This window comes from Pandoraea sp. PE-S2R-1, from assembly GCF_002179865.1.
Classification (GTDB): domain Bacteria; phylum Pseudomonadota; class Gammaproteobacteria; order Burkholderiales; family Burkholderiaceae; genus Pandoraea.
On the sequence record NZ_NGUR01000009.1, the window covers coordinates 57672 to 173014 of the forward strand.

General features: G+C 64.5%; 60 protein-coding genes (1 of these 60 only partly in view). 19 read left to right on the top strand and 41 right to left on the bottom strand.

The genetic code is table 11. The features are described 5' to 3' along the window. The first annotated feature begins 1 nt into the window (after position 1). Positions 2 to 895, top strand: a complete 894-nt coding sequence (locus CDV44_RS07570; protein ID WP_087687481.1) for a LysR family transcriptional regulator — start codon at positions 2 to 4, stop codon at positions 893 to 895. Between the two features lie 107 nt (positions 896 to 1002). Here CDV44_RS07570 and mqo read toward each other — a convergent pair whose 3' ends face one another. Beyond that, on the bottom strand, positions 1003 to 2715 hold the full coding sequence (gene mqo, locus CDV44_RS07575; RefSeq protein ID WP_087687482.1) for a malate dehydrogenase (quinone): 1713 nt from the start codon (positions 2713 to 2715) through the stop codon (positions 1003 to 1005). Positions 2716 to 3064: 349 nt separating this feature from the next. Beyond that, entirely contained in the window at positions 3065 to 3973 is a 909-nt protein-coding gene (locus tag CDV44_RS07580; RefSeq protein WP_087687483.1) for a LysR family transcriptional regulator, read from the bottom strand. A gap of 179 nt (positions 3974 to 4152) precedes the next feature. Between CDV44_RS07580 and CDV44_RS07585 the strand changes: the two genes are divergently transcribed. The 5 genes from CDV44_RS07585 (at position 4153) to CDV44_RS07605 (ending at position 10586) form a co-directional block, all read left to right on the top strand. Next, positions 4153 to 5868: an FAD-dependent monooxygenase gene (locus CDV44_RS07585; RefSeq protein WP_170935893.1), complete on the top strand. Its 1716-nt coding sequence runs from the start codon at positions 4153 to 4155 to the stop codon at positions 5866 to 5868. A gap of 136 nt (positions 5869 to 6004) precedes the next feature. Continuing rightward, a complete protein-coding gene (locus CDV44_RS07590) occupies positions 6005 to 7396 on the top strand; it encodes an aromatic acid/H+ symport family MFS transporter (protein ID WP_087687949.1) in 1392 nt (463 codons plus the stop codon). Positions 7397 to 7447: 51 nt separating this feature from the next. Next, on the top strand, positions 7448 to 8311 hold the full coding sequence (locus tag CDV44_RS07595) for a fumarylacetoacetate hydrolase family protein (protein WP_087687485.1): 864 nt from the start codon (positions 7448 to 7450) through the stop codon (positions 8309 to 8311). A 67-nt stretch (positions 8312 to 8378) separates the two neighbouring features. Beyond that, a complete protein-coding gene (locus tag CDV44_RS07600; protein WP_087687486.1) occupies positions 8379 to 9374 on the top strand; it encodes a VOC family protein in 996 nt (331 codons plus the stop codon). Between the two features lie 75 nt (positions 9375 to 9449). Then, entirely contained in the window at positions 9450 to 10586 is a 1137-nt protein-coding gene (locus CDV44_RS07605; RefSeq protein ID WP_371328746.1) for a porin, read from the top strand. 38 nt (positions 10587 to 10624) lie between these two features. Here the strand turns inward: CDV44_RS07605 and CDV44_RS07610 are convergent, their stop codons facing one another. Next, positions 10625 to 11719: an NmrA family NAD(P)-binding protein gene (locus CDV44_RS07610; RefSeq protein ID WP_087687488.1), complete on the bottom strand. Its 1095-nt coding sequence runs from the start codon at positions 11717 to 11719 to the stop codon at positions 10625 to 10627. 189 nt (positions 11720 to 11908) lie between these two features. Between CDV44_RS07610 and CDV44_RS07615 the strand changes: the two genes are divergently transcribed. After that, the gene (locus CDV44_RS07615) at positions 11909 to 12415 is read left to right on the top strand and encodes a helix-turn-helix domain-containing protein (RefSeq protein WP_087687489.1); all 507 of its coding nucleotides are present in this window, start codon (positions 11909 to 11911) and stop codon (positions 12413 to 12415) included. A gap of 22 nt (positions 12416 to 12437) precedes the next feature. On the opposite strand, the gene CDV44_RS07620 is transcribed toward CDV44_RS07615, so the two are convergent. From CDV44_RS07620 to CDV44_RS07655, 8 genes are all read right to left on the bottom strand, one after another. Continuing rightward, positions 12438 to 13322, bottom strand: coding sequence for an ABC transporter permease subunit (locus CDV44_RS07620; RefSeq protein ID WP_087687490.1), 885 nt, complete (start codon positions 13320 to 13322; stop codon positions 12438 to 12440). 5 nt (positions 13323 to 13327) lie between these two features. Continuing rightward, complete coding sequence (locus CDV44_RS07625; RefSeq protein ID WP_087687491.1) at positions 13328 to 14230, bottom strand: taurine ABC transporter ATP-binding protein; 903 nt, start codon at positions 14228 to 14230, stop codon at positions 13328 to 13330. A gap of 10 nt (positions 14231 to 14240) precedes the next feature. Next, positions 14241 to 15269: a taurine ABC transporter substrate-binding protein gene (tauA, locus tag CDV44_RS07630; RefSeq protein ID WP_087687492.1), complete on the bottom strand. Its 1029-nt coding sequence runs from the start codon at positions 15267 to 15269 to the stop codon at positions 14241 to 14243. Between the two features lie 196 nt (positions 15270 to 15465). Further along, complete coding sequence (locus tag CDV44_RS07635) at positions 15466 to 16209, bottom strand: amino acid ABC transporter ATP-binding protein (RefSeq protein WP_058378732.1); 744 nt, start codon at positions 16207 to 16209, stop codon at positions 15466 to 15468. 13 nt (positions 16210 to 16222) lie between these two features. Beyond that, complete coding sequence (locus CDV44_RS07640) at positions 16223 to 17365, bottom strand: amino acid ABC transporter permease (protein ID WP_212677086.1); 1143 nt, start codon at positions 17363 to 17365, stop codon at positions 16223 to 16225. 13 nt (positions 17366 to 17378) lie between these two features. Continuing rightward, on the bottom strand, positions 17379 to 18263 hold the full coding sequence (locus CDV44_RS07645; protein ID WP_249277441.1) for an ABC transporter substrate-binding protein: 885 nt from the start codon (positions 18261 to 18263) through the stop codon (positions 17379 to 17381). A gap of 38 nt (positions 18264 to 18301) precedes the next feature. Then, the gene (locus tag CDV44_RS07650) at positions 18302 to 19369 is read right to left on the bottom strand and encodes a TauD/TfdA family dioxygenase (protein ID WP_087687493.1); all 1068 of its coding nucleotides are present in this window, start codon (positions 19367 to 19369) and stop codon (positions 18302 to 18304) included. A 403-nt stretch (positions 19370 to 19772) separates the two neighbouring features. Further along, positions 19773 to 20438 carry a GntR family transcriptional regulator gene (locus CDV44_RS07655; protein ID WP_249277442.1) on the bottom strand — a complete coding sequence of 222 codons (666 nt, stop codon included), beginning with the start codon at positions 20436 to 20438 and terminating at the stop codon, positions 19773 to 19775. A gap of 168 nt (positions 20439 to 20606) precedes the next feature. Here CDV44_RS07655 and CDV44_RS07660 point away from each other — a divergent pair, with 168 nt between their 5' ends. Further along, a complete protein-coding gene (locus CDV44_RS07660) occupies positions 20607 to 21338 on the top strand; it encodes a response regulator transcription factor (RefSeq protein WP_087687494.1) in 732 nt (243 codons plus the stop codon). Beyond that, positions 21316 to 22755, top strand: a complete 1440-nt coding sequence (locus CDV44_RS07665) for a HAMP domain-containing sensor histidine kinase (protein WP_087687495.1) — start codon at positions 21316 to 21318, stop codon at positions 22753 to 22755. The genes CDV44_RS07660 and CDV44_RS07665 overlap by 23 nt, the downstream gene beginning before the upstream one ends. Before the next feature lie 8 nt (positions 22756 to 22763). On the opposite strand, the gene CDV44_RS07670 is transcribed toward CDV44_RS07665, so the two are convergent. Then, on the bottom strand, positions 22764 to 23495 hold the full coding sequence (locus CDV44_RS07670) for a phosphatase PAP2 family protein (RefSeq protein ID WP_087687496.1): 732 nt from the start codon (positions 23493 to 23495) through the stop codon (positions 22764 to 22766). 262 nt (positions 23496 to 23757) lie between these two features. Here CDV44_RS07670 and CDV44_RS07675 point away from each other — a divergent pair, with 262 nt between their 5' ends. The 5 genes from CDV44_RS07675 to CDV44_RS07695 all read left to right on the top strand — a co-directional run bounded on the left by CDV44_RS07675 (position 23758) and on the right by CDV44_RS07695 (position 29593). Continuing rightward, the gene (locus tag CDV44_RS07675; RefSeq protein WP_087687497.1) at positions 23758 to 25272 is read left to right on the top strand and encodes an alkaline phosphatase family protein; all 1515 of its coding nucleotides are present in this window, start codon (positions 23758 to 23760) and stop codon (positions 25270 to 25272) included. A 104-nt stretch (positions 25273 to 25376) separates the two neighbouring features. Beyond that, on the top strand, positions 25377 to 27674 hold the full coding sequence (locus CDV44_RS07680) for a TonB-dependent receptor (protein WP_087687498.1): 2298 nt from the start codon (positions 25377 to 25379) through the stop codon (positions 27672 to 27674). A gap of 72 nt (positions 27675 to 27746) precedes the next feature. Further along, a complete protein-coding gene (locus CDV44_RS07685) occupies positions 27747 to 28418 on the top strand; it encodes a MotA/TolQ/ExbB proton channel family protein (protein ID WP_087687499.1) in 672 nt (223 codons plus the stop codon). A gap of 9 nt (positions 28419 to 28427) precedes the next feature. Further along, on the top strand, positions 28428 to 28820 hold the full coding sequence (locus CDV44_RS07690) for a biopolymer transporter ExbD (protein WP_087687500.1): 393 nt from the start codon (positions 28428 to 28430) through the stop codon (positions 28818 to 28820). Continuing rightward, positions 28817 to 29593, top strand: coding sequence for an energy transducer TonB (locus CDV44_RS07695; protein ID WP_087687501.1), 777 nt, complete (start codon positions 28817 to 28819; stop codon positions 29591 to 29593). Before CDV44_RS07690 ends, CDV44_RS07695 begins: the two co-directional genes overlap by 4 nt. A 15-nt stretch (positions 29594 to 29608) precedes the next feature. On the opposite strand, the gene CDV44_RS07700 is transcribed toward CDV44_RS07695, so the two are convergent. The 14 genes from CDV44_RS07700 to CDV44_RS07765 form a co-directional block, all read right to left on the bottom strand. After that, entirely contained in the window at positions 29609 to 30271 is a 663-nt protein-coding gene (locus CDV44_RS07700) for a 4'-phosphopantetheinyl transferase superfamily protein (RefSeq protein WP_170935894.1), read from the bottom strand. Between the two features lie 47 nt (positions 30272 to 30318). Next, complete coding sequence (locus tag CDV44_RS07705) at positions 30319 to 32064, bottom strand: cyclic peptide export ABC transporter (RefSeq protein WP_087687503.1); 1746 nt, start codon at positions 32062 to 32064, stop codon at positions 30319 to 30321. A 23-nt stretch (positions 32065 to 32087) separates the two neighbouring features. Then, positions 32088 to 32855, bottom strand: coding sequence for an ATP-binding cassette domain-containing protein (locus tag CDV44_RS07710; RefSeq protein WP_249277492.1), 768 nt, complete (start codon positions 32853 to 32855; stop codon positions 32088 to 32090). Between the two features lie 128 nt (positions 32856 to 32983). After that, positions 32984 to 34993: a Fe(3+)-hydroxamate ABC transporter permease FhuB gene (fhuB, locus tag CDV44_RS07715; RefSeq protein WP_087687505.1), complete on the bottom strand. Its 2010-nt coding sequence runs from the start codon at positions 34991 to 34993 to the stop codon at positions 32984 to 32986. Continuing rightward, on the bottom strand, positions 34986 to 35921 hold the full coding sequence (locus CDV44_RS07720; RefSeq protein WP_170935895.1) for an ABC transporter substrate-binding protein: 936 nt from the start codon (positions 35919 to 35921) through the stop codon (positions 34986 to 34988). Before CDV44_RS07720 ends, fhuB begins: the two co-directional genes overlap by 8 nt. Before the next feature lie 72 nt (positions 35922 to 35993). Continuing rightward, entirely contained in the window at positions 35994 to 39536 is a 3543-nt protein-coding gene (locus tag CDV44_RS07725; protein WP_087687507.1) for a penicillin acylase family protein, read from the bottom strand. Continuing rightward, a complete protein-coding gene (locus CDV44_RS07730) occupies positions 39533 to 53245 on the bottom strand; it encodes a non-ribosomal peptide synthetase (protein ID WP_087687508.1) in 13713 nt (4570 codons plus the stop codon). The genes CDV44_RS07725 and CDV44_RS07730 overlap by 4 nt, the downstream gene beginning before the upstream one ends. Positions 53246 to 53358: 113 nt before the next feature. Further along, entirely contained in the window at positions 53359 to 55548 is a 2190-nt protein-coding gene (locus tag CDV44_RS07735; RefSeq protein ID WP_170935896.1) for a TonB-dependent siderophore receptor, read from the bottom strand. A 295-nt stretch (positions 55549 to 55843) separates the two neighbouring features. After that, a complete protein-coding gene (locus CDV44_RS07740) occupies positions 55844 to 59101 on the bottom strand; it encodes an amino acid adenylation domain-containing protein (RefSeq protein ID WP_170935897.1) in 3258 nt (1085 codons plus the stop codon). After that, positions 59094 to 87299, bottom strand: a complete 28206-nt coding sequence (locus CDV44_RS07745; protein ID WP_087687511.1) for a non-ribosomal peptide synthetase — start codon at positions 87297 to 87299, stop codon at positions 59094 to 59096. Before CDV44_RS07745 ends, CDV44_RS07740 begins: the two co-directional genes overlap by 8 nt. 92 nt (positions 87300 to 87391) lie before the next feature. Then, complete coding sequence (locus CDV44_RS28715) at positions 87392 to 88495, bottom strand: YqcI/YcgG family protein (RefSeq protein ID WP_087687512.1); 1104 nt, start codon at positions 88493 to 88495, stop codon at positions 87392 to 87394. A gap of 215 nt (positions 88496 to 88710) precedes the next feature. Beyond that, positions 88711 to 90183: a peptide synthetase gene (locus CDV44_RS07755; RefSeq protein WP_087687513.1), complete on the bottom strand. Its 1473-nt coding sequence runs from the start codon at positions 90181 to 90183 to the stop codon at positions 88711 to 88713. 13 nt (positions 90184 to 90196) lie between these two features. Continuing rightward, on the bottom strand, positions 90197 to 90958 hold the full coding sequence (locus tag CDV44_RS07760; RefSeq protein ID WP_087687514.1) for a thioesterase II family protein: 762 nt from the start codon (positions 90956 to 90958) through the stop codon (positions 90197 to 90199). A gap of 39 nt (positions 90959 to 90997) precedes the next feature. Further along, the gene (locus CDV44_RS07765; RefSeq protein WP_087687515.1) at positions 90998 to 91246 is read right to left on the bottom strand and encodes an MbtH family NRPS accessory protein; all 249 of its coding nucleotides are present in this window, start codon (positions 91244 to 91246) and stop codon (positions 90998 to 91000) included. A gap of 377 nt (positions 91247 to 91623) precedes the next feature. On the opposite strand from CDV44_RS07765, the gene CDV44_RS07770 reads away from it, so the two are divergent. From CDV44_RS07770 to CDV44_RS07780, 3 genes are read left to right on the top strand one after another with little or no spacing between them, the layout of a single operon-like run. After that, positions 91624 to 92817, top strand: coding sequence for an efflux RND transporter periplasmic adaptor subunit (locus CDV44_RS07770; RefSeq protein ID WP_087687516.1), 1194 nt, complete (start codon positions 91624 to 91626; stop codon positions 92815 to 92817). Next, a complete protein-coding gene (locus CDV44_RS07775; protein ID WP_305790815.1) occupies positions 92811 to 94880 on the top strand; it encodes a MacB family efflux pump subunit in 2070 nt (689 codons plus the stop codon). Before CDV44_RS07770 ends, CDV44_RS07775 begins: the two co-directional genes overlap by 7 nt. Positions 94881 to 94885: 5 nt before the next feature. Continuing rightward, positions 94886 to 96352 (top strand): efflux transporter outer membrane subunit, encoded by a 1467-nt coding sequence (locus CDV44_RS07780; protein ID WP_249277443.1) that lies wholly within the window; start codon positions 94886 to 94888, stop codon positions 96350 to 96352. On the opposite strand, the gene CDV44_RS07785 is transcribed toward CDV44_RS07780, so the two are convergent. The 7 genes from CDV44_RS07785 to CDV44_RS07815 all read right to left on the bottom strand — a co-directional run bounded on the left by CDV44_RS07785 (position 96318) and on the right by CDV44_RS07815 (position 103359). Further along, a complete protein-coding gene (locus tag CDV44_RS07785; protein ID WP_249277444.1) occupies positions 96318 to 96683 on the bottom strand; it encodes a cupin domain-containing protein in 366 nt (121 codons plus the stop codon). The two genes, CDV44_RS07780 and CDV44_RS07785, sit on opposite strands and share 35 nt — an antisense overlap. A gap of 38 nt (positions 96684 to 96721) precedes the next feature. Continuing rightward, a complete protein-coding gene (locus CDV44_RS07790) occupies positions 96722 to 97993 on the bottom strand; it encodes an FAD-binding oxidoreductase (protein WP_087687517.1) in 1272 nt (423 codons plus the stop codon). A 77-nt stretch (positions 97994 to 98070) separates the two neighbouring features. Continuing rightward, on the bottom strand, positions 98071 to 98766 hold the full coding sequence (locus CDV44_RS07795; RefSeq protein WP_087687518.1) for a helix-turn-helix domain-containing protein: 696 nt from the start codon (positions 98764 to 98766) through the stop codon (positions 98071 to 98073). Positions 98767 to 98970: 204 nt separating this feature from the next. Next, positions 98971 to 99471: a flavin reductase family protein gene (locus tag CDV44_RS07800; protein ID WP_087687519.1), complete on the bottom strand. Its 501-nt coding sequence runs from the start codon at positions 99469 to 99471 to the stop codon at positions 98971 to 98973. Positions 99472 to 99479: 8 nt separating this feature from the next. Then, positions 99480 to 100808: an LLM class flavin-dependent oxidoreductase gene (locus CDV44_RS07805; protein ID WP_087687520.1), complete on the bottom strand. Its 1329-nt coding sequence runs from the start codon at positions 100806 to 100808 to the stop codon at positions 99480 to 99482. A 57-nt stretch (positions 100809 to 100865) separates the two neighbouring features. Continuing rightward, positions 100866 to 101777: a LysR substrate-binding domain-containing protein gene (locus CDV44_RS07810; RefSeq protein ID WP_087687521.1), complete on the bottom strand. Its 912-nt coding sequence runs from the start codon at positions 101775 to 101777 to the stop codon at positions 100866 to 100868. Positions 101778 to 102063: 286 nt separating this feature from the next. Continuing rightward, positions 102064 to 103359 (bottom strand): MFS transporter, encoded by a 1296-nt coding sequence (locus tag CDV44_RS07815; RefSeq protein WP_087687522.1) that lies wholly within the window; start codon positions 103357 to 103359, stop codon positions 102064 to 102066. Between the two features lie 235 nt (positions 103360 to 103594). Between CDV44_RS07815 and CDV44_RS07820 the strand changes: the two genes are divergently transcribed. After that, positions 103595 to 104965 carry an APC family permease gene (locus tag CDV44_RS07820; protein ID WP_087687523.1) on the top strand — a complete coding sequence of 457 codons (1371 nt, stop codon included), beginning with the start codon at positions 103595 to 103597 and terminating at the stop codon, positions 104963 to 104965. 33 nt (positions 104966 to 104998) lie between these two features. On the opposite strand, the gene CDV44_RS07825 is transcribed toward CDV44_RS07820, so the two are convergent. From CDV44_RS07825 to CDV44_RS07845, 5 genes are all read right to left on the bottom strand, one after another. Further along, positions 104999 to 107143 carry a TonB-dependent siderophore receptor gene (locus CDV44_RS07825; RefSeq protein ID WP_249277445.1) on the bottom strand — a complete coding sequence of 715 codons (2145 nt, stop codon included), beginning with the start codon at positions 107141 to 107143 and terminating at the stop codon, positions 104999 to 105001. A gap of 440 nt (positions 107144 to 107583) precedes the next feature. Then, entirely contained in the window at positions 107584 to 108315 is a 732-nt protein-coding gene (locus CDV44_RS07830; protein WP_087687525.1) for an ABC transporter permease, read from the bottom strand. 20 nt (positions 108316 to 108335) lie between these two features. After that, positions 108336 to 109097: an ABC transporter permease gene (locus CDV44_RS07835; protein ID WP_170935898.1), complete on the bottom strand. Its 762-nt coding sequence runs from the start codon at positions 109095 to 109097 to the stop codon at positions 108336 to 108338. A gap of 22 nt (positions 109098 to 109119) precedes the next feature. After that, complete coding sequence (locus CDV44_RS07840; RefSeq protein ID WP_249277446.1) at positions 109120 to 109998, bottom strand: ABC transporter ATP-binding protein; 879 nt, start codon at positions 109996 to 109998, stop codon at positions 109120 to 109122. Further along, positions 109995 to 110981: an ABC transporter substrate-binding protein gene (locus CDV44_RS07845; RefSeq protein ID WP_087687956.1), complete on the bottom strand. Its 987-nt coding sequence runs from the start codon at positions 110979 to 110981 to the stop codon at positions 109995 to 109997. The genes CDV44_RS07840 and CDV44_RS07845 overlap by 4 nt, the downstream gene beginning before the upstream one ends. A 458-nt stretch (positions 110982 to 111439) precedes the next feature. Here CDV44_RS07845 and CDV44_RS07850 point away from each other — a divergent pair, with 458 nt between their 5' ends. Further along, a complete protein-coding gene (locus CDV44_RS07850; protein ID WP_058378695.1) occupies positions 111440 to 111886 on the top strand; it encodes a MarR family winged helix-turn-helix transcriptional regulator in 447 nt (148 codons plus the stop codon). Positions 111887 to 111912: 26 nt separating this feature from the next. On the opposite strand, the gene CDV44_RS07855 is transcribed toward CDV44_RS07850, so the two are convergent. From CDV44_RS07855 to CDV44_RS07865, 3 genes are all read right to left on the bottom strand, one after another. After that, positions 111913 to 114201, bottom strand: coding sequence for a molybdopterin cofactor-binding domain-containing protein (locus tag CDV44_RS07855; protein WP_087687527.1), 2289 nt, complete (start codon positions 114199 to 114201; stop codon positions 111913 to 111915). A gap of 156 nt (positions 114202 to 114357) precedes the next feature. Next, entirely contained in the window at positions 114358 to 115002 is a 645-nt protein-coding gene (locus tag CDV44_RS07860; protein WP_087687528.1) for an isochorismatase family protein, read from the bottom strand. Between the two features lie 73 nt (positions 115003 to 115075). Further along, on the bottom strand, positions 115076 to 115343 hold the final stretch of the coding sequence (locus CDV44_RS07865) for a 2,5-dihydroxypyridine 5,6-dioxygenase (protein ID WP_087687529.1). It continues 767 nt past the right edge of the window; the window shows 268 of its 1035 coding nt (coding positions 768-1035); the start codon falls outside the window, past its right edge; its stop codon occupies positions 115076 to 115078.

The following is a 115343-nucleotide window of genomic DNA, read 5'->3' on the forward strand; positions in this document are numbered from 1 at the left end:
CATGCAAAAGCCTGACTTCAATCTCCTGCATACCCTCGACGTCTTGCTGGCCGAAGGCAACGTGGCGCGTGCCGCACGGCGGTTACAACTCAGTCCGTCCGCGATGAGCCGGGCGCTGGCCCGCCTGCGCGAGACCACTGGCGACCCTTTGCTGGTGCGCGCCGGGCGTGGTCTGGTGCCCACCCCGCGTGCGCTCGCCTTGCGCGATCAGGTCAGCCAGCTCGTTCAGGACGCCACGACGGTGCTGCGACCGGCCCGACAGGTGGACCTGGCAACACTGGAACGCAGTTTCACCCTGCGCTGCAATGAGGGCTTCGTCGAGACCTTCGGGCCGCAATTGATCGCCCGCGCGGCGGAGACGGCACCCGGCGTACGACTGCGCTTCGTGCAAAAGCCCAACAAGCAAAGCAACGCGCTGCGTGACGGCATCGTGGATCTCGAGACGGGCGTGATCGGCAAGGACACAGGGCCGGAAGTGCGCACACAGGCGTTGTTTCGTGACCGCTTCGTTGGTGTGGTGCGCCTCGGCCATCCTCTGACCCGGGGCAAACTCACGCCGGAACGCTACGCCGCCGGTGACCATGTCTTGGTGTCGCGACGCGGGCTCGATCGCGGTCCGGTCGACGACGTACTGGACGCCATGCAACTGCACCGGCGCGTGGCTGCTATCGTTGGTGGCTTTTCTACCGCGCTGGCGATCGCGCGCGCATCCGATCTGATTGCGGGCGTGCCCGAGCGGCACACTCGCAGCCTTCGTGCCGATATGCACACCTTCACATTGCCGGTCGCGACACCGGTGTTGACGGTCTCGATGCTGTGGCACCCACGCATGGACGCAGACCCGGCACACATCTGGCTGCGAGCGCTGGTGCGCGAGGTGTGCGCAACACCGTGATGTCACTCCATAAAAGAAGGACGTAAACGACAAAGGGTTACGAGAAAACTCGTAACCCTTGTTTCAATCACCACTGCTGGCGCCCTGCGCAGGCGCCGCGTCAAAACTTACAGCGCCATATCCGGCACTTTCTTGATCACGCCCGGATTCGCGACCGGCGCAGTGTTCGGGACGAACCCATCCAGACTCGGCGACGCGATGGCGAGTTGCAGCGTTTCGGCCGTGCTTGCCCATTCCTTCGCCAGCAACTCCGGATTTTCGTTGAGCTTCTTGCCGTAGCTCGGCACGATCTCACGAATCTTTTGCTGCCACGCGGGCGTTTTCATCTGCTCGGGGAACACACGTTCCAGCAGCGAGAGCATGATCGCCGGCGAGGTCGAGCCACCCGGCGACGCGCCCAACAGCGCCGATGCCGAGCGATCTCCCGACACCACGACTTCCGTGCCGAGCTTCAGAATGCCGCCCTTCACCGGATCGTTCTTGATGATCTGCACGCGCTGACCGGCTTCCCACAAACGCCAGTCTGCGTCCTTGGCCTCAGGCATGTAGTGACGCAGCGCATCCATCTTTTGCGATTGCGACAACGCCAACTGCTGCGCCAGATACTTCACCAGCGCAAATTCATGGGCGCCGACCTGCAACTGCGGAATCACGTTGGAAGGCGTCGTTGCCTTGGCCAGATCGAAGTACGAGCCGTTCTTGAGGAACTTGCTCGACCACGTCGCAAACGGTCCGAACAGGATGACCTTCTTGCCGTCGAGCACGCGGGTATCCAGATGGGGCACCGACATGGGGGGCGAACCGGTATCCGCGAGACCGTAGACCTTTGCCAGATGGCGCGAGGCAATCTCGGGCTTGTCCGTCACCAGGAACTCGCCACCAACCGGGAAACCGCCGTATTGCTTGCCTTCCGGAATGCCCGACAGTTGCAGCAGCGGCAAAGCAGCGCCGCCCGCACCGATAAACAGATACTTCGCATCGACCGTCTGGATCTTCGAGCTGTCGTTGACGTCGAAGGCGGACACACGCCACGAACCATCTTCGTTACGCGTGATCGAGCGCACTTCATACCCGGTCGTCACCTTGACCGAGTTACCGCTGAGATGCTTGTAGAACTGGCGCGTGATCTCGCCCAGATTCACGTCGGTCCCGAGCGGCGAGCGCGTGGCGGTCACCACTTCGTCCGGCTTGCGGCCTTCCATCATGATCGGAATCCACTCGGCGATCTTCGCCGGGTCGGTCGTCATTTCCATCCCGGCAAACAGCGGCGATGCCTTCAATGCCTCAACGCGCTTGCGGATGAATTCACGATTCTCCTGTCCGAAGACAAGATTCATGTGCGGCGTCGAGTTGATGAACTCACGCGGATTGCCAAGCACGCCCTTGCGCACTTGATGCGACCAGAACTGGCGCGAAATCTGGAAATTCTCGTTGATGCCGATGGCCTGGGTGATATGAACATTGCCCTTGTCGTCCATCGGGGTGTAGTTCAGCTCACACAGCGCCGAGTGACCAGTGCCGGCGTTGTTCCAGCCGTTCGAGCTTTCTTCCGCGACCTTGTCCAGACGTTCGAACACCTCGAAGGTCCAGTTCGGTTCCAATTCGGACAGATAAACACCCAGCGTTGCGCTCATGATGCCGCCGCCGATGAGCAGCACGTCAACCTTGCGATCTGCCTTGGCGGCACGATACTGACTACCAAACAGGTACGAGTACCCACCCCAGACGGCCGCGGCCCCTACGGCGGCGGCAATGAACTTGCGTCGGGAGAATGGCTTGCGGCCGCCACCAGGCGTCGTCTTGTTGTCCGTTTTATCCATGAGAATCAATCACCTTCAAAAAAACCGTGTGGAGTCGCCGGATCAAACAGTCCCGGGGACAAGCGGTCTCCTCTCACATGCGTTCTTCTCTCATGGGCGCCTGCCTATACCACACTGGCAGACGTCTTAGGGTCGGCGGCTCAGATGCGATGCCGGTTGCCGAGTGACGCGAGGCCCGGATTGTAACGCAGTCCCACGGTCGAGCGCTTGGAAGCCGCAGGATGAGAATGGGCATATCGACACGTTTATTGGGAGGTCACAAAGTCAGACTACGCATATCGCGGCGGAATCGAGGCGTATTCGAGGCGGATTCGCAGCGAAATCGTGGTGTATTCGTGCCGTATTGCGATCAGCGCAAGGCATCCGCCACGAGCTTGCGGAACCAGCGGTGCGCCGCGTCGTTGTGAAACCGGGGATGCCAGAACTGCCGCACGGTGAGGTCCGGCAGGGCAATCGGCAATTCGAACGCATCGACGTGGGCCATCTTGCCGAACAGGTCGGCCAGCTCGTTCGGAATTACGGCGATGAAGTCCGAATTCGCGACCAGACTGGGTACCGCCAGCAGGTAAGGCACTTCGACCCCCACGTTCAACCGGGTGCCGCGCTTGTGCAGTTCCTTGGCGAGGAGTTCGTTGGTCATTGCCAGCGTGGCCGCCACCACGTGCCGCGTATTCATGAACGTCTCGGCGTCCATGGCCGCTACCTTCCCCGCTTTGCCCCGCTTGCTTTCTCCGGCGCGACGAATACCCACCAGCGACCGCGTGAACAGGCGTTGTTGATGCAGATGCTCGCCCATCCGGTCGAGATAGCCGATCGCCAGATCCAGTTCGCCGTCCTGCAAGGCCGCACCGAGTTCGGCGGCGGGCACCTGAATCGGGCGCAGCGTCGCCATCGGGGCATGTTCGGCCAGTGCCGCGAGCAGCCTCGGCAGCAGGACAATCATGCCCATGTCGCTCAGACAGACCGAGAACGTGCGGCGCGTGTCCGTCGGCTCGAACGCGCGGGCGCCCAACACGTCCTGCCGGATCAACGCCAATGCGCGGGAGACGCCATCCGCCACGCGCTCGCCGGTCGGCGTCGGTGCCATGACGGCGCCCGCCCGCACGAACAGATCGTCGCCGAATCGCGTGCGCAGCCGTCCTAGCGCGTGGCTCACCGCCGGTTGTGTCAGCCCGAGGCGCTGCGCCGCACGTGACACGCTGCGCTCCGCCATCAACGCCTCGACGACATAGAGAAAGTTCAGATCGGGGTATTCCACTCGTGTCTCCTGATGGCGTCTGCGCGCCGTGATGCCGCCACTATGCCATCACTGCAATATGCATTGAATTCATAATCTCTATGATTTTCATTTTATAGATTTATACATCGTGGCCGCGTACCTTTGCATCAACACGTCGCGACAGACGTGACAAAGATGAGCATCAGGAGACGATGGCGATGGATTGCGATGTATTGATCGTGGGCGCTGGCCCCGTGGGTTTGTTTTTAGCGGCGTCGCTCGGGCAACAAGGCCTGCGAGTCGAAGTCTTCGACACGAAACCCGGTACCAGCCAGCACCCGGCCGCGAATGCCAACAGCGCGCGCACGATGGAGCACTTCCGGCGCATCGGCGTCTCGGCCCATATTCGCCAGTTGGGGCTCCCCCCGGACCAGTCCCCCGACGTGGCTTACTTCACGGCCATTTCCGGACACGAACTGGCACGGCTTTCGCAACCGGCGTCGCGCGATGCCGTGGCCTATGCCAAGGCGCACAGCTTCACGTGGCCCACGCCGGAGCCGCCGCATCGTTGCTCGCAGCTCTATATAGAACCGGTGCTGCTCGACGCTGCCCGTCGCCAATCGACGTGTAACGTCCACTTCGACGCCACAGTCACCGACCTTGCGCAAGATGCCGAGGGCGTAACCGCGGTCGTCACGCTGGCTCACACGGCGGATCGCCCGGCACAGGTGCGTCGCGTACGCGCCCGCTACGTCGTCGGTTGCGACGGCCCGCGCAGTTTCGTGCGGCGCTCGCTGGGGCTTCGCTACGGCGGCGTGGCCAGTGAGAAGCGATCGTTCATGGGCGGTCAGATGGAGGCCGTGTATTTCTACGCGCCAACGCTCGTCGAAGCGAGCGGCAAGGCACCGGCGTGGCAATACTGGACCTTTGGCCCCACGCAGCGTGCCTTGATCGTGGCCGTAGACGGCCGGGGGCACTTCATCATGAACGTGCAACTCCACGACGATGAAACGCCGTCGGTGGATGTCGTGCGCTCACGCATCGCGCAGGCGCTCGGTGCCGATATTGCGTTCGAAGTGAAGAGTTCGTCCGCGTGGACGGCCGGACACGCCCTCGTGGCGGAGCGCCTGGCCGTCGGCCGCGTGTTTCTCTGCGGTGACGCGGCGCACTTGTTCACGCCGACCGGCGGGCTGGGCTACAACACCGGCATCGACGACGCGGCCAATCTGGCGTGGAAGCTCGTCGCACTGGTGCGCGGAAGTGCCGGTGAAGCACTCGCTCAGAGCTACGACGCCGAACGACGCCCGGCCGGCGAGCGCAACACCGCATTCGCACGCAATTTCGCCGACAGCATCGGCTACGTCGCCCTGCCCCGCGAAGCCTACGAACAAGGCCCGGCAGGCGACGCGGCAAGGCGCGCGGTCGGTGAATACCTCGCGTTTCACGCGCGCCACGAGTTTGTGATTCCCGGTGTCCATCTGGGCACACGATACGAAACATCGCCGCTCCTGACGGCAGAACCCGGCAGCCCGCCCGCCGACAACGCCAATCTCTACGTGCCATGCGCGCGCGCCGGGCATCGCGCCCCACACGCGTGGCTCGCCGACGGCAGTTCTCTGTATGACGCGATGGGACAGCAGTTCACGCTGCTTTGCGCGGATGGTCAGACACCGGATGCCAGCGCGGTAGAAGCCGCCCGAGACGTGCTCGGCGAGATTGCCGTTGTCGTACCGACGTCCGCCGACGCCGCGATGCTCAAGCGACTTTACGAACGCAACTACGTGTTGATCCGCCCCGACCTTCATGTCGCGTGGCGCGGCGATGCCCTCGACGACGCCTTCGTGAGCGCGGCTCGCCGCAGTCTGGCACTGGACCCACGCGATGCGGTTGGCGCCACCGCACAAGCCGCCCCGGATTCGATTTTGCAGTCCTGACCGACCAACGATAGGAACCCCGCCTCACTTCCATTAATCGCTTTTCAGTTGCGACATGCCGGCCACGCGCTTGAATAACAGACGCTGGCAGTCGCAGACCGGTGGCGTCATTGCCGGCTACCTTCAGGAGACAACGATGTACGTAGATTCGACGTCGCAAGCGTCCACGCGTGCCGACACGGCGGTGCGCGGCCAGACGCGCGAGCGCATGACGGCACTGCAACGGCTCACACTTTTCCTCTGCTTTCTGATCGTCGCGGCCGATGGTTTCGACGTGGCCAGCGTCGGCTATGTCGCGCCGCTGCTCAAACATCAATGGTCGCTGAGCCCCGCAGAGCTTGGGCCGGTCTTCGGGGCGGGCCTGTTCGGCCTGACCATTGGCAGCTTTCTCTTCGGCCCGCTTGCCGACCGCATCGGCCGCAAGCGCGTCATCCTGATCTCGATGTTTCTGTTCGGTATCGGCAGCCTCGCGTGCGCGTGGTCGCCCTCCGTCGGCTGGCTCGTCTTTCTTCGGTTCCTGACCGGCGCGGGACTGGGCGGCGCCATGCCCAACGCCATCACGCTGTCGTCGGAATACAGCCCGGCGCACAACCGCGCATGGCTCGTCACGCTGATGTTCTGCGGCTTTACGCTCGGACTCGCCTGCGGCGGCTATGTCGCGGCGTGGCTGATTCCGCACTTCGGCTGGCAAGGCGTTTTCATCTTCGGCGGGCTGGCACCGCTCGTTCTGGTGCCGGTCGTCGCGTGGCAATTGCCCGAGTCGCTGCGCTTTATGGCGGGCAAACCGGCTTTCGCAAAGCAGATGCAACGCACGCTCGCCCGTCTGGGTGAACGTGGCGCGGCGTCTTTTGCGGCGGAAGCCATGGCGGAACGCCAGCAGGCCGAAGGGGCGAATGGCGCGCACGGCACGAACGCCGTCGCAGAGCGCCCGGTGGCAACCCTCTTCAATGCCCACTACCGCACCGGCACGCTGCTGCTGTGGCTGGCGTTCTTTTGCACGCTGTGGGTCTACTACCAGATCAGCAGTTGGCTGCCGACGGTACTTACCGAAAGCGGAATCGGCGTGGCACATGCGGCGCAAGTGGGCGCAATGCTGCCGATCGGCGGCACGCTCGGGTCGTTGCTCAATGCGCGTCTGATGGACCGGTTCAATCCGTTTGTCGTGCTCGCGTTCTCTTATGTCGTCGCCGCCGTCTCCATTGCGCTCATCGGCACGTCGCTGCATTCGACGACGCTGGTTTTCGTCACCGTGTTCTTCGCCGGGTTCGGTTTGTCGGGGGCGCAGACCGGCGCCAACGTGCTCGTCGCGGGCTTCTACACCACCGGGGCGCGTGCCACGGGCGTGAGCTGGGCGCTTGGCGTCGGGCGTGTCGGTTCGATCATCGGGTCGATGACCGGTGGTTTGCTGCTCGCCGCCCTGTCGTCCGTGCAGGTGTCGTTCGTCGTGTTCGCGGTGCCGGCCGTGATCGCCGGCATTGCCATGATCGCCAACGGTCTGCGCTACCGCCGTCAGATGGCGTCCGCGTAACGGCGGTCACCGCTGCTCCTCACATTCAATCTTTCTTCCTCTGGAGTCACCATGCGTTTTGTCAGCTTTGAACTCGACGGCAAGTCCTGCCTCGGTGTGCGCGATGCCGAGAGCATCCGCGTGCTCGGCGAATATGCCCTCGAAGACCTGCTTGCCGATGGCGTCGATCTCGTCGCATTTGCCAAGGCCAATCCGTCCTCGCGTCACGTCAGCGCCGACACCGTGCGTTTGCTGGCACCGTTGCGCCGCCCGCCGAAGATCCTTTGCGTCGGCTTGAACTACCGCGACCACTCGGCTGAGAGCCAATACGCCCAGCCGGACTATCCGACGCTCTTTACTCGTGTGAATACGAGCCTCGTCGCGCACGACGCGCCGATCGTCCGGCCGGATGTGCCCGACAGCGAAGGCGTCGACTATGAAGGCGAGTTGGCCGTGGTGATCGGTCGCGGCGGCCGCCATATCCGTCACGAAGACGCGCTGGATCACGTCGCGGGCTACTCGGTGTTCAACGACGGGTCCATTCGCGAATACCAGTTCAAGACGCCCCAATGGACCATGGGCAAGAACTTCGACGCCACCGGCGCGTTCGGCCCCGATCTGGTGACGGCCGACGAATTGCCGGCAGGCGCACGTGGCTTGCTGTTGCAGACGCGTCTGAACGGCGAAGTCGTGCAGTCGGCCAGCACCGACGACATGGTGTTCGACGTTGCCACGTTGATCGAGGTCATCAGTCAGGCCATCACGCTGGAGCCGGGCGACGTGATCGTGGCCGGTACGCCGTCGGGCATTGGCTGGGCACGCACGCCGAAGCTGCTGATGCGCGAAGGCGACGTATGCGAAGTCGAAATCGAGCGCGTGGGCCTGTTGCGCAACGCGATTGCCGACGAAGTGACGCTGCGCAAGTCGCGCGCCTGATGCTTACCTGCTGCCGGCATCGCGCGAACCGCGTGCGATGCCGGCAGGTCTTTGCCCGGAGGACGTCATGACTGCATCGCCATTGCCCGGCGCGCCGTGCGCCGTGCATTCGATCGATCACTTTGCACTCAACGTGCCGTCGCTGGCACAAGCGCAGCATTTCTTCACAGCATTCGGTCTGGAAGTGAGCGAAGCCGCCGCGTCCGGTCAAGCACTCGACCTCCGTGCGGCGGACGGCCATCGCTGGGCGCGCGTGCTGCCGGCGGACGGCAAGTCGCTTGCCTATCTGCAATTCAACTGCTTTGCGCAGGATTTCGACGCGCTGCGTGCACAGGTAGTGCGAGCGGGGGCAACGCCTGCGGACGCACCGGCGTCGCTCAAGAACACCGGCGTCAGTCCGCCCGACGCCGGTTTCTGGTTCCACGACCCCGACGGCAACCTGATCGGCGTGCGCGCCGGCGTGAAGACATCGCCCGACGCGAAACCGTCGTTCACGCTGAATTCCACCGCCAACGGTGCGCGAGGCACGCATTGCCGGCACGACGTGGTGCAGGTACGGCCACGCCGCCTGTCGCATGTGCTGCTCTTTACGCCTGACGTTCTGGGCTCGCTGGCGTTCTACAGCAACGCACTCGGGCTACGGTTGTCGGACCGCTCGCAGGATCTCATCGCCTTCACACATGCGCCGCACGGCTGCGACCACCATCTGGTGGCCTTCGCGAAGAGCCATGCGCGCGGCTGGCACCACTGCTCATGGGACGTTGCGAGCCTGGACGAAGTCGGCAATGGCGCTGCGCAGATGGCGGCGGCGGGCTACCGCCACGGCTGGGGCACAGGACGGCATGTGCTCGGCTCGAACTACTTCCACTACGTGCAGGACCCGTGGGGATCGTTCAGCGAGTACTCGGCCGACATCGACTACGTCGCGAAGGACCAGACATGGCCCGCCGGTGACTTCGACCCCGAAGACTCGCTGTACCTGTGGGGCCCTGAAGTGCCCGCCGATTTCATTCGCAATACGGATACCCCTGCCGACACACCTATAGATATCCCTCGCGCCTGAGCGCGTCGGCACAACAGACCAGACACACTGGCATCGACTGAGGAGACAGCAATGAAAGCAGCAACGGTGCGCCTGATGGGCGTAACGGCGACGGCGCTCGCCTGTTTGAACGCGAGTCCGGCATTCGCACAGAGCAACATCCAGCTATATGGCGTGCTCGACACGGGCATCGAATTCGTCACGCACGCCGGACCGACGGGCGATAGCCTCTGGCGCGTACCCGGCATCACAGGGACGATGCCCTCACGCTGGGGCATTCGCGGTAACGAGGATCTCGGCGGCGGCCTGCATGCATTGTTCACGCTTGAGAACGGGTTCAATGTGCGCGCTGGCGATGTGAATCAGGGCGGACGGCTGTTCGGCCGCCAGTCGTGGGTCGGGTTGCAGAACGACTGGGGAACGCTGAGCTTCGGGCGCCAGTATTCGATGACGTTCTGGGCGCTGTCCGACGCGGATATTCTCGGGCCGGACATCTACGGCGGACTGGGGTCGTTCGACGCGTATATCCCGAATGCCCGCAGCGATAACACCGTTGCCTACAAACAGACGTGGCAGGGCCTGACGTTCGGCGCGACATGGTCGTTCGGGCGCGACAACGGTGGCACGGGCAACTCGCCGGGGCAAGGCACCTGCGCGGGGAACGGCACGGGGGCGAACGGTTCACCGGCTTGCCGCCAATGGTCGGCCATGCTGCGCTACGACACGGCGTCGTTCGGCGTTGCCACTGCCTACGATCAACAGCGCGGCGGCCCGGGCGCAGCGGCAAACTTCTTCGACGGCGTGGCCCCTGTCGCTATCGCAGGCAGTGGCGCGACCGACACGCGCATTCAGGTCAACGGCTATGTCAAAGGCGGCAGCTGGAAAGTCGGCGGCGGGTGGCTCGGGCGGCGCGTGAGTACCGACGCAGCCGGGCTGCCCGGCGTCAACTCGGACATGTTCTATCTGACGGCGTCGTACACATTGGCACCGCAGTATGTGATCGACGGCGGCGTGTATCGCATCGTGAATGCGCAACACGATACCCGCGGGACCATTGCCGCATTGCGTGGCACGTGGCTGCTCTCCCGCCGCTCGGCGGTGTACCTGCAAACCGGCTATCTGTTCAACAGTGCGCGTGCGGCGTACACCCTCAGCCAAGGTGGCGCGGGGGCTTCGCCGAACGCGGGGGTGAACCAGCTAGGGGTGATGGCCGGGGTGCGTCATACGTTCTGACGTCGCTGGTTAAATCGGACGGGCGCGCACTCTGGGTATCACAGCGCGCCCTTTCCGCCGTCTTCGAGCAACTTCAGGAGCGGCGGCGACTTGAACATCGTCTCCGGTTGCACCCGTTCCCAGAGGCTCCCGAGTCCTTGCTGCCGGCCGCGCTCGTCCTCATGCCGCAACCACTGTTCAACCGTGCGGATGCGGTTCGGATGAATGTCGTCGAGCAATGCGTAGTCACGCTGGATGACGTTGTGTTTCCAGACATTCCAGAAGCCAGTGAAGTTGTCCCGGAAGCTCATCGTGCTGTTGTCGTTCGGATCGGCGTTGTAGCCGGCGGGACGGAGTGCGGCGGTCTTGAGCGGGCCGTTCCAGTAGGTGTCCAGATCCGTGTCGATGTAACGCGCCGGATGCCCCGTCACTCGCTCGAACGCCTCGGCGAGTTGGTGGTACCCAACCGGCTCGATCGCGACTTCAAGGTTCATCCCGTTCGCACACTCGGCATTGTCGAACAGCCAACGCGCGTAGTAGCCGCAATCGGCCAAGGCAACGTGCGGCACGGCGCCGTTGCCGAGTGGCACGCGCCACGTCAGCACACCGTCTTCCACGAACGGCATCATCGGCGTCATGGCTGAAATGGCCATCTCCATATACGGCCCGGTCGTGAACACCGCCGCGCCCATACGCTCACGGTTGGTCTGGTTTTGGAACAGGATCCACTCGCCGATACGCCCTTTGCCGTCATAGTGGCCGACGCGGAAGCGCGAGTCGTAGCCCGCCTTCTTCAATGCGTAGTCGAGGTTGCCGTACACGAAGAACCTGACGCCCTCCTCCAGTGCGATTTCGTAGGCCCGGATGGCCCAATACATCTCTGTCTTTTCGCCAGTGTTGAAGCCGTCGAGATTGATGTAGGCCCCATCGCAGCCCCGGAAGCCTTCTCGCAGCACGGCTTCGTCGGCAAACGTGCCTTTCAGGATGGATACGTTGCCGAGCGCGAGCAATGCCTTGGCCCGCCGGGACTCGGGGTCGCGGCTTAGCGCGCGCACGGCGTACTTGCCGTCGGCCACGAGCGCGTTGATGACGGGCAAACCCTGCGCGCCAGTGCCGCCGACGACGAAGATCCGGGAGATGGAATGGGAGGACATGCGTGTTTCCTTACGTAGCTGGACGGGACACCCCCGGACCAAAAGACGCGTCTTCGGGTGAATTTGTTGCTCTTATAATAAGAGTGACTAATTCGCACGGCAAGTACTTTCGATGACGCGAAGCGAACGTGACTCTTATAATGAGACCCGCTGACTGACGACGGTCGGCCTACTCAGGGAAAACTGCGCATGCGCTCAAAAGGTTTCGACGGCATGGTGTGTTCGATCGCTGGTGTCATGGCGGCGCTCGGCGATCGATGGGGCGTGCTGATTCTGCGCGATCTCGTCGTGGGGCTCAGGCGATATGACGAGCTACGCCAGTCGTCCGGCATCACCAATGCGACGCTCAGCGACCGTCTCAAGCATCTGGAGACTAACGGCCTCGTCGAGCGCAGGCGCTATCAGCTGAACCCCGAGCGATTCGAATATCTGCTGACGCCCAGCGGCAAAGCGGTTGCTGCGTTACTGCCGGTGCTCGCTCAGATCGGCGACAAGTTGGAGATGTCTGGTGCCTCGGCCCCGCCGATGACGTTCGTGAACCGAAACACCGGGGCCGAGGTCCGGTGGACGTTTATCGATCAGGCGACGGGCGAGCCGGTGAGCGCCGATGATCTGGCCGTCAAGGAAGGACCGGGCGCGGACGATCTGGTGCGCTGGCGGTTGTCCCAAGGCGAACAACACCGCCATCAAACCTGATCGGCGCGGCGGCCGACGTGAGTCAGCGCGTTCGCCACGGCACGAGACGCCTCTCCAGTGCGCGCATGCCGAGATCGAAGCACCACGCGATGCCGCCGATCAGCACAATCCCCATGACCACGACGTCGGTGCGAAGGAAGCTCGATGCATTGAGCACCATTTGGCCGAGGCCTGCCGTTGCGGCCACCATTTCTGCCGCGACGAGCGTCGTCCAGCCGAAGCCGATCGAAATGCGTAGCCCCGTGAGGATTTCCGGCAATGCCGCCGGCAGAATCACGTGGCGAACCACTTGCGCGAAGCTCCCGCCAAGTGAGTACGCGGCGTGGATCTGCTCGGTCGTGGCACTTCGGGCGCCGGCCCGCGCTGCCATTGCAATTGGCGCAAAGCATGCCAGATAGATGACGACGATCTTGGCGATCTCGTCGATCCCGAACCAGATGACCACGAGTGGCAGGTAGGCCAAGGGCGGCAACGGCCGGTAGAACTCAAGCACCGGGTCGAGCAGGCCACGGGCGACGCGGCTCACCCCCATCAGAATGCCCACGGGGACGGCCGTCACTGTCGCCAGCAAAAATGCCCCGAACACACGCAAGGCACTCCAGGCGAAATGCTCGGATAAGGGCAGTCCGCCTTGAATCCGCCCATGAACGGCGTCGAGGAACGCGCGCCACACCGCTTCGGGCGCCGGCAGGAAAAGCGGGGGAATCCATCGAAAATGCGTCGATAACCACCACAGCGCACCGATCGTCACGATCGCGGCGACGCTCAGACCGGCCGTCGGCCCTTCGCCGGGCATACGCCAGATGCGCGCCCGCTGGGTGTTGGTCTGCGATGCCGGTTGCGCGGGATGCGCCACGTGCGTGTTCGGCACGTTCGCCACGTTTGACACAGTAGTTTCGGATGCCATGGAGATCAGACTGTCGAAGCGGTCGAAACGGTCGAAGCGTCGGGGACCGACTCGCGCAGGCGGTGCACCAGTCGTTCGCGCCACGCAATGAAGTCGGCGGATGACTTGACGGCGCGCGCATCGCGGGACGCCAGATACTGCCGCGAGAACGGCAGGTCGTGACTCTCGGCGATACGCCCCGGGCTGGGTGTCATGACGATGATGCGTGTGGCGAGAAACAGGGCCTCTTCGACGCTGTGCGTGATGAAGAAGATCGTCTTGTGCGTGCGCGCCCAGATGTCGAGCACCAGCTCTTGCATCGTTTCCCGGGTCATGGCGTCCAACGCGCCCATCGGCTCATCCATGAGCAGCACGCGCGGATCGTTGGCCAGTGCGCGCGCGATGCCGACCCGCTGTTGCATGCCGCCGGACAACTCATCCACGCGGGCCTCGGCATGCCGCTCAAGGCCAACCAGCGCCAGCGTGCGGCGTGCCGACGCCCGGCGTTGCGCCTTCGGCACCCCCTGAAAGCGAAGGCCGAGCGCGACGTTATCGACCACGTTCAGCCATGGCAGCAAGGCGTAGCGCTGGAACACCACCCCGCGCTCGGCACCCGGGCCGGAGACCGGTACGCCATCGAGCTGCACCTCGCCCTCGTTGGCCTGCACAAACCCCGCGATGCAGTTGAGCAGCGTGGTCTTGCCACAGCCGGACGCGCCGAGTACGACGACAAAATCGCCCGTATCGATGCGCAGGTTGACGTTGTCGAGGGCGACATGGGTGGCGGCGCTGCCCTGCCCGCCGCCTTTTGCGCCGCCCACACCGCTTACACCGTCATACGCGACGCGAAGCCGCCGGATATCCAGCCCGCCGTTTTTCACGCCCGGCTGTGCCTCCGCAGCGTGAGCGGTGCCAAGTGCAAGGCTCATATCACTCGACTCAACGTGCGGCACGCTGCACGAAGCTGGCATCGACGCCGACGGAGTAGTCCGGCAGTTCCGTCTGAATCGTGCCTTGCGCCTTCAGGAACGCTGCCGTCGCGGCAAGCGATTTGGCGGCCCCGGATTGCGCGCCGCCGCCCAGCCAGACGTTCGAGGCCTGCTGTGCGGGCGTGGGGAACGCATATAACGCGAGGCTTGCCGGAACCTCGTCGGCATTCGCGCCAGACTCCTTGGCAACGGCGGCCACTTGTGCCGACCCCGCCGTCCACGCTGCCTTGTGTTCGCGATAGTTCGCGTCGGTGGCGGCGAGCACCTTGACGAAGCCGTCGACGAAGTCCTTGTTCTCGCGGGCAAATTTCCGGTCGACCACGAAGCCGTCGAACGTGGCCTTGCCGGTCGATTTCGCGATGGCCCCCGACGTTGTCAGCACTTTGCCGTTCTTCTTGACCTTGGCGAGCACCGGGTCCCAGATGTAAGTCGCGTCGATATCACCCCGCTCCCACGCGGCGGCGATTTCGGGCGGACGCAGATTGACGATCTTGACCTTGGCCGGGTCGACGCCTGCCGCCTGAAGGGCCACCAGCGTGTGGAAGTGGGACGTGGAGACGAACGGCACACCAATCTTCTTGCCGTTCAACTGTTTGACCGATGCAACGCCAGAACCGTCACGAGCCACCAGCGCTTCGGCGTCGTTGATGTTGTCGAGAATCCAGAACAGCGACAGATCGACGCCCTGCGACAGACCGGCGGCAATCGGGCTGGAGCCGGCCTCGCCGAGCTGCACCGACCCGGAGGCGAGTGCGCGAATGACATCGGCGCCGCTCCCCAGTTTGCGGTAGGTGACCTTGTAACCGGTGGCGCGCTCGACTTCGCCGGTCGCTTGCGCATAGCGCCACGGAACCACCATGTCCTGATACGCAATCACGACTTCCTTGGACTGCGCGATTGCGGGCGCGGCGTAGGTCGTGGAAAAAGCCAAGGCGCCAAAGGCCGTCAGGATGGCGAGCGGGCGAAGCAGTCGATTCATTGAAATCCCCATTCTTCTAGTTGGAAGAGACGACCCACTATAGACAGGGGGGCGAGGCCGCGTGCCAATCGATTGGCACTTGCTTATACCGTCGCGATGAAAATGCTTTCGCTGAATTTGGCGTAAAACTTGAGCGCAAAAAAAGGGGACCCGAAGGTCCCCCAATATGGGTGAGCCGGTCAATCGAATCTCGTACTCAGAGTCGCTTGGCCTGCCGGATGCTACGTAAAAACGCGCGAGTGCGCTCTTGCTGCGGGTCACCGAAAATCTGCTCGGGCGGCCCTTCCTCACACACCACGCCGTCACACAGGAAACAGACCTTCGACGCCACCTCGCGTGCGAAGCCCATTTCGTGGGTGGCGAGCAGCATGGTCATGCCCTCCTGCGCCAGATCGCGAACAATGTTCAGCACCTCGGACACCAGTTCGGGATCGAGTGCCGACGTGATCTCGTCGAGCAGCAGCACCATCGGGTCCATGGCCAGTGCGCGCACGATCGCCACGCGCTGCTGCTGTCCACCCGACATGCGGTCGGGATACTCCTTCGCCTTGTGTGCCAGGCCAAAGCGTTCGAGCAACGCCATCGCACGCGCCTCGGCGTCGCGCTGGGGCTGTTTCAAGACCCGGATCGGCGCCAGTGTGATGTTCTCGAGCACCGTCATGTGCGGGAACAGGTTATAGCCCTGAAACACGATGCCGATGTCGCGGCGCAGCGAGTTGACATCGACGCCCGGTCCCGTAATGCGGTCGCCGTGCACCAGGATCTCGCCCGACTCGATCGGCTCCAGCCCGTTGATACAGCGCAGCAGTGTCGACTTGCCGGAACCCGACGGGCCGATGAGGCAGACCACCTGATGCTCCTCTACGGTCAGGGTCAGCCCTTTGATGACCGGCACCTCGCCGTAAGACTTGGCGATGTCGCGAATCTCGATGAATGACATGTCGTTCGCTCCTTCAGGCCCCGCCCGCACGCATGCGGGCCCGGTCGCGTTGCGCCATCCGTTCCACGAAACGCACCTGCGGAATCGAGATGATGATGAACAGCACGGCCACGGTCGTGGCGGCCGACAGGTTGTAGTGATTCGACGCGATGATCATCGACTGATTGAAAGCATCGATCACGCCGACCACGTTGACCAGCGCCGTGTCCTTCTGCAAGGCGATGAAGGCGTTGAGCAGCGGCGGAATGATCTGCCGGATGCCCTGCGGCAACACCACGAAACGCAGCGTCTGCGTGTACGACAACCCCAGCGAGCGAGAGGCGGCGACCTGACTCCAGTGCACGCCCTGAATCCCGGCGCGATAGATTTCCGCCACGTAGGCCCCGACCGTCAGAGTCAGCGCAATCACGACATACGTCGTGAGCGACAGATCCTTGAGAATCGGCACGCCCGTGAGCGGCAGGCCGAAACCCACCAGATAGATCACCAGCACCGCCGGCATGGCACGGAAGATGTCGACATAGGCCGTGGCAATGAAGCGCAGCGGCTTGCCTGCCCTGCCCGGCGCAAACATCGCCAGTGCCACGATCAGCCCCCAGATCAGCACGAAGACTTCGGCGATCAGGAAGATCTTCACGTTGACCCAGAACGCGGTGAGCACGAGCGGGAACGTCTCGATGATCAGCGGCAGGAAAATAAAGGTCTTCGCGACGGCCAGATGGTTTGCCAGCACGAACTGCAACGCCAGCACGATGATGAGTTGTGCCAGCGTGTAGCCGAGCGTGATCCAGCTTTGCACGTCCGCCTCGGCGCGAGCCACGCGCGCCGCCGTAATGTCGCGACGGGTTGCGGCATCGCTGAACGCCCGCCAGCGCTGAAAGGCGCGCGCCAGCGGCGCGAGCACGATCAGCGAGGAGAGGCCAAGCAGCACGGCGCCCACGGGCACCCACCAGCCGTCGAGCTGGTTCCCGAGCAGGCCTTCACGCAATGCGGCAATCGTGAAGGCACTGCCCACGATGGCGACGAGCGCACCGACCAATGCGATGAGAAACAGCGTGAACGGTGACGACGGCATGCCGCCGATGTTCAGCCGCCGCTCGCGTCCTATCGCACCAATCAGCGCGCCGGGCGCCTTTTGAGAAGAGGGTTCGCTCATGGACTCGTTGACCTCAGGGCGTCAGTACCGGCACTTTCGTGGGATCGGCACCGAGGCTCGGCACCAGATACTGAGTGGCCAGACGGTCGAACGTGCCGTCCTTCTTCATCTCGGCGATCAGCTTGTTGAATGCGGCGAGATTCGGCGAATCCTTGTTCACGAGACCGCCCCACTGTTCGCTCGTGTCGTAACGGCCCACGACTTCGAAGCGGCCGGCGGACTTCTTCGCGATGGCCAGCACGTTCGGGGTGTCGTACAGCACGGCGTCAACCTGATTGGCGGCGAGTGCGGCGTACATCGCGGCAGCGTCCGGATAGACCTTCGGGTGCTCGGCGACCTTAACCTTGTCGGTCAGATACGGCAGGATCGTGGTGCCCTGCTTCACGCCCAGACGCAGCTTCTTGATGCTGTCCTTGTCGACCTTGGTGCCGGTCTGAACCAGAATGCCCTGATCGGAATTGAAGTACGGATCGGTGAAGTTCACGACCTTCTTGCGATCGTCCGTGGTCGTGATCTCGCTGAGCGCGATGTCGAAGCCTTTGGCCTGACCGCCGATCACCTGCGCGAACGAGCGGTTGACGACGATCACGCGGTCGAGTCCGGCACGGTAGGCCATGTTCGCGGCCATGCAGTATTCGAAGCCGTCTTTGATGGTCTCCGGCGAGTCGCCGTTCCACCAGCCCGGTGCAGGCAGCACGGGGCGTACCGACAGCGCGCCCGGCGTGACCGTCTCTAGTTTCACCGAACCACGCGTGCCAGTGACTTCGCATTTGCCGAAGTCCGGGGCCGCGACGGCCGTCGTGCAGAGGCCGCCGAGCATGAGCGCGGCGAGCAGCATGCGCGCCGGCGCCGTCTTGCGGGTTGCGCGAATCTTGTCTTGCCGTTCGATCAGTTTCATGGGGGTGTCTCCTAGCGTCTTGGGGTTGAGTCGATCGGTCATGCGGGCAGTGCTGCGGCCGGTTGAGCAATACCGCCATGCGGCTTGCCCGAGGCGACATCGCCCCAGAGTACCGCGTGGTCTTCCGGCAGCGCGCGCGAGTTCGGCATGGACAGCCAGAGACGCATCAGCATACGGTCCTGACCGGTTTGCACATCGTCCTTGAAGGCGGTGCGGCCGTGATACACGATGTGATTGTTCAGCAACTGGATGTCGCCCGGCGCAAAGCGCATCTCGAAGCATTGTTCTTCCGCCACGGCCATCAGCATGCGAATGGCTTCGTGTTCGGCTTCGGAGAGCTTACGCACGCCCGGCAGCATCTGGGCGTTCTCGATGTAGGTCAGCGAGAAGTGGCTGGTGAGCTTGCCGTCGCGCACACCGAAGATCGGCAGGTCGTAGGCAACGTGCTCGCCGCCGGCCTCTTCGCCGAAGCGGCTGCGCGGAATCGGCTGGCACAGCAGCGCGTGCAGGTCCGGACGGCGCTTGAGAATTTCGTTGTAGACGGTGGCACTGCTGGCCAGCTTGCTCACACCGCCCTCGGACGCTTGTCGCACGCACAGCAGGCCGACGACGTCGCAACGATCGGTGTGAAAGCGCAACTGTCCCGGCGAGAGCGTGCGAGCCCCCGACGACAGGAATTGCTTGCCCGAGCTGTCGACCGTGGCTCCGTAGAGCTTCGCGCCGACGCCCATGCCTTCGTCCTTGATTTCGCGCATGACTTCGCCGCGGTAGTTCTGGAACATCGGCGTGCCCAGATGCGCACCCAGCGCGTACCACATGCGGCGCAGTTGCTCTGTGCTGTAACGGGTGACGTCGAGGCCGCGAATCTTGACCATGCCGGAACCGTTTTCCAGTTCTTCGCGCACGTCGTCAAAGAACGCCGTGGCGTCAGGCAGCGGGAAGTTGTGACGGTTGATTTCGCGCCAATCGACGTTCTCCGTCGCTTTCAGCGCGGCGTCGATTTGTTCGAGCACGATGGCCGGGAAGGTCTTCACCCAACGATCGTGATTGACCATTTCGGTCCCCTGCCAAACACTGGCGCCTTGCAGACTCTGCGACTCGGCCATGAAATTCTCCTGATAGATACGATGAGTAGTACGCCTTACTTTGTATATACATGTAAGGACATTACACCCATCATTTGAAGTCCGACAATCGGGAGCGACGTCCAATCAGGGAAAGTCCTAGCCTCGTAAAACAACAGGCTCACGAGGCATGTTTGCGCAGTGGCATGGCGACTCGCAACGCCTTGCGCAGTAAGGCAGACGCGGCGAATCGCGGGTCCGAAATCCCTAGCGGGACGACCCGAACTCCCGGGTACGTGGACTCCCGGTCGACTCGACTATACGCGAACAAAATTGCGTCCGTATATCATTTATTAATTTCGTATACGATTTGAATAAATCAATTTCTCACACTGCTGAAAACGGGGGCGGTGTGAAGTGCGGGATACAGGGAAAGCGCAGGGAATCAGGCGGACGTTTTGCCGCTCAGACGGAAATACGCCATCACTTCGCGTTGCGTTTGTTCCAGATGTTTGCGCAGCAGCCGGACGGCGGTTTTCGTATCGCCGGCGGCGCAGGCCTCATGAATCGCGAAGTGCTCGTCGTAGGAGCGTTGATGGTCGTTGACGGCGGAGAGATGTGTTCGCAGAAAACGGCCCATGCGCTCTTGCGCGGCTTGCGCGGTGGCGACCAGCCGGGGGCGATTGGCGGGCGCATACAGGGCTTGGTGAAATGCGAGATTCAAGTCGCTCCACGATTGCGGGGTATCGGCTTTCTCATAGCGCTTGAGCAACTCTTGGGCGAGGGCGAGATCGCTGGGCGCCATGTTGGGCACGGCGATTTCGAGCGCGCGGCATTCCAGCGCGATGCGCAGGTCGAGCATCTCGACGCAGTCGCTCGCGGTGAGCGGCGTCACGAACGCACCCGCATTGCGCTTGAGCGTCACCCAGCCCTCGGATTGCAGACGCATCAGCGCTTCGCGCACCGGGATCTTGCTCACGCCCATTTGCGCGGCAATATCGTCCTGACGAATCGGCGCCCCTTCCTGCAATTCGCCCGACAGGATCTGTTGGCGAATGGCGTCGTAGGCGCGTTCGGCGGTGGAAAGTGAAGCGGTATCGCTGGTGGTCACGGGAGTCCGCGCGGAAGGCCGCGCACCAAGCAGGGGATGAAGGATGCACGGATTATACAATTACTAAAATTCGTATACGTTTCATTGCACAACGTCTAATTTCTTGTCACGAATTTTTCACACAGTTGCCATAGAGTCTCCGGTCACCCTACAGACCTGAGACGATCCATGCGCGCGCCTACCGTTGAGTTCACGCACGCTGGCGGGGCCTGTGCGGCCAATCGTGTTCTGGTGGTGGAGGATGACGCCAAGGTCGCGCACGAGATCGTATCGGCGCTCGGTGAGCATGGCTTCACCGTCGAACTCGCCGGCACGGGGGGCGTGGGTTTGCAGCAAATGCTGCACGGGCAATTCGACTGCGTGGTCCTCGATCGGTTGTTGCCCGAGATCGACGGTATGTCGATCCTCACGACGGCACGCAACGTCGGCATCAAGACGCCTGTATTGATGCTGTCTGCCCTTGGCGCCACGGACGAACGTGTGCGCGGCCTGCGCAACGGTGCGGACGACTACCTCACCAAGCCATTCAGTTTCGACGAGCTGACCGCTCGCATCGACGTGCTGCTGCGCCGGCACAGCGATACGGACGTGAGCGCCACCCTGCGCGTCGGCGATCTCTATCTGGATAGCCACAACGGCACCGTGACGCGTGCGGGCGTGCCGGTCGTGCTCAAACCGCGCGAGATGCGCCTGCTCGAGTATCTGATGCGCAACGCCAATCAAGTGGTCACGCGCGCGCTGTTGTTCGAATCGGTGTGGAAATATCAGCATGACGTACAGACCAACGTCATTGATGTGCACATCGCCCGGCTGCGCAAGAAGATTTCTCTGGACGGCGCCTGCTCGGCGATGATCGACACCGTGCGCGGGACGGGCTATGTTCTCCATGCCAATGACTGAGCGCAGCTTTCTGCGCAGCCTTTGGGGCGCCGGGCCGATCTTCGCGATCTTCATCGTGTCTGTTGTCACCTTGTTCGCCGTTGTCTACTGGCTCACGATGAGCTACCTGACCGATCTGGTCGACGCCCGCCTCCAGCGCGAAAGCACACAGCTCATCCGGCGCACGCCCACCGATGCCCGCACCAACATTACAGAGCGCAGCCGCCGTGAAGCGGCCAACATGCGCCCCTACGGCTTGTTCACCGCGAGCGGGCAACGGCTGGCCGGGAACATCGACGTGATGCCGAAAGGTCAACCCGATTGGCACGCTTACCGCTACGTCCAGTCGGTCGTCGACAAGGAAGGCGACACGTGGGCGCGCCCCTATCGCGCCATGATGGCGACCATGCCCGATGGCAACCGCGTGATCGTCGGGCAGGCCGTCGACGATATCGACCGATTCGATCACATGCTCGTGCGGGTAGCGCTCGGCGGCCTGCTGGCAACGATCTTGCTCGGCGCCTTGTGCGGCTACGCATTGCATCGGGCCGCCAATCAGCGGGTTCGCCAGTTGCGGGAGTCGTGTCAGGACATCATCTCGAGCCATTTCACGCGCCGCCTGCCGACGCGCGGCCGTCGCGATGACATCGATCTGTTGGTGGGCTTCGTCAACACGATGCTCGACGACATTGAACGCCTCGTCTCGGAGCTGCGCGGCGTGTGTGCGTGGATCGCGCACGATCTGCGCACGCCGATGACCAGCTTGCGCGCCGGACTGGAACGTGCCCGCCGCGGTGCGACGTCGGCCAAGGAATACGACATGGCCGTCGAGCGCGCCCTTGAGCAAACCGACCACGTGCTCGGTCGCTTCTCGGCGCTGCTGAGAATCGCCGAGATCGATGCCCACTCGCGTCGCGAGCAGTTCCGTCACGTCGATCTCGCCCGTATTGCCGAAGACGTTGTCGATCTCTACGAACCGCTGGCCGAAGAGCGCACGGTCACGTTGCTGGTTGAGACACAACGTTGCGCGCCGGTGCTGGGTGACAGCGATTTGATCTTTGGTGCCATCCAGAACCTGCTCGACAACGCGTTGAAATTCACGCCAGCGGGTGGCACGGTGCGCTTGCGTGTGATGGCGACGCCGCAGCATGCCGTGGTGGAAGTGTGCGACACCGGACCGGGGATCGCGAGCGTCGAGCGTGATGCGGTGTTGAGACCGTTCTATCGCGGTGCGGGCGTCAGCGGTATGCCGACGCCCGGTCACGGGCTGGGGCTGAGTGTGGTGGCGGCAACCGCCCGTATTCACAACGCCGTGATGCGGATCGACGACGCTGCGCCCGGTTGCCGCGTCGCCTTGCGATTTGCTGCGGCGCCGGTCGCGCCAGAAGTGCCCGAGACGGCGGACGACACTCGGGCCGCCGAAGTCGCGAGCGTCTGATCGACGGATTACCGCAGCGGCGGCAGACTCAGGGCTTGGCGCGTCTCGCGCGTCGCACGCATAAGATCGTCGCGAAACGCCGGGTTGGCCAACATCGCGGCGGCGATCACGGTACCGCTCACCTTCCCCGCCTCGACATCGCTCACGTAATGCACGCCACCCAATGCGCGTCCCTGTGCATAGGCCTGAGCGCGCGCAAAGATCTCTGCTCGCTTTTCCGGCACGATCTCCGCAAGAACTACCGCGCTCAGGTACGCAAACGTGGCGTGCCCGCTCGGATAGCCCGGTGAGGTGCCCTCCGTCACGATGCCCGGGTGCACCTCGGCGCTGACGTTGTACGGACGCGGGCGCTTCCAGTAATCCTTTGCCGCTTTGAGCGGCCCTGCGCCCTCCTTCGCCAGACGCTTGAAGAAGGCTTCGGTGAACGGCAGACGCTCCGCACGGAAGTCCGGGCCGATCACATCCGCAAAGCGGAACACGCTCTTGTGCGTGTCGCCATCGGCCAGCGCCAGTTGCGCGGCCGTGCGCGATTGCTGGAGCGCCAGCACCTGACGCAGATCGTCCGCCGCAGCCGGCGTGCCCGGCGCGGGCGGCGGCGCCACCAGCACGGTCAGGTCGGGAACGGTCCCGCTCAGATAGTCGGCATGGGGCGGTTCAGCCGCTTGCACTGCGTGCAGTGCGCTCAGCAACAGCACGGTTGCTATGAAGGGACGCCCGTAGCGGGTCGAAACAGGAAGCATCGGTCTATTCCTTAATGGATCAGGTTCTCGGGTAAATGCGCGGAAGGAGGCTACGAGACTCCCGTGACCCGCCAATGGCGCCAACCTTTCCGTCCGGACAGGTTGATCGGACGCGCCAGGCGTCACTTGGCAGTCTGTTCATGTTGGCAAGTTTTGCTTCATCTACGCATCACGGGCGGCGCCTAAAGTTCGCCTCGCTGATCACCGGCGAGCAGGCCGGTCCACCCAACCGAGCGCCGTGCGCCGAGGATGCAATACCTCCATGAAGCCCCAGACTTCCAAGACTTTTCGCCTTGCCCCGACTGTTGTTCCGACCTTCGTGCTCGCTTGCGCCACGCTGGCGCCGGGGATGACGCATGCTGACCAACCCACTGCGCTCGCCCCGGCGGCAAACGTTCTGCTGATCAGCATCGACGGCATGCACGAGGAGGATCTCTCCCGCTACGTTGCCGTGCATCCGACCTCTGCCCTTGCCGCGCTTGCGCGTCACGGCGTGATGTATCGCAACGCCCTCACGCCGACGCCCTCGGATTCATTCCCGGGCATGGTCGCGCTGATCAGCGGTGCCAGCCCTGTCAGCTCAGGCGTGTACTACGACGACAGCTTCGACCGGCGACTTGTCCGCGCAGGGGCGAACTGCGGCAACGCGACGGTGCGCGGTGCCGAAGTCGTTTTCGACGATTCCATCGATCTGGATCCGAAGCGCATCGACGGTGGCGGTGCCATCAATGCCGAGCGCCTGCCTCGTGACCCGGCGCGCCACTGCGCCCCGGTCTATCCGCACAACTACATGCGCGTGAACACCGTATTCGAAGTCGTGCGCGCCGCTGGCGGGCGCACCGCTTGGGCCGACAAGCATCTCGCCTATGACTTCGTGCATGGTCCGAGCGGAAAAGGTGTCGACGATCTCTACACCCCGGAAATTGCCGCCGTCGGTGAAAAGCTCGCCGCCTTCCCCGCTTACGACAACCTGAAGGTCGACGCGCTGCTCAAACAGATCGATGGCCGTGACGCCACTGGCAGTGCTACGCCGGGAGTGCCGCGTCTGTTCGGCATGAACTTTCAACAACTGAGCGTGGCGCAAAAGTCTGGTGACGGCTATCGCGATGCCCATGCCACACCCGGCGCCGCCATCGGCGCTGCGCTCGATCAGATCGACGGATCGCTGCAACGCGTGCTAGACGCCCTCGCCGCACGGCATCTGGACACGTCGACGCTCGTCGTCATTGCCGCGAAACACGGTCAATCGCCCATCGCCCCGGGCCAACTGCGCCGCATCGACGGCAAGCGCGTGCTCGATGTCGTCGGACAAAGCGCGCCGGACGCGCTCGCAAAAGCGACGCTCGACGATGTCGGCCTCCTGTGGCTGAAACAGCCGAAATTTACGCAGGCCATCGTCAACGGGCTGCGCGCCAATGCCGAAGCGCTGGGTATCGAACACGTCTACGCGGGTAACGACATGCCGGCGGGCTGGGGCCGCGTCGGCCGCGACAGCCGGGTGCCCGATATCGCCATCGAGACGAAGCACGGTGTGATCTACACACACGGCAGCAAGGTCGCCGAGCACGGTGGCTTTCACGACGACGATCGTCACGTCGCGCTGCTGTTCTCGCGCCCGGATATTCAGGCGAAGGAAATCGATGCGCCGGTCTCGACACGTCAGGTCGCCCCGACGCTGCTGCGGGCACTGGCCCTCAAGCCCACCGCCCTCGACGCCGTTCGCCGCGAAGGCACGACCTCGCTGCCGGGCTTGAACTTTGGCAAAGGGACCGATTGAACCTTCCGTAGCACCTGTCACGACACAGCACCCCGCAGCATCACGAATCAGGGCTGCCGGCCAGCGTTGGCCGGCACAACTTCCAAAGAGAACGAACCCAAGCCATGAAACTGAACACGACGCGCACACCGAGTCTTCATCGCATCAGTACGCCGCATCTGACGCTCACCGCCATTGCGCTTGCCGTGCTGGCCAGCACGGCGCAGGCCCAGACCACCGACATCGGTGACGTATCGGCCTCCGACGTGGGCGCGCCCGTCAACGTCACCGCCGTCAAGTCGCGCAACGCACCGACCGCCGCCGCCGCGAAGGCGCTCACGCAAGCCCCGCTTGAAGCCACGTCTCCCCAGACACAGATCAGCAGCGACTACATCGCCAATCAGATCAATCCACAGGCGGACTACGGCACGATTCTGCGCATTGCGCCGAGCTACAGCAGCTCGTCGCCCAACGGTCTCGGCTTGTCGGAGGCCAAGAACCAGACACTGCGCGGCTTTCCGGACGGTCAGTTCAATGTGACGTACGACGGCATTCCGTTTGGCGACACCAACGACTTCTCGCACCACACCACGTCGTACTTTCCGGCCGCCACCATCGGTAGCGTCACCATCGACCGGAGCCCGGGCAATGCCACCACGCTGGGCTATGCGACCTTCGGCGGCTCGGTGAACCTGTTCTCGCCGACCCTGAGCCCCGTGCGCAAGATCGAGTACTCGCAGACCATCGGCTCGCACGCGACGTGGCAGGAAAACCTCGGCATCACGACCGGCATCATGCCGGGGTTGCTTGACTCGAATGTCTTCCTGAACATTCAGCGTACCGACTCGAACGGCGCATTGAGCAACAGCGGCGTGCGCAACACGAACATCTTCCTCAAGGGCGTGACGCCGATCGGCAGCAACACGCTCGTGACGTGGGTCTACGCATACGACAAGATCCACTTCAACAATCCGGGCGGCGCCACGCTCAATCAGGTGGCGCAGTACGGCTACAACTACGGCCTGAACGCCGATCCGAAGAGCCCGAACTACTACGGCTACAACTATCAGGACAAGAACACCGAATTCGCCTATATCGACGTCAAACACGACTTCGACAACGGCTGGGGCCTGAGCAACAAGCTGTACACGTATTACTACTACAACCTGAGCCATGAACTGAATGGCGACAACACGTCGTCGCCGCTCTCGGCACTCAGCGCGGCCAAGCCCTTCTCTGCCGGTCAGTCGGGCACCGATATTGCGGGCGCACTGAAGCTCAATGAATACCGCACGTATGGCGATACGCTGGCGGCGACGCACACAGACGCCTATGGCACGTTCACCGGCGGCTTCTGGGTCGAACACACGCGAAATCCGCGCAATCGTTTCGCCTACGACGCAACTACCGGTCAGTCGGTCAAACAGAACGCCACTTACGGCAACACCTACTACGACATGGTCGATGAGGTGAATACGGCGCAGGCGTTCTCGCAGTACGCGTGGAAGGCGACGAACGCCCTGACCGTTACGCCGGGCATTCGCTATCAGCACTTCGAGCGCTCGCTGTCGGCCGGCGTGTTGCAGAACAACCTGCCGGGCACCTCCGCCACCAAGTCGTGGGACAGCGTGCTGCCGAGTCTGGACGTCAACTACCGCTTCACGTCGTTGTGGTCAGGCTATGCGCAGGTTTCGCGTGGTGCGCTCGGCCCCAACCTGAACACCCTGTATTCGGCCAATCCGTCGGGCAACAACAACGTGCAGCCGCAAACCTCGATGGCCTACCAGATCGGTACGGTGTTCAAGGCGGATCGATTCACGTTCAACGCCGACGCGTACCTGATCGAGTTCAGCAACTACATCACGAAGAACGGCTCAGGCGCGAATGCCACGTACTTCAACGCCGGCGGCGTGCGTTACACCGGCCTTGAAGCGGAAGGCAACGTGTTGCTCGGCAGCGGCTTCTCGTTCTACGCCAACGGCTCGCTCAACAACGCCACTTACACGCAAGACGGCACGGGCTCGCAGATCTGGAAGTCTGGCCAGCGCATCTCCTTCGTGCCGCAATACACCGCCGCCATTGCCCTCAATTTCGATCAGGGGCCGTGGCACGCGGGCATCAACACCAAGTTCGTCGGCTCGATGTATCAGGGCAGCAACGGTGCGGCGGACGGTTCGATCTACAAGGTCGGCCCTTATAGCGTGACGAGCATGATGGTCGCGCGCGACTTCACCAACCTCAGTTCGGTCCTGAAGAAGGTTCGGGTGTCGTTCGGCGTCGACAACCTGTTCGACACGCACCGTATCACCGACAACCTCGGCCCGGCCGCGACCGATACCAGCAAGGGCACTGACGCGAACCAGTTCCTCTACTACTTCGTGCCGGGCCGCAGCTTCTACGTCAATCTGCGCGCCGAGATCTGATCGGCCGCCGGATTACCGGTCGCCGGCCGCCGGTTGGCGCGGCCGGCGCGAATTTCATTGCAAGGAGATTTCATGGATCTGACTCAAATCAACCAATTAGCCATGTCGTCCGGCGGCACGCTCTATCTGATGGTCCTGCTGGCGTTCGTCGGTATCACCGTGATCGTGGATCGCGGACTTCGTCTGCGTCGTACGTTCCGGGGCGGTGAGCGCATCGTGACGGCGGTCAGCGCGTTACCGATGATCGACGTCCACGACGCCGACGAACTGCGCGCCGCTGCTGCGGGCTTGCCGCACGGCCGCCTGCTCGACGCCTACGCGCACAACCTCAAGCGCGTGCACGGCGGCGACATGGAGGCGGTGATCGACGAAGCGATCTATCTGGAAGTGCCGCGTGTCGATCGCGGCCTGTGGGTGCTCGATACGGTGATCACCGTCGCGCCGCTGCTGGGCCTGTTCGGTACCATCGTCGGCATGTTCCACGCGTTCGACGTGCTGGGCGCTGCGGGGGGCGATCCTACGCAAGTGACTTCGGGCGTGGCCGAAGCGCTGATCGCGACGGCGTGCGGTCTGGCGATTGCCATGAGCCACCTGTGGTTCTTCAATGCGATGCAGGACACCGTGCGTCAGACCGTGCATCAGATGGATACGCTCAAGCGCCTGCTGCTCAACCGTCACAGCGCCTCACAGCAGGCGGTTGAGCCGACCGGTGTGGTGTTGCGCCACGAACGTGCTTCGGCCTGAGAGCCCGCGATGCGATATTTCGAAACGAGAAAGGCACGCATCGAAGTCGTGCCGATGATCGACATCATGTTCTTCCTGCTGGTGTTCTTCATCATGATCACGCTCAAGATGATTCCGTCGATGGGCATGTCGGCCAAGCTGCCGGGAAGCTCGACGGCGCAGGACTTGCCTCACCCCAAGGTGCTTGTCGCCTTGCACGCTGACGGCAGCATTGAAACCGACCAGCATCCGGTCACGCTCGACGCGCTGAGCGCTACGCTGCGTGCGCACGATCCTGCCCACACGGTCGTGACCATCGCGAGCGACAAGGCCGCCAACGTGCAGCAATTGACCCAGTTGATGGACGCGTGCCGTGCGGCGGGTGTCACGCAGATCGGCATCGCTGCGAAAGAGGCGCCATGACCACGATTTTTCAGTCGGAGGTTGTGGGCCATCCGCAGGCGGTCGGCGGCGCACTGCCCATCCCCGGTTCGGCGACGCCTCAGGGACAGGGACGCTGGCCGTGGCGGGCCATGGCAACGGCGCTGGCACTGGAGGCGATCCTGCTGGGCTTGACGACCGGTTGGCTTTCGCGTGGCAGCCCGTCGCCGCCACCCGCTCGGGCAGACGCGCCGGTGATGCTGGCGATGGTTGCGCCGGAGCCGGTCGCGGCACCTGCCGTGAAACCGGTGGAGCCCGTGGTATCCCCGGCCAAGCCGGTCGTACCGGTGACGCACGCAGTGACGCCAAAGCCAGTCGTGTCGCCGGCGAACAAGACTGCCCAGCCCGCCCACGAAACGACGCATGCAGACGCGCCACCGGTCAAGACGGTGGATGGCGCGGATGCTCCGCCTGCGCCTGCTGCTGCCGCAGCGCCAACGCCGGTGGCCTCCCCGTCGAACGTGGCACCGGGGCCGGACGATCGTTTCATCGCGAAACTCCGCGCTGCTGTGCAAGCGGCCGTGGTTTATCCGATGGCGTTACGGGGCATGGGGTTGGCAGCAAATATCGACGTCGAGTTTGCCTATCAGGATGGTGTGGTGTCGAATGTGCATGTCTCCCGGCCCGGGCGCGTTGCGACGCTCGATCAGGCGGCCATCGCCGCCGTGCAGCACGCGGCCATGCCGTCTCCCCCGCCGAATCTGGCGGGTAAGCTGAACACGTTCAAAGTGAGGGTGATTTTTAGCGACGCGTGAGGCCGTGGGGGATTTTCAGGCGTCTTGTCCCCATGCCAGACACGCCTGACAAGCCGGTAGATCGTCAAGCCACCGGAACCTCAGCCGGGCAGCAGCTTCGAAGCGTGGTGCTTCGACGACAACGGGTCGCTGCTCGGCGAAATCATCGATATCGACGCGCAGGCACAGCAAGCCTTCCGTAATGCCCAGTCCGATGGTTTTCAGGATCGCTTCCTTGGCCGTCCAGCAGCGAAGGAATGCGTCGCATTGTGCCGCCGGGGGCAAGCCCTCGATCTGCATACGCTCCGGGGCCGTACACACGAGCGGTGCCAGCTCGCGCCAGTCAAGCGCGCGTTGTTTCACCTCGATATCGACGCCGACACACCGAGTCCGGGAGACGGCGATCAACGCGTCGTTGCCCGTGTGCGAGACGTTGAACGACAACGTCGACAGCTCACCGGGGCGCGTTGCCAGTTCCGGACGGCCATATGGCCCCTGTGCGAAACCCACCGACGCGGGCCTCGCCACGGTGTACTCGCCCAACAGTTCCCTCAGTACCGACCGTGTCATGGCAAAGCGATAACGGTCGACGTCGTAGCGAAACCGCCCTGCCCGCGCCAGTTCGTCCGCGTCGAGATAGCGATATGCATCGGGCTCACGGCTTCCGTCGATCGCCACATGCCAGACGTCGACATCCACCGGCCAGCGCCCATTGCACGGTAGCTGTTCTGCCCGCATCGTCCGGCTCACGCCACCGGCGCATCAACCTGCACATTCACCGGCCCATCGACATGCGTCTCGTAGGCGAACGTGCTGCCGCTGGCTTCTTCGATGATGCGTCCCTGATGCAGGCGCACCACGCGGTCCGCCAAACCGAAATACCGGTCATCGTGCGAAATGACGATCAGCGTTTTGCCCTGACGTTTGAAGTCCGGCAGCATCTCCTGATAGAAGTAGCGGCGGAATGTCGGGTCTTGATCGGCGGCCCATTCATCGAGCACCATCCACGGACGGTTTTCCAGATACGCATGCACCAGCGCCAGACGCTTGCGCTGACCGGCCGACAGGTCGATGGTCGAGAACGCGCCATCGACGATGCTCACCTTGTGCGCCAACCCCAACTGCTCAAGATAGGCCTGCGCGTGCGCCATCGTCTGCGTATCGCTCGCGACGAGATCGTCGAACAGGTGGTAATCCGAGAACACCGTGGAGAACTGCTGACGAAAGCCGTCGAGTTGCTCCGCCGGGACCGTTTTGCCGTCGACCAGCAACTCACCCTGCCCCGGGGTATAGAGCGAGAGCAGCGTCTTGATCAACGTCGTCTTGCCGCAGCCGTTTTCGCCCACGATGAAGAGCGTCTCGCCGCGACGAATTTCGAGATCGATCGGCCCAAGCTGGAACGGCGCGCTGTCGCCCGCCGCCGGGAATGCATGCGTGGCACCGCGCAGGGCCAGCGTCTGCATCGCGGGGAATCCCGCTTCTCCCACCGCCGGACCTTCGAGCAGGCGCGGCTCACGATTCCGGAACTGGCTCGTGAGCTCGGCAATGCGTTGGAACGAGACGCGCGCCTGAATCAACGTCGGCAAGCCGCCCGCAATCATCTCAATGGGGCCGCGAATATACAGCAGCACGATCACAAAACCACTGACTACACGCGAGTCCACGCCAAGCTTCGACTGAAGCAGCAGAATGAGCCCGATCACGACGAAGAACAGCATGCCGCCCATCGCATTGGCCGCGTAGTACAGGCGCATGGCGCGGCTCTTGAGTTCGCCGATCAGATCGGCGGCACCCGACAACTGCTCGCCGTACACGCGCTGACGGCGCGCGCGGTTCAGCCGCAACTCCTTGGCACCTTCGGTAATGGCGCGGTATTGCTTCTGGAGCTCGTCCTGCGCGCCGCGTACGCCACGGTAGTGAAAGTCCCAGCGCAGCGAGGCGTAGTGATTGATGCCCAGACCGATCAGGATCGCCGCCAGTGCAAACAGGAACAGCAACGGCGAGAGCACCAGCATGTAGGCCACGCAACCGAGCGCAATCGCCACGGCCGTCATGAAGCCGGGGAAGTTGAAGGTCACGGCGCTCACCGTATCGACGTCGCTATTGAGCGTCGCGAGCAAGCGGTGAACGCGGTACCGCTCGACTTCGGCGATCGGCGCACAGACGATGCGCGCCGAGAGGTCCTTGCGCAGCGCCGCAATGATCTTCTGACCGATCACGCTGTTGCCCACGCCGGAGATGGCGTTGCCGGAAAGCGTGACCGCGCACAGCACGACGAAGGTCACGATGGTCTTGCCGGTAATGCCGTCGGGCGAGTGAAGGCCGTCGTTGATCGTCGCGAGCAACCATGCCGTGGTGAGACCTGCCACCACGCCCATCACGGTGGAGAACAGGCTCATCGGCAGGAAGGGCCGGAACAGCCGGAACAATTCGTGGCCGATACGCGTCTTGTCAGGCGAGTCCGGCGATTGACCCATGGAACGGTCGGTCATGGCAATTTCCCCAATCGTGAAACTTAACGGACGACGCAAACCGGCTCACCGGTCTGCGGATGCGGCATCACCACCATGGCAATACCGTAGATGTCTTCCAGACGCTCGCTCGTCATGAGCTCGGCCGGCGTGCCCCGGGCGCACAAGCGCCCGCCGCGCAACGCCACGATCTCGTCGCAGAAGCGCGCAGCCATGTTGATGTCGTGCAGCACTACCACCACACCCAGACCGCGAGTGCGCGAGAGCGACTGGACGAGCGACAGCACCTCGACCTGATGCGCGACGTCCAGCGCGGCAATGGGCTCGTCGAGCAAGAGACAGTCGGCGTCTTGCGCGACGAGCATGGCCAGCCAGACGCGCTGGCGCTCGCCGCCCGAGAGCGTATCGACCAGCCGATCGGCAAAGCGCGATACGCCGGTGAGCTCCATGGCTTCGTCGACACGCGCCAGATCCTGTGCGGAGAAGCGCCCCAGCGGCCCATGCCACGGATAGCGTCCAAAGCGCACCAACTCGCGTACGCGCAGTCCCGCTGCGGGTGGCGTGTGCTGGGGCAGATAGGCGATCTTGCGCGCCAGCGCCCTGCCCTGCCAGTCACCCAGCGGCGTGTTCTCGAAGCGAATCTCGCCGCTGGCCGGCGCCTGCTGACGGGCCAGCAGTTTGACCAGCGTCGATTTGCCCGAGCCGTTGTGGCCGATCAATCCGATCACACGGCGCGGTGCCAGCGTGAGCGTGAGGGGGTGCAGCAACGTACGCTCGCCCGCCTTGAACGAGACGTCGCGCAGGTCGAACATTGGCGACGGCACCTCATGGGCATCGTGCTTGGGTTGGGCCACCTGCGATGGTGTGGCGGCGAATTCGGTATCTTCCATCATCGTTTCATCCGGTCTTGCGCAATAGGATGTGATCGTCGGCGGTCGCGTCAGGCGCGGTCCCGCCAGATCAGCATCAGGAAATACGGTCCGCCGACGAACGTGGCCAACAGGCCCGCCGGCATCTGGTCAGGGAACAACGCGTTGCGGCCAATCCAGTCCGCCAGCACGAGCATCGCGCCACCGACGAACGCGCCCCCGAAGATCTGCGACACGGGACGTTGCAGTCCCAGCAATCTGGCGATGTGCGGCCCCATCAGCCCGACAAACGAAATCGGGCCGATGATGAGCGTGGCAGCAGCACTCAACACAGCGGCAGCCGATAACAACGCGAACCGGGAGCGTCCGACATTCACGCCGACCGACCGGGCGACGGCTTCGCCCAGCGGCAGAATGTCGAGCGCGCGTGCGGCAAACAGCACCAGCGGAAGCAGCACGACCGCAATCACCAGCGCCACGGTGGCCTGCGTCGCGCCCACGCCGTAGGTGGAGCCAGCCATCCACGCGAGCATCATCGCCATGCGCGGATCGCCGCTGGCCATCATCAGCGACGCCAGGCCACTGAAGACCGTACTGATGCCGATGCCCGTCAGAATCAGACGCTCTGGCGAAAAGCCGCTGCGCCGGGCCAACAAAAACATCGCGCCGAGGGCGGCAAATGCCCCGGCTGACGCAGCAGCAAGCTGCATCGCCTGAGACGGCGAATTCACCGCGAACAGCAGCACGATCAGCCCGAGCGATGCGCCCGACGAGATCCCCAGCACTTCCGGGCTGGCCATCGGGTTCGCCGTCAGACGCTGGATCAGAATGCCTGCCACCGACAGCATCGCCCCCGCGGCCAGTGCGCCGACCACGCGCGGAATGCGCAGTGCTCTCAGGCGGCCGAGCGACTCGAAGGTGTCCAGACGCCAGCCCGATAAACCGCGCGAGACGAGAATGGCGGCAACCGTCATGACGACGAGCAACAGCAACGCGCCAATCACTGCAACCCATAAATTGCGTTGTGCGCGCTGCACCACCGGGCCCTCGTGGCGATGCACATGCGCGCTGTCATGCAGTTGCGGCAACAGCCACAACAGCAACGGCGCACCCAGCAGCGCAGTGGCGATACCGGTCGGAATCTCCGGCATCCACAGACCGAGCCACTGCACGATCTGGTCGGCAAGCCACAGCAACAGAGCACCGATGACAGCCCCCCACGCGAGGCGCCGTCCGAGCGTGCGGGCCCCGGCAAGGCGCGCGAGCGCCGGTCCGGCGAGCCCCACGAAGCCGATGACGCCCAGCGCGCTCACGATCCATGCGCACAGCAACGTGCCGACGAAGAGCGCGCCCAGCCGCAACCAGCGCAGGGATACCCCCAGCGCGCGGGACGCATCGTCACCGACGGCCATCACCGACAGCGGCCTGACCAGCAATGCCGCCGCAACGGCACCCAGCGCGACGCGTGGCAGCAACTGCTCGGCAATGGTCCAGCTGTTCTGGTTGAGTGCACCCGATTGCCAGACGAAGACGCCGAGCAGCCCTTCGTGGAAGAACAACGACAACACCGAGCCGATGGACCCGGCGCACAACGTCACGACCAGACCGCACAGAATGAGCACCAGCGGCGAGAGCGAGTGCGCCCACGCGATCACAAATACCAGCGCAAACGCAGCGACGGCACCGCCCAGCGCGACCGCGTCGCGATGTTCGATCAGCAGCGACGGAAACCACAACGTCGTGACGGTCATCGCGAGGTTGGCGCCCGCCGCTACCCCCAACGTCGTCGGTTCCGCGAGGGGATTGCGCAACACGTGCTGGAACAGCCCCCCTGCGAGCGAGAGCGCGACGCCCGCAAGCAATGAGACGGCCAGACGCGGCGCGAACGAATACTCGATCACGACCCGCTTCATGTCGTCGGGATCGGCGCCGGGCAACAAGCCGCGCCAGCCGGTGGCGGGCAGCGCGTTGTGCAGGTTGAGCCACGTCAGTCCCAGCGCAAGCCCTAAGAGGAGCAGGACGAATGACAGCGGCGACTTCTCGCGCGGCGGCATCGGGGTCGGGATGACCATGCTAGACATGACGGAAGTCCTCCCGGCGAATGAGCCCGTCAAGTCCGCGCAGCAGTGTCGACGCCGACGGATACGAGTTGAACAGATCGATGAGCGGAATCCGGTAGACGCGTCCCGCCCGCACCGACGCCAGCCGGTTCCAGAACGGGCTGACGGCGAGTTGACGCAACGCGGCCGTTGTCGACGCCCCGAAATCCACGACGACGATGTCGGCGTCCGGCGCTTCCGCCAGTAGCTCGACGCCACCGACACTGAACCCGTACTCGTTGGTGCTGCGTGTCCACGCGTTGCGCAGGCCAACGCGCGTCATCACGTCCCACATGATGCTATTGCGGCCATACGCGACCATTGATCGCCCGCCGTCGTTGAGCGTCACCAGATAGGTCTGACGTTGTGCCGGACGGCCGCTCGCCGCCAGCGTTCTGGCGACCTCGGCCATATGGGCTTCGACCCGCGCGATGTAGTCAGAGGCTTGCGCCTCCCGGCCGGTCATGCGCGCGAGCGTGCGCAGCCCCTCGGCCGCACGGTCGAGGGCACCAGTCGCCCCGGTGAAGATGTCGAGATGGGTGACCGGTGCGACCACGCCCATGCGCTCGCGAGCGATCTGCGGTGTGGTCACGGTGACGCACCAGTTGATGCCCAACTCGATCATCAGTTCGAGGTTCGGCTCGATTGGATCGCCGCTGTTGACGATGTTCATGCCCGGCGGCATGCGTGGTTCGGCACCCATCGAATCGTAAAAGGCGCGGTCGGCCCCTGCGATTGGCTCGACGCCCAGCGCCAGCAACGACGACACGGCGCCGCGATCAGGCGCAAGAATGCGTAACGAGGATGCAGGCGACGCGGACGCCGTCGTCGGGCGTCCGGCCGCGTGGACCCAAGGACCGGCACCGGCCAAGATGGCAGCCGCGCCAGCACAAAAACTACGACGTTTCATGCAACTTTCCAGTGGTTCTTGTCCGCGCGCGACGTTCGGTAAGACCGGCGAGAGCGGTAATGTCATTGGGGGTTATCTAGTGGGTGCGTTCTGCGAGACAACTTGTTTGCCGCTGGCCGAAGGGTTCTCCTGCCACAGGGCAAGCCAGCGTTGGTGCTGTTGTGGGGTGGCTTGCCGCGTAAGCGTCAGTGAGACGGACGGCACGCCCCGGCTGTCCAGCAACGTGATTTGCCCGTCGTTCTTGCCGAAGTCATCACACTTCGCGGCGATTCCCGACACGCGCACGTGCAGCGTGAAATCCCGAATCTGCACGCTCAACCATCCACCGCCGATATTCCTGATTTGCTTGACGCGCCCGGCTTGCGCCAACGACGCGCCGTCGTTGCTGACGTCGATCCGCACCGGCCAGCCGCCAGACTTCGCGGCGTCGAGCGCGTCGGCCAAGGCCAGTCTTGCCCGACGGCCATCCTGATCCGAGCGCTGGCAAAGCTTGTCAGCGGTACGTTCCCGCGATACACCGGGCGAAGCTGGGACTGCGACGTCGTTCGCCGTGCCCGGCGTCCCCGTTGAACGAAATGCCACGACGAATGCATCGTAGTCCGTCACGTGTTGCTCGTCCATGGACGTGACTTTGGCGATATTGTGCCCCTGCGCGTCGAAGAATTGCAGTTGACGATAGGGTTCGCGCTTCACCCCGTAGTAGCGCGTGACGGCATACGCGGATGCCCAGCGCGACGCATCGACCGTCATGTCCAGCGCCCCGGTCGCCTTGCCCCCGGCGTCAAAGAACGGCTTCGACGAACGAATGACCTGCTCGGCAATGCCATGCTCCGTGCGCACCATTACCTCGATGCGCCCCAAGCGGTGAAGCCGGGCGAGCATCGCCTGCAAATCCGAGGGCGTCACACGCAGCGGAACGACCACGCTGCCCTGCTCTGCCGCCACGAGTTCGCCTTCGGATGTGGCAAGCAACTCACTGGCTTCGCGCGCTGGCATGCCCTGCTTTGACAACGCCTGCCAACGCACCGCGATGGTCTTCACCTGCGTCGTATCCGACAACGATGCTGGGGTTGCCTGCGCGCTGTCCAGCCACAGCCCGCCGTCACCGGTGCGTGTCGCGTCGAGCGGGCGGGCAACCCATGCCTGCTTGCTGTAGCGCAGCGTGCCGTCCGCGAAGTGCGCCGAGGCCGGGTCATCGGACTGCGAGCCCGCCATGAGCGTGCGGGCGTCCACCGGCCCGCCGTTCGCACCGAACGTGACCACTTGCAAGTAGCTGTTCGAGAACGCGTGCGCGTCGATCTTGAGCGCACCGTCCTCGATGCGGGCGTCGCTATTGCAGCCCGACGTGAAATAGCCCTCGTCGTCGCAGCCGCCGAACCACGGAATTCGTACGCCGTTGCGCACTGCGTACATGGCGGAGCCGGTTTCCGCGTCAGGGGTGAAGCCCCCCTCCCGCAGTCGCAACACCGCGACGCCGAGCCATTTGGCGAGTGTCTTGCCGTCGACATTCAGCGTGTTGGGGGTATCGAGCGGACGCTGCGGGTCGAACGGCACCGCAAACCGCTTGTCTTCCGGGACCGATTTGATCTGAGCCCACCACGCATCCCACAGCACCGCGCCTTGCGCGAATGGGCTGGCGGTGTTGTCCCAGCGTTGCAACACACGGCACGCGTCGGCGATGTCGACATCTCGCGCGGGCGTTGCGCTCTGATTTTTTTCGACGGGTTGCACCGACACGATCTGACGGCCGCCGTCGGGCTTGCAGGCATTTGCCACCGCCTGCGCTTTGAACAGCAGCGCGGACATCGAACGTGCGTCGAGCGCAGCGTGTGCGACGCTGTCGGCCGTTGCCCCCGCCGACCCGAGGCCGTCGCTGCCACGGATGCGCTGGCCGGCAATACGGAAGCCCAGCCGCGGCCGTAGCCCCATTTCCGTACGCTCACCGCCCGTCACGGCCGCAAAGCCGGTCAGCGGCTGCGCGGGGTTGACGATCCAATGCGTGTTGTTCATGTTCGCGACGTAGTCTTGGCGGAACAACTGCGGCATGGCGTCGGCGGGCAACGCCCCCGCTTGGGCGGCATCCGGGCTGGACTGCCAGCCACACGCGGAACGCGACCCATCGAGGAACGGCACGCCCGGCGCCTGTGCGGCGAACGCCTTGCCGAGCGGCGGCGTGCATTGTGCGGCCAGCGCGTCGGGAACGTTCGGCACCGCACCGACGTCGCCGAACCACACACGCGGATCGCCGCGACCGATAGCGACCGTGTTGACCCACGGCGTGGCCGCTTCCCGGCGGGCAATCGCGACGAAATCGTCGAGCGACGTCGCACGCCCCCATGCGAGGAAGTTCGCGAACACCCGGTAGTTGTCGGCATTGATGTCACGAATCACGAATGCCTGACCGGGCTTGCCATTGGCACCGGCCCGCCACTGCAACGCGGGCGACATCGCACCGAGATTGACGACGGGCCCCAGCGCCGTGCGGTAGAGCGTGCGGCTTCGGGGTTGCACCGTGCCGTCCGCCTCACGGACCGGGACCGTCACGGTCACGGGCGTCATGGCGACAGGTTTGCCGTCGACCAGATAAGTGGTCTCGGAATTTGGCGCGAGCGACAACTGAAACAGGCCGAAGCGCCGTGCGGCGGATACCGTGTGCGTCCATGCGATGTCGTGGTTGAAGCCGATCATGACCACAGGAACGCCCAGAAACGACACGCCGCTGACGTCGAGCTGTCCCGGCACGGTCAGTCGCATCTGATAGAAGCGGTCCGGCCCTTCGAGGAACCAGTGCGGGTTGCCCAGCAGCACCGACTGTGCGCCTGCGCTACCCTGCGCGCCAAACGCGAGTGCGTTGCTGCCGATGCCGCGCCCGCCGCCAACGTCGAACTCCCCGTCACGCAACGCGAGCTTTTCGACCGGCGACGTGCTGACTTGGGGCTGCCGAGGTATTCCTGACGTTTTTCCCGGCGGCATCGCGCCCGCCACTCGCCCGGCAAATCGCGCCATTCCCCCTGCCAGATTGGCAGCGAACAAGCGCCGGTAGACATCGTCCGGCGAGATGGCCGTCACCCACGGTTCGCTACGGCAAGCCGCGTGCGACGGCGCACTCTTGTTGCGTTGCCAGTCTTGAAGATAGCGGTTGTAGCCTGCGGCAAACCCATCGACCAGTTCGCGGAATTGCGGCGTCTGGGCCTCGCGGTACGCCTGTAACCGCGCGTTGTCGGCCACCAGCCGGAAGAAGACATCGGAATCCAGATTGTCGATGTCACCCAGCGTCGAGGCGGTCGGTTGCCTGCCCTGCGCGCCGAAGTAGCGCGACCGATCGCCGCGATACGTGACGAACGCCTGCGCCATCGTGCAGAGGTTGTCCTGTGCCTGCACATACGCCGCGCCCCAGCCGAGGCTTCCCCAATCGTTCGCGACGATATGCGGCATGCCGTCCGTCGTCCGCTCGATTTGGGCGCGATAGCGCTGCGGCTCCGGACTACCGGCCACCGCTGGCGAGTGCGACGCGTCTGCCGCGCAGCCACCCAGCACGGCAAGACAGAGCGCTCCCAGCATGATGCGTGAACCGACAGGGCGACGACGATCCGGATGGTTGATGCGAAATGTCATGAGTGATTGCCTGCCGAGGTGTTCTGTTGACGCAGCGAATCGATAGCACGATGCAGCGACGCGATGAAATCCGGATGACGCACGATGCCGGTGTGATCGGTGTCGAAGGTCTCGACGGTGACGTGTCCGGCCTGAGCCCGCCACGCGCGGGTGGCGGCGATCGCATCGAGCGCATTCGTCGTGTCGCCGTCGCGGCGTGCGAGCCAAAGGTGCATCGGCACCGGCAACGGCGCCGCGTCGTGCCCGCTCGCCGATACGGCGTCGAAATGCTTGCCGATGCGCAGTACGGTGGCGAGCCATTGCCGTCCGTCGTCGCCTTCGGGAATCACGCCCTGCCAACGCCCGGCGTCTGCCTGCATGGCGGCCAGCAAGTGGTCGATCTCTGCGTCATTGACCTGCATGGCGTGCGTGATATCGACGGTAGTCGCTGGTTCACCTGACGATGCTGCACTTTGGGGCGCTTCGCCATCCACGCTGCCAAGGAAGTCGACGACTTCCCCCTGCGCGACGAGCACACCCGCCACATGACGCGCGATGGCGGCACCGCTCGACCAGCCCAGCAAACGGTACGGGCCTTTGGGCTGCACCCGGCGAATCGCCGTCGCGTAATCCTCTGCCAGCATCCCGAGCGAATCGGGGGCCCATGTGGCATCTGTATACATCGGCGATTGCACGCCATGCACCTGTGCCACGTCATCCAGCGCGCTGGCCAGCGGCCGGTACTCGCCGACGAGGCCGTAGCCGGGGTGAATCGCGAACAGTTGCGTGGTCGCCGAAGAACGGTTGAGCGTGACGATATTGGCCGGCCGTCCTTGCGCGGTCTCGTCCAGCCACGATGCGAGCCCGGCAAGCGTCGGATGTGCGAACAGACCTTCCAGTGAGAACTGACCGAGGCCACGTCGCTGCGCGTTCGCGGCCACCTTGAGCGCCGCGAGCGAGTCGCCGCCGATGGCGAAGAAGTTGTCGTTCCGGCCGAAGCCGTCGTGGCCGAGGGTGTCGCGCCAGACGTCGAACAATAGCGATTCGGTCGGCGTCATCGGCCCTTGCGCGGTCTCGCTCGCCGTCGGTACGGTCGGCTCCGGCAGCGCAGCGCGGTTGAGTTTGCCGTTGGGCATCAGCGGCAACGCATCGAGCCGCACGAACGCGCCCGGGATCATGAAGCCCGGCAAACGCGTCTGAAGCGCATCGCGCAACGTGTCGGTATCGACCAGCGAGGCATCCCCCGTGACGTAGCCCACCAGTTGGCGCTCGTCGCCCTGCCCTCGCAGTTCAGCGACGGCCTCTCGCACGCCCGGAACGCTGCGCAGTGCAGATTCCACCTCGCCCAGTTCAATCCGGAAGCCGCGCAGCTTCACTTGTTGATCCATACGGCCGAGGAAGTCGATGGTCCCGTCCGGTCGCTGACGGCAAAGGTCGCCGGATCGGTACAGGCGTGCGCCGTCGTGACGGTGTGGGTCCGGGACAAACTTCTCTGCGGTGAGCGACGCGCGGCCAAGATAGCCTCGGGCCAGCGTTTCACCGCCGATGCACAGCTCGCCGAGCGCACCGGCAGGCAGCGCATTCCCCGTGTCGTCACAGACATAGACGTCGCGCGACGGATACGGGCCGCCGATAGACACGATGGGTTGCGCACAATCCGCGTCCTGCGTGGGCCGGTACATGCAGGCAACGGTGGTCTCCGTCGGTCCGTAGAGATTGTCCAGACGGATGTGAGCGAGCGGCCCGTTGCGCCATTGCCGCAGAGCATCACCGGGCAAGCCTTCACCGCCGACGGTAATTTGGCGCAAGGCGAGCGACGCCGGGTCAGGCGGCTCGTGCAGCCACTGCTGCCAATACGCCGTTGGAATCCGGGCGAACGTCACTTGTCGCGCGACCAACTGGCGATTGGTAGTCGCAAGATCCCACGGCTTCGCACCGCGCATTTCGATGCTGCCGCCTTGCATGAGCGATGGCAGCATCTCGTGCAGCGCCACGTCGAAGTTGATGGTCGATGACTGCAACTGACGGTCGGACGAAGCAATGCCGTACGTCGTGATGAAGTCATTCAGGTGCAGCGCGAGGCTGCGTTGGCTGACAGCCACCCCTTTCGGACGCCCGGTCGAGCCCGACGTGTAGATGACGTACGCCAGTTGGTCGCCGTGGACTTTTGCGTGCGCATCGATGTCGTGCGGCGCGCTGTCAATCTCTGCTTCGTCGCCGTCACCCTGCGCCGGTCTGAATTGATCGATATCGATCGCATCGCGCTGCACAAACAGTGCTGCCAGCGCATGGCGGGTTTCGGCATCGGTCAACACGCGGGAGACGCCCGCATCTTCCATCATGTAAGCCAGACGGTCGGCCGGATACTCCGGATCGAGCGGCACGAACGCGGCACCGGCGCGCAGCACGCCAATTAGCGCGGGTACTACCGCCGCAGACCGCCGCAGGCACAGCCCCACCCGCTCCTCACGCTTCACGCCGGACGCGATGAGCCGGCGGGCAACCCGCGCCGACCATGCGTCCAGTTCACCGTACGTCAGGTGTTCGTCTTCACAGTGAACCGCGTTCTCGCCCGCGTGTGAGCGCGCCTTTTCGAGCAACGTTTGCGTGACCGGGCGCCACGGCTTGTCCGTCGTGTTGCCCCCTTCGGCACGACTCGGCTTTGCAGTGACCCGGACGGGGGCTTCGACCAGACGCACGTCACCCAGCGCAACCTCCGGTGGCGTCGGCATCGCTTCGTCCCGGACCAGCCGGTCGAGCACCGCGCGGTAACCCGCCAGCATGTCGCCAACGGTATCCCGTTCGAAAATGTCGCACGCGTAAGTCAGCGACAGGCCGAACGCTTCATCTTCAAAGACGTTGAGAACCAGATCGAACCGGGCAGTCGCCGCTTCATTGGCCAGCAGCTCGAATTGAACACCCGGTAACGACGTCGGCTTGCCGGCACGCGCGCCGTAATTGAACATCACCTGAAACAGCGGCGTATGGCTCAGGCTGCGCTGCGTTTGCAGCGCATCGACAACGCGCGCGAACGGCACATCCTGATGCGCTTGCGCTTCGATCATGCGGTCGCGCGTCTGCGCGAGCAGGTCGCCGAGGGTTTGCAGGCCGGTCAACTCGCTGCGGATGACGAGCGTGTTGACGAAGAAACCGACGAGATCATCGGTGGCCGGGTGGACGCGTCCAGCAACCGGCACGCCCACGCGCACATCCTTCTGTGCAGCGTAACGGGAGAGCGTGAGTTGCCACGCGCTGAGCAGCACGGTGAACGGTGTCGTGCCATGCCGGCGAGCCAGCGCACGGACACGGCGGCTGACATCGCCCGGCAACTCGGCGGTGATGCGTGCGCCGCGATCGGCGCGCAAGCCGGTCCGCTTACGTGCCACGGGCAACTCCAATACCGGATGTTCGTCACCCAATCGGTCTCGCCAATACGCCAGTTGGGCCGACTCGCGCGCGTCGTCCAGCCATTCGCGATGCCATGCGGCAAAGTCACCGTATTGCGCAGCCAGCGGCGTGAAGGCGGGTTCGCCGCCCGCCAGCCGTGCCGTGTAGGCATTGCCGAAGTCGCGCGCCAGTACCCCGACCGACCACTCGTCGGCAACGATGTGATGCGTCGCAAAGTGCAGAACATGTGAGGTGGTGCCAAGACGCAGGAGCGTCACCCGAAGGATTGGCCCATGCGTCAGGTCGATCGGTTTGGACGATAGTGCCTGAAGGCGTTCACTAAGCGCACCGCCGCTGCGCTCAAGGTCTTCGACGGCCCAGCCGAACGCATCGGCGGCATCCACAACTTGCCACGGCGTGTCGTCGACTGCCTCGAAGTGGCTGTGCAGTACGTCATGGCGCTTGACGACGTCGGCCACAGCGAGTTCAAGCGCCTGCGAGTCGAGTTGCCCGTCAAGCCGGAACGCGCCCGTCATGTGATACGCGGCGCTCGACGGATCAAGCTGCCAAAGGAACCACAGACGCGCCTGACCCTGCGTGAGCGGCGCACGCTGGCGGTCGGCTCGCGGGGGAATTGGCGCGATGATCGCGGGCGTTGGCGTAGTGCCAAACGGTGCATCGCTATCCGGCGAGGCCTGCCCAAGGCGTTCGGCCAGCGCAGATAACGTCGCGGCAGCAAAGACATCGCGCAGTGCGAGTGCCCTCGCGTGTTTCGTGGCCAGCAGCGACACGACCTGCATGGCTTGCAGCGAATGGCCGCCCAACGCGAAGAAGTTATCGTCGCGACCGATGCGCTCGACGCCCAGCACGTGACGCCAGACGTCCGCGAGCAATGCCTCGTCGCCCGTCTGCGGGGCTGAGAAATGTCGCGATGCGATGTCTGGCGCAGGCAGTGCCTTGCGGTCGATCTTGCCGTTGGGGGTCAGCGGCAGCGCAGGCAGTGCAAGGATGGTTGCCGGCACCATGTAGTCCGGCAGTTGCGCGGCCAATTCACGCCGTAGCGCATCGGTATCCGGCACCCCGTCTGCCAGCGTGACGTACCCGACCAGTTGTGCGCCGGACGTCCCTTCGTGCGCGACGACCACGGCCGCTCCGACATTTGTACACGCGGCCAGACGCGCTTCAATCTCCCCGAGTTCGATGCGATGACCACGAATCTTGACCTGATGGTCGGTGCGGCCGAGGAATTCGAGCGTGCCGTCGTGCTTCCAGCGTGCGAGATCCCCGGTGCGGTAAAGCCGCTTGCCGTCTGGCGAAAAAGGATCGGGGACAAAGCGCTCGGCACTCAGGTCTGCCCGGCCGAAGTAGCCACGCGCCAGACCACTGCCGCCCAGATATAGCTCGCCCGCCACGCCCGGTGGCACTGCTTGAAGCCGGGCATCGAGCACGCGCGCCTGCGTACCGGCGATGACGTTGCCCAACACCGGCTTGCCGACAACGCGGCCAAGCATTGACCAGATCGTCGTTTCGGTCGGCCCGTACAAGTTCCAGAGTTCGCAGCCACGCGCCCGCAGGGCATCGGCCAGATCCGGCGGCAGGGCCTCGCCGCCGCACAACGCGCGCAACGCCGGCCACGGTTGGTCTGCCGCGAGCAACATGCGCCATGTCGCGGGTGTCGATTGCAGGACCGTTGCCCGGCTTGCCTGCAACAACGCAGCGAGCGCGAAGCCGTCACGGGCGGTTTCACTCGACGCCACAATCACTTGCGCACCCAACGTGAGCGGCAGGAAGAGTTCGAGGGCGGCAATATCGAAGGAAAGCGACGTCACCGCGACCCATCGGTCATCTGCTGCGAGCCCGGGGCACTGCGCCAGACTGGACAGAAAGTTCGACAGCCCGCCGTGGCGCACCATCACGCCTTTCGGTTTGCCGGTCGAGCCCGAGGTGTAGATCACATAAGCCAGATGCTCCGCCTCGACTTGAACCTCGGGCGCAGTGTCGGCGTATGCATCGCCGTCGAAGCCATCCAGCAGCAGATATTCCAAGCCCACAGTCGACGGCAGCGTTGCCTGAAGCGGCGACTGAGTAATGAGCCGCGTCACACCGCTGTGGTCGAGCATGTAGCGCAGGCGTTCCGCCGGATACGCGGGGTCGAGCGGCACATAGCAGCCGCCCGCCTTGAGCACGCCAAGCAGCGCCACGAGCATGCCGGCACCCCGGTCGAGCGCAATGGCCACCGGCACATCGGGCCCGACGCCCTGCGCGATCAGGGCGTGCGCCAGCTGATTGCTGCGGCGCTCCAGCGCGGCATACGTGAGCGATTCGTCATCCCCGCGCACGGCGACAGCATCCGGCGTTCGACGCGCTTGCGCTGCAATGCGGGCATGCACCGGCGCGTCGGCTGAGAAGTCTTCGGTCGCGACGCCCCACGCGTCGAGTTGCGCCGCTGCCTCCGTGTCGACGAGCGCGACGTCGTCAATCACGGCATCGTCCAAGGCGCACAGGGCGGACAACATAGTTTCGTATTGGCTCGACAGACGTGCCATCGTCGACGGCTCGAACAGTTCGCGGGCATACGTGAAGCTGCCCGCGATGGCGCCGCCGGACGTTTCGCTGACGTTCAACGTCAATTCAAACTGGGCAGCCTCGCCCCCCGTGTCGAAATGACGGGTCGTGAGACCGGGCAGCTCACGCAGCACGCGATAGTCCTCGCGCTGGTGATTGAACATGACCTGAAACAACGGTGTGTGACTGACGCTGCGCGTGGGCGACAGCGCATCGACGAGACTGTCGAACGGCAGCGTCTGGTGATCTAGCGCCTGCCGCGTGCGCTCGCCGATCATGCTCACAAGTTCCGCGACACGCATGCGGGCCGGGAAGTCCGCACGCATCACGAGCGTATTGATGAATACGCCGATCAGGTTGGCGACCTCGGGCTGGTCACGGCCGGAGACCGGGACGCCGACACGAATTTCGTCTTGCGCGCACCAGCGGTGCAGCAGCGCCTGAAACGCCGACAAGAGCAGGACATAGGGCGTGACGCCGTGGCGACGGGCTGCATCGCGCACAGACGTGACGCTCGCCGTATCGAGTTGGAACGGGTGGCGTGCGGCCTTGTACACACCGGTCGGATGACGCGGGTGGTCGTGTGGGAGATCGGCGACGGGGTGGGCGTCGCCCAGCAGCGCGCGCCAGTACCCCAGTTGCCGGTCGCGCTCGGCACCGTCAAACGTGTCGCGCTGCCACGCGGCGTAGTCGCCGTACTGGACAGGTAACTCGACGCGTGCCGGGGCAGACGTTTTAGCGCCAGCCCGGCAATGCGCCGTGTAGGCGGCGACGAATGCATCGAGCAGCACGCCGACCGACCAGCCATCCGCCACGATGTGATGCATGGCGATCAACAGTACGTGATCCGCCGCGTCTGCCTCGGGTGCCACGCCCTTCAGTCGCATGATGCCCACACGCAGTAACGGCCCGCGCTGCAAATCGAACGGGGCGTCGGTGAAAGCCTGCGCGCGAGCAGGTGCCTCGGCGGGGTGGGCATCAAACACCTGCCACGCAAAATCCGGCAGATCGTGAACGACCTGCACGGCCTCAGTTGCGCCCTCCGGCACTTCGAACGTCGTGCGCAGCACCTCATGCTGCGCCACGATGTCCCTGAAGGCATGGCGCACGGCTGTCTCGTCCAAGGTGCCGCGCAAGCCAATGCCACCGGCAACGTGATAGGCACTGCTATCCGGTTGCAGATGCCAGAGGAACCACAACCGGCGTTGCGCGTGTGACATGGGCAGTGCCGAACGCGACCGGCGTGTGCGTGCGATGGGCGGTAGCGCCGCGTCGGTCATTTCCAGCGATGCCGACGCCAATGCGGCCAATGAACGATGGACGAACATCTGCCGGGGCGAGATGGCAATACCGCGTGCGGCGGCACGCGCCACCACTCGCAGCACCAGAATAGAATCGCCGCCGAGCGAAAAGAAGTTGTCGTTGCGGCCAACGCGCGCGAGGCCAAGCACGTCGGCCCAGACTTCCGCCAGCGCTGATTCGCGCTCGCCGCTGGGCGCCACGTAGCCGCCCTGTTCGAACGACGGCGCGGGCAAAGCGCGACGGTCCAGCTTGCCGCCCGGCGTCATCGGCAACGTATCGAGCGCCACGATGGCCGAGGGCACGAGTGGTGCCGGTAAGGCGGCTTCGAGCGCGGCGCGCAGCGCCGTCGTATCGGGCGTGCGGCCGCTCTGCCCGGTGACGTACGCGGCCAATCGCGTGCCCGCGTCACTTTCGAAGGCGGTCACGACCGCTTCTCGCACGCCCGGCTGCGCGAGCAATGCTGACTCGATTTCGCCAAGCTCGACGCGGAAGCCGCGGATTTTGACTTGGAAATCAACCCGTCCGACGTAGTCCAATTGCCCGTCTGCCCGCCAACGAACCAGATCACCGGTGCGGTAGGCCCGGCTGCCCGGCGCGCCGAACGGATCGGGCACGAAACGGTCAGCCGTCTGGGCGGCACGGTCGAGATAGCCGCGCGCCAACAGGTCGCCACCGATCAGCAGCTCGCCGATCGCGCCCTGCGGCGCCAGTGTCATATCGGGCGCGACGACGTATAGCCGTCGCCCTTGCAGTGCGCGTCCAATCGGCACGCTGGTGGCACTGTCGTTGGTCTCGCCGGATGCCACCCACGCGGATGCAGTGACTGCCGCCTCAGTCGGCCCGTAGGTATTGAGCAGGCGGATGTGCCCGAGATGCGTCTGGTCGCGCCAGCGCCGCAACCCCTGCGCGGACATCGCTTCTCCCCCCACGTGCAATTGGCGAACTTGTGCGAGCGATCTCGCGTGGGAGCGCTGGTCGAAGCCCTCATCCAACGCCTGAACCAGTACGTTCCAGTACGCCGTCGGCAAATCGACCACGGTGACGCCGTCACGCGCGACGTTGGCGACAAACTCGTCCGCGCTCCACAACTGCGGACCGCGCAGAACAACGGCGGCTCCGACATGTAGCGCCGGAAATAGCTGTTCGACGAACCCGTCGAAGTTCATCGTCGAGAACTGCAATACCCGGTCAGCGGCAGACAACTCGCACAGCGACGCCCAGACGCGCGCCTGCGCCGCGAGCGCGCCGTGGCTGATCGCGACGCCCTTGGGCTTGCCGGTCGATCCTGACGTGTAGATGACGTAAGCCAGATGCGCTGGCAATAACGGCACGTCGGGGGCGGTATCGGGCGTGTTCAGCGGCGCATCGACATCGACACGCACGACACCCTCGGGCAGCGCGACGTGCGAACTCGCCGCGTGGCCCAGCACCAGTCCCGCGCCGCTGTCCTCAAGCATGTCGGCGAGCCGTTGCGGCGGATAGTCCGGATCGAGCGGCACATACGCCCCGCCGGCCTTGAGCACGGCGAGAATGCCGACGATCATGTCGACCGAGCGCGTCAAGGCGACACCGACGCGGGTGTCGGGTTTGACGCCCAGCGCGATCAGATGGTGGGCCAGTCGGTTCGCGCGGGTATCGAGCGCCGCGCGGGAGAGCGTGACGCCGTCGTGCACCAGCGCCACCGCCTCGGCACCACTCGCCATATGGGCCGCGAAGCGACGATGCACTGGCATGAACGTTTCCAGTGCTAGCCGTGTTTCCCCATGCTCGACAAGGCACGCGTGCGCATCGCCCGTCAGTATCGCGAGATCGCCCAGTCGCGTGTCCGGTGCGGCGACGAACGACGCGAGAAGCGACACGAACTGATCGCACAGGCGAGCCATCGTTTCCGGCGCAAAAAGCTCCCGCGCGTAATCAACGCTCCCAGTGAGCCCGCCAGACGCCAGCTCATGCGCACTCAGCGTCAATTCGAATTGTGCGGCGCGCATGCGCGGCAAGTACCGCTCGACGTGAAGGCCGTCCAGCGCCTGCACGGCACTCGCGTCATCGCGTTGATAGTTGAGCAGCACCTGAAACAGGGGCGTGTGCGTCAGGCTGCGCTCGGGGGCCAGTGCCTCGACCAGCGCTTCGAACGGCAATGCCTGATGGGCCGAGGCCTCCAGCACGTGCGCACGGGTTCGGTCGAGGAGTTCCGCAACGGTTTGTGATGCGTCGAGCCGAGCGCGCAACACCTGCGTGTTCATGAACAAGCCGATCAGTGGTGCGCTTTCCGGTAACTCTCTCCCGGCAATCGGCACGCCCACGCGAATGTCGCGCAGGCCGCTGTGTCTCGACAGCAGCAGTTGGAACGCCGCGAGCACGATCATGAACGGTGTCGCACGATGGGTCGCCGCAAGCTCGCGAACACCGGCCGTCAATGCGGGCGGCAACGAAAACGGCACGGACGCTTCCGTGTATTGCGCCAGCGGTTCGCGCGGGTGGTCTGACGGCAGCAGCAATACGGGTGCTGTCTCGCCTTCCCCTAACGCGGCCCGCCACCAGTCAAGCTGGCGTTGCTGTTCCCCCGCCGCGAGTCGCCCCCGCTGCCATGCGGCAACGTCGGCGTATTGCAGGGTCAACGCGGGGAGGTCCGGTGCTTGCCCAGCCACAGCGGCCTGATAACCGGCGACAAATTCCCGAAGCACAATATCGATGGACCAGCCGTCCGCGACGATGTGATGCATCGCGACCAGCAGGATGTGTTCGGAGACCGGCTCACCGGGCAGTGCCAGCAGTGCCACGCGTAACAGTGGTCCGGTGCGCAGATCGAACGGCGTGTCGTTGAACGTCTGCGCCCTGTGGTTCGCCTCATCTTGCGTGGCGACATCAACGTGCTGCCATTCAAACGGCAGATCGGCGTGCACGATCTGAAGCAATTCGGTGTCGTCGCCGCCGACGGACTTGTCGCTGAACGTGGTGCGAAGCACTTCATGCCGCGCCACCATGCCCGCGAACGCCTGACGGACAGCGTTGGCGTTCAATGCGCCCTTCAACCGCATGGCACCGGTAATGTGATACGCCGAGCTTTCGGGTTGCAGCGCCCACAGGAACCATTGGCGCTGCTGAGCGTGTGAGGCGGCGATACACAATCGGCCATCCTCACGAACCAGCATGTCGGGGCGACTTTGCGGCGGCACGTCGTCAGTTACCGACGCCGCCAGTGCACGCAGCGTTGCGGCCTCGAACCATTGCCGAGGTGTCGATTCAACGCCTGCCGCTGCCGCATGGGCGACGCCCCGGAGCGTCAGAATCGAGTCACCCCCGAGGGCATAGAAGTTGTCGTCGCGGCCAATGAGCGTGTCGTTTGCGAAACGCAGCACCGAGCGCCACGCGTCAGCAAGCCGTGTTTCGATGTTTCCTGTCGGCGCTTCATAGACAGTGTCACTTTGCTGCGGCACTGGCAGGGCTCGCCGGTCAATCTTGCCGTTTGGCGTGAGCGGCATGGCGGGAATCACCAGCACGCGCCCCGGCACCATGTAGTCGGGCAGCGTGCGGCCGATGGCACGGCGCAAGTCGACTTCATCGGGCTGGGCGCCGGGCAATGCCGTCACATAGCCGACCAGGCGCACACCGGCCGGCCCCGTGTGCGCCGTCACCACGGCTTCGCGCACGCCCTCGCAAGCCAGCAACCCCGCTTCGATCTCACCCAACTCAATGCGGAACCCGCGAATCTTCACCTGCTGATCGATGCGGCCGATGAACTCGATATCGCCATCCGCACGACGCCGCACCAGATCCCCGGTGCGATACAGCCGCGCGCCTTGAGCGGCGAACGGATGCGGAACAAAGCGCTCCGCCGTGAGCGAGGCGCGCTGCCAATAGCCCCGTGCCAGCCCTTCGCCGCCGAGATAAAGCTCACCGGGAACGCCGACCGGTGTCTCATTGAGGCTTGCATCGAGCACCCACGCCTGCGTCGCACGAATCGGCGCACCAAGGGTGGTCTTATCGCCGTCGACGCGAGCGACCAACGACCAGATCGTCGTCTCCGTCGGTCCATACATGTTCCAAAGCGCTACGCCCCGGGCGAGCAACGACTGCGCCAGATCGGGCGGCAGCGCTTCGCCGCCGCATAACCCTTTCAGTCCCTGAAGTGCTGGAGGCGTCGACCGCCCGCCTGACGTGGCATGCGTTTCGACATCGAGCAACATGCGCCACGTGGCTGGCGTTGCTTGAAATACCGTGGCCCGGGAATCCGTAAGCAATCGCGAAAGCGCTGCGCCGTCACGCGTCGTGTGCTTGTCCGCGACGATCAATTGCGCACCGGTGACGAGCGGCAGGTACAACTCCAGCGCCGCAATGTCGAACGACAGTGACGTCACGGCGACCCAGCGATCCTCCGCCGTTAGCCCGGGCCGCTCGCCCAGACTCGCGATGAAACTCGATAGCGCGGCGTGCCGCACCATGACGCCCTTGGGCCGCCCGGTCGATCCCGACGTGTAAATCACGTAAGCCAGATGCTCGGGCAGTACGGTCACGTTCAGGGCTTCTAAGGCAACCTCTGCCTCGTCGGCCGGAATGTCTGCGGACATCACCTCAAACGTCCGGATTTCCGCCGGAAATGCCAGCCGCGTGGCGACTTCGGGGCAGGTGACGATCCGTTGCAAGCCACTGTCCGCCACGATGTAGGCCAGACGCTCGGCGGGATATTCAGGATCGAGCGGCACGTAAGCCGCACCCGCGCGGAGTACGCCGAGCACTGCCACGACCATATCGACCGAGCGTTCAAGCGCGACGCCGATGCAACTATCAGGCCCCGCGCCATCAGCGATGAGGCGTCGCGCCAGCGCATCGGCACGATGCAGCAATTCGCTATACGTCAGACGCGATTCGCCGCAGACGACCGCCAATCGGGATGGGTCTTGCGTCGCCCGCGACGCAATGCGTATAGGCACCGGGTCGAGCCGCGCATCGTGCGCGTTGGCCGCGAGTTCATCGGGCAGGCAATCCGCAGCAAGGTGCAGCGAAGCGCGTTGAGTCAGCACGACGGCGCCGGTCGCCCTGTCAGGCGCACTCACCCGCGTATCGAGCCAGTGGCCGAAGTCATCGAGCAAGGCATGAACGAGCACGCCATCGACGCGGTCGCGATCGTATTCGAGATCGAGATCCGCGCCGTGTCGATGCCAGTCGACCGCCAGCGTCAGGTCGAATTGCGGCGTGTCGTTGGCCAGCGTCAGCACGTCAACCTGTACGTCGCCGACCCGCAGTTGCGGGGCAGCGTCCGACTGGCTGAAGTTGAACATCGTCTGGAAAATGCTGCCGCCGCTACGCCGCGCCACATCCAGTGCCAGCTCGAACGGCACGTCAAGGCGATCCAGCGCCGCCACCCGGGTGCGGCTCACATCGTCAACGCAAGCGCGCAACGACTGTGCCGGACGATGACGGGCCCGATACACCTGTGTGCCGACAAAGCAGCCGATCAAATCGGGCGTGCCGGGGATATGCCGTCCATCGACGGGCACGCCGACGAGAAAATCGCCCTCGCCGTGATACCGGCGCAGGGTCAGTTGCCAGAGGGCGAGCAGCGCGACGAACGGTGTCACACCCGCTTGCTGGCACCACGCGGTCAGTGCGGCGTGCCGGGGCGCATCCAGGGGATGACGTAACACACCGCGACGCACTCCGGCCTCACGTGCCGACGGCGCGGGGAGTTGCAACGGCCCGTACTCGTGCGCGAGATCGCGGCGCCACCCGTCGAGCGCTGCCTGCCATCGCCCACTGATAAGCCCAGCGTGCTGGCGTTGCGCGTAGTCGGCATATTGAATCGCCAGCGACGGCAGTGCCGCCATCGGGTCGGCGCCCTGCACGACGGCCTGATAGGCCTGTGCAAACTCGCGTGCCCAGACGTCGTTCGACGCGGCGTCCGAAATCAGGTGATGCATGGTGACGGCCAGCACGTGCTGACGGTCCGGCAAATCAATCCAGCTCACGCGCAGCAAGGGGGCGGCGGCGAGATCGAACGGTGTCCGGGCGCTCTCCGAGGCGAACGCGGCAACGCGTGTCTCGATGTCAGAGGCCGGCAGGTGGCGCCAGTCCAGACGTGTCATGGCGAACGGCACTTCAGGCAGTACCGTTTGCGATGGCTCGCCATCCTGCATGGCAAAGGCGGTGCGCAAGACATCGTGACGGGAGATGACCGTGCGGATCGCCTGCTCCACGGCGTTCGCTTCGATCGCAGTGCCGCCGCTCAACCGGAATACGCGCGCGATGTGATACGCATCGTCGTCCGGGGCGAACTGTTGCGCCATCCAGAGCCGGCGTTGCGCAAACGACAGTGGCACGGCGGATGACGGCGACGCAGGCTCGGCGTGGCGGGCGGCGAGATGGCCCGCGCGCTCGCGTTCGGTCTCGTGTTCGCTCTCAGAATCGCTGGCCGCCGACGCATGCGGGTCGAGCATCAACAGTTCCAGCAGCGCGCGGTCGAGATCTTCCATGGCCATGCCAGCATCCTCCGGTAACGGCCCGCGCAACGCGCACGGGCCGGAACAGCGATCCGGCGCACGTCGGCGCGCGCCAGAGGTCCTGCACTTACGTCAAACCGTCGATCAGTCAATCAATAGGCGGTTCGCAGGGTCAACATCACGGTGCGCGGCTGGCCTCGGGCGTAAGCCGCAGCAAAGTAATCGCGATCGAACAGATTGTTCGCGTTGAGCGACAAGGAGGTCTTCTTCGTGAACGCATAGCTGATCGACGCATCGACCACGGCGTAGAAGCCCTGATTGGCGGTGAAGCCGTTACGCGTCGTCGATGTTTCGCTCACGGCAGTCACGCCCGCCCCCACGGTGAGCCCGTTCCAGCTGCCCGGCAGGCGATAGCTGGTCCAGAGCTTGAAGATGTTGTGCGGTGAAATCGACGAGAACGGCGACGCGATCGTGTCGAAGCTGTTCGAGTCTTCCAACTGGCTGTTGTTGTACGTGTAGCTGCCGAACAATTTCCAGCCGGACAGCAACTCACCCGTGCCCGAGACCTCGAAGCCACGCGTGCGCGCCTTGCCCAGCGCCACGTAGTGCGACTGGGTCGGGTCGTTCGGGTCGATCATCGCGCGGTTGGACTGGTTGATCTGATAGACCGCAAACGCCGTCGTGAAGCGGCCGTCCATGAACTCGCCCTTGATCCCGGCTTCGTACTGATCACCCGTGATCGGCTTGATCAGCGTGCCGGAGGTCGTCAGCAAGTTGTCCTGCGGCTGGAAGATGCTCGTATAGCTGGCGTAGACCGACCACGTCTTGTTCAGGTCGTACACCAACCCCGCATAGCCCGTGAACTTGCCGGCGTTGCCCAGCGAGTTGCCGTTCATGTTGAAGACGTTGTACGTCGGATCGACTGCGAACTTTGACTGGTACCAGCTCACGCGCCCGCCGAGAATCAGGGTCAACTGATCGAGCAGCGAGAGACGCGTCTGCGCGTAGATGCCGTACTGCTTGGCATAGGTGTTGTTGCGGCTCACCGTGTCGGGCGTGCCCGGGAACACCGGCATCGGGTACAGAATGTTCAGCAGGTTGACGTTGGAGACGTTGAACAGGTTGTCCGGCGTGCCGTAGTACTGCGACTGGTGCTCGACCATGCGCATGTAGTTGGCGCCGATGGTGGCCTGATGCGTGCGCCCGAACAGCGTGAACGGGCCGGTCGCAGACACGTCGATATTGGTCTTGCCCTCGCTCACCACGTTGTTCGTCGAACTGATGTCGCCGGTGTAGGTTGCCGGGTCCCACGCATTGAACTGGCTAGCTTGCAGAGTGTTCGAGCGTGAGTACACGTAATCGAACACGGCCTTGGCCGTCCAGCCGCCGCCGAGCTTCTGGTGCAATTCGGCAAAGAGATCCGTGGTGCGGAATGTGTCGCGGTTCCAGCCGGCGCCGTAGTAATGGCCACGCGGCAGATTGCCGTAGGTGCCGTCGGTGTAAATGCCCCAGATCCACGGCTCGTTTGACGTGTACTCGTTGTAGCTCGCGCCGACGCGCAGCAGCGTCGTAGACGTCAGGTCGGCTTCCAGCGTGCCGTACAGCACTTTGTTGCGCGTGTTGGTGGTGTCCTGCACGCCATCGGCGCCGGTATAGGACACGACGGCGCGCCCACGCAGCGACCCAGCCGGGTTGAGCGGTCCGCCCACGTCGATGGTGGCGCCGCTGTTACCGCGCGTACCGCCGCTGAGCGTTGCGCTGGCCTCGAATTCTTTCTGCGCGTGCTTGCGCACGAGGTTGACCGCGCCGCCCGGAGCGCCGAAGCCATTCAAGAGACCTGACGGCCCGGTCAGCACTTCGACCCGGTCGTAGATCGCCAGACTCGGCTGGAACGTATCGGCGGTGACCGACATGCTGCTGTTCACGTAGGACGGCGTGCCATCCACAAGGAACGAGGTGATCGGGAAGCCACGTGCGTAGTACTGCACACGGTCCGAGTCGCTCTGCAACGTGGTGATGCCGGGCGCGTACTGCATGGCGTCCTTGAGCGTCTGGAAGTTCTGTTCCTTGATTTGCTCCTGCGTGATCACCGACACGGTTTGCGGGATTTCGCGTGCCGTCATCGGAATCTTCGAGCCAACCGTCGTGGGTGGGTTCAGCGCTTCGGCCACCGCGTCGCGCTGGTCTTCCACGTTGGTTGCCGGCAGTGCCGCGACCGGTGCGGCCCCGGGCGCTGTTGCGGTGTCACCTGCGGCATTGTTCGCCGGTTGCGCCGCGCTGCTGCCCTGCGTGGCTTGAGACTGCGCCTGTGCCGCAGCCGCTTGCCCCAGAAGCAGCAACATAACCGCCAGACTTGTACGACTCGGTGTGAGTGCGCCCCTCCGTGTTGTTCGGTACTGCCCGTGAATCGACTTCATGTGCAACCTTCCCCTTGACGTGTGGTGGCGCGCTCTCAGCGGCGCATGCTGCATCGGGATCAGGAATTCCGCCCGACGTAAAAATAGAAGTGAAATAATAACCGTTCTCATTTGCATTCACAATGAGAACGGGCCGGACCGTCATGACAACGAAATGATTTCGGACATCTCCCCGGAGCATGTCCCGGGGGATCTCACTGGTTGTTCGGTTCTGCGGGATTCAGGTCGCCGCGCTACTTGCCTGACGGGCACGCGCCAGCCATGCCGCCTGGGCTTCGGGCGGCAACGCATCGAACGCCAGCCGGGCCTGTGCGCGGCGAACGAGTCCATCGCCACCGTCCTGACGTGCATAGAGGGCGTCTGCCAGAGCGCGAATCGTTGGCGTGGCGAAGACCTGCCCGGGCAGCACCTCGATATGCAGCCCTTCGCCGATACGGGCGACAAAGCGGATGACGGTCAGCGAATCGCCGCCCAGCGCAAACAGGCTGCGTGTCACGCCGATGGGGGCGCGTCCCAGCAAGTCTTCGAGCCGCTTGGCCAGCCAGACTTCAAGCGGTGTTTGTGGTGGTTCGTCGACAGCCGCACCCCCGCCTCCTTGTTCCGCAACTCTCGGGTCAGGCAAGGCCTGCCGATCGACCTTCCCGTTAGCCAGACGCGGCATCGTCGCCAGCGCCACGACAAACGCTGGCACCCATGCGCCGGGCAGTCGATTGGCCAGCGCTTCGCCGACGAGTTTCGGCGCATCGGTTACCCCGGGCGCCACCACGTAGGCCGCGAGTAGCGTCTGTGCGCCGCTGCCCCACGTGCGCACGGCGACTTGCGCGATGCCCGGAATGTCGCGACATGCGGTTTCGATTTCCGCCGGCTCAACGCGGTGGCCGCGGATCTTGACCTGTTCGTCGGCGCGGCCAAGCCATTGAATCCCGCCTTGCGGCAACCATCGGGCGACGTCGCCGGTGCGGTAGAGTCGCGCCCCAGGTTTGAACGGGTCGTCCACGAACCCTTCCCGTGCGTCGCGACCGAGGTAGCCATCCGTCAACTGCGCGCCCCCGAGATAGAGCATCCCGCGTGCGCCGACCGGGGTGATCGACAGGTCATCGTCAAGCACGCGTGCATAGCAGTTCGCGAGCGGCTGGGTCAAAGGCAGCGTGGCGCTGTCCAGACCGATAGACGATTCAACAGCGCAATCGTGGGTCAGCACGCCGACCGTGGTCTCCGTCGGTCCGTAGTGATTGACGACGCGTACGTCTGCCCGGATTTGCCGCAGTGTTCGAACCAACGGCTGCGGCGCCGCTTCACCGCCGAGCACGACGGTGGCGGGCAACACGGGCGAGGCGATCTGCACCAGCGCGTCGAGATGAGACGGCGTGATCTTGACGAGATCGACCTCGGTGCGGCCGATGAATCGAGCGAAGGCGGCGCCGTCCGCCATATCGGCATCGCTGGCGACGACCAGACACGCCCCGGCCGCGATGGCGCCGAACAGTGCCGTATTACCGAGATCGGCCGCCACCGTCGAGCTCAGGGCGACGCGATGACCGGGGCCGAGCGACAACCGGTCGGCGATTGCATGAGCGTAGTTCGCCAGTTGACGATGCCCGATCGGCACGCCCTTCGGCACGCCGGTGGATCCCGAAGTGAAGATCACGTAGGCGCAATCTGCCGCGCGAGGGGCAGGCAACGTGGCGTTACCTGTCATTGGCAGCGCCAGCGTCGAGAACGACACGACGGGCACGGGTGCGCCTTCCGCCTCAGGCTCGAACGGCGGTGCCGCGATCGCCAGCACAGGCTTGGCCTGCGACAGCACCGCGTGGATACGGGCAGCCGGCCATGAGGGATCGAGCGGCACATAGGCGGCGCCTGCCCGCATCGTCGCCAGCAAGGCAATCACCATATCCACTGTGCGCGGCATGGCGAGCGCCACCGTGTCGCTCGTACGCACGCCGCGTGCTTGAAGATTGGCCGACACGGTCAATACTTCGCTCGCGAGTTCGGACCATGTAAGGCGCTTGCCCTCGCCTTCGATGGCATTGGCGCCGGGCGTTTCCTGCGCGTGCCGCAGCAGCGTGTGAATCACCGTCTCGTCGGGCACGGTCAGTTCCGGCCCTGTCCAACTCATATAGCGTGATCGCTGAACGCTCGACGTGACGTCGAGTTGCCGCCACGGCGCATCGGCTCGGGACGTTTGTGCGGCCAGCGACGCAAGCATCGTCAGATACTGGTCTGCCAGCACCTCGATGGCCTCGGCGGGATAAGCCTCCGCATCGCCGGTCAGCGCGAATTGCGTGAGCGCGCCTCGCGCGTCCGTCACCAGATCGAGATGGCATTCCGCCTTGCCGAGCGGCGCGTGCAGGCCAACCAGGCGCGCTGGCACGATAGCGGAATCCCACACCAGCGTGCGGAACGAGGCGAGCCCGTGGCGGGTAATGCCCACCGGCACCGACTCCTGCCGATGACGATGTTCCTCGATGGTCTCGTTGAGGTGGCAAGCGGCGTCCACGAGCGAAAACGTGTCGTCAAGCCGCACGCGTACCGGCAACCGACGCTCGAAGACACCGATCGAGCCCGCGAGCGGTCCGTAGTCGGTGCGGCAATCGTGGCAGACCGTGCCGTCCACCGCCGTCTGGCCGCCGATGCGCGCGAGCAGCGCCCACCATGCTGCCTGCAACAACAGGCCGGGGGCCGTGCCACGTGCTTGGGCGATTGCCACCAACGCTTGTCCGATCTCTGGCCCTACGGTGCGCCGTGCAGCATGTAATGGCGCGTCTTGTGCCGGTGCCACTGGCGCTGCTGCCTGATGACGAGACTGACGAGACTGACGAGACGGCAGTCGAAGGCCGTCATGTGGCGTGCCGCCGTCATCCAGATAGCGGCGCCAGTAGGCTTGTCCGTCAAGCCCATCCTCGCCCTCGACGAGACTGTCTCGCCATGACGCGAAGTCTTCGTAGCGCAACGGCGCGTCGTCGTCCGTTACCCCGTGCCCTTGCGAATTTTGCGCATCGGCAAGCAATGCCTGCGCGAGCACGACGAGACTGGCTTCGTCGAACATCCATGCGCGCGCCATCAGGATGAGCCGCGTGCCGCTATCACACGTGAGCCAGATGGCGCAGGCATTGGCCTGCTGCGATGCGGCTTGCGCCGGCATTGGCCCTGACGCCATCGCCAGCGCAACGGCGTCTGCCGAGTGGCCCGACGCGTGAATCTGAATCCACGGCAGCCCCTTGGGAGGTGCCTCCGACAAATGACGTACACCACGAAAGCCCTCGACCTGACCGGTGGCCATCGTCAGCATCTCGTGCCGCGCCGGCAGCGCGGCCCAAGCGGCACGCACCGCCTCCGGTCCGAGCGCGGCGTCGGGCTCCACGACGACGGCCACGCAAGCCGTCTCCATACCAAGCGCAACCCGTGCGCGTTGTTCCGGCGTCAGTCCGAATCCGTTATTGGTCATGGCTTGCGGTGTTGGGGTCGATTCATGCATGGTCGTCACCCTGCGGCATCGGGATCGGCGGATTGACGGGACTCGCCGCGTCGTCATCCACGTTCGTCGCGGGAACGCTGTCGCGCGACATCATCTGCGCCATCGCGACCACGATCTTGCGGGGCTCCTGATAGGGGTCGCGGGCGTGGGCGACCAGCAGGTTGTCGAGCATGACGACGTCACCCCGCTGCCAGTCGAAGCGGAACGCGCATGCCTCGTAGGCGTTGCCGATCAGCGCCATCGTCTCGTCGTCGATGGGCGTGCCATCGCCGTACAGGACGTTGCGCGGCAAGCGGTCTTCACCGGCAATGTCCATCAGATGCTGACGCACGTCCGGCGCGAGGAAGTACGGATGATGCAGTTGCACCTGATTGAAGAACGCAAGTTCGCCGGTGACCGGATGCCGCAGCACACCCGGGCCGCGCGAGACCGTCTGCAATGTGTCGCCAAACCAGCGCACCTGTGTGCCGACGGCGCGGCAGCGGGCTTCGACGTCTTCCCGGCTGTCGGTATGGAAGAACTGGCGCCACGGCACGTCCAGCCCTTCGATGAACGTGCGCACGTAGCACAGCCCAAGCCGCGCGAAGCGATCCACAACGTCAGGCGGCAACCGGCGCAGCATCTCGCGGCCGTCGACGATCGGTGTCGCACCGCCCACCTGCGAGGGCAACTCACAATAGAACCACTGCTTGCGCGGCCATTGCTCAAGGTGCGAGCTTTCGTTATGGAAGAGGATCATTTCCTTCTCGGGGTACGGCGTCGACCGATACGTCCGGTCCCCCTCTTCCTTCTTCGGCAGATCACCGTAGTCGCCGTAAAGTTCGGGCACGATGGCTTCCACGAAGCGCTCGAACTGGCGCGGTCCTTCGATGACGAAGCCGCGCAGCAGCAGACCGCCGTGGCGTGCCAGCCAGATATCGATCTGCTCGCGATGCCGTGCCGCCCATACGAACGGGTCGAGGTCTGCGTGCAGCGGTTCGATGAGGGCCGGAAAGCCCGTGCCTGCCTGCATCGGCGTGATGCGGACCTGATAGTCCGGCGTGCCGGCATTTCCGGGAGCGGCATCCGCCGCCGGACGGGCGAGCTTGCGTCCACCGCCCAATGCGCCGAGCTTTTCGAGCTTTGCGGCGCGCGCGGCGTCACGCGTACGTGCGGCGTCCTGCGCCGGCGGCGGGGTCATCGGGGGCATCGGGGTATCGGGTTCCATGAGATAGGTCTCCAGAAGCTTGAGCCAGGTGGCGACAAAGCGTTCGATGCTGGCGTGCACGAACAGATCGGTCGCGTACACCCATTCGCCGGCAAAGCCGAGCGGGGTTTCATTCAGGAACAACGCCATGTCGAATTTCGACGACGTGGTCGCTTGCCCGATCGGGTCGATGTGCAGACCGTCAATGGCGAGCGCGCCGCGTGGCGTGTTCTGCATGACAAAGAGGGTTTGGACGAGCGGACTCCGCTCTGACACACGGGCCACGCCGGACGCCTCGACGATGCGCTCGAACGGCAGCGCCTCGTTGGCGATGGCGCCGAGCATTGCGTCGTGCGTTCTGCCCGTGAGTGCGCCGAACGACGGCTCACCGGTATCCAGACGTGAGCGCACCGGCAGCACGTTCACGAAGAACCCGAGCATGGGTTCGAGCGCTGCATCGTTGCGGCCAGCCGAATCCACGCCCACGACGAGATCGTCCATGCCGGTCAGCCGGTGCAGGAACGCCTGATAGCTGGCGAGCAGCACGGTCGACGGCGTCGTGCCGTGACGTTGGGCAAATGCCCGCAGCGGTGCGTTGAGCGATTGCGGGAGGACGAACGGCACACCCGCGCCTGCGGTCGATGTCGCCACCGCACGCGGGTGATCCGTGTCCAGACGCAACGCAGCGGGCGCACCTTGCAAGGCATCGCGCCAGTAGCCGCGTAGCGCTTCGCCGGACACACCATCGAGCGCCTTGTGTTGCCAGTCGGCGTAGTCCACGTATTGCACCGGCATCGATGTGAACTCAGGCACCTCGCCGCTGCGAATGGCGGCATAGGCCGTCGCGAACTCGCCGACGAGCACACTCATAGCCCAACCGTCCGCGATGATGTGATGCACGGCGAACAGCACGACGTGTTCGTTCGGCGACAGTCGCAGCACCCGAATGCGGGCAAGGGGTCCGGAAGCAAGAACGAACCGATGTTGCGACTGGGTGGCCATGGCGTCAGCGATGGCGGCTTCCTTCGCGTCTGCCGAATCCCCTTCCAGATCGACAACCTCGATATCTGCCTTACCCATCGGTGCGATGCGCGCATACGGCACGCCGTCGTCATCCGGATAGCACGTGCGAAGCACTTCATGTCGTGCGACGAGCGCTGCCATCGCCGCCCGGGCGGTGTCCACGTCGAAATTGCCCGTGACCCGCATGGCGGTCGCCAGCGTGTACGACGCAGCGTCCTCTGGGCCGGCCAGCTTGCCGGCCAGCCACAGGCGGTATTGCGTCGGTGAGAGCGGCATGCGTTCTGCGCGCGGCACACGGACCAGCGCCGGCCCGTCAACCGCAACGTGCGGCGCCAATTCGAGCTGCTGCGCCAGCGCGCTGAGCGTGGGGGCAGCAAAGACATCGCGTAACGACAGCTGGCGGCCCAGTCCCGACTTCACACGTGAAACGAGTTGCAGCGCCGTCAACGAGTGCCCGCCGAGCGCGAAGAAGTTGTCGTCGCGGCCGACGAACGGCACATCGAGCAGCGACTGCCACAGCGCGGCGAGCGCGGTTTCAGTCTCTCCACTCGGGATCGCTGCCGTGGTGGCAGAGTGCGACGCATCGCCCTGTGGCATCACCAATGCGCGACGATCCACCTTGCCGCCGGGTGTCATGGGCAACGCGTCGAGTACCACGATGGCTTCCGGCACCATGTACGCCGGCAGGGTTCGGGCCAGTGCCGAACGCAATACCGGTGTTTCCAGTGAAGCGCCCCCCTCTGCCGCCACCCATGCGACCAGCCGGTTGCCCTCACCGGACGTGGCTTGCACGGCAGACGCCACGGCTTCCCGCACACCGGCGAGCGCCAGCAGCGCGGCTTCCACTTCGCCCAGTTCGATACGCAGGCCACGAATCTTGACCTGTTGATCGATACGGCCGAGATAGTCGAGTTGTCCGTCGGTGCGCCAACGCACGAGATCACCCGTGCGGTAGCAGCGGCCGCCATCGCTGCGCTCGGGGTCCGGCACAAAGCGCTCCGCCGTCAGCGCCGGGCGGCCAAGATAGCCACGCGCCAACAGATCGCCGCCGATGACCAGTTCGCCCACAGCGCCTTGCGGCACCGCGGTCATGCCGGGATCGACCACCTGCACGCGGCGTCCGGGCAACGGCCGCCCGATCGGCACCGTGCCGGGGAACGTCGCGGCCGTGGCATCAGTCACCGACGTGGCGTCATATACCGTCGCAGTAATCGTCGCTTCGGTCGGCCCGTAAGTGTTGATCAACGTCACCGGCACCAGCGCGGTACTCGCTTGCGTGCGCCGCCAGCCTTGTGCCGACATTGCCTCGCCACCCGCGTGGAACTCCCGAAGCGGAGCCAGCGACGTCTTGCTGTTGGCCAGATCCTGCGTGAGCACGTGCCAATAGGCCGTTGGCAAGTGCGCCACAGTCAGACCGTGACGTGCCACGCGAGCCACGAACTCGTCGGTGGCCCACAAGTCGGGGCCACGCATGACAACGGTCGCGCCCAGACAGAGCGGCGGGAAAAGCTGCTCGACGAAGCCGTCGAAGTTGACGGTCGAGAACTGAAGGACGCGGTCCGACGGCGTCAGACGAGCATAGCCAATGGTCGCGTCGATATGCCCGGCGAGCGCCTCATGCGCAATACCCACGCCCTTCGGCTGTCCCGTCGACCCTGACGTATAGATCACGTACGCCAGTCGCTGCGGCAATAGCGGGATCGCCGGTGCTGTGGTTGCGCTCGCGTCGGAGTGCAGATCCAGCGAGTCGACATCGAGCGTGTTCACACCCGCTACTTGCGTCAGTGCGGGCAACTTGCGGATGACGGCGGCGTCGCTCACGAGCACCCGGATACCGCTGTCTTCGATCATGTAGGTCAGACGCGCCAACGGATAATCCGGGTCCAGCGGCACGTAAGCGGCGCCCGCCTTGAGGATCGCCAGCATGGCAACCACCATGTCGAGCGAACGCGTCATGGCGATACCGACACAGGTATCGGGGGTCACGCCCGCGCTGCTCAGATGACGCGCAAGGCGGCAGGCGCGAGCGTCCAGTTCGGCATAGGTCAGGCTGTCGTCGTCCAGCACGAGCGCGACGGCCAATGGCGTGCGGGCCGCCTGCGCGGCAATCGCGACGTGTACGGCGACCGGTCTGCCCTCGGCCGTGCTTTCGCCCTGACCCCACGCCCGCAGTCGTTCGACTTCCGCCTTGCCGGCGAGCGCGATATCGCCGACTGCCGTCTCGGCCGATGCCGCAAACGCCGTCAGCACGGCCACGTAATGCGTCATGAGGCGCGCCACCGTGGTCTCGTCAAACAATTCCCGGGCGTATTGGAAGCTGCCGTCGATGACACCGCCCGGCGAACTGCGCAGGTTCAGCGTCAGATCGAACTGGGCCGCTTGGTCGACCGCATCAAAACGCTCGGTCGTCAGCCCCGGCAGCGACGACAGCACGCGGCGGTCTTCCTGCTCGAAATTGAACATCACCTGGAAGAGCGGCGAATGCACGAGGCTGCGCTCGGGCTGCATGGCTTCAACGAGGACATCGAACGGCAACTCGCGATGCTGCTGCGCGCCGTTCACGCGCTCGCGCGTCTGATGCAGCAACGCGTCAAGCGTCATGCGCGGTGCGATCTTCGCGCCGAGCACCTGCGTGTTGATGAACAGACCGATGAGGCCCTGCACTTCTGCACGCTCGCGGTTTGCGACCGGCACACCGACGCGGATCGTCTGCTGCCCGGTATGGCGATGCAGCACCGTCTGAAATGCGGTGAGCAGCACCGTGAACACCGTCGTTTCGTACTGACGGGCCAACGCGCCGAGTTGTGCCGCCAGCGCCGGCGACAACGTGACCGGGAACCGCGCGGCGCGATAGCGTCCGAGGGCCTGACGCGGGCGGTCCGTAGGCAACGCCAGCGTCTGCGCACCGTCGTCGAGCGCCTCCCGCCAGTAGGTCAGTTGACGTTTCTTCTCAGCGTCGTTCAACACGGTGCGCTGCCACGACGCATAGTCGGCGTACTGCACCGGCAACGCGCGCCATTCAGGCGACTCGCCGCAAAGCGCTGCCCGGTAACCGATGGCGAACTCATCGAGGATGACGTCGACTGACCAGCCATCCGAGACGATGTGATGCATCGCCACCACCAGCAGGTGATCGTCCGTCCCGAGCGAGACGATCCCGACACGCAATAGCGGCCCCAGTGTGAGATCGAACGGCTGCGCCATGAATGCGGCCGCCCATGACCGGGCTTGTGCCGGGGCATGCGTGCCGCGCACGATGGCTACCGTTGCCGCCGCGTGGACGATCTGGCGCACGTCGCCATCGGCGTCCTGCGAGAACGTCGTCCGCAAGCTCTCATGTCGCGCCACGATGGCATCGAATGTCGCCTGAAGCGCGTCGGTGTCGAGCTTGCCACGCACCCGCACGCTGTCGGCAATGTGATACGCGCTGCTTTGCGGATCGAGATGCCAGAGCACCCACATGCGCCGTTGGGCGTGCGAAGCCGGCAGGTGCGACCGATCCGAGAGCGGCAGGATCGACGACGCCGAAGTGTGGCTTGCGCTCCCGGTCTGTTGCCCCTGCGCCGACACCACCGAAGTGGCAAGTGCTGCGACCGTCTGCGATTCGAACATCTGGCGTGGGGAAAGCGCGATCCCACGGTTGGCGGCCCGTGCCACGATCTTCAGAATCTGGATGGAGTCGCCGCCGAGCGCGAAGAAATTGTCGTGACGGCCTACGCGCACCCCGCTGGACGTGTCGCGACGGCCCTCTGACAGCACTTCCTGCCAGAGATCGGCCAGCGACTGCTCAAGCACCGTTTGCGGTGCTTCGAACGTTGGCTTCGCGAATGTCGGCACCGGCAACGCATGGCGATCAAGCTTGCCGTTCGGCAACTGCGGCAGTGCGTCGAGCACCATCAAGGTGGACGGCACCATGTAGTCCGGCAGCACTGCGCCGAGGGCGAGTCGCAACGCCGCCGCATCCGGCGCACTGCCCGCGTGCTCGCTGGCGAGCGTGACATATCCCACGAGACGCGCCGCGCCATCGACGTCCCGCGCCAGCACCACCGCCTGACCGACGCCGGGTTGTGCGAGCAATGCCGTTTCAATCTCGCCCGGTTCGATGCGGAAGCCGCGAATCTTGATCTGGTGATCGGTCCGGCCGAGGTATTCCAGTTGGCCACCAGCTCGCCAGCGCACCCGGTCGCCGGTGCGGTACAAGCGCCCGCCGCTGGTGCCGAACGGATCGGGCACGAAGCGGTCGGCCGTCAGGTCCGCGCGATTCAGATAGCCGCGTGCGAGCAAGTCGCCACCGACCAGCAGTTCGCCAATAGCGCCCGCCGGCACCAACTGGAAGTCGGCGTCGACCACATACAGCGCGCGTTGACCCAGCGGCACACCAATTGGCACCAGTGCGGGCAGCGCGTCGACATCGGCAGCTGACGCATCAAACAGCGTTGCCGTGACCGCGGCTTCGGTCGGCCCGTAGGTGTTCAACAACCGCACGCCGCCGAAGGCACGGCTGGCGCGCCATTGCCGCAACGTCTCCAACGGCATCGCTTCACCCATGGCATGCACTTCGCGCAGACCGGCGAAGGCTTCGCTATCGCCCAGTTCGCGCGTGATCATCTGCCAGTACGCCGTCGGCAGGTCAGCCACCGTGATGCCGTGCTGTTCGACCTGCTCACGGAACTCCGCTGCGCTCCACACCGCCGGACCGCGCAGAACCACCGTGCCGCCGAGGCAGAGCGACGGCAACAGTTGCTCCACGAAAGGATCGAAGTTGATGGTCGAGAACTGAAGCACGCGATCGGCGGCAGTGATGCCTGCGAAGCGGGCTGAAACGTCGACATGACGGGCGAGCACGCCATGCGAAATCGCGACGCCCTTCGGTTTGCCGGTAGACCCCGATGTGTGGATCACGTAGGCCAACTGCGCCGGGTGGACGCGGATGTCCGGCGCGGACACATCAACGTGGTCGCCCTGATCGAGCGCCAGCGTATCGACACAGAGCACCGGCAATGCCACGTCCGCCGGCAGCCGGTCGAGCACGTCAGCATGGGCCAGAATGGCGGCCAGTCCGCTGTCCGTCACGATATCGGCGAGCCGCGACTGGGGGTAATCCGGGTCGAGCGGCACGTAAGCCGCCCCAGCCTTGAACACGGCCAGCACTGCCACAACGAGGTCGAGCGAGCGTCGCATCGCGATGCCGACCCGCGCCTCCCCGGTTGCGGAGCGCACGCCGAGCAGGTACTGGGCAAGGCGGTTGGCACGCAACTCCAGCTCGCCATAGGTGAGCCGGGTGTCGTCCAAGATCACGGCGATGGCGTCGGGCGTTGCCGCCGCCTGACGGGCAATCGTCTCGTGCACCGGTGACGCGTGCGCCGGGCCGTCGTCGTTACGCCCCCACGCCCGCAAGGTGTCCAGCCCTTGTGCGTCGTGCAGGGCGATATCGCCGATCGCCCGATCCGGTGCCTCGGCGAATCCGGACAACAGGCGTACGTATTGCGCAGCAAACTGCGCCGCAGTCTCGGCGTCGAACAACTCCCGCACATAGTCGAGATCGGCGCGGATCGCCCCCTCCGGCGACTCGCTCGTCGTCAACGACAGTTCAAACTGCGCTTCGCCCATACCGAGCGAGAACGGCTCCACGCGAACGCCGGGCAATTGCGCCAGCGCACGTTGGTCATCGCGCTCATGGTTGAACATCACTTGGAACAGCGGCGTATGCGACAGGCTGCGCTCCGGCTGAAGGGCATCGACCAGCGCATCGAACGGCAGGTCCTGATGCAGACGCGCCTGTCGCGCCCGTTCATTGACCTGCCCGATCAGCGCGGCCGCTGTCACACGCGAATCCAGTTGTGCGCGCAGTACCTGTGTGTTGACGAACAGTCCGATGACACCGGCAACTTCGGCACGCTCGCGATTGGCGACGGGTACGCCGACACGAATGTCGTCCTGCCCCGTATGCCGATGAAGCAAGGCGTGGAACGCCGCGAGCAACACGACATAAGGCGTGGTGCCGAAGCGACGCGCCAACGTACGGACGCCGGATGCCACGCTCGTCGGAAGTTCAACCGTCACGCGCGCCGCGTGATAGTCGCCGAGCGACTGGCGGGCACGGTCCGTCGGCAGATCCAGCACCGGTTGCACGTTGCCCGGCGCGCCGTCCAGCGCGTCGCGCCACCACGTCAGTTGGGCATCGCGCGCGCCGGCGTCAAGCCATTCGCGCTGCCAGACGGCATAGTCGGCGTACTGCACGGGCAGCGGTGCCCGGTCCGGTGCCTTGGGAGCATCGCCCGCCAACGCGGCACGATAGGCGTCGACGAATTCACTCAGCAAGATGTCCATCGACCAGCCGTCGGACACGATGTGGTGCATGCCCACGACGAGCACATGCGCGTCGTCCGCCATGCTCACCACGCCAACGCGAAGCAGCGGCCCGTTCACGAGATCGAACGGCGCAGCCATCCATGTGGCGGCGAACGCGCGGGCGCTGGCTTCGTCCCCTGAGCGGTGCTCGAACGCGCAAGGCAGCGCGTCGTGCACGACCTGTGTCGCCTCACCGCGCTCGGACATGGCAAACGTCGTGCGCAGCGCTTCGTGTCGCTGCACGAGCCAGCCGAACGCGTCGCGCGCCGCGGCGGCATCGAAAGCGCCGCGCATGAGCAGAGCCCCGCCAACGTGATACGCCGTACTTTGCGGCTGCAATTGCCACAGGAACCAAAGACGCTGCTGCGCGTGCGAGAGCGGCAGTTGCGTGCGATCCGTCAGGCGAACAATCGGCGAAGCGGCGGCCTCGTCGACCGGCAGATCGAGGGCGACGTCAGCCGCGGCAGCGAGTGCGGCCAGCGTCGGTGCTTCGAAACATTGCCGGGCGGTGAGCGCAATTCCGGCCTGTGCGGCGCGGGCAGCCACCTTGAGCACCAGAATCGAGTCGCCACCGAGGTCGAAGAAGTTGTCGTTGCGGCTGACCACAGCCACACCGAGCAAATCGGACCAGATGGCCGCCAGCGCAAGCTGCGTCTCGCCTTCCGGTGCCGGACCGGCGACGTGCTGCGCCTCGGGTGCAGGCAGTGCGGCACGATCGAGCTTGCCATTGGCGGTCAGCGGCAGCGCGGCCAGCACGCTCACACTGGCGGGCACCATGTAGTCGGGCAGATGTTGCGATAGCGCGGCCCGTACTGAAGCGGCGTTGAGCGTATCGGCACCGCAGACATAGGCGAGCAGGCGTGCATCGGCCCCGCCGCCGGTCGCAATGACCGCCGCGTTCGTGATACCCGGCACCTTGAGCAGCTGCGCCTCGATCTCGCCGAGTTCGATGCGATACCCGCGAATCTTGACCTGCTGATCGATGCGGCCGAGGTAGACGAGTTCGCCCGTGTCGGTCCAACTGGCCAAGTCGCCGGTCCGGTACAGACGGCCGCCATCATTGGCAAACAGGTTCGGTACAAACCGCTCCGCCGTGAGTCCGGCACGTCCCAGATAGCCGCGCGCCAGCCCGGCTCCGCTCACGTGGAGTTCACCGGGCACGTTCACGGGCGCGAGTTCGCCCCAAGCGTCAAGCACGTACAGACCGAGATCGCCGATCGGGCGCCCCACCGGGCTGCGTTCGGCATCTACGTCCTGCGGCGTCAGCTCGCGGGCGGTGACATGGACGGTGGTTTCGGTGATGCCATACATATTGACCAGCGCCGGACCATGGCCGCCGTAGTGAGCGAACCACGGCGCGAGCGCGCGGACTTCCAACGCTTCGCCGCCGAAGATGATCGTGCGCAGATGAAGCCCGGGTTCGTACATCGACGGCATCTGCAACAACTGGCGAAACGCCGACGGCGTCTGGTTCAGCACCGTCACGCCTTCGTCGCGCAACAGGGCGGCGAATTCGGCGGGGGCACGCGACACGGCATGCGGCACGATGACCAGCGTGCCGCCGTAGCAAAGCGCACCGAAGATTTCCCACACCGAGAAGTCGAAGGCGAACGAATGGAACAGCGTCCAGACATCACGCTCGCTGAATCCGAAGCGCGCCTGCGTCTGGTCGAGCAGCCGCATGACGTTGGCGTGCGTGAGTTGCGCGCCCTTCGGCTTGCCAGTTGACCCCGAGGTGTAAATCACATACGCGAGCTGATGCGGATCGACCGCAACCGCAGGCGCGTCGGACGGCCATTCGCAGCCAAGGAATGTTTCGTCCGCGACATCGACGACTGCCAGCCCTTCCGGCACTGGCAGCAAATCGCGATCCACTGAACGCGTCAGCAAACAGCGCATGCCCGAATCGGCCATCAGGTACGACAACCGCTCCGCCGGATACGCCGGATCGACCGGCACATAGGCGGCGCCCGCCTTGAGGGTGGCAAGCATCGCCACGATCATCTGCGGCGAACGCGTCATGCCGATACCGACGCGTGCTTCGTGACCGATACCGCGTGCCAGCAAGCGATGTGCCAGCCGATTCGCCTGCGCGTCGAGTTCACCGTAAGTGACGATCGTGTCGCCGTCGCGCAAGGCCGTTGCGTTCGGTGATTGCAACGCCTGCGCGGCGATCCGCTCGTGCAGGCATCGTGCGTCATGCGCAGGCAGCGGCCGTGGCGCGCCCAATGTGGCGACGCGTAGGGCGGCCTCCGACGTCATCCGCAACGCATCGGCGGCGGCAAGTGAGCCGTCGCCCGACAACGCACGGAGCGTCTCGGCGAAGCGCGATGACAGCGCCGAGACTTCGGCAGGCGAGAACGCCTGCGTCCGGTAGCTCCAGCGAATGCGCCATTGCTCGCCCGGCACGACCGTAACGGCCAGCGGGTAATGGGTGGACTCGTCAGTGCTGGCGCCCGAAAGCGTCAAGCCATGCGACGCGGCTTGGGCCAGTGCGCCGTCCACCGGGAAGTTCTCGAAGACGAAGAGCGTGTCGAACAGCGCGCCCGTCACCGGGGCAGCGCGTTGAATGTCGTGCAACGGCGTGTGCTCGAAATCGCCCGCCTGTGCCCGGCGCGACTGCAAGTCACGCAGCCAGTCGCCTGCCGTATCGCGTTCCGGGCGGTGGCTGACCACCGGCACGGTGTTGATGAACAGACCGACGATGGTATCGGCCCCCGGCAGCGATGCCGGACGACCGGCGACCGTCGTGCCGAATGCCACGTGCGCATGGCCGGTGGCTTGATGCAGCATCAGCGCCCAAGCCCCTTGTGCGAGGGTGTTGACGGTGACGCGCTCACGCGCGGCGAAGCGATTCAGTTGGCTGACCGTGGCGGCATCGAGTTCAGTGATTTCCGTCGCAAAGTCGTCACGGGAGGCGGCAACCGGCAACTCGCGAGGCGCGAGACGTGTCGGTTCGTCCAGCACGCCCAGCGTCTCCCGCCAGAACGCCGTTGCGCTACCCGAGGTACTGGCGCTTTGTGCCACCAGCCATTCGACATAGTCGCGGAACGTCACCGTCGGGGTCGCATTGATCCCACTGCCCGGCTCGCCGTGATAGTGCCGCATGACATCGCCGATCAGGCGAGACGTACTCCAGCCATCGAGCAGCAGATGGTGACAAGTCCAGATCAGGTGATATTTCGACACCCCCGTTCGAACGAGCGCAACGCGTTGCAGCGGCGGCACCGCCAGATCAAACGGTGACTCGCGTTGTGCCAATGCGAGGGCGTCGAGCGCAGCTATCGCGTCAGACGGCGCCGCATTCTGCTTCCGCCAGTCCAGATGCAGGAACGGCACCGGGGCTTGGCGGGCCACCCATTGCAGCAACTTGCTGCCCGTCGTGACAAAGCCGGTGCGCAGCATCGGATGGCGTGCGCAAACCGTCTGCCACGCCGCTTCGAAACGTGCAGGGTCGAGCCCGTCGATATCGACACGCATCTGGTTCAGATACGCACCGCCCTGCCCGTCGACCATGGCGTGGAACAACAACCCTGCCTGCATCGGCGCCAGCGGATAAAGATCGTCGACGTCGCGCCATGCCAGCGGCAACGTCGCGAGGGCTGCATCGTCCAACGCCGCCAGCGGGAAGTCGCCTGACGTCACGCCAGCGGCAGTCTCGTCGAGGCAATGCGCGAGGATGGCGGACAACTCGGTGTCGATCGCGGCGGCCAATGCCTCCACGTCCTGCGGCTTGAGACGTCGGGCGCTGAACGACAGCGCCACGTTCAGTTCTCCCCCCACGACCTTGGCATCGATGCTGAGGTCATGTGTGAGCGGCGTGTCGCTGGCGACGGTCTGTCCGAGGGCTTCCCCGGCCGGTTGCCAGTCTTGCCCCAACGCACCGTCAAAGCGCCCGAGGTAGTTGAAGACGACCGCCGGTACAGGCACAGCGGCAAGCGCTTCCCGGGTCGCGTCGTCACCGAGCCAGCGCATGACGCCGAAGCCAAGACCGCGTTGCGGCACGGCACGCAGGGCCGATTTGGTACGAAGGATCGCGTCCCGGAGATCGCCCTGCGCCTGCACCGCAAACGGATAAAGGCTGGTGTACCAACCCACGGTGCGCGACAGATCGACGTCGTCGCTCCACGGTTCGCGGCCATGGCCTTCCAGCGCCAAAACGTAGTCCGGGGCATCGGCCCACGCCTGCAATGCGCGGGCGACGGCGACGAGCAGCAGCTCGCCGGTTTGCGTGCGATAGGCGACACCGGTGTCTTGCAGAAGCTGATGCGTAATGTCGCGATTGAAACGACGCTCGACACGCGTCAGATCACCGGCCAGCGACGGTGCGTCAGCATCGACAACAGGCAGGTGCGTCGCGCCGCGAATGCCCGACCAGTACGGCAGCTCGTCACGCTGTGCGCTGCGCGACGCACCAGCAACAAGGTGCTCCGCCCACGTGCGATAGCTAGTGCCCGTTGCGGCGAGCGCAGGCGCCCGTCCTGCGCGCCACGCGTCATACGCTATGCGTAGATCGCCCAGCAGAATGCGCCACGACACGCCGTCGACCACCAGATGGTGTGCCGTGAGCAGGAGACGCTGGCTGGCATCCGGCATGGCGATCAGTACCGCACGCAGCACCGGGCCGTCGGTCAGATGAATGCTGACATGCGCCTCATTCCCAATGACTTCGACGTCATGGGTATTTGCCGCAACCCGCGTCCACAGCATGCCTTCGGCGGATTCGCGGTTGAAGGGGGTGAACGACTGACGCCATCCGCCTGCCGCAGCCGTATCCGGCACGAATCTCATCCGCAGGGCTGCATGATGCGCAACGACACTCACGAAAGACTGCCGCAGCGCTTCGACGTCGAGCGGCTCGGCAGGTGTCAGCAGCAACGCCTGATGCCAGTGGTTGACGTTACGCATGCCCGTGGCGAAGAACGCCTGCTGAATCGGCAGCAGCGGCACGTCACCGGGCGTGTCGTCGGTCGGCGCACGCACCGCACCGGCCGTCCCGGCCTGCGTGGCAACGGCAGCGAGTGCGGCGAGCGTCGGCGCGGTGAACAATTGCTTCGGCGACACCGTCAGCCCCGCCTGACGGGCACGCGCGACGACTTGAAGGCTCAGGATCGAATCGCCTCCGAGGGCGAAAAAGTTGTCGTGACGTCCCACTTGCGGCACGGTCAGCACGGTCTGCCACAGCTCGGCCAACACGCGTTCGGCCTCGCCTTGCGGCGCTTCGAATGCCGCTGAGGCCGAGCCGGGGTCCGGCAGCGCGACGCGATCTACCTTGCCACCCGGGGTGAGCGGCAATGCATCGAGCACCACGACCGTTTCGGGGACCATGTACTCGGGCAGCCGGTTCGCCAATGCCTCGCGAAGTTGTGCACCGTCGACCGGCTGCGCGGTGTCACGGCCAACGTAGGCGATCAGACGGGCTCGTGCCCCTTCCGTACGAACCACGACGGCGGCTTCGCGCACGCCGGCCTGTGCCGTCAATGCCGCCTCGATTTCACCGGGTTCGATCCGGTAGCCGCGCAGTTTGATCTGGTGATCGATGCGGCCGAGGTAGTCGAGCGAGCCGTCGTCACGCCAGCGCACCAGATCGCCTGTGCGGTACAGACGCCCACCCGTGCCCCCGAACCCATCCGGTACGAACCGCTCGGCGCTGAGCCCCGGACGGTTCAGATAACCGCGGGCGAGCAGTTCACCGCCGATCAGCAGTTCGCCCGGCGCACCGTGCGGCACCAGCGACAGATCGGGCGACACGGCATATAAGCTGCGTCCCGGCAAGGCCCGCCCGATCGGTACGAAGGCCGACAGCGCCGGCAGCGCAGCGGCGCCGATCTCATCGGCATCGAAGACCGTGGCCGTAATCGTGGCCTCGGTCGGACCATACGTGTTGATGAGCGTGACGGGGGCCAGCGCCGCGCTTTCACGCGTGCGCCGCAGCGCCTGCGCGGACATGGCCTCGCCACCGGCGTGGAACTCGCGCAACGGCGCGAGGCTTTCAGTGCTGCCTGCGAGGTCTTGCGTCAATGCATGCCAGTAGGCCGTGGGCAAGTGCGCCACCGTGACGCCATGACGGCGCACGCGTGCAACAAATTCGTCGCTCGACCAGATATCCGGTCCGCGCAACACGACCGTCGCGCCCACGCACAGACTTGGGAAAAGCTGTTCGACGAATCCGTCGAAGTTGACGGTGGAGAATTGCAGCACCCGATCTGCGGCGCTCAGCTTCGCATAGGCAATCGTCGCGTCGACGTGGCGCGTGAGTGCGCCATGCGAGATCGCCACGCCCTTCGGTACGCCCGTCGAGCCGGACGTGTGGATGACATACGCGAGGTTGTCGCCGTGTAGCGCGACCTCCGGTGGCAGCGGGTGACGTACGGCCAGCACGGCGTCGTCGACGTCCAGACGCCGCACGCCGCCGGCCAACGCAAGCGGTACTTCCGCCTGCGACAGCACGACCGATACGCCGCTGTCCTCGATCATGTGGGCAATGCGGGCCGCCGGGTACGCCGGGTCGAGCGGTACGTAGGCGCCACCCGCCTTCATGACGGCAAGCAGCGCGACTACCATTTCGATGGAGCGGATCATCGCCACGCCGACGCGCACCTCGGGCCTGATGCCCATGCTGGCGAGGCGACGTGCCAAGCCATTGGCGGCGGTGTTGAGATCGGCGAACGTCAAGGTCTGGCCGTCGAGCACAAGGGCCTCGGCGTCCGGCGTCAGGCTCGCCTGACGCGCGATGCGTGCGGGCACCGTTGCGGTATCGAAGGCCGTGGCCTGCGCGACGCCCAAGGCGGCAAGCGTTTCCGCAGCGTCGACCGTCGGCGTCAGGCAGTCAGCCACTCGGGTGCCGACTGCCGGCGTGTTCGCCATCGCCTCCAGAAGACACAGATACTGACGACGCAACTGCGCGGCGTCATCGCCTGAGCAACGGTTGGCGTCAAAGCGCCAGCCCAACGTCGGCGTACCGCGTGTGGCGACCGTCAGCGTGACGGGATAGTGGGTACGTTCCCAGCCTTGCACCTGCCCCACACGCAGCGTGGCGTCGCCGTCGAGCAAACCGGCCGCGACCGGGTAGTTCTCAAACACGATCAGGCTATCGAACGGTGCCGTACCGTTCAAACCGAGCCATTGCTGGACGGACGCCAACGGGGTGTGCTCGTGTTCACGGAGCGAAACGTTCTGTGCCTGCACCGCGCGAAGCCAAACGCCAACGTCCTGCGACGGCTTCACCGTCACGAACAGCGGCAGCGAATTGATGCACAGCCCCAGCATTTCCTGCGCACCGGGCAACGAGGCCGGACGCCCGGAGACCGTGACGCCGAACGTCACGTCCTGACGGAAGCTCTGCTGCGCGATCAGCAGCGCCCATGCGCCTTGCATCACGGTATTGATGGTCACCTGATGACGTTGCGCGGCTTCGACCAGCTTGATCCCCAGTGCGTCGGGCAAGGCGTCTTCGAAAGTCAGCGCATCCGTGCTTGCCTCCGGTGATGCGGACGACGCATAGGCGAGCAACTGCCCGCGATTCGCAACCTCTCCGGCCTGTTCTACCCACCAGTCGCGCGACGACGGTTGACGCGCGATCCAGTCGACGTAACGGCTGTAAGGCACGGCCGGTGCCGCGCTCGCTTGCCGTTCGTCACCGTCGCGCACGGCGCGATAGGTGCCGACGACTTCGGCCATCAGCAGTGCGCTGCTCCATCCGTCGGTGATGGCGTGATGGGCGGTCCACACCAGATCCGCCGCGTTGTCCGGGCGCAGGAAGACGTTGACGCGAAGCAGCGGCGCGCGTTCCACATCGAAACCGGCACGCAGATCGCTCGCAAGCCATTGCGTGAAACTGCGCTCATAAGCGCTGAGATCCGTGACGCCTGCCGGGACCGGATGCACCGTGAACGGCAATGCCGCGCGTGACTGCACGATTTGCAAGATCGGGCCGCCGTGGTGCGACGCAAAGCGCGTGCGCAAAGCGGCGTGACGGGCGACAGCCTGCTCCCAAGCCTGACGCAGCGCGGCGACGTTCAGGTCGCCGATCAGCGTCACACGCTTCTGCGTGATGTACATGCCCTCGCCCGGCAACGACAGGTCGTGATACAGCAACCCTTGTTGTACCGCCGTGGCGGGATAGACATCCTCGACCCCGGTGGCGTCCAGCGCGAGCCGCTGCCATTGTTCGGCGTTCAGCGCGGCGCGCGGGAAATCGCTGCGCGAGAAGATTCGCGTGCGATCCCGGGTTGCTTCGATGACAGCTTGCAAGTGGGCATCAAAGCGTTCGATGCAGCGTTCCACCTGCGTGGCATCGACGATATCGGGATCGAAGTCCCACGTGATCGACAGCGCGCCGTCCTGAATGCGGGCGTTGAGATCGAGCGCGAACGGCGCCGGTGCCGGGGCGGCCATCTCGCCGCATGGGAGCGTGGACAGCGCAAACGTGCTGCCGGTGGCGACCGCCTGGTCGAGATTGCCGAGATAGTTGAAGCCCACTTGTGCCACGGGCAGCGCGGCTGCGGCACGGCGGACGTCGTCGCGCGCATGCCATGCCAGCAGGCCCCAATGCAGGCCCTTGTTCGGTACGTCGCGCAGGCCGTCTTTCGTCGCGATGAGCTGGTCGGCAAGCGTGCCGGTCGCAGGCAGGCGGACGGGATATCGGGTCGTGAACCAACCGATCGTGCCACTCAGGTCCAGTTCTGTGCCCGACTCGCGTCCCAGTGATTCTCGGCCATGTCCTTCAACGGCGACTACCGCGTCGGTGCAATCGAAGGTGTCACCTAATGCGCGCGCGAGCACGCCCAGCAGCGCTTCGTCGATTTGCAGGCCCAAATGACTGCGTGTCTGCGCAACGAGTCGGCGCGTGGCTTGCGCCCCGAGTAATGCGTGACGGGTCTGACGCGGCCGCCCTTTCGAGGTGGCGCCGAACAGCGGGCTCGCGCCGGTCAGCGCATTACGCCACCACGGCAACTCGTCGATGACGTCTGCCGACGCCGCATGGGCGGTCGCCGCCTGCACCCACACGCTCCACGGCGTGTTGCCGGAAAGCTCGATGGCTCGGCCCTCGTGCGCCGCGTGATACCCACGCTCAAGCTCGTCGAGCAGCACGCGCCACGACACACCGTCTACGGCGAGGTGATGAATCGTGATCAGCAGATAGGCGCCATCCGGGGTATGCATGAGCAACGCCCGGAGCAGCGGCCCTTGCCCAATGTCGAGGGACCGGTGGACCCGCGTGCCCTCGCGTTCGATAGCGGCACGCCAGTCGGCTTCGCCCCGAAGGTCGAGCGTCTCGAGCAGATTGTGCGCATCCACGGCGACCACCTGCTGCTGCCAGCCCGACGGCGTGCGCACGAAACGGAGCCGCAGCGCGTCGTGGGCCTGAACGAGGGCATCCAGAGCGCGGCGCAGCGCGGCGGCGTCTGGCAGCGATTCGCTTTGCAACAGCACGGCCTGATTCCAATGCGCCTCGCCGTGCGGGTGACGATCGAAGAACGTGGCCTGAATCGGCGTCAACGGCAACGGTTCGCGAGACTCGACGTGCGCGGGTCGCGCATGCAGCGGCTCGGCCAACAGGGCGAGACGTTCGATATCCGGCGCATCGAAGAGGTGTCGCGGCGTGAGCTTCAGCCCGGCCAGTGCCGCCTGCGCGATCACGCGCAGGCTCAGAATCGAATCGCCACCGATCTCGAAGAAGTTGTCGGTGACGCCGACGTCGTCGCGCCCGAGTACATCGCGCCAGATGTCGTGCAGCGCGATTTGCACGGGGCCGACGGGCGCTTGCCGCTCGCGCGACGCCATGTCTTGCGGCAGCGGCAATGCACCACGGTCGGTCTTGCCGTTCGGCATGACCGGCAAGGCATCGAGGTGGACGAACACCGACGGCACCATATGCCCCGGCAACTTGCGTTCGAGCGAGCGGCGCAGCACCACGTCGGCCACGTCGCCGACCACGTAACCGGCCAACCGCGCCCCCTCACCTGCGCCCACCAATGCCACCACGGCGTCGCGCACGCCCGGCACTTGCCGAAGCACAGCGTCGATCTCGCCGAGTTCGATGCGCAGACCGCGCAGCTTGACCTGAGCGTCCAGACGGCCCAGAAAGTCGATCCGGCCATCCGCGCGGCGCCGGCACAGATCGCCGGTGCGGTACATCCGCGTGCCATTGCCCGCAAACGGGTCCGGCACGAACTTCTCGGCGGTCAACGACGCCCGGCCCAGATAGCCGCGCGCCAGCGTGTGACCAGCAATGCAGAGTTCACCCAGCGCGTCGACCGGTGCTTCGTTGCCATGGGCATCCATCACGTACACGCGGCGCGACGGATACGGCACGCCGATGGAGACGATCGCGTGTTGGGTATCGGCCTCGCAGGTGCGCCGATACATGCAGGCGACCGTGGTTTCGGTCGGTCCGTACAGGTTGTCCAGTTGAATGCCCGACAGCGGGCCGTCCTGCCACTGGCGTAACGCATCGCCCGGCAGCCCCTCCCCGCCCACGGTGATCTGACGCAGCGCGGCAAGCGCCTCGCGCGGCGGCGGATTGCGCAACCACTGTTGCCAATAGGCGGTCGGAATGCGTGAGAAGGTCACGCCCTCCTCGCTCAGGTGGCGGCTTGTCGTGGCCAGATCCCAAGCCTGCGGTCCGCGCATTTCGATCTGTCCGCCGTTGCACAGCGCCGGCAGCATTTCGTGCAACGCCACGTCGAAGTTGATCGTGGACGATTGCAACTGCTTGTCGTCCTGCGTGATCGCGTAGGTATTCAGAAAGTCGTCGATGTGCTGACTGAAGGCACCATGCGAGATCGCCACGCCCTTCGGCCGTCCGGTCGATCCCGACGTATAGATCACGTAAGCCAGTTGGTCGGGATGAACGTCGTGGCACACCATGGCGCCATCGGCCGGCTCTAGCGTGTCGACCACGATCACCTCATGCCCGTGGAGTACCGAGGCCATCGTCTGCGCCGTGCTGGCGTCTGTCAGTACACGGCGTACGCCCGCGTCTTCCATCATGAAGGCCAGACGATCGAACGGATACGACGGGTCCAGTGGCACGAATGCGCCGCCTGCCCGCAGCACGCCGAGCAACGCAGCGGTCATCCACGGCGAGCGCTCGACGCACAGGCCCACGCGTTCGTCGGCGCGCACGCCTGCGGTGACAAGCGCCACGGCGATGCGGTTGGCTGCGGCGTCCAGCTCGCGATACGACCAACGCACACCCTCGCAATGGATGGCCGGACGTTGCGGCGTGGCCTTTGCCTGCGCCGCAATGCGATGCATGACCGGTGCGAAATCATGACGGGTCAGCGACGACGGCTGGGCCTGACCGGCCAGCGTTATCGTGCCGACGTGTGTCGATCCGGCTTCCGATGGGCTCGACAGTTGATCGAGAATCACCCGCAGATCCGCTTGCAATTGCGCCAGCGTGTGCGCGTCGATGCGCGAGGCTTTCGCTTTCCAGCGCAACGTGAGCGTGTCACCGGGCAGTACTGCGAGCACGAGCGGGTAATGCGTCTGTTCCGTGGTGGCGAAAGCGGCCAGCGAGAGCGACGCGTCGTCGGCGCGCACGGCGGCGTCGATCGGGTAGTTCTCGAAGACGACGAGCGTGTCGAACAGCGCCTCGGCGGCGCGCCCGGTCCATTGTTGTACCTGACGCAGCGGCGTGGTTTCCACCGCGCGCAATGCCGTGCCGCGCTGCTGCACGTCCTGTAGCCACGCTGAAATCGTCGCGGCGGCGGGCACGTCGACCCACATCGGCAGGCTGTTGATGAACAGGCCGAGGGTGCGGTCGATCCCGGGCAGATCATTCTCCCGGCCGGAAACGGTGACGCCGAAGGCGGCTTGCGTCCGATGTCCATAGCGCGAGGTCAGCAGCGCCCATGCGGCCTGAATCATCGTGTTGAGCGTGACGCGGTGCTGGCGGGCGGCGTCGCGCAGCCGTCGGTCCAGTGCGCTGTCGAGCACGTCGTCGACTTGCAGCAACGGACCCGACGTCGCATCGTGCCCGGTCTGAGCGGACGGCAGGCTTGCGACGAGCGTCGCCGGTTCATCCAGCGCCTGCATGCGGCCTTGCCAATAGCCGGCGTGGTCCGGTTGTGTCTTGAGCCAGTGCACGTAATCGCCGTACTGCGGCGTCACAGCAGCCTCGGGCAACGTCTCGCCCCGATAGATCGCGAGGACTTCCGCGAGCAGTTGCGCGGCACTCCAGCCGTCGAGCAGCACGTGATGGTCGGTCCAGACAAGATCGGTCAGGCCATCGGGACGGGCGAACAGGTTCACGCGCAGCAACGGGGCAACGGCGAGATCGAAGCCTTGCGCGAGGTCGTCTGCAAGCCATGCGTGCAGGCGCGCGTCGTAAGTCGCTTGCGGGCCGGCTGACCAGTCATGCCGGGTGTAAGGCAGCGCGACATGACGGGAGACGACTTGCATCGCATCGCCACCGTGCGCCCAACTGAAGTGGGTTCGCAGGATCGCGTGGCGTGCCATTACCCGCGTCCACGCATCACGCATGCGTTCGTGATCCAGTGAACCGCGCAACGTCAGACGTTTCTGATTGACGTAAACGCCGCGCCCCGACTGCATCAGGCTATGGAACAGGAGACCGCTTTGCAGCGGCGTCGCCGGATAGGCCGCTTCGACGTTGTCGTCGGCCTGCCCAACCAGTGTCCGCACTTGAGACTTTGCTTTAACAACGGGCTGCGATCCCGCGTCCAGTGGCTGCGCCAACGCCGCAAGGGTTGCCACCGTTTGGGCTTCGAACAGCTGACGCGCAGTGATCTTCCAGCCCTGTCTTGCCAGTGCCGACACGATTTGCAGACTCAGGATCGAGTCGCCACCGATCTCGAAAAAGTTGTCGTGGCGGCTAATGCGGTCGAGTTGCAGCACGGCTTGCCATGCGGATGCGACCGCCTGCTCTGCGGGCGAAACGGGCGCTTCGAAGGCGTTTCGCCCGGCTTGGGGTTGCGTCGAACGAATGGCAACATCAACCTCGCGGCCGCTGCCTTCGCCCTGACCTCCCACAACCGCATCGACCGCCACTGGCATGACGCTGCCGTCTGCGTTGTGAAGCACGACATCACCCACGGCGACAGACGTATCCGCTGCCAATGCCTCACAGAGGGTCACGAAGTGGTCGGCCCAACGAGCCACGGTCGTAGCGTCGAAGAGCTCGCTCGCGTAGGTCATCGCGGCGCTCACCGAGCCGTCGTCCGCCTCTTCGGTGTCGAGCGTCAGTTCGAATTGGGCATTGCGCCCCGCGATATCCATGCGGGACACCGTGAGGCCGTCGAGCGCATCGAAGACCCGATGGTCGGGCTGACGGTGATTCAGTACGACTTGGAAGATCGGCGTGTGCCGAAGGTTTCGCTCCGGTTGCAGGGCGTTGACGAGGACATCGAACGGCAAGTCCTGATGCGCCTGCGCGCCGGCAACATGGGTGCGAACGGTTTGCAGCAATGCACCCAGCGACTGGGCAGGCCCGACCCGCGCCCGCATGACTTGCGTGTTCACGAAGCAGCCGAGGACGTCGTTGACTTCCGGGCGTTCGCGATTTGCGACGGGCACCCCGACGCGAATGTCGCGTGCGCCGGCATGCCGATGCAGCATGGCCATGTAGGCCGTGAGCAAGGCGACGAAAAGCGTGCTGTCGTGGCGTTGGGCGCTGGCTCGCAGGCGGCGGGTCAATTCGGACGGCAGCACAAACGTGTGCCGCGCGGCGGTGTAATCGGCGAGCGCGAGGCGTTCGCGATCTGCCGGGAGCGCCAGCACCGGATGTTGATCGCCCAGCTCGGCGCGCCACCACGCCAGTTGACGTTCACGTTCACCGGCATCGAGCCAGCGGCGTTGCCACACGGCGTAGTCGGCGTACTGAACCGGCAGCACAGGCAGGGTCGCGGTCGTGTGATCCCGATGGGCACGGTAGCAGGCGACAAACTCGTCGAGCATGCGATCGACGGACCAGCCGTCCGAGATGATGTGGTGCATCGAGATCAGCAACTGGTGCGCTTGCTCGCCCAGCTTCACGATACCGACACGCAACAGCGGGCCTTGCGAGAGATCGAACGTCTCGCGTGCAAACGCATCGGCCAGCGCCGCGGCGTCGGCCTCTGGATCGCCGGCGTGGCTGACATCGTGATGGCGCACGGTAATTGGCATCGTGTCGTGCACGATTTGCCGTGCGGCGACTGGCACGGCCAACTCGCCCTCACTCCCCTCGCCACCCTCACTCTTGCCCTGTGCAAACGTGACGCGCAGCGATTCGTGGCGTGCGACGAGCGTGTCGAATGCGGCTTGCACCGCTTGTTTCGCCGCGTCGTCGAACGCACCGTGCAGCCGCAGCCCGCCTGCGATGTGATACGCCGAGCTTTCCGGTTGCAGATGCCACAGGAACCACAGCCGCTGCTGGGCGTACGACAACGGCAGCGACAGGCCGGCCGTTCTTTCCAGCGGGAGCAATGCGGGCGCGGCAATCTCGTCTGTGACTGCCGCTGCGCTATCGAGGGCTTCCGCCAGATCGGCCAGACTTTGATGTTCAAACAGATGGCGTGGTGACAGCGTGAGTCCGGCCAGCGTTGCCCGATTCACAACTTTCAGTGTCAGCAGCGAGTCGCCGCCAATGGCGAAGAAATTGTCGTGACGCCCCACCGACGGCACGCCCAGCACGCTCTGCCAGACCTGCGCCAAAGTAGCTTCTGTCCCCGCACGCGGTGCGGCGTCGATGCCGCGACCGAATTCCGGCGCTGGCAAAGCCCGACGATCCACCTTGCCGTTGGCCGTGAGCGGGAACACGGGCATGACCACGATGGCCTTCGGGACCATGTAGTCGGGCAGCACGGCACCCAGCGCCGCGCGCAGCGTCGGCACGTGGGCATCACCCGCCACGTGGGCAATCAGACGCGCGCCACCCGGCCCCTCCTGCACGCTCGCGACCGCGCCGTGCACGCCGGGCTGCGCCAGCAGTTGCGCCTCGATCTCGCCCAGCTCGATGCGGAAGCCTCGAATTTTGACCTGATGATCGATGCGCCCCAGATAGTCCAGCTCGCCGTCGGCACGCCAACGCGCCAGATCACCCGTGCGATAGAGCCGTCCGCCATCGCCCGAAAAACTGTCCGGAATGAAACGTTGTGCGGTCAGCGCCGCACGGTGCCAGTACCCGCGAGCAAGACCCGCCCCGCTCACATGCAGCTCACCGGGCACGCCGATCGGTGCCAGTTCCCCCTGCGCATCGAGCACGTACAGCCCAAGATCGCCGATAGCTCGCCCGACCGGGCTGCGTGTCACGCTCAGGTCGTCGCGGGTGATCCGACGGAACGTCACGTGAACCGTCGTCTCGGTGATGCCGTACATGTTGATCATGCGCGGCGTCGTATCGCCGAAGCGGTCGAACCACGGCCGCAGCGTTTGCGGTTCCAGCGCTTCACCGCCGAAGACGACGAAGCGCAGCGCCAGATCGTCAGCCTCTGCCAGCGCCGGGACTTGCAGCAACTGCCGGAACGCTGACGGTGTCTGGTTCAGCACGGTCACCCGTTCGCGGCGGAGCAACGTCAGGAAGTCGTCGGCGGCGCGGCTCACGAGGTACGGCACGATGACCAGACGGCCGCCGTAACACAACGCGCCGAAGATTTCCCATACGGAGAAGTCGAAGGCGTACGAGTGGAACAACGTCCATACGTCCTGCGGGCCGAAGTCGAAATCCGCCAGCGTCGCATCGAGCAGGCGCCCGACGTTGGCATGCGTGACCAGTGCGCCCTTCGGTTTTCCGGTCGAGCCTGACGTGTAGATGATGTACGCCAGATTCGACGGCGAGACCGGCACATCAGGGTTGGAAACATCGCCCTCCCGCGTGCGGTTCGTCTCGGTCGCGAAATCCTCCAGCAACAACGTGGCGACGCCGTCCGGCACCGGCAACTCGCTGCGCAGCGCACCGCGGGTCAGCAGCAGCGTCATGCCGCTGTCCGACATCAGGAAACTCAAACGTTCGGCGGGATACTGCGGGTCCAACGGCACGTAGGCGCCACCGGCCTTGAGCACCGCCAGAATGGCGACCACCATCTCGGGCGAACGATCCAGCGCAATACCGACACGGGCTTCCAGCCCAACGCCCCGCGCGATCAGCGCATGGGCAAGCGGGTTGGCGAGAGCGTTCAACTCGCCGTAGGTCATGGCGGTGTCTTCGAACGTCAGGGCCACGGCCTCCGGCGTTTGGGCGGCATGCGCTTCGATGCGTCGATGCAACGGCAACCCCGGTGACACCTGCGCATTGGCGCTCCATTGCACGAGTCGATCGCGCTCGTCGCGGTCGATCAAGGCCAGTGCGCTGACGGTCGTGTCCGCATGCTGTACCAGTGCTTGCAAGGCGCTGCACAAGTGGGTGGCGAGCCGGGCGATGGTCGAGGCGTCAAACGTATCGGCGTCGTACCGGAATTTGGGCAGGAGACGGCCATCGCCGTATGCCTGCACGTCCAGCGTGAGGTCGAACTGCGCGGCGCCGGCATCGAGACCATGCAGCGTGGCGCGTAGCGCCGGCCAGCGTGAGAGCGAACGCTCGTCCTGCTGCACGTGGTTGTACATCACCTGAAACAGCGGTGTCTGGCCAAGACTGCGGTGCGGTGCCAGCGTATCGAGCAGCACGTCGAACGGCAGGTCCTGATGCTGCTGTGCCTCCAGCGCCGTCTCGCGCACCTGCGAGATCAGCCCGGATAGCGTGCCCGACGCCTGAACGTCGAGCTTCATGACCACTGTGTTGACGAAGAGGCCCATGAGCGAGGCCGTACCACCGTGTTGCCGGTTCGCCACCGGCATGCCGATTCTCACGTCATCGCTGGCCGTGTGTCGGCGCAGCACGAGACCTAGCGCAGCGAGAATCAGCATCGACGGGGTCACGCCATTCGATGCCGCCGCCGCAGCCAGCCCCGTAAGCACCGATGGCGGAAGGTCGAACGTGTGCGTTGCGGCGCGTCGTGGCGCATTGCCGGTGCGCGTGCGATCGCCAAGGATCGTCGCGGCGGGTTCGTCCCCCAGTCGTGCGCACCAGTAAGCCAGTTCACGCTTGCGCGATTCGTGGTCGCGCAGGTCGCGCTGCCAGACAGCGAAATCGGTGTACTTCAGATCACTTTCGAGCCCCGTCAATGGCGGCTCGCCCGTCAGGCAGGTGCGATAGTCATCCGCCAATGCGTCGACAAAACCCTGCATCGACCATGCGTCGCACACGATGTGGTGAAGCGCGACGACAAGATGCGCCCGGCGATCCGGCGTCTCAAACAACGTCGCACGCACCACCGGACCGTTGCGCAGATCGAAAGGCGCGTCGATCCATGCCTGAGCGGCGTCGTTGAGGGTGTTGCCGCTCTCGAGCGTCGTATGCGTCAGTTCAAATCGGGACGCAACACTGGCGTCGGCCACCCGCTGGACAGGTTCGCCCTGCGCGTCCGTGTCGAAGGTCGTGCGCAACGCGGAATGCCGCGTGATGGCAGCGCGCAACGCCGCCTGCAATGCCGGCACGTCGGGGCTGGCGTCAAACGTCAGCCGCCCGCCCACGTGGTACGCGGTATCCGACGGATCGAGGTTCCAGAGGAACCAGAGACGGTGCTGTGCGTGGGTCAGCGGTGCCGCCGCGTCGCTGTCGGCGTGGCGGCAAATCGGCGGTACGGCGACGGCGGCGTCGGTCTGTCCTGACACGCCTTGGCGCTGCGTGATGGTTAGCGCCGCGTCGGGCAGTTTCGACTGCTCGAAGACATCGCGCACGTCGAACGGCACATGAAACGCTGCCTGCACACGCGCGGCCAGTTGCACCGCTTGAATCGAGTTGCCACCAAGACGGAAGAAATGCGCGCTGGCTGGGTCAACCTGTCGGCCGAGCACTTCCGCCCAAATCACGGCGAGTCTTGTTGCGATCTCTGCGGTAGCGCCGTTGTCGGATTGGCCCTGCCCGCCTTGCGGTTCAGCCCCCGGGGCATGGTTGTGCGAGGCGCCATAAGCGTCGTCGAACACACCGTTCGCGTAGACGGCCCAAGCGTCGAGCGTGCGCTCGCGCCAGCCGCGTGCGGCCGCAGAGCGTTGCAACTTGCCGCTCGATGTTTTCGGCAGTCCACCCGGATTGAGCAATACCACGACACCCAAGGCTTCGCCGAAGCGCGGGGCGACGACGGCGTCGAGTTCGTCGACGATCTGCGCCGGTGTGAGCAACTTCTGCGTCCGGCGCGAGACCTCGGCCGCCAGACCGATCCCTTCGCGTCCGTCGATTTCCACGGGGAACGCCGAGACGCGGCCTGCGCGAACCACGTCGAGTTCCGCCTCGATCGCCTGTTCGACGTCCTGCGGATACACGTTCTGGCCCCGCACGATGATCATGTCTTTCACGCGGCCGGTCACGTACAGTTGCCCGCCTTGCGTCATGCCCAGATCGCCCGTGCGCAGCCAGCGACGTCCGTCGTCGTCGACAAACGTTGCTGCGCTCGCGGCCGGATTACGCCAGTAGCCTGCCGTCACGCTCGGCCCGTTGAAACGGATCTCACCGATCTCACCGTCGCCAAGCGCTCGCCCGCTGGACGGATCGACGATTCTGACCTCGTGATCGCGCGCAACGTGGCCGCAGCTCACCAGATGCTTGGACTCGCCATCCGCGCGATCGACGCTGAAAGCCGACATGCCGCCCGCGCGCGTCACGCCCGTGACCAGCAGGGTCGCCTCGGCCAGTCCGTAGCAGGGATACACCGCGGCCGCATCGAAACCCCACGCGCTGAACCGCTCGACGAATGCACACAGCGTGTCGTGACGCACCGGTTCGGAGCCCGAGAACGCCACCCGCCATCCCGACAGATCCAGACCTTCCATCTGCGCATCGCGCACGCGCTCGGTCAACAACCGGTAGGAAAAGTCAGGCCCACCCGAGATCGTGCCACCGTGCCGCGCAATGGCTTCGAGCCAACGGATCGGCTGTTCCAGAAAGTGATTCGGCGACATGAGCACGAGCGGAATGCCCGTGTAGACGGGCTGGAGCATCGTGCCGATCATGCCCATGTCGTGCGGCAGCGGCAGCCAACTGACGAATACGTCGGATGCCGTGACACCCAGGCGTTCCTGAATGGCGACCTCGTTGGCGATCAAGTTGCCATGCGTGACCATCACGCCCTTGGGCGCAGACGTCGAGCCGGACGTGTACTGGAGGAAAGCAATGTCGTGCGGCGCCAGCTCGATGGCGACGCGCTCGGTGAGTTCCGGATCGACCGAGTCGTCGATGACGATCAACTCCGCCGCTTCGCCATACATAGCTAACAACGAGCGAGCGATCTGCGCGTGTTCCGGCGTGACGAGCACCCATCGGGCTTCGGCGTCGGCAAGCATCACGCGCAGGCGCTCGGCGTAGGCATCGCGAGTGCGCCCGGGGGCGAACGCGGGCACGGCGAGCACGCCCGCATACAGGCAGCCGAAGAACGCCGTGAAATACGACAGGCCGCTGTCCATCAGCAGAATCGCTCGCTCGCCCTTGCGCGCCCCGCCGCCCAGACGCTGCGCCAGCGCGTTGGCACGCTGATCGAGTTCGGCGTAGCTGTGCGACGTCTCGCCGCCGGTCTGCACGCAAATCAGCGCGATATCGTCAGGGCGTTCGATTGCGAGCGATTGCAGCTGCTCGACCATGTGCTTGGGAGTCTGGGACATCGGTATGCCTGAAATTCGTTGCGTTTCGAGGATCGGACGATTCGCGCAGCCCACCGGCCGCGCTTTGCTTTCCCGCTTGGGGGAAACGCCGGCTACTCGGGTTGTTCGTTGTCGTTGCGCGACGGCGCAGGGGCCTGCGAGCCCGCGTGCTGGCCATGCGATGCGCTCTCGCGCACGCTGGCGTCACCCTGTTCGATCAGTCGGGCGTGACCGGCATCGGCGTGCATCTGGCGCGCCACATGATTTGCGTGCGACAAATGCATGGCATGGGCGGTCGATGGTGTTTCGGTCGGATGCGGCTTCGGATGCACGGGGATCTTGCCGATCATCGGTGTGAGCGGTGCGGGCGGTGCCGCTGCGGCGTGGGCTGACGTGGCGGAGGCGTCTTCGGCGGCACGACGCATCCGTTTGAGGAACGGGCATTGGTCCGCTGCCGCAACGTTCTCGTCTTCGAGGAAGTACTGCTTCCATTCGAGATTGCCCGGGTCGCCATAGAAACCGAGGTCGGGGTGCGGGCCGACGGCGTCCCATTTGCGCAGCCGCTCGCGCACTTGTTCGCGCGCCTGACGGCCGATCACCTTGTTCGTGATGGTGTCCACGAAAACCGCGCGCGGCTGGAACAGCAGGACCATGCCCGGCCCGAGGTTGCGGCTGTGCCGCTGCGAAAACGACGGGCACGCGCAGACGACGAACATCTGTAGCCCGCCGTAGCCGAATTCCCAGTCCTCGTGCGACGGCGGCACTTGCTGATCGGCTTCCGGATCGGGATCGACGTCATGCAGATACTGCAACGTGCCCCAGAACAGGTCGTGATACGCGTTGTGCGTCAGCGGCGTGGCGTCGGGTTCATAAAAAATCGCGATGTTGTTGCGACGGAACTCGGGCTGCGACGCGAGCCGCGCGAACGTGAGCATCGTCGCGGGCAGCGTCGCGTTGTCCTTGCCGTTCACGAACGTGTAAAACATCTCGCCGCGACGCTCGGCAATGGTGCCGAAGAAGCACGGATACTCCGGGTGCATGACCTGCGAACGAAGCGTTTCGTACGAGGTCTCCAGCCAGTCGGGCAGGTCGATGCCGCCGACCTGCTCGCCGAGAATGACGCGAGAGCGCCAGTCGCTTGCCGTGGCGCGCCGGGGCGCAGGGGATGACTCGGTCGAACGGGGGGAATCAAGAACATCGCGGGGGTCGAGCTGCATGAGCTTCTCCGTCGAAACTGCGCGCGCCGGCCCGGGCCGGCTGTCATTGCGTCACGCATCGACCACCGCGAGTCGAGACGAGTCGCGGCGGGACGCATGAACGTGCCTAGGAAATTCGTAATCGGCTATTCGTGTCGATAGCCTCGAGACAATCAGGTCGCCGGCGCTACGTGGGCGCGCCGGCGTTGCCGCGAACGGGCATGGGGTGTACCGGCTCAGGCGAGCGCGGCAGAAGACTTCGGTGCCGGTGCGTTTGGCGCGTTGCCGGTATGCAGGGCTTCGAACCACGCGTCCGGAATGATCGGCTGGTGATACGTGCACTCGTGCGAGACGACCGTCGAGCCATGCAGACGGCCATCGGGAATCAGTACGCTGTCGCCCTGCTTCATCTTCAGTTGCATGCCGAGATTGCCCCAGAAGATCATGTCGCCCGACTCGATCACCACGAGCCGGTGGTCGTTGTGCACGTGCGTGGTGGAACACATCTCGCGCGGCTCGACAAACGTCTCACGGTCGATACCCGGGCACTCGGCTTCGATACGCCCTTCCACTTGCTTCGCGAAAGCCACATAGCGCTCGATTGCCGAGAGCCAGCGCAGTTGTTCACCGAGATCCCAACGCCCGCGCGCGCCCATGAGTTCCGCCGCGCCAAGCCCTTGGCTCACACGGCCCAGTCCTTGAGCGCCGTACTGCGCGTCGATTTGCGTGGTCGCGGCGGCCGCCCGGCGGACCAGGTCCGAGACGGCATCTTCCAACGGCGGCTGTTGAATCGGCAGGCCGTGCAGCATATGCGGGCACGCAGCCGCGGCGGCCTGACAGAACGCCAGCATCTCGGCCTCAGCCACAAACGCGGCACCGAGCAGCGCGAATGCGCGATCCGGGCGTGCGCCCAGCGCGTAGAGAAAATTGCACTTCGCGAGGCTCGTCGGCAAATAGAACTGCCAGTACGAATGCTCGCGACGCGTCAGGTCCAGTGCACCGGCCACACGGTTCAGCAGCGCGTCTTGCGCCGCGTCCGTCATGACCGGACGCGCGTCGGGCGACACCGCATCGAAATAGCCGGACGCCACCGCACGCGCAACCGCTGCACGACGCGATGGAGCGAGGCTCCAGCGCTGAATCATGATGAAGCGCAGTCCTTCGGGCAGATACTCGTTACGTTGCAGCAGCGCGAAGATGTCGCTCCACCACGCGTGTTCAGTGCGCACGATGGCGTCGAGGGTATCCGTCAGCGCGCCGGGCGTGGCGTCTGCGTTGCCTTCGTTACCGAGAAACGCATACGCGTAGTTCTCAAGGTAGGGCCGGATGCGAGCGCCCAGCACTTGGTTGCGCTCGCTGTAGAACGCGTCGGCGCTGGCAAAAATGTCCACACCGCCGTCCGCATCGCCGGGGCGCGGCATGCGGGCAATGCCCACCTCGTTGATGCACATGAGCAGGCGTTGCGATGCCAGCATCGGGAGGCGGCTCACCGTCTCGGCGCGCACGGCCTTCTTGAATTGCAGGAACTCGAGATCTTCCGGGCGCAACGGCCGGCGGTAGAAGTCTTCGTCCAGTTCCAGTTCTTCGACGACGGCGCTACGAAACGCCATATGCGACGCGAATTCCCGAATCAGCGGCAACGTGTCGTCGCGGACTTCGAGATAGGGGGCGAAATCGAACAGCAGGGGGAGGCCTTGCACGATGTCCATCTCCGTATTGACGTCAGACGAGCGCCCGGACAGGCGTCTCGGTGATACCGGCCACCTCGCGCAATGGCGCAATGACGTGCGCCAGCAGCGCGTCGCGGTGGGTATTGATGAAGAAATGCCCGGCCGGCACTCGCGCCGAGGCGAACGGCCCCGTCGTCTCGCTGGCCCAAGCCGGGTCGTTGGCGGGCACGACGCAGCGCGCGTCGTCGTCACCATTGATCGCCAGCAACGGGCATGCCAATGGCGCACGCGCAGGCGGATCGTAGGTGCCGCACAGGTGAAAATCGGCGCGCAGCGCCGGCATGACGAGCGCCATGAACTCGGGGTTGTTCAGCAGACTGTCCGGCATACCGCCCAGCCGCCGGACTTCGGCAATGAACGTCGCGTCGTCGCAGGTCAGCCAATGTGTTTCACGCTGACGCAAGGCCGGCGCGAGACTGGCCGACGCGCCAAACCAGCGCGGGCTAACACCCAGCCGTGCCCGTAGCGCGTGAGCCATTTCGAGCCCCACGAGCGCGCCCATGCTATGGCCGAAGATCGCGAACGGCAGTGGCGCCTGCCCCGGCACCATGAGGTGCGTCAGCGCCTGCGCGACCATGTCGTCGATGAATTCCGGCCAACGATGCACGGGGGCGTCACCGTGGCGCACGCCCCGCCCCGCCGGATGCAACATGACGGGACGAATCGCGTCGGGTAGCGAACGAGGCCATTCGCGATAGATCGCAGCACTGCCCCCGGCATATGGCAGGCAGAACAAGGTGAGAGGAGCAGGCATTCAGGCGGCGCCAGTCAAGAGGACGCGGTTCGGGCGCAATCAGTGCACCGAGGCAGAGGCACCGGCGCTCGTCGGCTGACCCGCCTGCTCGGCCATCGCCTTTTGCAGGCTCAACGGGCGCATGTCGGTCCAGTGCTCCTCGATGTAGGCCAGGCATTGCGCCTTGTTGCCCTTCATGCCGACCGCGTGCCAGCCACCCGGAATTGCCTTGTAGCTTGGCCAGATCGAATACTGCGCCTCGTGGTTCATCACAACTTCGAATTCCGCGTTTTCGTCGTCCCAGCTCATCGCGTTGCTCCCAAAAGGTTCGAATTCCTTAGTACTTTGACATCCGGATGGCACCCGGAAACGTACCGAATCAGCCAATGATTTATGGCTAGTTAATGAGAATCATTACTCATTAGAGATGGTGAATCTACAAAAGAGACACCACGGCTGTCAATCGAATTCTGATCATTGCGGCCTAAATATCCTTCATCTTCGTCATATTTTTATGACAACGCGCCGTAGATATCAAAACACTGAAGACGATAGGATTTCTCTGTAAATGAGAATCGTTCTATACTTGGCGCCGCTCGTGCGGTGATCGCTGCCGTCCACCGCTTCGCCATCCAAATGATTTGCCGGCGCCACGATGGCGTTGGCTGTGCACGCTATCGAAGCCGATGCCATTCAAACCGAAGCGAATTCGCAGCACCCTGCTCCTCCTTGTCGTCGTGCTGTTGGCATTCGTGCTGTGGTTCACGATATTTCGTAGCGTGGAACAGGTCGAAACCACCACGGTCAACCGGGGCAATCTGGAACTGACGGTCACTGCCTTGGGCAATTTGCGCCCGCGCAGCTATGTCGACGTCGGGGCACAGGCGTCCGGCGCCATTCGCCGTCTCCATGTGCAGCCCGGCACGCGCGTGAACAAAGGTGACCTGCTCGTCGAGATCGATCCTGCGGTCCAGCAGGCCAAGGTCGACGCCGATCGCGCCAGTCTCGCGAGCCTGCATGCGCAGCTTGCACAGGCGCAGGCCGAACGTGTGCTGGCCAGCCAGCGTTCGGGGCGTCAACAGCAGATGATGGCCGACGGATCGACACGCCTTGAAGACGTTCAGACCGCACAAGCCAACCTGAATGTCGCTCTCGCCAAGATCGACAACTTGCATGCGCAGATCAACGGCGCCACGTCGACGCTCAAGGGAGACGAGGCGCAGCTTGGCTACACGCGCATTTACGCGCCCATGACCGGCACCGTGGTCACGCTCGACGCCCGCGAGGGTCAGACGCTGAACGCCACCTATCAGACGCCGCTGATCATGCGCATCGCCGATCTGTCGCACATGACCGTGTGGACGCAGGTCTCCGAGGCGGACATCAGTCATGTGAAGGCGGGCATGCCGGTCTATTTCACGACACTGGGCGGCCAGACCGACGGCGGGCCGCGACGCTGGCACGGCACCGTGCGACAGGTGCTGCCCGCGCCGCCCACGCCACTCGACAAGAGCGGTGGCGACGCGTCGCAGCAGAGTCCGACGGGCAGCACCGGCAAGGTGGTGCTCTATACCGTGCTGGTCGACGTCGACAATCAAGACGGCGCCCTTATGCCGGAGATGACGGCACAGGTGTTCTTCGTCATCGCCTCGGCGAAAAATGTGCTGCTGTCGCCCATGACGCCGCTCGTCCCCGTGAATGCGCAGGCCGGCCTCTTCATGGCCAAGGTGCTCGTCGATGGCAAGCGCGTCGAGCGCAAGGTGCGCATCGGCTTGCGGGACCGGCTGGATGGTGAAGTGCTTGAGGGGCTCGAGCAGGGCGACGCGCTGATCACCTCGATCAGCAACGTCCGCGCGGGCGCGGGGAGATTCCAGTGGTAACCGGAACCAACGCCCCGGTGGCAGGCGGTGAACCGCCGCCCTCGCCACTCCCGACGCATATTCCGCTGATCGAACTTGTCGATATTTGCCGCAGCTACGGGGGCGCCGGCGGTACACCGGCAACACAGGTGCTGCGTGGCGTCTCGATGCAAATCGATGCGGGCGAGTTCGTCGCGATTGTCGGCGCCTCCGGCTCGGGCAAGTCGACGCTGATGAATCTGCTCGGCTGCCTCGACCGGCCGACGTCCGGACAGTACCGCTTTGCCGGTCAGGACATCGCGTCGTTCCGTGCCGATGAGCTTGCTTGGTTGCGCCGAGAAGCGTTCGGATTCGTGTTCCAGAACTACCATCTGATCCGCACGCTTGACGCCCTGCACAACGTTGAAGTCCCCGCCGTCTATGCCGGCTTGTCCCGCACGGACCGGCACCGCCGGGCGACGGAATTGTTGACCCGTCTGGGTCTCGACGGGCGGGTTCATCACCGGCCACACCAACTCTCCGGCGGTCAGCAGCAACGGGTATCGATTGCCCGCGCGCTCATGAATGGCGGCCGCATCATTCTCGCGGACGAGCCGACGGGGGCGCTCGACACCCGCAGCGGCGCCGAGGTCATGGCATTGCTGCGCGAACTGGCCGACGCGGGCCACACCGTGATTCTCATCACGCACGATCGGGGTGTCGCCAGTCAGGCGCGACGCGTCATCGAGATTCGTGACGGGCTGATCGTGTCCGACACCGGTGAAGCGCCGCGTGACGCCGAGTCCCTCCCCTCGCCTGCCGAGCCGTCATCGTCTGCGCCAAGCGACGGCGCTGGATGGACGCTCAACGCGCAGAACTTCGCCACCACCATGGCGCACGGGCTTTCGCGCGCCGCGTCACCATGGGCGGATATCCATGAAGCCGTGCAAGCCGCATGGCAGGTGCTGCTCGTCAATCGCTTCCGCACGCTGCTCACGCTGCTGGGCATCATCATCGGTGTGGCGTCGGTGATCGTGATGCTCGCCATCGGCACCGGCACGCAGCGCACCGTCATGGCCAAGATTGCGAGTTTCGGCACCAACCGGATGTACGTGACACCGGGAGGCGATACCGAGCGCGGTCCCGGCGGCACGTTGTCCGAAGCGGACGCCGCGCTGCTCGCGCAAGTGCCCAACGTCGATATCGCCATGCCCTTCTTTGCTGGAAAAACGACGGTTCGCGCGGCCAACGTCGATGTCGGCACGCGCTTGTGGGCCGTGACCGAAGATGCGCCCCACGTGCTGAACTGGAACGTGTCGCGTGGCACGTTCTTCACCCGTCAGGACGTGCGCACACTGGCCACCGTCGCCGTACTGGGCAAGCGCATCAGCATGAAGTTGTTCGGTCCGGCCGATCCGTTGGGCCAATATGTGCTGGTGAACAACGTGCCGTTTCAGGTCATTGGCGTGTTGACGGAAAAAGGCGCTACGTCCGGCCAGTCGAACGATGACGACGTCGTGCTTGTGCCCTCCAGCACCGGCAGCCGACGTGTTTTCGGCACGGCAAATCTCTCGTGGATCTCTGTGCTCGTGCACGATCTCGACAAGGTCGACGACACGGCGGCGGAGATCACTCGGGTGCTGACCGACGCCCATCATGTGAAGGACTTTCAGGTTTATAACCAAGCGGCGTCGCTCAAGGCGCAGAGCGAGGCGCAGCAGACGCTGACGCTGACGCTCGGCCTGATTGCCGCGATTTCACTGGTGGTCGGCGGTATCGGCGTGATGAACATCATGCTCATGACGGTGCGCGAGCGCACGCGCGAGATCGGCATTCGCATGGCCACGGGCGCGCGGCAGGCCGACATCCTGCGTCAATTCCTGACAGAGTCAGTCATGGTATCGACGGTGGGCGGCGTGCTGGGTACGGTCGTCGGCCTTGCCTTCGGTGTGGCGCTCATTCTCTGGGGCGTCGATCTGGTCTTCTCCGTGCGCGCCATGCTCGCCGCGTTTGGGTGCGCCCTCGTCACCGGGCTGGTGTTCGGCTACATGCCCGCACGTCAGGCCGCCCGCCTCGATCCCATCGTCGCGCTTGCCAGCGATTGACCGCCATGCGCCGCCAGCTCATTTCATTCATCACTCGCCGTACGACAGCGCAATGCCTGTCGCTCGCGTGCGCGGCACTGCTCGTCAGCGGGTGCGCGTTGCACGAACCGTCCGCACCGCGTGACGTGGCAACGCCTGCCGTCTGGCGCTCCGGCGCGACGTCGGTTGTGCCATCTCAGGTCGCGCCCGTCGATCAAACGTGGTGGCATGCCTTCGGGAGCGAGTCGCTCGATCAGGTCGTGGCGCTGGCTGAACGCGACAGCTTCGACGTGGCCGCCGCGTATGCCCGCGTCCGGCAGGCACAGGCGCTGGCACGGATTGCGGGCGCCCCATTGGTGCCCGCGCTCGATGGCAGCGGTTCTGCGTCGAGGCAAGGACGCATGGGTGGTCAGGCCGACGTGTCCGGCAACACGCTGGCGCTGGGATTGACGGCGACTTACGAGCTGGACTTCTGGGGCGCGAATCGCGCCGCCCGAGACAGCGCGCTCGCGCAAATGCGCGCCAGCGCCTTTGACCGCGACACCGTTCGACTGACCGTGACGGCGGGCGCTGCCAATGTCTGGTTATCGCTGGCGGCGGCGCGCGAGCGAGTGTCCATCGCCATACAGCAACGCGACATCGCCGCACAGGTGTTGCGCCTAATTCGTTCGCAGACGCAGGCTGGACAAGCGACTTCCCTCGATCTTGCACAGCAGGAAGGGCTTTACGAGGCGCAGCTGCGTAATGTCGCGGCCCGAAACCAAGACGCAACCGATAGTGAGAATGCACTGGCGGTTTTGATCGGACACCACCTCGGCGACGTCGCCTTGAACACGCCGATGCTGGACACACTTACCGCGCCACCCACGGTGGCCTCGCTCCCCCGCGATCTTATTGCGCGACGTCCCGACATCGCGCGTGCCGAAGCATTGCTAGCCGCCAGCGACGCCGACGTGCTCGAAGCGCGCGGGCGCATGCTGCCGTCCGTCTCGCTCATGGGCGGCATCGGGTTTTCGGGTGGTCGCTTGAATACGGTGCTGGAAAATCCGGTGTATAGCGTCGCGGCAGCCTTGAGCGCGCCGATCTTTCATGGCGGTGCGCTGGCGGGTGCGCGTGATCTGCGGGTTGCGCAGCGTGAGGCGCTGCTGGCGGACTACCGGCGCACGATCGTCGCGGCGTTTGGTGACGTCGAGGCGTCGCTCAACGCCATCGACGGCATCGACCGTCAGCAAGCGGCACAGCAACGCGAGCTATCGCAGGCGCGGACGGCGTTCACGCTGGCGCAATCGCGCTACCGTGCCGGTGCCGACACCATGCTCACCTTGCTTGATACGCAACGCACTTTGTTTGCCTCGCTCGATCTGCAAGTGCAGTTGCGACTGGCAAGACTTCAGGCATCGGTGGCGTTATACAAGGCGCTCGGCGGCGGCTGGCAGCCGCCACCGGCAGGTGAGCTCGTCAGCTCGTCAGCGAGACAAACCAGACCTTCTTGACGAACGCGTCGACTTCCCAGTGACCTTTGTAGCCTTCAGGCATCACGAACGGATCACCGGCTTTCAGCGCATGCACGGTGCCGTCCGGGTCGACGATGCGGCACTCGCCTTCGAGGATGTACCCGAATTCGATGTACCCGGTGGTATCCGAGCGAAACTTGCCTGCCGTGCTCTCCCAGATGCCGGACGACGCACGGCCGCCGTTACCCTCGAAGCCCGTCATGCTGCGAAACACGGTATCGCCTTCCATCGGACGGCGCGGCTTGCCGATCTCCGGGTTTTGCAAAGGACCTGCGCTGAAGCGCACCAGATGCGAATGACTTTCGGCCACAACTTACCTCTTTCTATCAATTGGGAATGACGTAGGAATCAATGCCTGTCGTACTTCGACAAGCGGAAGGGATGCGGGTCGACCAACGGCGTATTGCCTTGCACGAGATCGGCCATCAGTGCACCGGCGGCAGGCCCGATGCCGAAGCCGTGGCCCGAGAAGCCGGATGCCAGATAAAAGCCGGGCACGCTGTCGACGCCCGAGATCACCGGAATGGCGTCGGGCGTCACGTCGATGAAACCGGCCCATGCGTGCGCGACTTGCGCTGGCTGGAATTCCGGGAAGGCCTGCTTGAGTTTGTCGAGCGCGACACCAATCGACTTCATGCCGGGGGCCGGGTCGAGCGTGCGATGCGCTTCGAACGGCGTCGCCGCATCCGACCCAAAGCGGGTCGGCATCATCAATTCGTCGAGAAAGCGCTTGCCGACCCGCAGCTTCAGATACTTCTTCTCCGAGAGCCATGCCGGGAAAAACTGGCGGCACAGACGAATGCTGTCCGGCGTGAGGTCGGCCACCGACGCGCCCAATTGCGACACCGAATAGCCACCGTCCGCGCGCTTGCGGCACGTGAAATCCTTGCCGTTGATCGCGAGATCGAGTCCGGCGTCCACGGGCGTCGTGCGAAGCACCGACGCGTGCACCTTCAACTGCGGGAAGCTCACCCCCGTGTTGCCGCAGAACAGACGCGACCACGCGCCACCGGCCAGCACCACGGCATCAGCCGCGACGCGACCCTGTTCGGTGACGATGCCGCTCGTGCGCCCGCCTTCACGATCGAGACCGCGCACGGCCGTCTGTTCGAACACTTGCGCGCCGGCCGCGATCGCCAGCTTGGCAATCGCCTGCGTCGCGCGTTCGGGCTCAGCCACACCGTCAGACGCGCAATGCAGCGCCCCAATCCAGTGACGCGCCGAGCGAGACTTGAACAAGTCAGGCAACTGGTCGCGGTTCAGCAATTCGGCGGGCACGCCCAGCGGCAGCGCCTTGTCGAGCCACTTGCGGTAGCCATCCAGATCGTCCTGCGATTCTGCCAGATACGCCACGCCGGTCTGGCGGTAGCCCACGTCATGCTGCGCCTGAATTTCCTTCCACAGACCAATCGCCTGCATCGCCAGCGGCAGCTCCTTATGGTCGCGGCCGACGGTACGAATCCAGCCCCAGTTGCGCGACGACTGCTCGCCCGCAATGACGCCCTTCTCGAACACCGCCACGCGCAAGCCTGCTTTGGCCAACGCCCACGCGGTACTCATTCCGATGATGCCTGCCCCGATGATCGCGACATCGACCTGTTTGGGGAGAACGCTAGCCATAAATTACCTGCCGACAATAGGAGAAAGAATTCGGGAGTTCGCGCGCAATCTGCACAGCCTCTGCACTGCTGCTGCGCTCACACGTAGAAGTGGTTGCTGTTCACGACCATGAACACCGTGGGCTCGTCCCACGCGTTCTCCCAGCGATACGGGCGGTTGCCGGTGAAGCCGTAGGTGTCGCCGGGGCCGAGGACCAGCGTGGAGTCGTCGATGAACACGCGCAACTTGCCTGAGAGCACGTAGCCCACCTTGTCGCCGCTTTGCACCAACAGATTCGAATCGGACGCGGCGCCGGGTTCGAGCTCCATCATGAAAGCCTCGAGCGACGCGCAATTCAGAGGTGTGATGCGCGACTTCGTGACGCCCGAGCCCGCCAGCCGCAGCGGTTTGCGCTGGCTCGCCCAGACGACGAACTCGTTCGGCTCGGTGCTGGCGCTCGGTGCGTCTTCTGCGACGGTGGGCATCGACGTGAACAGCGCCGCCCCATCCACGCCGAGCGCGTGACAAAGCTGACGCAGCGAGCGCATCGATGGCGAACTCACGCCGCGCTCGATCTGGCTCAGCATGCCGATCGACATGTTGGCGCGCGCCGCGAGGTCCTTGAGCGTGAACTTGCGCTCGGTGCGCATCGCACGCAAACGCATACCTAACTCCATATCGCTCGCCTGAACCTCGGGGTCCAGATCATCGGCGATACGGCCAGATGCCTCGGGGTCAGACTCGGAGAATGCAGACAGCGGCGCGGCGGTGACGGCTTTCGGCTTCGATGGCATGGCGAAAAGGACGAAAAGGACGCAAAGGACGCAAAGGACGAAAAGGACGAAAAGGACGAAAAGGAATCGGAAACACCAGAGAGACGCAAACCGGGGCGTGTGAAACGTACGCCGGTGAATTTCAATCACACTTCAAAAAGATTAGAGTGATTTCGATATGGCGTCAATCCGGATCCCCCCACCCCTCTGTCGTTATTTGTCACCTCATGCCATCAGCGGCGTGCTTTGCGCATACGTTCGGCCGTGCCAGAGCAGGCAACCGTCGTCTGGCGTGTTGCTGACACGGGTGGCCGAGACGGCGCCCACGATGATCGTGTGCGAGTAGCCGTCGTGGGTGTCGAGCAGCGTGCAGTCGAGCGCCACCGCAGCGCTGGCGAGAATCGGCGCCCCCGTCTCGAGTTGCGTCCACAGATCGGCTTCGAAGCGCGCCGCTCCTCGCTCCTGCTGAAAGCGCGCGACAAGCTCGCGATGGCCGGTCGATAGCAGATTCACTGCGAAACGCCCGGCCTCGAGAATGCTGTCGTGGACCGACGCGCGCTTATGGACACAGACGAGAATCGACGGCGGCTCGGCCGAAAGGCTGCACACAGCGGTCGCAATGATGCCGATGGGGCCGTCGGCGCTACGCGTCGTCACGGCCGTGATACCGCCGGGGAACGACGCCATTGCCCGCTGAAAGTCTGGAATCTGGACGGTGGAAGTCATGATGTCGTTCAGCCCTGCCGGTACGTCAACGGCGTCAGTCCGAGATTGGCGCGCAGCGTATTGCCCTCGTACTCGGTGCGGAACAGTCCCCGGCGGCGCAACTCGGGCACGACCAGCCCGGCCATGTCGTCGATGCCGTGCGGCAGTGTGGCCGGGCAGATATTGAAACCGTCGGCGGCCTCGTTGCAGAACCATTCCTCCATCTGATCGACGATGTCCGCCGGGGTGCCGATCACCATGCGCACCGTGTAAGTGGCGGCCACGCGTTGATACAACTGGCGAATCGTCAGATTCTCGTCGCGCGCCATCGCGAGCAGGTTGTCGGCAATGCTGCGGATGTTGCGGCTGGGCTCGATCTGCGGCACCGGCCCATCCACGGGATAGCCCGACAGATCACCCAGCGCGTCATACAGGCTGGCCAGCCCGCTGATCGGGTCGATGAGTTCCTGCAACTGATCGAACTTGTCCTGCGCTTCCTGCCGGGTTCGGCCGACGAAGGGCGTCAGCCCCGGCATGATCAACAGGTCGTCCGGCGCACGGCCATGGGCGGGAAGACGCCCCTTTAAATCGCGGTAGTACGCTTGTGCGTGTGCAAGGTTGTGCGAATTGCTGTAGACCACATCGGCTTCGCGCGCTGCCAGCGCCCGCCCGGCTTCCGACGCGCCCGCCTGCACGATGAGCGGCCGCCCCTGCGGTGTGCGCGCGGAATTCAGCGGGCCACGGACCTGAAAGTGCTTCCCCGCATGGTTCGGCACATGCAGCTTGTCTTCGTCGTAGAACACGCCGCTCGCCTTGTCTCGGATAAACGCATCGTCTTCCCAGCTTTGCCAGAGCGATTTGACGACTTCGACGAACTCGTCGGCGCGCTCGTAGCGCTCCTCGTAGCCCAGATGCTCGTCACGGCCGAAGTTGCGCGCCTCCTCGTTCGACCAAGACGTCACCACATTCCAGCCGGCACGCCCGCCACTGATGTGGTCGATTGACGCGTACTTGCGGGCCACATGAAACGGTTCGTTGTAGGTCGTCGAAGCGGTGGCGACCAGACCGATATTGGACGTGTGCGCGGCAATCGCAGCCAAGAGCGTGAGCGGCTCCAGCTCGGCGTTGCGCATGTCCCGGGCCAGCGCGCCGCGCGGGTTGTCCTGCGCCCGGATACCCAGCCCGTCGGCGAAGAAGATCATGTCGAACTTGGCGGCTTCGGCTTTCTGCGCATTCGCCAGAAAGTAACGGTAGTCGAGCGCACCGGCAGCCGGTACGTCGGGATGACGCCAAGCGGCCACGTGGTAGCCGAGGTAGCGCATCGACAGGCCGAGTTTCATTTTGCGATCAGTCGTCATGGGGCGGTCTCTTCTCAAAAGCTGACGGATAAGGGTGATGGGTTGACTGGCAGCACGCTAGACACCGCAGCGCGCCGCAACCTCGGCGAAACACCGGTCGCGGTATTCGCGCATGAACGCAATGAAGGTGCGACACACCTTTGGGAGCGGCCGGTGCCGCGGATACAGCAGGCCCACGCCGAAATCGAGGCTGGGACGCATCGGGCGCGCCACGACCCGGTCGAGATTGGCGTGCACCGTGAACGGATCGGCGAGCGCAACGCCCATGCCCAGATGGACGAATTCGCTGACCGCTTGCAGATAGGACGTCTCCAGCGACGTCACGCGGCGCACGCCATGTGCGTCGAAGAACTGGTCGACGTGATGGCGCACCTGACAGACGCTCGTCATCGAGATGAACGGCAGGCCGTCGACATCGCGCGGCTGCAACTCGCGCTTGGCTGCCAGCGCGTGGCCCGGCGGCAGAATGGCGTAGTACGGCACCCGGCAGAACTCGTCGACGGCGACGTCGGCGCGGGAGAACGGCAGCTCGGCCAGACCGAAATCCGTCCGCTGCGCGGCAATCCAGTCCTCCACGCGCGTCGATGACTGGATCTCCAGCGAGATCGTCACGCCGGGGTATTTCTCGCAGAACGCCTTGATGACGCCCGGCAGAAAGCTAAGACCCAACGCCGGCATGCACGCGATAGCGATATGACCCACGCGGTTTTGCCGGACATCGCCGGCCAACTCCCGGATGCGCTCGTACGACCGGTAAGCGTGCTCGGCCTGCTCGAAGATCAACTGCCCCTCGGGCGTGACGGCCAACCGGCCGTTGGCCCGATCGAACAGCGGCAACGCAAGCGAGCGTTCAAGGTGACCGATCAGCCGGCTGACGGTCGATTGCGACGTCCCGAGCATCTCCGCCGCCCCATTGACGGTGCCGGCCATGACGGTGGCGCGAAAGGCTTCCAGTTGTCGAATGTTCATCGTGAACTCCAGAGGGCTCGCCCTCGTGCCGTGTGAGGCATCGGGTGACAAGCACGTGAAATCATCTTGGCGCAGCGTTGCCGTGCAGACAATGGCATCAATAAGCGTTGTCATTGCAGAAACTGCATACGGCCGGCGCACTTGCACCCGTCGACCTGCTGTGGCCTCGCCAAGGCCAAAAACCCGGCAACCCCTGAGGGGCGGCCGGGCTGAAACGTCAGTCAGTCGGGACTGTGCGAGGCGTTACAAGGCCTCGCCGGGTCTCGCCAGGTCTTACGTCAGGCCATCACGTCACATGCTTGCGGCTGGCGTACAGCCCCATCAGCGCGAACACGGCAATGATCACGATGTAGTACGCCGGGGCCATCACGCTGCCCGTCGCCTTGACCATGAAGCCGACCACCAGCGGCGTGATACCGCCGAAGAACGTCTGCGCGACCACGTAGGCGATCGACACCCCAGTCGTGCGGCACGACGTCGGGAACAATTGCGAGAGCAGCGAGCCGATCGGCGCGTAGTAGAAGCTGTAGAACACGAACGACAGCGTGCACTGGAAGACCGCCAGCGTCAGCAGCGATGGCGAGCGCGTGAGCATCTGGAACAGCGGGAACACCAGAATCACGCCGAGGATCAACGCCGTGCGCATCACCTTCACCGTGCCAAGCCGGTCAGCGGCGATACCACCGAGCATCGGCACGAACGTGCAGACCACACCGCTGCAAATCGAGGCGATGAAAGCGTCGTCTTTGGTCAGCCCCAGATTGTTGATCGCGAACGTCGGCATGTAGAGGTTCAGGAAGCTGGCCACCACGCCGGCGGCCGCTACCACCGCGCCGATCAGCACAAAACGCTTGTGCGACCGGAACGTCTCGGCCAGCGGGTTCTGCACCGTGGCACCCGTGCGCTTGACCTGTTCGAAGTCAGCCGTCTCTTCGATCTTCGAGCGGATATACAGGCCCACCGGCCCGATGAGGCAGCCAAACAGAAACGGCAGACGCCAGCCCCACGAATTGATCTGGTCCGTCGTGAGGAAGTGGTTCAGGAAGTACGCGAACAACGACGCGGCCAGCACGGCAAGACCCGACGCCGAGAATTGCAAGCTGGCGAAAAACGCCTTGCGCGAGGCGCTCTGCTCCGTCAGATACGAGTTGGCGGTACCGAACTCCCCGCCTACCGAGAAGCCTTGCAGCAAACGCCCCGTGACGAGAATCACCGGCGCCCAGACGCCGATCGTGTCATAGGTCGGCGATACGGCGATCAGCACCGTGCCGGCCAGCATCAGCATGGCCGCGAAGCTCAAGGTGGCACGCCGGCCAACCTTGTCGGCCATCATGCCCAGCACCACTGCCCCGACCGGACGGATCAGGAAGGAGCTTGCGAACGTCATCAGGCTGAACAGCAGTGCCGACTGCGGATCGCCCTGCGGGAAGAACAGTTTCGAGATGGTGATCGCGAACATCGCGTACACCAGCAAATCGAACCACTCGAAGAACGTGCCAAAGTTCGCCGCGATCACATCGCGGGTCCGGTTTCCCTTGCGGGGCTGCCGGGTAGTGAAACAGCCGATTTCGGTGGTATCCATATGCGACCTTCCAGGGCGAGGCGTTGCAGTGATCTGAGCCTGCATTCTGAGCAGCCGAATTCCACGTCGATATTAGAGATTTCACCTATGTGAAATTATTCGATGAATTTTGGTGAAATTTCTTTCTGATTGAAATTGTGTGGAATTGGCCGATTCGCGGGACAACCTGACTTGTCTGTTGGTCCGGCTCGGAGTAAAAGTCGACCCATCGACGACAACCGCGAGTTGCGTGCCCATGGACTCACCCGCCAAGCTCAACGCCGACTCGCTGGGTATCGTCGAATCCGTGATCATGGGCATCGCCGGCACGGCACCCGCCTACAGCATCGAGATCACGACATCCACGATCATCGGGACGGCCGGTACCCTCTCGCCGGCCAGCATTCTGGTGTGCGGGCTCATCATGTTCGGCATTGCCTACGCGTTCATTAATATGAACCGCGCGCTGGCGAGCGCCGGTACGTCCTATTCGTGGGTCAGCATGGTCTTCGGGCGCGGCCTCGGCTTCTTTGCGGGCTGGGCGCTGCTGGTGCTGTGCTGCGTGTTCATGGTGTCCGCCATGATTCCGGCGGCGAATGCCACATTGCTGATCTTCAATCGCCCCATGATGAATAACGTGCACTACGTGACGCTGATCGCGGCCGCGTGGCTCACCTTCGTCAGTGCGGTGGTCGTCAAGGGCATCAAACTCACCAGTTATGTGCAGGTGCTGATGACGGTCGTCGAGGGCATCATCCTGCTCGTGATCATCGTCGCGAGCTTCTTCGTGTTTCCGCACGCGCAGCAGCATGCGTTCTCGTGGGGCTGGTTCTGGCCGCTGGCGTTCACGCCCAAGACGTTTGCCAGCGGTGCGCTGGTGGCGATCTTCTTCTTTTATGGCTGGGACGTGACCATGAACCTCAGCGAGGAAACCCGCGATTCGAACCGTACCCCGGGCCGGGCGGCATTCTGGTCGATGGTGTTCCTGATGGTGTTTTTCCTCGTCTTCATTGTCATCGCGCTGCTCGGGCTGTCGGACGCCGAGATCCAGCACTACAACACGAACATCATTTTCGCCATTGCGGAGAAGCTGCTCGGGCCGACGTGGGGCTACGTCGCGATCATCGCGGTGTTACTAAGCACGGTGGGCACGGTCGAGACGCAGATGTTGCAGTTCACGCGCACGCTGTTCGCCAAGAGCCGCGACGGCGCCCTCCACCATCGCTATGCGCGGCTGCATCCCCGCTGGCGAACGCCCCACATCGCCATCTTCTTCATCTGGATCACCGGACTCGTACTGCTGTTGATGTCGTCTTATCTCCCGACCATCAACGTGATCCTGCAAGACTCGATTACTGCGATCGGCTTCCAGATCTGCTTCTATTTAGGACTGACCGGGTTCGCCTGCGGCTGGTACTACCGCAAGGTACTGACACAGGGGCCGTGGGTCGCAGTGACCCACGTGATCTGGCCGGTGGCGAGCGGCGCGTTTCTGTTCTTTATCGCGCTCTACAGCATCCCGACCTTTGACTGGGTGACGAATATCGTCGGGATGGGCGGCATCGCCATCGGCGCGATCCCCCTGCTGTTGAACCGCAAACGCATCTGGGGCGTGGCGACGGGCTGAGGCAGCCCGCGCCCAGGTCAGAAGGTCAGACGGTCAGAAATCGACGGCGGCCGACGCGTAAAGCGTGCGCGGGGCGCCGAGCGAGATCGTCCCGTAGGAAGCCACGCCCGACCAATAGTGCCGGTCGAACACATTGTTCACGCCCACCCGGAACGTCGTACTTTTCCCGACCAGCTTCGTCTTGTATCGCACGCCCAGATCGACCGTCGTCCATGAGGGCACCGACTGCGTGTTGGTCTGGTTGACGTTCTCGTCCGCGGTGTAGGTCACCGCGCCGGTCAGCGTGAGGCCCGGCATCCACCGCACGTCCCACTCCACGCCCGCGTTCGCCATGAGTTGCGGCACGCCGACAGGACGTTTGCCTTGCGTTGCGGGATTCGGGGTTTGGGTCAGTTGCGCGTTCAACCACGTCATCCCGCCGATCAGCCGCAAGCCAGCATAAGGTTCGCCGGCCATCGTGAGTTCCAGACCGCGATTGCGCTGCTCGCTGTTCACGCTGTACACCGTGCCGCTCAGCGAACCGCTCGGCTTGGTAATCTCGAACGCCGCGAGCGTCGCAATGACGCCGCCCATGGCGACTTTGACGCCGACCTCCTTTTGTCGCGTCTTGTACGGCGCGAACACTTCACCCGCATTGCTCGCGGTCGTCGGCGCCACGTCGCCCTTGCTCAGACCTTCGATGTAATTGGCGTACAGCGAAATGTCTTGCGTTGCCTTGAACACCACGCCGGCCAACGGCGTGACGGCGCTTTTGTCATAGGCCGTCGAAACCGCACCGGTGACGGCGTTGTAATTGTTCGACCGAACCTGTTGTCCGCGCAGCCCGAGCGTGAGTTGCAGCCGGTCGGCGAACAGGCCAATCGTGTCGGCCAAGGCGATGCCCGAGAGCGTCGAGGTAGACGCCAGCGGGACGCGCGTCGGGGCGCCGATGAACTGTTCCGGCCGATCGACGGGCGAGTAGATATTCGACAGCACCGCCGTGCCGGAATTGGCGCCGGAGGCGACACGATCGGTGTAGTAGTTCGCTTGGGCGGTCACGGCATGCGAGATGCCGCCGGTACGGAAGTTCGCCCTGACGCCCGTGTCGAGCGTGGTGCGATTGACCTGAAATTTCCAGTTCTGCGGAACAGCCGAGGTGTTGCCGAAGCCGTCCAGAATCGTCGGCGTTTGATCCGACAGCCGCGAAACGTCGGATTTTGCCGTGCCTGCGTCGGCGAAGACCGTCACGTTGTCGGACAGGTCGTACTCCACGTGCCCCAGCGTCGAGAGATCGTTGGACTTCCACCACCCCCATTTCTGCGTCACGTTACGTGCGCCGCTCGGGGCCGACGGCACCGGGATGCCGGCGGCGACGAGAAATGGGCGGGTCGGGGCGTCGACCCATTGGTATTGCTCAATCACATCAAGAGATGCGCGCAGACGTGTCCCACGGTAGTCCAAGGACAAGGCGCCGACCTCGGCGCGCGACGACTGGTTGTCCAGCGCCGTGTCGCCCTGACGGTGCAAGCCGTTGAAGCGAATGCCCCATTGCCGTTCATCGCCGAATCGACGGCTGACATCGACGGCGACACCTGCCTGGCTCTTAGTGGCGTAGTCGACGGTGACTCGCGTCAGATCTTTGGCGAGTGCGCGCTTGGGAACGATGTTGACGACGCCACCCACGCCGCTATTCGGCGACATTCCGTAGAGCAACGCGGCCGGACCGCGCAGCACTTCGACGCGCTCGATGTATTCGGTAAAGAGGTGATAGTTCGGCGACACCCCGTAAACACCGTCGAAGGCAACTTCGGAGAGATTGCCCTCATTGATCGGGAAGCCACGAATGAAGAAGGAATCCGTGACGCCACCAATCTGCCCCGTGAATCGGACTGACGGGTCGGCGTTCAGCACCTCGGCAAGCGTCACGGCTTGCTGATTCTCGATGCGCTCCGACGTGTAGCTGGTCACCGAGAAGGGGGTCTCCATGGCGCTTTTGTCGCCGAGCATGCCCACGCGCCCGCCTCTGGCGACCTGACCACCCGCGGCCGGGTCCGTATCGCTTAACGCCGAAGCGCTCACTGTCGTCGGTGCCAGTTGGCCTGCGTTATGCGCGTCGTCGGCCGGGGGTGCCGTGCCTGCGGCCGCGGGCGATTGTGCCATCACCCCCGACGAGAAGACGGTCGCCAGCAGTAAAGCCATGACGTGAGGTTTGGGTGTTTTGACGCGCTGACGCGAGAAATAGGTCGGTCCTGTATCGCGGTGCTTCATTGGTGCGGGCATGGCATGCGTTATGGATCAATACTCGACCGGCGGTCAGCACGGCCCATATCGGCAATGCACGGTTCCGCGAGGATGAGGGGAAATCAATCGGAGGCGCCCTTCTGTCACGCTGACGCGAGCACGAATGGCGAATAGGCGAAGCGCATGCACTGGATCAATGCACGGTTCATGGGGAAGTGGCGAAGCGCGATGGGCACGGCGGTTCCGGACGTCTATAGGAGTCCTGTCCGCTCTTTCGCTGGAACGAGATGATAATCGGTCGGCGCGTTGCGATCAACGAGGACGAACGCCCGGTTGGCAACTTCTTGCACGGCAAGTCCGGCGGGTGACCCGCGGGGCAAGCCCGCGGGTCACCCGTATCACCGATGCTTCAGACGCTTGTCGGCGGCCATGAGCAGGCCGTTGCACGTCAGCGCGAACAAGGTGAGGAACAGCGCGACCGACATGATCGTGCCGATATCGCCGAGGTTCATGGCATTGGTCAGCAGATAGCCCAAGCCCTTTTGCGACGCGAACATCTCGCCGATCAGTACCCCCAGCAACGTGAGCGAAAAGCCCAAACGCATGCCCGCGACGATCTCCGGAAAGATCGCCGGCAACACGATATGCCAGACGATCTGCGGAAACGGCATGGCCATCGTTCGGGCGGCGCGCACATAAACGGGCTTCATCTGGCGAATGGCGTTCATCGTGAAAACGAGAATCGGGATCAGACCGTGCATCACCCCGAACGCCACCTTGGCCGACAGTCCCAACCCGAAAATCAGCAATACCAGCGGATATAGCGTGACTTTCGGCAACGAGTACAGATTGACGAGCAGCGGCTCGGCCACGGTGCCGGCCATGCGGTTGATGCCCAGCAGCACGCCCAGCGCAATCCCCCCGGTGATGGCAATGATCAGGGCGTAAATCAACGCCCGCCCGGTTTCTGCCACGTTATCCCAGAACGACGCCGTCCCCAGCATCTGCCATAGCTCCACGGCGGTGTCCGCCGGCGAACTCAGCGACGCACTGCCCACGGCCAGATGCAAGGCCTCCCACGCCAGCACCACAACGAGCACCACGCCCAACGGTCCGATCAGCTTCTTCATGCGAATTCTCCGTGACCCGCTCAGCGCTGACGCCGCGCCTGAAAGCGCGTGTCGAGGCGGTTAAGTACCAGATTGATCAGCGTGACGGCGACCAGCACCATCAGCATCAGCGCATACATGTCGTCGTTCTCGAAGTTGTTGTAGGCATACCCGATGGCGTAGCCGATGCCCGACCCCGACAGGATGAACTCGGACGCAATCACGCCAATGAACGCATACGCCACCGACAATTTCACGCCGCTGAACAGATAAGGCAGCGCTGCCGGCAGTTTGACCCGCAGCGCCGACTGCCAGGGCGAGAGCCGCATCACGCTCGCGGTCTTCGACAGCGAGCGCGGAATGCGATCGAGCCCGGTCAACGTGGCCGTAATCATGGTGACGACGGCCAGCATGACGGCAATGGCAATGATCGGCAGCGAGCCGACGCCGAACAGGACGATGAACACCGGGTAGAAGATGAACGTCGGCACCGCGTAGTAGCTCGCCATAATTGGTTCGACGGCGCGCCGTACGCTGGGCATCACGTGGATTGCCAGACCCAGCACAAAGCCGAGCACGACTGCCACGACCGATGCCGCCACGATGTTGACGAAACTCGTCACGATATCGTGCATGAAGCGCCCTTCGCGCAGTATCTCGATCGCATGTGCCGCCATCGCGCTGGGGGCAATCATCACTGATGCGGGAATGGTGCCCACCCGGCACAGAAACTCGATGAGCAGCACGAAGCCGATCACCACGCCGCTGCGCCACGCGGTTTCCCGCTTGATCACTCGTTTCATCATGACTCCTGGTGCCAGGCCATCAGTGCGCCGCGCGGTCTGCGCCCATGACCTTGAGCGATTCGATGCGCAACTTCTCCCACAGGCGTGCGGTGATCTCGCCGAAGCGCGGCGTGGACACCACCGTGCTGTCGCGCTCTCTCTCCCAGCCGGTCTCGACGATGTCGATGAACAGGCCCGGGCGTGACGACATCACGCCGACGCGATCCGACAACATCGCTGCCTCATCAAGCGCGTGTGTGATCAACAAGACCGTGGCCGACGTCTCACGCCACAGGCGCAGCAACTCGTCGCCCATCAAGAGGCGGGTCTGTTGATCCAGTGCGCCAAACGGCTCGTCGAGCAAAATCAGGCGCGGCTGGATGACCAGCGTGCGCGCAATGCAAACGCGCTGGCGCATGCCGCCCGAGAGTTGCGCGGGATAAGCGTTGGCGAAGTCTCGCAGCCCCATGAAGCCCATCGCATAGTCGACGCGGCGTTTGACCTCTGCCCCGTCGACGCCCGCCATGCGCAGGCCGAACGAGATGTTGTCGCGCACAGTGAGCCACGGAAACGACGCATCTTCCTGAAACACCACGCCGACGCCGTCAGGGACGCCCTTCACAGGCATGCCCTCGAACGTCACCGTGCCGCTGCTGGGCTTGGCGAGTCCGGCGAGCGCATCGAGCAACGTCGACTTGCCGCACCCGGAAGGGCCCACCACCGAAAAGAACTCGCCCTTGAACAACGTCAGATCGATGGGGCCCAGCGCATGGAACAATTCGCGCTCGCCGGGTTTGCTGAAGTAGCGTGTCACGCCGGTCAGTACCGCGTGCGGTTCGGGTTGTTCGACCGGTACAGGCACGCGCGCGGCGCCCCCTTCGACGATGTGCAGCATCGGATTCGCGTACGACAGGTTCATAAGGTCCCCTTGGTCTTCAGGTCGGCAGGCAGGAAGCGGGTGTCGACGAGTTTCGACCAGTCGACGTTGTCCTTGATTTCGCCGACGAGCTTGAGGCCGTCGACCATGCGATCCAGTTCGGCGCGATCAAACTCGCCGGTGCTCCACATCCGTGAGCGCACCATGTTGTCGACCGCTTCTTTCGCGACCGCCGGGGTGAGTTTGAAGCTGGTTTCGAGAATCTTCGCCGCGCCCGCCGGATCGGCATACGTCGCATCGACGCCCGCGCGGCGGCCTGCAATGATTGCGCGCAAGGTATCCGGATTCGATTTGGCGAATTCGCGGGTCGTGATACCAACCGACGTGGTCATCGGATGCAGCAGATCACCCGCGCGGTACACCACGCGATATTTGTCCTTGCGCACGATCGACAGCGGCTCGATGGCGACCGCACCGGCCACGGCGCCCTGCTCCAGCATCGTCATGCCGTTGACGTAGCCGCCCGAGGCGACGCGCGTAACCTTGCTCTGATCGATGCCCTTGTCGCGAAGTGCCATCAGGAAGAGCATTTCCGATACGCTTTTCGGCGAGGTGATCGCCACCTTTTTGCCGACCAGATCGTCAATCGACTTCACGTCGCTATTGGGCATCGTCACCATCGACGCTTCGGCCACGCTGCGCGTGCCAACGTTGACGATCACGACGTCCATGCCCTGACGGGCGGCCGCAAGGGCGGCCGACACTGCGACTTCCCCGTAAGGCGTCTTGCTGGCGAGAATATTGCGCACCGTGGTGCCGCCACCACCCGAGCTGAGGATGCCGGTAATGTCGATGCCGGACTTCTTGAACAATCCCTTGTCCATCGCCACGGCATACGGCAGCCCGTAAAGACTGTTACCCCACTGCGTCACCGAGATCTCCTCGGCTTGAACCGCGCGCGCCGCAGGCAGCAACATGGCAGCGGCGCCCAACGTCAGGCAAGCGCGCTTAAACAGATTCGTCATCTTCAGCTCCGGGTCAAACATGCAAATGGTTCGTCGGATTTTGCGCGCGTCTTGTTCGCGCAAATACATTGTAGACACTCAAATAATCATTGCAACGCAATGTTCATGCCATCGCCTAGGGGTTTGCACTCAGCTGCGCTGCACAATGCTTAAACACCTATTAATCAAGGCATTTCATCGTGATATCGATGCTTATCAATGCACGCAACGTCACCGAATCATCGCGTATTTTTTAGCCGGAAAATTAATGTGTACGTTATAAATTGCCGCCAACGTCACGCATCGGTGCATACCGTCCCGTGTTTGGTGCCCCGCCGCGCCGCATGCACCCCGATGAAGCGTGGTGTATTTGCAGCGACATCACGCGTTTGATGCAGCGCAAATCCCCTGATAACAGCGCTTTAGTGGCAGCGCTTACAGGGTGTACACTTCACCCACTCCAACCTGAGCACCGCCTCATGACGTCGCGAAAAGACTCTTACGACTTCCACGATCAGATCGGCCACCTGCTTCGGCGCGCCTATCAGCGCCACGTCGCCATCTTTCAGGACGCCATCCCCGATTCGGATCTGACGGCGGCCCAGTTTGTCGCGCTGTGCACGGTCAAGGAAAAGCAATCGTGCTCGCTCAACGACATCGTCAAGACGACGGCGATCGACCAGGCGACCATTCGCGGCGTGATCGAGCGGCTGAAGGCGCGAAAGCTCATCGAAGTCACGGCCGACCCCAGCGATGGGCGCAAGCTGCTCGTGACCGCTACCGAACAAGGGCTGGCCCTGATCAATCACACCGTGCCCTTTGCCAAGGAAGTGACTGAGCGGACTTACGGTGCGCTGAATCCGGCCGAGCGCGTGGCGCTGGTATTCCTCATGCGAAAGATGATGGATGCCGATGCGGCAGAATGAGGCGCGCACACTGGGCGCCCCTGCGGTTACGTTGACGTGGCCGTCGGTTGTGATGAACGCAGCAACCGCCCAGCCTGCGCCAACGCGCCGCGCACGGTCTCCGGCGTGAACGGCGGTGCAACGATGCGCACACCCGTCGCGTCGTAGATTGCGTTGGCCAGTGCCGCCGGGCCCGGCACCGATGCCGACTCCCCTGCGCCCATCGGCGGCTCCCCCTGACGCGGCATGAGCACGACGTCCAGTGCCGGCAGTTCGGCAAACGTCAGAATCGGATAGCTGCCCCACTCGCGACTCGCCACCCGCCCATCGACGAAGCGAACGCGCTCTTTGAGCGAGCGGCTGAGCACCTGCACGACGTTGCCGTGCAGTTGATGGCGCACCCCATCGGGATTGATCATCGTGCCGGTGTCCTGGCCGACCGTCACTCGCTCGACCCGAACCTCCCCCGTCACACGATCGACCACCACATCGGCAATCCACGCCGACCATGCCGCACCGAAGCCCGGGAAGCGGCTATGGACGTAGCGCGCATAGGCCACGCCGCGCCCGCGCACGTAGCGTTGTTCCGTTTCCCAGCGCGACGAATCTTGCGAGCGCGGCGTCCAGCCGGCGCGTGCAGCGACCGCCGTCACCAGTTCGATGGCGCGCGGGTCTTTAAGGTGAGCCAGCTTGAACCGCAACGGATCGACACCGGTGGCGGCGGCCATTTCATCGGCAAACGAGTCATGTGCAAACGAATTGGGGAGTGCCGAGACGCCGCGAAACCATGACGCGCGCACGAGCGGCGCCATGTCGTCGCAAGCAAAGCGCCGGTTCGGGCTCTCATACGGCGAGACTGCCGTGCGGTCACCCATCTCGAAGACGCCGCCGATCGGCGCGACTTGCCCCGTCAACAGTGCCGCTAGAATCGGTGCGTCATTTGACGGGTAACGCGAGGCAAAGTCATAGGCGAGCAATTCGCCAGCCCGGGTGGCGGCACCGCGCACCTCGACCACCTGCCCCGTGCCTTTCGGCTCCCACAGATGTTCGTCGGCACGCGACAGTTGCACGCGCACGGGCGCACCGACTGCACGCGAAAGCAGCAAGGCGTCGCCACATACGTCGTCGGCACAATTGCGCCCATAGCAGCCTGCCGCCTCCATGCGAACGATATCGATGTCCGCCTCGTCACGCGAAATCAGCTGCGCGAGGTCGTAACGTAACGACACCGGATTCTGCGTGCCGGACCAAACGGTGATTCGCCCGGCATCAGCGGCGCGATAGTCTGCCAGTGCGCACGACGGCCCGATCGAACCATGCATCTGATAGGGCCAGACGTAGGTGCGCTCAAGCGTCACGACGTCATCGCGAGCGAACGCGGCATCGACATCGCCCTCCTCCAGCAACGCCCGGCGTTTTGCCGGTGCCAAGGCAATGGCTGCCGCCGGATCATCCATCGACGGTAGCGCGGGCAATGGCTTCCACGTCACGCGAAGTTCGCGCGCCGCACGGATGGCTTGCTCCTCACGCAGCGCGACTACACCAACAAAGTCTCCGATGACGACAACGGCCTTCAGGCCCGGCAAATGCGCGACGGACGACTCATCGACCGATAGTAGCGACGTGCCGACGAACGCCCCTGTATCAATACCGCTGTAGGGCGGCCGGACCACACGGCCGTGCAGCATGCCCGGCACGCGCATGTCGTGCACGAACGTTAGTTGCCCGCTCGCCTTGGCCGGCAAATCGACACGGCGCGACGATTTGCCAACGATCCGATACGTCGCGGGGTCTTTGACGGGCGTTTGCAGGTCAAGCGTGAGAGCAACGCGCTCACCTTTTACCAGCTCTGCAAACGAAGCGCTGCACGCGGCGCCGGCATCGGTTTCGCCGAAGACACGGCCGCCGTCGCAGCGCAAATTTGTTACCGGAATGCCGAAGCGGCGGCCCGCCAGTTCGATCAGCGCGTGGCGCGCTTGCGCCGCCGCGCAGCGCAGCGGCACCGCGGAGATCTGAATGGTCGCGCTCGCGATGGTCGGGCCCTGATTCGGCGTGGCGTCGGTGTGACCCAACTGCATCTGAACCTGCGCGGCCTCGACGTCAAGTTCCTCCGCGACAATCTGCGCGAGCGATGTGCGGATGCCGGTACCGAGGTCGACGTGACCGTTGAACGCAAGGATGCGGCCGTCGTCGAGCACGGCGACAAAGACCTCGGGCACGACGGGCACGAAAGTCGAATGACTGCCGGGCTGGCCGGGCGCAGGCTTGATCGGCACGGCAGGCTGGCGGATTACCGTCAGGCAGCCGTCGCGCGCCAGCAATTCAGAGCGGTTCACGAGCGGAGATTCCTGTGGTTCGGCAGGTGCCCTCGCACCGTGCCAGTCATCACGCTAGGGGGACAATATTGGCGCGTCAACCGCAGCATCCACTGCCCTCGGTTCGGAATGGCGCGCGGCCGCCGGTGACGCCAGCACCGCCGCGCAGCCTTTCTGTCAGCGGGTGCGCTTCTCGATCTCGTCGATCGCATCCGCCAGCGGCATCACTGCCGCATATTTTTGCTGCATATCGAACAGATTCGCCTCGTGCGGCGCAATGGCGCGGTCACCCACGCAGTCGGACAACACGAGCGGGCGAAAACCGTACGACATTGCGTCGACGACGCTGGCCCGCACGCAGCCGCTGGTCACCGCCCCGGCAACGAGCAGCGTCTGCACGGCACGCTGCGACAACCAAGGCGCGAGCTGCGTGCCGAAGAATGCCGACGGCACGACCTTGCGAACCACCAGTTCGCCCGGCGCCGGGGTGAGCTCGGGCACGATGGCGCTGTTCGGGTGATCTTCCGTGAGCGTTGCCATGCCCGGCACCTTGAGCGAGAAAACGTTGTCATCGCTGCCATCGTCGGCGTAGACGATGCGGCTATGCGCCACGGGCCAGCCGTGCTGGCGCGCCAATGCCAGCGCATCGACCGTTCGTGCGATGGCCTGGGGAATGTTGCCACCGCCAAAGGTCTTCGGATCGGCAAAGCCGACCACCAGATCGACAATCAGCAAGCCGATGTTGCCGTGCACCGGCAGCGGCGTGCCGAAGCCTTGCCGCTGATAGACGTGGGCTTCGGCGTGTTGCGGGGTATCACTCATGTCGGTTGTCTCGCGGTGAAATGCTGGCCGGGTCGTGGCCCGGGATGTGCTGCGGGGCGTCGTGCCGCACGACTCATTCGTTGATCACTCGGCCGTCTTTCACTACGACAGCGTCATCGAGCGACACGGTGCAGTTGCGCAGCGGAATGTCGATGTGGCACGTCGTGGTGCGGCTGCCGCCGCCTTCGTTGTTCGGGCCGAGCGAGAACAGAAAGTTGCCTTCGAAGGCGCGTGCATCCATGCCGATGGTCGCTTCCTTGTTGTACAGGCCCAGCGTTGACCAGCGCGCACGCGGTTGCAGCCCCCAGCCGATGTGCGAAATGGCGTAGCCCTCCGGGTCG

What these genes read in the sequence shown, in the direction of transcription:
- CDV44_RS07570 (WP_087687481.1), top strand. Translation starts at nt 2, where the DNA reads ATGCAAAAGCCTGACTTCAATCTCCTGCATACCCTCGACGTCTTGCTG.
- mqo (WP_087687482.1), bottom strand. Translation starts at nt 2,715, where the DNA reads ATGGATAAAACGGACAACAAGACGACGCCTGGTGGCGGCCGCAAGCCA.
- CDV44_RS07585 (WP_170935893.1), top strand. Translation starts at nt 4,153, where the DNA reads ATGGATTGCGATGTATTGATCGTGGGCGCTGGCCCCGTGGGTTTGTTT.
- CDV44_RS07590 (WP_087687949.1), top strand. Translation starts at nt 6,005, where the DNA reads ATGTACGTAGATTCGACGTCGCAAGCGTCCACGCGTGCCGACACGGCG.
- CDV44_RS07595 (WP_087687485.1), top strand. Translation starts at nt 7,448, where the DNA reads ATGCGTTTTGTCAGCTTTGAACTCGACGGCAAGTCCTGCCTCGGTGTG.
- CDV44_RS07600 (WP_087687486.1), top strand. Translation starts at nt 8,379, where the DNA reads ATGACTGCATCGCCATTGCCCGGCGCGCCGTGCGCCGTGCATTCGATC.
- CDV44_RS07605 (WP_371328746.1), top strand. Translation starts at nt 9,450, where the DNA reads ATGGGCGTAACGGCGACGGCGCTCGCCTGTTTGAACGCGAGTCCGGCA.
- CDV44_RS07610 (WP_087687488.1), bottom strand. Translation starts at nt 11,719, where the DNA reads ATGTCCTCCCATTCCATCTCCCGGATCTTCGTCGTCGGCGGCACTGGC.
- CDV44_RS07615 (WP_087687489.1), top strand. Translation starts at nt 11,909, where the DNA reads ATGCGCTCAAAAGGTTTCGACGGCATGGTGTGTTCGATCGCTGGTGTC.
- CDV44_RS07620 (WP_087687490.1), bottom strand. Translation starts at nt 13,322, where the DNA reads ATGGCATCCGAAACTACTGTGTCAAACGTGGCGAACGTGCCGAACACG.
- CDV44_RS07625 (WP_087687491.1), bottom strand. Translation starts at nt 14,230, where the DNA reads ATGAGCCTTGCACTTGGCACCGCTCACGCTGCGGAGGCACAGCCGGGC.
- tauA (WP_087687492.1), bottom strand. Translation starts at nt 15,269, where the DNA reads ATGAATCGACTGCTTCGCCCGCTCGCCATCCTGACGGCCTTTGGCGCC.
- CDV44_RS07635 (WP_058378732.1), bottom strand. Translation starts at nt 16,209, where the DNA reads ATGTCATTCATCGAGATTCGCGACATCGCCAAGTCTTACGGCGAGGTG.
- CDV44_RS07640 (WP_212677086.1), bottom strand. Translation starts at nt 17,365, where the DNA reads ATGAGCGAACCCTCTTCTCAAAAGGCGCCCGGCGCGCTGATTGGTGCG.
- CDV44_RS07645 (WP_249277441.1), bottom strand. Translation starts at nt 18,263, where the DNA reads ATGAAACTGATCGAACGGCAAGACAAGATTCGCGCAACCCGCAAGACG.
- CDV44_RS07650 (WP_087687493.1), bottom strand. Translation starts at nt 19,369, where the DNA reads ATGGCCGAGTCGCAGAGTCTGCAAGGCGCCAGTGTTTGGCAGGGGACC.
- CDV44_RS07660 (WP_087687494.1), top strand. Translation starts at nt 20,607, where the DNA reads ATGCGCGCGCCTACCGTTGAGTTCACGCACGCTGGCGGGGCCTGTGCG.
- CDV44_RS07665 (WP_087687495.1), top strand. Translation starts at nt 21,316, where the DNA reads ATGTTCTCCATGCCAATGACTGAGCGCAGCTTTCTGCGCAGCCTTTGG.
- CDV44_RS07670 (WP_087687496.1), bottom strand. Translation starts at nt 23,495, where the DNA reads ATGCTTCCTGTTTCGACCCGCTACGGGCGTCCCTTCATAGCAACCGTG.
- CDV44_RS07675 (WP_087687497.1), top strand. Translation starts at nt 23,758, where the DNA reads ATGAAGCCCCAGACTTCCAAGACTTTTCGCCTTGCCCCGACTGTTGTT.
- CDV44_RS07680 (WP_087687498.1), top strand. Translation starts at nt 25,377, where the DNA reads ATGAAACTGAACACGACGCGCACACCGAGTCTTCATCGCATCAGTACG.
- CDV44_RS07685 (WP_087687499.1), top strand. Translation starts at nt 27,747, where the DNA reads ATGGATCTGACTCAAATCAACCAATTAGCCATGTCGTCCGGCGGCACG.
- CDV44_RS07690 (WP_087687500.1), top strand. Translation starts at nt 28,428, where the DNA reads ATGCGATATTTCGAAACGAGAAAGGCACGCATCGAAGTCGTGCCGATG.
- CDV44_RS07695 (WP_087687501.1), top strand. Translation starts at nt 28,817, where the DNA reads ATGACCACGATTTTTCAGTCGGAGGTTGTGGGCCATCCGCAGGCGGTC.
- CDV44_RS07705 (WP_087687503.1), bottom strand. Translation starts at nt 32,064, where the DNA reads ATGACCGACCGTTCCATGGGTCAATCGCCGGACTCGCCTGACAAGACG.
- CDV44_RS07710 (WP_249277492.1), bottom strand. Translation starts at nt 32,855, where the DNA reads ATGTTCGACCTGCGCGACGTCTCGTTCAAGGCGGGCGAGCGTACGTTG.
- fhuB (WP_087687505.1), bottom strand. Translation starts at nt 34,993, where the DNA reads ATGTCTAGCATGGTCATCCCGACCCCGATGCCGCCGCGCGAGAAGTCG.
- CDV44_RS07720 (WP_170935895.1), bottom strand. Translation starts at nt 35,921, where the DNA reads ATGAAACGTCGTAGTTTTTGTGCTGGCGCGGCTGCCATCTTGGCCGGT.
- CDV44_RS07725 (WP_087687507.1), bottom strand. Translation starts at nt 39,536, where the DNA reads ATGACATTTCGCATCAACCATCCGGATCGTCGTCGCCCTGTCGGTTCA.
- CDV44_RS07730 (WP_087687508.1), bottom strand. Translation starts at nt 53,245, where the DNA reads ATGGCCATGGAAGATCTCGACCGCGCGCTGCTGGAACTGTTGATGCTC.
- CDV44_RS07735 (WP_170935896.1), bottom strand. Translation starts at nt 55,548, where the DNA reads ATGTTGCTGCTTCTGGGGCAAGCGGCTGCGGCACAGGCGCAGTCTCAA.
- CDV44_RS07740 (WP_170935897.1), bottom strand. Translation starts at nt 59,101, where the DNA reads ATGCATGAATCGACCCCAACACCGCAAGCCATGACCAATAACGGATTC.
- CDV44_RS07745 (WP_087687511.1), bottom strand. Translation starts at nt 87,299, where the DNA reads ATGTCCCAGACTCCCAAGCACATGGTCGAGCAGCTGCAATCGCTCGCA.
- CDV44_RS28715 (WP_087687512.1), bottom strand. Translation starts at nt 88,495, where the DNA reads ATGCAGCTCGACCCCCGCGATGTTCTTGATTCCCCCCGTTCGACCGAG.
- CDV44_RS07755 (WP_087687513.1), bottom strand. Translation starts at nt 90,183, where the DNA reads ATGGACATCGTGCAAGGCCTCCCCCTGCTGTTCGATTTCGCCCCCTAT.
- CDV44_RS07760 (WP_087687514.1), bottom strand. Translation starts at nt 90,958, where the DNA reads ATGCCTGCTCCTCTCACCTTGTTCTGCCTGCCATATGCCGGGGGCAGT.
- CDV44_RS07765 (WP_087687515.1), bottom strand. Translation starts at nt 91,246, where the DNA reads ATGAGCTGGGACGACGAAAACGCGGAATTCGAAGTTGTGATGAACCAC.
- CDV44_RS07770 (WP_087687516.1), top strand. Translation starts at nt 91,624, where the DNA reads ATGCCATTCAAACCGAAGCGAATTCGCAGCACCCTGCTCCTCCTTGTC.
- CDV44_RS07780 (WP_249277443.1), top strand. Translation starts at nt 94,886, where the DNA reads ATGCGCCGCCAGCTCATTTCATTCATCACTCGCCGTACGACAGCGCAA.
- CDV44_RS07790 (WP_087687517.1), bottom strand. Translation starts at nt 97,993, where the DNA reads ATGGCTAGCGTTCTCCCCAAACAGGTCGATGTCGCGATCATCGGGGCA.
- CDV44_RS07795 (WP_087687518.1), bottom strand. Translation starts at nt 98,766, where the DNA reads ATGCCATCGAAGCCGAAAGCCGTCACCGCCGCGCCGCTGTCTGCATTC.
- CDV44_RS07800 (WP_087687519.1), bottom strand. Translation starts at nt 99,471, where the DNA reads ATGACTTCCACCGTCCAGATTCCAGACTTTCAGCGGGCAATGGCGTCG.
- CDV44_RS07805 (WP_087687520.1), bottom strand. Translation starts at nt 100,808, where the DNA reads ATGACGACTGATCGCAAAATGAAACTCGGCCTGTCGATGCGCTACCTC.
- CDV44_RS07810 (WP_087687521.1), bottom strand. Translation starts at nt 101,777, where the DNA reads ATGAACATTCGACAACTGGAAGCCTTTCGCGCCACCGTCATGGCCGGC.
- CDV44_RS07815 (WP_087687522.1), bottom strand. Translation starts at nt 103,359, where the DNA reads ATGGATACCACCGAAATCGGCTGTTTCACTACCCGGCAGCCCCGCAAG.
- CDV44_RS07820 (WP_087687523.1), top strand. Translation starts at nt 103,595, where the DNA reads ATGGACTCACCCGCCAAGCTCAACGCCGACTCGCTGGGTATCGTCGAA.
- CDV44_RS07825 (WP_249277445.1), bottom strand. Translation starts at nt 107,143, where the DNA reads ATGGCTTTACTGCTGGCGACCGTCTTCTCGTCGGGGGTGATGGCACAA.
- CDV44_RS07830 (WP_087687525.1), bottom strand. Translation starts at nt 108,315, where the DNA reads ATGAAGAAGCTGATCGGACCGTTGGGCGTGGTGCTCGTTGTGGTGCTG.
- CDV44_RS07835 (WP_170935898.1), bottom strand. Translation starts at nt 109,097, where the DNA reads ATGAAACGAGTGATCAAGCGGGAAACCGCGTGGCGCAGCGGCGTGGTG.
- CDV44_RS07840 (WP_249277446.1), bottom strand. Translation starts at nt 109,998, where the DNA reads ATGAACCTGTCGTACGCGAATCCGATGCTGCACATCGTCGAAGGGGGC.
- CDV44_RS07845 (WP_087687956.1), bottom strand. Translation starts at nt 110,981, where the DNA reads ATGACGAATCTGTTTAAGCGCGCTTGCCTGACGTTGGGCGCCGCTGCC.
- CDV44_RS07850 (WP_058378695.1), top strand. Translation starts at nt 111,440, where the DNA reads ATGACGTCGCGAAAAGACTCTTACGACTTCCACGATCAGATCGGCCAC.
- CDV44_RS07860 (WP_087687528.1), bottom strand. Translation starts at nt 115,002, where the DNA reads ATGAGTGATACCCCGCAACACGCCGAAGCCCACGTCTATCAGCGGCAA.